The sequence below is a fragment of the Streptococcus sp. SS4 genome (genome assembly GCF_030440125.1).
Classification (GTDB): Bacteria; Bacillota; Bacilli; order Lactobacillales; family Streptococcaceae; genus Streptococcus.
Genome location: NZ_JAQFJM010000004.1, coordinates 1 through 115,343 on the forward strand (window position 1 = coordinate 1; position 115,343 = coordinate 115,343).

At 35.0% G+C, this 115,343-nt stretch carries 111 protein-coding genes and 2 pseudogenes (1 of these 113 running past the window's edge); 96 read left to right on the forward strand and 17 right to left on the reverse strand.

The window, feature by feature from the left end; genetic code table 11:
• The 7 genes from PCY16_RS04270 to PCY16_RS04300 form a co-directional block, all read left to right on the forward strand.
• On the forward strand, nucleotides 1–756 hold a 756-nt coding region (locus PCY16_RS04270), incomplete at its 5' end, for a sensor histidine kinase (RefSeq protein WP_301353958.1).
• A gap of 275 nt (nucleotides 757–1,031) precedes the next feature.
• Entirely contained in the window at nucleotides 1,032–2,873 is a 1,842-nt protein-coding gene (locus PCY16_RS04275) for an SH3 domain-containing protein (RefSeq protein WP_211181150.1), read from the forward strand.
• A 130-nt stretch (nucleotides 2,874–3,003) separates the two neighbouring features.
• Nucleotides 3,004–3,657, forward strand: a complete 654-nt coding sequence (locus tag PCY16_RS04280; protein WP_301353964.1) for a DUF6287 domain-containing protein — start codon at nucleotides 3,004–3,006, stop codon at nucleotides 3,655–3,657.
• A 363-nt stretch (nucleotides 3,658–4,020) separates the two neighbouring features.
• On the forward strand, nucleotides 4,021–4,164 hold the full coding sequence (locus PCY16_RS04285) for a hypothetical protein (RefSeq protein ID WP_002887149.1): 144 nt from the start codon (nucleotides 4,021–4,023) through the stop codon (nucleotides 4,162–4,164).
• 87 nt (nucleotides 4,165–4,251) lie between these two features.
• On the forward strand, nucleotides 4,252–5,583 hold the full coding sequence (locus tag PCY16_RS04290; RefSeq protein WP_301353970.1) for a hypothetical protein: 1,332 nt from the start codon (nucleotides 4,252–4,254) through the stop codon (nucleotides 5,581–5,583).
• A 74-nt stretch (nucleotides 5,584–5,657) separates the two neighbouring features.
• Entirely contained in the window at nucleotides 5,658–6,146 is a 489-nt protein-coding gene (locus PCY16_RS04295; RefSeq protein ID WP_301353973.1) for a hypothetical protein, read from the forward strand.
• 221 nt (nucleotides 6,147–6,367) lie between these two features.
• A complete protein-coding gene (locus PCY16_RS04300) occupies nucleotides 6,368–9,196 on the forward strand; it encodes a hypothetical protein (RefSeq protein WP_301353976.1) in 2,829 nt (942 codons plus the stop codon).
• A 277-nt stretch (nucleotides 9,197–9,473) separates the two neighbouring features.
• Here the strand turns inward: PCY16_RS04300 and PCY16_RS04305 are convergent, their stop codons facing one another.
• The 3 genes from PCY16_RS04305 to PCY16_RS04315 form a co-directional block, all read right to left on the reverse strand.
• Entirely contained in the window at nucleotides 9,474–10,676 is a 1,203-nt protein-coding gene (locus tag PCY16_RS04305; RefSeq protein ID WP_037605196.1) for an IS110 family transposase, read from the reverse strand.
• A gap of 154 nt (nucleotides 10,677–10,830) precedes the next feature.
• Nucleotides 10,831–12,224 (reverse strand): IS3-like element ISSth6 family transposase gene (locus PCY16_RS04310; protein ID WP_301353981.1). Its coding sequence is split into 2 segments (ribosomal slippage): nucleotides 10,831–11,783 and nucleotides 11,783–12,224, totalling 1,395 coding nucleotides; the frame shifts between segments, so codons are not numbered across the junction.
• 74 nt (nucleotides 12,225–12,298) lie between these two features.
• Nucleotides 12,299–12,607 (reverse strand): hypothetical protein, encoded by a 309-nt coding sequence (locus tag PCY16_RS04315; RefSeq protein ID WP_227039674.1) that lies wholly within the window; start codon nucleotides 12,605–12,607, stop codon nucleotides 12,299–12,301.
• Nucleotides 12,608–13,147: 540 nt separating this feature from the next.
• Here PCY16_RS04315 and PCY16_RS04320 point away from each other — a divergent pair.
• The 33 genes from PCY16_RS04320 (at nucleotide 13,148) to PCY16_RS04480 (ending at nucleotide 37,137) form a co-directional block, all read left to right on the forward strand.
• On the forward strand, nucleotides 13,148–14,416 hold the full coding sequence (locus PCY16_RS04320) for a hypothetical protein (protein ID WP_301353984.1): 1,269 nt from the start codon (nucleotides 13,148–13,150) through the stop codon (nucleotides 14,414–14,416).
• Nucleotides 14,417–14,778: 362 nt separating this feature from the next.
• Nucleotides 14,779–15,576 (forward strand): thioredoxin family protein, encoded by a 798-nt coding sequence (locus PCY16_RS04325; RefSeq protein ID WP_301353986.1) that lies wholly within the window; start codon nucleotides 14,779–14,781, stop codon nucleotides 15,574–15,576.
• Nucleotides 15,576–16,208 carry a hypothetical protein gene (locus PCY16_RS04330; RefSeq protein ID WP_301353989.1) on the forward strand — a complete coding sequence of 211 codons (633 nt, stop codon included), beginning with the start codon at nucleotides 15,576–15,578 and terminating at the stop codon, nucleotides 16,206–16,208. Before PCY16_RS04325 ends, PCY16_RS04330 begins: the two co-directional genes overlap by 1 nt.
• Nucleotides 16,202–16,894 carry a hypothetical protein gene (locus PCY16_RS04335; protein WP_301353992.1) on the forward strand — a complete coding sequence of 231 codons (693 nt, stop codon included), beginning with the start codon at nucleotides 16,202–16,204 and terminating at the stop codon, nucleotides 16,892–16,894. The genes PCY16_RS04330 and PCY16_RS04335 overlap by 7 nt, the downstream gene beginning before the upstream one ends.
• Nucleotides 16,895–17,177: 283 nt before the next feature.
• Nucleotides 17,178–17,345, forward strand: coding sequence for a hypothetical protein (locus tag PCY16_RS04340; RefSeq protein ID WP_236651710.1), 168 nt, complete (start codon nucleotides 17,178–17,180; stop codon nucleotides 17,343–17,345).
• Nucleotides 17,346–17,830: 485 nt separating this feature from the next.
• On the forward strand, nucleotides 17,831–18,595 hold the full coding sequence (locus PCY16_RS04345; protein WP_301353995.1) for a hypothetical protein: 765 nt from the start codon (nucleotides 17,831–17,833) through the stop codon (nucleotides 18,593–18,595).
• A 217-nt stretch (nucleotides 18,596–18,812) separates the two neighbouring features.
• Complete coding sequence (locus PCY16_RS04350) at nucleotides 18,813–19,364, forward strand: hypothetical protein (protein ID WP_301353997.1); 552 nt, start codon at nucleotides 18,813–18,815, stop codon at nucleotides 19,362–19,364.
• Nucleotides 19,365–19,528: 164 nt separating this feature from the next.
• Nucleotides 19,529–19,975 (forward strand): hypothetical protein, encoded by a 447-nt coding sequence (locus PCY16_RS04355; RefSeq protein ID WP_301354000.1) that lies wholly within the window; start codon nucleotides 19,529–19,531, stop codon nucleotides 19,973–19,975.
• Between the two features lie 18 nt (nucleotides 19,976–19,993).
• Nucleotides 19,994–20,416 (forward strand): hypothetical protein, encoded by a 423-nt coding sequence (locus tag PCY16_RS04360; protein ID WP_301354002.1) that lies wholly within the window; start codon nucleotides 19,994–19,996, stop codon nucleotides 20,414–20,416.
• 13 nt (nucleotides 20,417–20,429) lie between these two features.
• Nucleotides 20,430–20,738, forward strand: a complete 309-nt coding sequence (locus PCY16_RS04365) for a hypothetical protein (RefSeq protein ID WP_301354004.1) — start codon at nucleotides 20,430–20,432, stop codon at nucleotides 20,736–20,738.
• A 115-nt stretch (nucleotides 20,739–20,853) separates the two neighbouring features.
• Nucleotides 20,854–22,146, forward strand: coding sequence for a hypothetical protein (locus PCY16_RS04370; protein ID WP_301354006.1), 1,293 nt, complete (start codon nucleotides 20,854–20,856; stop codon nucleotides 22,144–22,146).
• Nucleotides 22,147–23,124: 978 nt separating this feature from the next.
• Entirely contained in the window at nucleotides 23,125–23,445 is a 321-nt protein-coding gene (locus PCY16_RS04375; protein WP_301354008.1) for a hypothetical protein, read from the forward strand.
• A 30-nt stretch (nucleotides 23,446–23,475) separates the two neighbouring features.
• Complete coding sequence (locus PCY16_RS04380; protein ID WP_201043160.1) at nucleotides 23,476–23,652, forward strand: hypothetical protein; 177 nt, start codon at nucleotides 23,476–23,478, stop codon at nucleotides 23,650–23,652.
• A gap of 30 nt (nucleotides 23,653–23,682) precedes the next feature.
• Nucleotides 23,683–24,111 (forward strand): single-stranded DNA-binding protein, encoded by a 429-nt coding sequence (ssb, locus tag PCY16_RS04385; protein ID WP_301354012.1) that lies wholly within the window; start codon nucleotides 23,683–23,685, stop codon nucleotides 24,109–24,111.
• 76 nt (nucleotides 24,112–24,187) lie between these two features.
• Nucleotides 24,188–25,030 carry a PD-(D/E)XK nuclease-like domain-containing protein gene (locus tag PCY16_RS04390; protein ID WP_301354014.1) on the forward strand — a complete coding sequence of 281 codons (843 nt, stop codon included), beginning with the start codon at nucleotides 24,188–24,190 and terminating at the stop codon, nucleotides 25,028–25,030.
• A 49-nt stretch (nucleotides 25,031–25,079) separates the two neighbouring features.
• Nucleotides 25,080–26,081 (forward strand): ERF family protein, encoded by a 1,002-nt coding sequence (locus PCY16_RS04395; RefSeq protein ID WP_301354016.1) that lies wholly within the window; start codon nucleotides 25,080–25,082, stop codon nucleotides 26,079–26,081.
• 305 nt (nucleotides 26,082–26,386) lie between these two features.
• Nucleotides 26,387–26,734, forward strand: a complete 348-nt coding sequence (locus PCY16_RS04400) for a hypothetical protein (RefSeq protein ID WP_301354018.1) — start codon at nucleotides 26,387–26,389, stop codon at nucleotides 26,732–26,734.
• A 60-nt stretch (nucleotides 26,735–26,794) separates the two neighbouring features.
• On the forward strand, nucleotides 26,795–27,103 hold the full coding sequence (locus PCY16_RS04405; protein ID WP_301354020.1) for a hypothetical protein: 309 nt from the start codon (nucleotides 26,795–26,797) through the stop codon (nucleotides 27,101–27,103).
• Nucleotides 27,104–27,115: 12 nt separating this feature from the next.
• Nucleotides 27,116–27,292 carry a hypothetical protein gene (locus PCY16_RS04410; protein ID WP_301354022.1) on the forward strand — a complete coding sequence of 59 codons (177 nt, stop codon included), beginning with the start codon at nucleotides 27,116–27,118 and terminating at the stop codon, nucleotides 27,290–27,292.
• Nucleotides 27,293–27,313: 21 nt separating this feature from the next.
• Entirely contained in the window at nucleotides 27,314–27,967 is a 654-nt protein-coding gene (locus PCY16_RS04415; protein WP_301354024.1) for a RadC family protein, read from the forward strand.
• A 14-nt stretch (nucleotides 27,968–27,981) separates the two neighbouring features.
• Nucleotides 27,982–28,470 (forward strand): hypothetical protein, encoded by a 489-nt coding sequence (locus tag PCY16_RS04420; protein WP_301354026.1) that lies wholly within the window; start codon nucleotides 27,982–27,984, stop codon nucleotides 28,468–28,470.
• A gap of 51 nt (nucleotides 28,471–28,521) precedes the next feature.
• Nucleotides 28,522–28,965, forward strand: a complete 444-nt coding sequence (locus PCY16_RS04425; RefSeq protein ID WP_301354028.1) for a GNAT family N-acetyltransferase — start codon at nucleotides 28,522–28,524, stop codon at nucleotides 28,963–28,965.
• A 2-nt stretch (nucleotides 28,966–28,967) separates the two neighbouring features.
• Nucleotides 28,968–29,147, forward strand: coding sequence for a hypothetical protein (locus PCY16_RS04430; protein ID WP_037601391.1), 180 nt, complete (start codon nucleotides 28,968–28,970; stop codon nucleotides 29,145–29,147).
• Nucleotides 29,148–29,265: 118 nt separating this feature from the next.
• Nucleotides 29,266–29,832: a hypothetical protein gene (locus tag PCY16_RS04435; protein WP_301354033.1), complete on the forward strand. Its 567-nt coding sequence runs from the start codon at nucleotides 29,266–29,268 to the stop codon at nucleotides 29,830–29,832.
• Nucleotides 29,833–29,875: 43 nt separating this feature from the next.
• Entirely contained in the window at nucleotides 29,876–30,232 is a 357-nt protein-coding gene (locus PCY16_RS04440) for a hypothetical protein (RefSeq protein WP_301354036.1), read from the forward strand.
• A 24-nt stretch (nucleotides 30,233–30,256) separates the two neighbouring features.
• Nucleotides 30,257–30,883, forward strand: a complete 627-nt coding sequence (locus PCY16_RS04445; protein ID WP_301354038.1) for a hypothetical protein — start codon at nucleotides 30,257–30,259, stop codon at nucleotides 30,881–30,883.
• A 12-nt stretch (nucleotides 30,884–30,895) separates the two neighbouring features.
• Complete coding sequence (locus tag PCY16_RS04450) at nucleotides 30,896–31,057, forward strand: hypothetical protein (protein WP_301354040.1); 162 nt, start codon at nucleotides 30,896–30,898, stop codon at nucleotides 31,055–31,057.
• Nucleotides 31,058–31,258: 201 nt separating this feature from the next.
• On the forward strand, nucleotides 31,259–31,849 hold the full coding sequence (locus tag PCY16_RS04455) for a type IV toxin-antitoxin system AbiEi family antitoxin domain-containing protein (protein ID WP_301354043.1): 591 nt from the start codon (nucleotides 31,259–31,261) through the stop codon (nucleotides 31,847–31,849).
• A gap of 41 nt (nucleotides 31,850–31,890) precedes the next feature.
• Nucleotides 31,891–32,118 (forward strand): hypothetical protein, encoded by a 228-nt coding sequence (locus PCY16_RS04460; protein ID WP_301354044.1) that lies wholly within the window; start codon nucleotides 31,891–31,893, stop codon nucleotides 32,116–32,118.
• 311 nt (nucleotides 32,119–32,429) lie between these two features.
• Nucleotides 32,430–33,386, forward strand: a complete 957-nt coding sequence (locus PCY16_RS04465; RefSeq protein ID WP_301354046.1) for a hypothetical protein — start codon at nucleotides 32,430–32,432, stop codon at nucleotides 33,384–33,386.
• Between the two features lie 2,056 nt (nucleotides 33,387–35,442).
• Complete coding sequence (locus tag PCY16_RS04470) at nucleotides 35,443–35,940, forward strand: NUDIX hydrolase (RefSeq protein ID WP_301354048.1); 498 nt, start codon at nucleotides 35,443–35,445, stop codon at nucleotides 35,938–35,940.
• Nucleotides 35,937–36,377: an ASCH domain-containing protein gene (locus PCY16_RS04475; protein WP_301354303.1), complete on the forward strand. Its 441-nt coding sequence runs from the start codon at nucleotides 35,937–35,939 to the stop codon at nucleotides 36,375–36,377. Before PCY16_RS04470 ends, PCY16_RS04475 begins: the two co-directional genes overlap by 4 nt.
• Before the next feature lie 574 nt (nucleotides 36,378–36,951).
• Nucleotides 36,952–37,137 (forward strand): Paratox, encoded by a 186-nt coding sequence (locus tag PCY16_RS04480; protein WP_037601381.1) that lies wholly within the window; start codon nucleotides 36,952–36,954, stop codon nucleotides 37,135–37,137.
• Between the two features lie 177 nt (nucleotides 37,138–37,314).
• Here the strand turns inward: PCY16_RS04480 and PCY16_RS04485 are convergent, their stop codons facing one another.
• Both PCY16_RS04485 and PCY16_RS04490 read right to left on the reverse strand, forming a co-directional pair.
• Nucleotides 37,315–38,679, reverse strand: a complete 1,365-nt coding sequence (locus PCY16_RS04485) for a sensor histidine kinase KdpD (protein WP_301354051.1) — start codon at nucleotides 38,677–38,679, stop codon at nucleotides 37,315–37,317.
• Between the two features lie 16 nt (nucleotides 38,680–38,695).
• On the reverse strand, nucleotides 38,696–39,394 hold the full coding sequence (locus PCY16_RS04490) for a response regulator transcription factor (RefSeq protein ID WP_301354053.1): 699 nt from the start codon (nucleotides 39,392–39,394) through the stop codon (nucleotides 38,696–38,698).
• Nucleotides 39,395–39,651: 257 nt separating this feature from the next.
• On the opposite strand from PCY16_RS04490, the gene PCY16_RS04495 reads away from it, so the two are divergent.
• The 15 genes from PCY16_RS04495 to PCY16_RS04565 all read left to right on the forward strand — a co-directional run bounded on the left by PCY16_RS04495 (nucleotide 39,652) and on the right by PCY16_RS04565 (nucleotide 58,086).
• Nucleotides 39,652–39,801: a lacticin 481 family lantibiotic gene (locus PCY16_RS04495; RefSeq protein WP_037601371.1), complete on the forward strand. Its 150-nt coding sequence runs from the start codon at nucleotides 39,652–39,654 to the stop codon at nucleotides 39,799–39,801.
• Nucleotides 39,802–39,826: 25 nt separating this feature from the next.
• Nucleotides 39,827–39,979: a lacticin 481 family lantibiotic gene (locus tag PCY16_RS04500; protein ID WP_037601366.1), complete on the forward strand. Its 153-nt coding sequence runs from the start codon at nucleotides 39,827–39,829 to the stop codon at nucleotides 39,977–39,979.
• A 245-nt stretch (nucleotides 39,980–40,224) separates the two neighbouring features.
• A complete protein-coding gene (locus PCY16_RS04505; RefSeq protein ID WP_080702563.1) occupies nucleotides 40,225–40,383 on the forward strand; it encodes a lacticin 481 family lantibiotic in 159 nt (52 codons plus the stop codon).
• A 19-nt stretch (nucleotides 40,384–40,402) separates the two neighbouring features.
• On the forward strand, nucleotides 40,403–43,183 hold the full coding sequence (locus PCY16_RS04510) for a type 2 lanthipeptide synthetase LanM family protein (RefSeq protein WP_037601363.1): 2,781 nt from the start codon (nucleotides 40,403–40,405) through the stop codon (nucleotides 43,181–43,183).
• Between the two features lie 26 nt (nucleotides 43,184–43,209).
• Nucleotides 43,210–45,282 carry a cysteine peptidase family C39 domain-containing protein gene (locus tag PCY16_RS04515; protein ID WP_301354064.1) on the forward strand — a complete coding sequence of 691 codons (2,073 nt, stop codon included), beginning with the start codon at nucleotides 43,210–43,212 and terminating at the stop codon, nucleotides 45,280–45,282.
• 106 nt (nucleotides 45,283–45,388) lie between these two features.
• Entirely contained in the window at nucleotides 45,389–46,297 is a 909-nt protein-coding gene (locus tag PCY16_RS04520) for an ABC transporter ATP-binding protein (protein ID WP_037601358.1), read from the forward strand.
• A 1-nt stretch (nucleotide 46,298) separates the two neighbouring features.
• Nucleotides 46,299–47,042: an ABC transporter permease gene (locus PCY16_RS04525; RefSeq protein ID WP_037601355.1), complete on the forward strand. Its 744-nt coding sequence runs from the start codon at nucleotides 46,299–46,301 to the stop codon at nucleotides 47,040–47,042.
• A 1-nt stretch (nucleotide 47,043) separates the two neighbouring features.
• On the forward strand, nucleotides 47,044–47,778 hold the full coding sequence (locus PCY16_RS04530) for an ABC transporter permease (RefSeq protein ID WP_037601352.1): 735 nt from the start codon (nucleotides 47,044–47,046) through the stop codon (nucleotides 47,776–47,778).
• Between the two features lie 281 nt (nucleotides 47,779–48,059).
• A complete protein-coding gene (locus PCY16_RS04535; RefSeq protein WP_037601350.1) occupies nucleotides 48,060–48,215 on the forward strand; it encodes a type A2 lanthipeptide in 156 nt (51 codons plus the stop codon).
• An 83-nt stretch (nucleotides 48,216–48,298) separates the two neighbouring features.
• Nucleotides 48,299–51,133, forward strand: a complete 2,835-nt coding sequence (locus PCY16_RS04540) for a type 2 lanthipeptide synthetase LanM family protein (RefSeq protein ID WP_301354071.1) — start codon at nucleotides 48,299–48,301, stop codon at nucleotides 51,131–51,133.
• Nucleotides 51,111–53,255 carry a peptidase domain-containing ABC transporter gene (locus PCY16_RS04545; RefSeq protein ID WP_301354073.1) on the forward strand — a complete coding sequence of 715 codons (2,145 nt, stop codon included), beginning with the start codon at nucleotides 51,111–51,113 and terminating at the stop codon, nucleotides 53,253–53,255. Before PCY16_RS04540 ends, PCY16_RS04545 begins: the two co-directional genes overlap by 23 nt.
• Nucleotides 53,252–53,989 carry an ABC transporter ATP-binding protein gene (locus tag PCY16_RS04550; RefSeq protein WP_037601342.1) on the forward strand — a complete coding sequence of 246 codons (738 nt, stop codon included), beginning with the start codon at nucleotides 53,252–53,254 and terminating at the stop codon, nucleotides 53,987–53,989. Before PCY16_RS04545 ends, PCY16_RS04550 begins: the two co-directional genes overlap by 4 nt.
• Nucleotide 53,990: 1 nt before the next feature.
• Nucleotides 53,991–55,898, forward strand: coding sequence for an FtsX-like permease family protein (locus PCY16_RS04555; RefSeq protein WP_301354076.1), 1,908 nt, complete (start codon nucleotides 53,991–53,993; stop codon nucleotides 55,896–55,898).
• Nucleotides 55,899–55,937: 39 nt separating this feature from the next.
• Nucleotides 55,938–57,500 carry a GHKL domain-containing protein gene (locus PCY16_RS04560; RefSeq protein WP_037601336.1) on the forward strand — a complete coding sequence of 521 codons (1,563 nt, stop codon included), beginning with the start codon at nucleotides 55,938–55,940 and terminating at the stop codon, nucleotides 57,498–57,500.
• Entirely contained in the window at nucleotides 57,481–58,086 is a 606-nt protein-coding gene (locus PCY16_RS04565; protein WP_037601333.1) for a response regulator transcription factor, read from the forward strand. The genes PCY16_RS04560 and PCY16_RS04565 overlap by 20 nt, the downstream gene beginning before the upstream one ends.
• A gap of 198 nt (nucleotides 58,087–58,284) precedes the next feature.
• On the opposite strand, the gene PCY16_RS04570 is transcribed toward PCY16_RS04565, so the two are convergent.
• The 3 genes and pseudogenes from PCY16_RS04570 to PCY16_RS04575 form a co-directional block, all read right to left on the reverse strand.
• Nucleotides 58,285–58,560, reverse strand: coding sequence for a helix-turn-helix domain-containing protein (locus PCY16_RS04570; protein WP_037601331.1), 276 nt, complete (start codon nucleotides 58,558–58,560; stop codon nucleotides 58,285–58,287).
• Between the two features lie 75 nt (nucleotides 58,561–58,635).
• A pseudogene (locus PCY16_RS11235) lies at nucleotides 58,636–58,722 on the reverse strand (hypothetical protein); the annotation flags it as partial.
• Nucleotides 58,723–59,175: 453 nt separating this feature from the next.
• Nucleotides 59,176–60,378, reverse strand: a complete 1,203-nt coding sequence (locus PCY16_RS04575) for an IS110 family transposase (RefSeq protein WP_270281696.1) — start codon at nucleotides 60,376–60,378, stop codon at nucleotides 59,176–59,178.
• A 302-nt stretch (nucleotides 60,379–60,680) separates the two neighbouring features.
• Here PCY16_RS04575 and PCY16_RS04580 point away from each other — a divergent pair, with 302 nt between their 5' ends.
• From PCY16_RS04580 to PCY16_RS04615, 8 genes are all read left to right on the forward strand, one after another.
• Nucleotides 60,681–60,836: a hypothetical protein gene (locus PCY16_RS04580; protein WP_301354082.1), complete on the forward strand. Its 156-nt coding sequence runs from the start codon at nucleotides 60,681–60,683 to the stop codon at nucleotides 60,834–60,836.
• 115 nt (nucleotides 60,837–60,951) lie between these two features.
• Entirely contained in the window at nucleotides 60,952–62,049 is a 1,098-nt protein-coding gene (locus tag PCY16_RS04585; protein ID WP_301354085.1) for a hypothetical protein, read from the forward strand.
• Between the two features lie 35 nt (nucleotides 62,050–62,084).
• A complete protein-coding gene (locus tag PCY16_RS04590; RefSeq protein ID WP_301354087.1) occupies nucleotides 62,085–62,483 on the forward strand; it encodes a hypothetical protein in 399 nt (132 codons plus the stop codon).
• A gap of 10 nt (nucleotides 62,484–62,493) precedes the next feature.
• On the forward strand, nucleotides 62,494–62,895 hold the full coding sequence (locus PCY16_RS04595; protein ID WP_155124483.1) for a hypothetical protein: 402 nt from the start codon (nucleotides 62,494–62,496) through the stop codon (nucleotides 62,893–62,895).
• Nucleotides 62,896–64,839, forward strand: coding sequence for an AAA family ATPase (locus PCY16_RS04600; protein ID WP_301354091.1), 1,944 nt, complete (start codon nucleotides 62,896–62,898; stop codon nucleotides 64,837–64,839). It begins immediately after the preceding gene.
• Between the two features lie 72 nt (nucleotides 64,840–64,911).
• A complete protein-coding gene (locus PCY16_RS04605; protein ID WP_037601567.1) occupies nucleotides 64,912–65,262 on the forward strand; it encodes a hypothetical protein in 351 nt (116 codons plus the stop codon).
• A 20-nt stretch (nucleotides 65,263–65,282) separates the two neighbouring features.
• Nucleotides 65,283–66,488, forward strand: a complete 1,206-nt coding sequence (locus PCY16_RS04610; RefSeq protein WP_301354094.1) for a hypothetical protein — start codon at nucleotides 65,283–65,285, stop codon at nucleotides 66,486–66,488.
• A gap of 3 nt (nucleotides 66,489–66,491) precedes the next feature.
• Nucleotides 66,492–68,780 carry a hypothetical protein gene (locus PCY16_RS04615; RefSeq protein ID WP_301354097.1) on the forward strand — a complete coding sequence of 763 codons (2,289 nt, stop codon included), beginning with the start codon at nucleotides 66,492–66,494 and terminating at the stop codon, nucleotides 68,778–68,780.
• A gap of 384 nt (nucleotides 68,781–69,164) precedes the next feature.
• Here the strand turns inward: PCY16_RS04615 and PCY16_RS04620 are convergent, their stop codons facing one another.
• The 3 genes from PCY16_RS04620 to PCY16_RS04630 form a co-directional block, all read right to left on the reverse strand.
• Nucleotides 69,165–69,776, reverse strand: coding sequence for a Fic family protein (locus PCY16_RS04620; protein ID WP_073685832.1), 612 nt, complete (start codon nucleotides 69,774–69,776; stop codon nucleotides 69,165–69,167).
• Nucleotides 69,769–69,957, reverse strand: coding sequence for a hypothetical protein (locus tag PCY16_RS04625; RefSeq protein ID WP_011227223.1), 189 nt, complete (start codon nucleotides 69,955–69,957; stop codon nucleotides 69,769–69,771). Before PCY16_RS04625 ends, PCY16_RS04620 begins: the two co-directional genes overlap by 8 nt.
• Before the next feature lie 463 nt (nucleotides 69,958–70,420).
• Nucleotides 70,421–70,783, reverse strand: a complete 363-nt coding sequence (locus PCY16_RS04630) for a hypothetical protein (RefSeq protein ID WP_301354105.1) — start codon at nucleotides 70,781–70,783, stop codon at nucleotides 70,421–70,423.
• A 207-nt stretch (nucleotides 70,784–70,990) separates the two neighbouring features.
• On the opposite strand from PCY16_RS04630, the gene PCY16_RS04635 reads away from it, so the two are divergent.
• The 30 genes from PCY16_RS04635 (at nucleotide 70,991) to PCY16_RS04780 (ending at nucleotide 106,113) form a co-directional block, all read left to right on the forward strand.
• On the forward strand, nucleotides 70,991–71,806 hold the full coding sequence (locus PCY16_RS04635; RefSeq protein WP_301354106.1) for a hypothetical protein: 816 nt from the start codon (nucleotides 70,991–70,993) through the stop codon (nucleotides 71,804–71,806).
• A gap of 11 nt (nucleotides 71,807–71,817) precedes the next feature.
• A complete protein-coding gene (locus tag PCY16_RS04640; protein WP_301354109.1) occupies nucleotides 71,818–73,779 on the forward strand; it encodes a hypothetical protein in 1,962 nt (653 codons plus the stop codon).
• Between the two features lie 23 nt (nucleotides 73,780–73,802).
• Nucleotides 73,803–74,108, forward strand: a complete 306-nt coding sequence (locus PCY16_RS04645) for a hypothetical protein (protein WP_002887284.1) — start codon at nucleotides 73,803–73,805, stop codon at nucleotides 74,106–74,108.
• Nucleotides 74,109–74,111: 3 nt separating this feature from the next.
• On the forward strand, nucleotides 74,112–74,810 hold the full coding sequence (locus tag PCY16_RS04650; protein WP_301354112.1) for a hypothetical protein: 699 nt from the start codon (nucleotides 74,112–74,114) through the stop codon (nucleotides 74,808–74,810).
• 3 nt (nucleotides 74,811–74,813) lie between these two features.
• The gene (locus tag PCY16_RS04655) at nucleotides 74,814–75,236 is read left to right on the forward strand and encodes a hypothetical protein (protein WP_037601627.1); all 423 of its coding nucleotides are present in this window, start codon (nucleotides 74,814–74,816) and stop codon (nucleotides 75,234–75,236) included.
• Between the two features lie 17 nt (nucleotides 75,237–75,253).
• On the forward strand, nucleotides 75,254–77,320 hold the full coding sequence (locus PCY16_RS04660; protein WP_301354114.1) for a phage tail tip lysozyme: 2,067 nt from the start codon (nucleotides 75,254–75,256) through the stop codon (nucleotides 77,318–77,320).
• A 25-nt stretch (nucleotides 77,321–77,345) separates the two neighbouring features.
• Nucleotides 77,346–78,158, forward strand: a complete 813-nt coding sequence (locus PCY16_RS04665) for a hypothetical protein (protein ID WP_301354116.1) — start codon at nucleotides 77,346–77,348, stop codon at nucleotides 78,156–78,158.
• Between the two features lie 636 nt (nucleotides 78,159–78,794).
• On the forward strand, nucleotides 78,795–80,354 hold the full coding sequence (locus PCY16_RS04670; protein ID WP_195916116.1) for a type I restriction-modification system subunit M: 1,560 nt from the start codon (nucleotides 78,795–78,797) through the stop codon (nucleotides 80,352–80,354).
• Nucleotides 80,344–81,339 carry a virulence RhuM family protein gene (locus PCY16_RS04675; protein ID WP_002892409.1) on the forward strand — a complete coding sequence of 332 codons (996 nt, stop codon included), beginning with the start codon at nucleotides 80,344–80,346 and terminating at the stop codon, nucleotides 81,337–81,339. Before PCY16_RS04670 ends, PCY16_RS04675 begins: the two co-directional genes overlap by 11 nt.
• Nucleotides 81,339–83,111, forward strand: a complete 1,773-nt coding sequence (locus PCY16_RS04680; RefSeq protein WP_301354122.1) for a restriction endonuclease subunit S — start codon at nucleotides 81,339–81,341, stop codon at nucleotides 83,109–83,111. The genes PCY16_RS04675 and PCY16_RS04680 overlap by 1 nt, the downstream gene beginning before the upstream one ends.
• An 18-nt stretch (nucleotides 83,112–83,129) precedes the next feature.
• A complete protein-coding gene (locus PCY16_RS04685) occupies nucleotides 83,130–84,314 on the forward strand; it encodes an AAA family ATPase (RefSeq protein WP_002892406.1) in 1,185 nt (394 codons plus the stop codon).
• Nucleotides 84,315–84,316: 2 nt separating this feature from the next.
• Entirely contained in the window at nucleotides 84,317–87,448 is a 3,132-nt protein-coding gene (locus PCY16_RS04690; RefSeq protein ID WP_110981318.1) for a type I restriction endonuclease subunit R, read from the forward strand.
• Between the two features lie 310 nt (nucleotides 87,449–87,758).
• Entirely contained in the window at nucleotides 87,759–88,532 is a 774-nt protein-coding gene (locus PCY16_RS04695) for a hypothetical protein (protein WP_301354127.1), read from the forward strand.
• Between the two features lie 85 nt (nucleotides 88,533–88,617).
• Nucleotides 88,618–89,208, forward strand: a complete 591-nt coding sequence (locus PCY16_RS04700) for a hypothetical protein (protein WP_301354129.1) — start codon at nucleotides 88,618–88,620, stop codon at nucleotides 89,206–89,208.
• A gap of 204 nt (nucleotides 89,209–89,412) precedes the next feature.
• On the forward strand, nucleotides 89,413–89,985 hold the full coding sequence (locus PCY16_RS04705; RefSeq protein ID WP_301354130.1) for a hypothetical protein: 573 nt from the start codon (nucleotides 89,413–89,415) through the stop codon (nucleotides 89,983–89,985).
• Between the two features lie 434 nt (nucleotides 89,986–90,419).
• The gene (locus PCY16_RS04710) at nucleotides 90,420–90,644 is read left to right on the forward strand and encodes a hypothetical protein (RefSeq protein ID WP_002892394.1); all 225 of its coding nucleotides are present in this window, start codon (nucleotides 90,420–90,422) and stop codon (nucleotides 90,642–90,644) included.
• Between the two features lie 112 nt (nucleotides 90,645–90,756).
• Entirely contained in the window at nucleotides 90,757–91,515 is a 759-nt protein-coding gene (locus PCY16_RS04715; RefSeq protein WP_301354135.1) for a hypothetical protein, read from the forward strand.
• A gap of 947 nt (nucleotides 91,516–92,462) precedes the next feature.
• Nucleotides 92,463–92,993 (forward strand): hypothetical protein, encoded by a 531-nt coding sequence (locus tag PCY16_RS04720; RefSeq protein WP_201036541.1) that lies wholly within the window; start codon nucleotides 92,463–92,465, stop codon nucleotides 92,991–92,993.
• 147 nt (nucleotides 92,994–93,140) lie between these two features.
• Entirely contained in the window at nucleotides 93,141–94,475 is a 1,335-nt protein-coding gene (locus tag PCY16_RS04725) for a hypothetical protein (protein WP_301354138.1), read from the forward strand.
• Between the two features lie 18 nt (nucleotides 94,476–94,493).
• Complete coding sequence (locus tag PCY16_RS04730; RefSeq protein ID WP_301354140.1) at nucleotides 94,494–97,034, forward strand: SspB-related isopeptide-forming adhesin; 2,541 nt, start codon at nucleotides 94,494–94,496, stop codon at nucleotides 97,032–97,034.
• A gap of 248 nt (nucleotides 97,035–97,282) precedes the next feature.
• The gene (locus tag PCY16_RS04735; RefSeq protein WP_301354143.1) at nucleotides 97,283–97,936 is read left to right on the forward strand and encodes a hypothetical protein; all 654 of its coding nucleotides are present in this window, start codon (nucleotides 97,283–97,285) and stop codon (nucleotides 97,934–97,936) included.
• Between the two features lie 12 nt (nucleotides 97,937–97,948).
• On the forward strand, nucleotides 97,949–98,518 hold the full coding sequence (locus tag PCY16_RS04740) for a hypothetical protein (protein ID WP_301354145.1): 570 nt from the start codon (nucleotides 97,949–97,951) through the stop codon (nucleotides 98,516–98,518).
• Nucleotides 98,519–99,139: 621 nt separating this feature from the next.
• Nucleotides 99,140–100,069 (forward strand): 4-hydroxy-2-oxovalerate aldolase, encoded by a 930-nt coding sequence (locus PCY16_RS04745; RefSeq protein ID WP_301354147.1) that lies wholly within the window; start codon nucleotides 99,140–99,142, stop codon nucleotides 100,067–100,069.
• Nucleotides 100,066–100,827, forward strand: coding sequence for an alpha/beta hydrolase (locus tag PCY16_RS04750; RefSeq protein ID WP_301354149.1), 762 nt, complete (start codon nucleotides 100,066–100,068; stop codon nucleotides 100,825–100,827). Before PCY16_RS04745 ends, PCY16_RS04750 begins: the two co-directional genes overlap by 4 nt.
• Nucleotides 100,824–101,930, forward strand: a complete 1,107-nt coding sequence (locus PCY16_RS04755) for an isocitrate/isopropylmalate dehydrogenase family protein (RefSeq protein ID WP_084828678.1) — start codon at nucleotides 100,824–100,826, stop codon at nucleotides 101,928–101,930. Before PCY16_RS04750 ends, PCY16_RS04755 begins: the two co-directional genes overlap by 4 nt.
• Nucleotides 101,917–102,591, forward strand: a complete 675-nt coding sequence (locus PCY16_RS04760) for an RraA family protein (protein ID WP_301354156.1) — start codon at nucleotides 101,917–101,919, stop codon at nucleotides 102,589–102,591. Before PCY16_RS04755 ends, PCY16_RS04760 begins: the two co-directional genes overlap by 14 nt.
• The gene (locus tag PCY16_RS04765) at nucleotides 102,578–103,408 is read left to right on the forward strand and encodes a DUF6282 family protein (RefSeq protein WP_301354158.1); all 831 of its coding nucleotides are present in this window, start codon (nucleotides 102,578–102,580) and stop codon (nucleotides 103,406–103,408) included. Before PCY16_RS04760 ends, PCY16_RS04765 begins: the two co-directional genes overlap by 14 nt.
• Nucleotide 103,409: 1 nt before the next feature.
• Nucleotides 103,410–104,174 (forward strand): DUF4931 domain-containing protein, encoded by a 765-nt coding sequence (locus PCY16_RS04770; RefSeq protein ID WP_301354161.1) that lies wholly within the window; start codon nucleotides 103,410–103,412, stop codon nucleotides 104,172–104,174.
• The gene (locus PCY16_RS04775) at nucleotides 104,164–105,087 is read left to right on the forward strand and encodes a DMT family transporter (protein ID WP_301354164.1); all 924 of its coding nucleotides are present in this window, start codon (nucleotides 104,164–104,166) and stop codon (nucleotides 105,085–105,087) included. Before PCY16_RS04770 ends, PCY16_RS04775 begins: the two co-directional genes overlap by 11 nt.
• A gap of 6 nt (nucleotides 105,088–105,093) precedes the next feature.
• Nucleotides 105,094–106,113 (forward strand): helix-turn-helix transcriptional regulator, encoded by a 1,020-nt coding sequence (locus PCY16_RS04780; protein ID WP_301354166.1) that lies wholly within the window; start codon nucleotides 105,094–105,096, stop codon nucleotides 106,111–106,113.
• A 278-nt stretch (nucleotides 106,114–106,391) separates the two neighbouring features.
• Here the strand turns inward: PCY16_RS04780 and PCY16_RS04785 are convergent.
• The 3 genes and pseudogenes from PCY16_RS04785 to PCY16_RS04795 form a co-directional block, all read right to left on the reverse strand.
• Nucleotides 106,392–107,705, reverse strand: a pseudogene (locus PCY16_RS04785) (IS3 family transposase).
• 81 nt (nucleotides 107,706–107,786) lie between these two features.
• Nucleotides 107,787–109,094 carry an FtsX-like permease family protein gene (locus PCY16_RS04790; protein WP_301354168.1) on the reverse strand — a complete coding sequence of 436 codons (1,308 nt, stop codon included), beginning with the start codon at nucleotides 109,092–109,094 and terminating at the stop codon, nucleotides 107,787–107,789.
• 3 nt (nucleotides 109,095–109,097) lie between these two features.
• Entirely contained in the window at nucleotides 109,098–109,838 is a 741-nt protein-coding gene (locus PCY16_RS04795) for an ABC transporter ATP-binding protein (RefSeq protein ID WP_014632505.1), read from the reverse strand.
• A gap of 446 nt (nucleotides 109,839–110,284) precedes the next feature.
• Here PCY16_RS04795 and PCY16_RS04800 point away from each other — a divergent pair, with 446 nt between their 5' ends.
• From PCY16_RS04800 to PCY16_RS04810, 3 genes are all read left to right on the forward strand, one after another.
• Entirely contained in the window at nucleotides 110,285–111,463 is a 1,179-nt protein-coding gene (locus tag PCY16_RS04800; protein WP_301354173.1) for a hypothetical protein, read from the forward strand.
• A 180-nt stretch (nucleotides 111,464–111,643) separates the two neighbouring features.
• Nucleotides 111,644–113,059, forward strand: coding sequence for a Y-family DNA polymerase (locus tag PCY16_RS04805; RefSeq protein WP_301354175.1), 1,416 nt, complete (start codon nucleotides 111,644–111,646; stop codon nucleotides 113,057–113,059).
• Nucleotides 113,056–113,415, forward strand: coding sequence for a hypothetical protein (locus PCY16_RS04810; protein WP_002892347.1), 360 nt, complete (start codon nucleotides 113,056–113,058; stop codon nucleotides 113,413–113,415). Before PCY16_RS04805 ends, PCY16_RS04810 begins: the two co-directional genes overlap by 4 nt.
• A 44-nt stretch (nucleotides 113,416–113,459) precedes the next feature.
• On the opposite strand, the gene PCY16_RS04815 is transcribed toward PCY16_RS04810, so the two are convergent.
• From PCY16_RS04815 to PCY16_RS04825, 3 genes are all read right to left on the reverse strand, one after another.
• Complete coding sequence (locus tag PCY16_RS04815; protein WP_002892345.1) at nucleotides 113,460–113,636, reverse strand: hypothetical protein; 177 nt, start codon at nucleotides 113,634–113,636, stop codon at nucleotides 113,460–113,462.
• Between the two features lie 84 nt (nucleotides 113,637–113,720).
• Complete coding sequence (locus tag PCY16_RS04820) at nucleotides 113,721–114,290, reverse strand: hypothetical protein (RefSeq protein ID WP_002892344.1); 570 nt, start codon at nucleotides 114,288–114,290, stop codon at nucleotides 113,721–113,723.
• A 651-nt stretch (nucleotides 114,291–114,941) separates the two neighbouring features.
• On the reverse strand, nucleotides 114,942–115,343 hold the 3' portion of the coding sequence (locus PCY16_RS04825; protein ID WP_301354178.1) for a nucleotidyl transferase AbiEii/AbiGii toxin family protein. 444 nt of this gene lie beyond the right edge of the window; only the last 402 of its 846 coding nucleotides appear in the window; the start codon falls outside the window, past its right edge; the stop codon is at nucleotides 114,942–114,944.

Sequence of the window (115,343 nt, forward strand, 5' to 3'; positions counted from 1 at the left end):
GTTTATCTCGTGGTGACCTATGCTTTACTCTTTCTTGCGACCCTTGTTTATATCAATGCGACCTTCAGTGAGAGACTAAAAGAAGAAGTCCTACTCCAAAAAGATAGGCAAATGAGTGATTTGGCTCGTTATAGTCAACAAATCGAGCAACTCTATACGGATATTCGTCGCTTCAGGCACGATTACCTAAATGTCTTGTCTAGTATCAAATATGGCATTGACTCTAAGGATATGGCTATTATTTCCGATATCTACGATAACATCCTTGAAAAAACAAAGACTCGGATTGAGGGGAAACAGTACGAAATTGCCAACTTGATTAATATTAAAGATGAAGCCGTTAAAGGTGTCCTGGCTAGTAAAATTTTGGAAGCACAGGGACAGTCTATTACCATTCACCTTGAGGTCAGCGACGTCTTTGAAGTATCAAGGATGGAATTGTTGGATTTCATAACAGTGTTGTCTATTTTTTTGGATAATGCTATTGAGGGGAGTTTGGATAGCAGTACTAAGGAAGTAAATATTGCTCTTATCAGTGGAGAGACAAAGGTAGTAATAGTAGAGAATACCATTGCTCCAGAATCTATCAATACAGTCGGTATCTTTAAACTTGGCCGCTCAAGTAAAGGAGAGGGACGTGGTATAGGTTTGTCCACTGTTCGAGAGATTTTAGGGAAGTATCCTAATTGTTCTTTGTCAACACAATCTAAAGACTATCGTTTTAAACAGACACTAAAAATAGAAGATGTGGTTTGATAGAACCACATCTTTTGTCGTCCTTTGAAAACAAGTACCTGATCCTATATTTGTTTATTAAAAAAATATATATCCAGAATACTAGCAAAATTTCCAAAACACTGACTTTCTAATCTAAGTAAAAGAAATATTTATATTTTGTGTGAATAAATATAATAAATTTGTAATAGTGATAATTTTTAGACTTTTTACGATTTATAACAATTTGACAGTCATAGTCGTGCTATACTCTTTTGCATAGGAGAGAGTTATGAAAAAGACTAGGAGATATTATTATGAAATTTAGTTTTTACCATGTTGCTCAACGTTTCTCAATTCGTAAGTATTCTTTTGGTGCTGCTTCTGTGCTTTTAGGGGTTTTCCTACTTTCTGGTGTACAGACTGCTCATGCTGATGAGCAAGTGGCTGTTTCTGAATCAACTCCAAGTATTACTAGCGATAATGGAGTTGTATCAGAGAAAGTAACTTCTTCAAATGCTGAGATTGTTCTTTCTGAAGCTACTGTTTCAGTTCCAAAGGAAAGTTTGGAACCTGCTAAAGTACCTTCAAGTTCTGTGACTCCAGAAAAGACAAGTGAAAGTTCTCAGCATGTTGAAACAGTTACTACGAATGAAACTCACAAAGTTGAAAATACTACTGAAGCTATATCAACAGTAGAAGAAAAGGTTAACGTAGCGACAAATACTGATAAGTCATCTGATAAAAAAATTACTACTCCAAATATCTCAAATGAGGTAAATAAAAAAATTGAGTTGGAGGTACGTGAAGATAAGGAGACTGAAAAAGTTACTGTAACAGAGAAAATTTCTGATCCAAAAGTTCCTGAAATTAAAACAGATAATAAACCATCAACACCAAGTACTGGTTATTCGAGATTATTTAGTGTTGGAAATATTAGACGACCTTTGTCTAATAATTCTAGAATCGGTGATGATTATCCAGTAGCATGGCGTAATAATCCAGGGGAATGGGATAGCTGGGGTTATGCAACTGCTTATTGTACTTCCTTTGTTGCTAATAGACTCTATCAAGTTAATAAATTGGATACACCTAGAGGTTTAGGTCATGCTAGACAATGGGGTGGAAATGCAAGAAGTATGGGATATAGAGTTGATAATATTCCTACTAGAGGCTCTGTAGCATATTTGGACGATGGTCTTTATGGTCACGTTGCTTGGGTGTCAGCCGTCAAAGGTGATAATGTAGAAATCGAGGAGTATAACTATGGGTCAACCTATCAGTTCCGTTATCATAGTCGTGTGGTTCCCAAAAATTCATTCACTGGTTACATCCACTTTAAAGATTTAAAAAGTAGTAATACAAGTATCCCTGATACTCCAACACCAACAGATAATACAGGAAGTAATTTAGCTTCTTCAGGATTTTATCAATTTACAGAGAGAGTAAGCATAAAAGCTGAACCAAAAATGTCTGCTCCAGAACTAGCCTATTATGAAGCAGGAAATACTGTCAATTATGATAAAACACTCCAAGCAGATGGTTATGTCTGGATTTCTTATCTATCATATGCAGGAAACCGTCGCTATATTCCAGTACAAAAGCTTTCAACTGAGGTAAAACCAGAGGTTAAAGGAACCATTAACGTTACAAATAAGAATGACCAATCAGGTACCTTTGATGTTGTTATCTCGAATATTTCAAGTAATGTTGGACTAAAAGAAGTTCAAGTTCCAATTTGGTCAGCAAAAAATGGACAAGATGACTTGAAATGGTATAAAGCTGTTAAACAATCTGATGGTACCTATAAGACTTCTGTAAAAATTAGTGATCATAAGAATGACAGAGGAGAATATCTAATCCATCTCTATTATGTTATTGATAGTGGTAAACAAATTGGTGTAGGTGGAACAACGACAACTGTAGAAAGTGCTTCAACTACATCTAATCCTTCTAAACCATCAATTCCTAATAGTGGTGTTTATACTTTTAAAGGCCATGCAAGTATCAAAGCAGAACCAAAGATTTCTGCACCCGAGTTAGCATACTATGATGCTGGAAATACAGTAAATTATGATAGCCTTATTCAGGCAGATGGTCATTATTGGATTTCTTACTTATCATATTCAGGTGCACGTCGCTATATTGCTATTAACTAAGACATAGAGGAAACCCTATTACAGAAGATGGCAGGAAATATTTCTATATTTTTTATGTAACAGTATTGAAATATAGAAATAAAAATGTTATATTTACAACGTAAAAAATTTATTAAAAGGAACATAAAATATGAAAACTACAAGTAAGCTTATTGGTTCAGTCTTGGCTCTCATTATTGTTATTCTTGCCATCTTCCTGGTGACTAAGTTTAACAGCCATGAATCTGCACGTGTTACTACAAGTAGCAGCCAAACTAAAATTGTTAAGAAATCATCTTCAAGCTTAAGTAAATCTACTAAGAACGATAAGAAAAATTCAAACCCGCATGTAAAAAATGAAGACACAAAAGATGAAACAGTTGAGGTTAGTGAGTCTTCTGTTGCCAAAGATTCTGCAACTAAAGACACTGATGAAACGGTCTTATCTTCAGGAGGAGTTTCTGAGCCTACAAAAGAAAAAACAGGAGAAGAAACACAATCATCATCATCGTTTAATGGGAAGCAACTAAGTTCAGGTGATTATAGTTCAATCGCTGGTACTTGGACAAACTCTCGAGGAGAATTTGTCACAATTTCACCAGATGGTACAGTACAAAATGGGAGTGGTTATACTTATCATCTCTATTCTGGACATTTAAATAATGGAAATTTTTCAGGAACAATTGCTTCTGATATTGATAGCGCAGCTTTTTGGGCTATTCCTGGAACTGGTAATGGCGATTCAGACCATCTTGTTATTGGTCAAAGTGAGGATGCAGAAAATTATCCATTTTATCGTAATTAACATGAAAAAAAGATTGCTATTTATTTAGTAATCTTTTTATCTCTATGGATAGCTGAAATTATAAACATGATAGCAGTCAGTATAGTCTTTTTGATGAGTATGATACGTTTACAGGTGAGAAAAATAAAAGATAGTAGTCTTAAGAAGACTTGCTATTACTGAAGGGGAACCATTCGGTGGGTCTTTAGTTCTTGGCCTATAGCAGATACTTTTAAAATGAAGTGTAAAACAACCGTTCTTTACTGACTTCGAAAAGTATTTTATAATCAGTTATCTTTACATTTATTGCTCTCTAGCCTTGCATTGATATCAAAAATCTATATAATAATAATTAATACAGAGCCAGAAGAAAGGGTGAGAATTATGTTTATGATCTTGGTTCTATTACTTACATTAGCGAGTTTCTTATATGTTACCATCGGTATCGCCAAGAAAATCTTTTCAATTTTCGCCTTAATTACACCAATTGTAGTCTTGGGTGTTGGGCTTCTTATCGCAATGAATTAACAAAAGTCAAGGGGGGTCACTATCTTACAGGTAGTGACCGTTTTTGTTATGCTTTTAATGTCAAAAAAGACATTAAAGGAGAAAAATATGAAAGCACTTAAACTTATAAGAGAGGACGGTTATGAAAACGTCCATTACGCTAGTTTAGGGGAGCAAAAATTTAAAACATTGGTTGTTGCAGATAGGAAAGATGAACAAGAACAATGGTTTGAGCAACCAGAAATTGAATGTGTTCCAGAAGAAGTTTCAGATATCATTCGAAACTATACACTCCCATATATTGATCTTGGAAATACTGAAGATGAGTATTTGTTAGAGCAAGCAACTAATAAGGTTGTATCAGTTGTAGTAGAGAATGTACTTGAAACACAGCCATTTATTCCGAGAAATAGAAATGGTCGCCCTATCGGTGAATGTGTCGCATTCTGCGATATGTTAGTAGGGCGTGTTCAGAATGGAGAACTTGCTGGAACAACAGTTTATATTAAGCAAACAGAATCTGGCTTCCGCCAACCAAAAGACTTCTTTAAAATGGTTGGGCGTATTTTCCCTTGCAAATTAACTGAAATTCATATCCAAACTATCGACAATTATAAACTAACGATTAATAACCCATCAAACTATGTTGTTGAAGGTAGTATTGAGTTAGCTGAGTGGTTAACTAATTACCAGCTTCTTCAGCAAATTGAAAAGAGTAAAGATAATTCTTCTCGTAATCGAGATAGAAAAAATATCTTAGAGCGTACCCATGAAGGTATTGTATCAGCCGTTATTAACAATGGTAGCAATGCAGGTATCATGGTAATGACCAAAAAATTACAAACGGTATTTATTCCAAAACATAGGGTAAGTTATGAGTGTGATTCTTCATTTGTTAACCTAGACGAAGTAGTATCAGTCTTTGATAGGGTGGAATTTAAAATTACTGGGGCCAATACCCAAAAACCAAGTCCAAATCAAAGAGAACGTCACATTATCCATGACTATATTCGTATCGAGGGAGATATGAAAGTTCTCGAAGAAGCACCTCAAGATGCTTTGATTGAGATGATTGATAATAAGAAAGTCATAGGACGATTGTTTAAAGTGCGATTCATCAGTTTTGATCCACAGAGTCTTCATACAGTAGAGTTGGTTGACTTTCCAGGTATCAAAATTAAAATGAAGGACTCAGGTTCTTTAAATCGAGTTCCTTTTAAGCAAGGAGATGAAATTTCAGTTGTTATTCAAGATGCTCATTATCGCTGGGTAGACGCAAATAGCAGGGGGCGTCGAGTGGCTAAAAAAACTGAAGAAGTGAGCAGTAATTCACAGAATACGGAAGAGAAAAAGTGTCTGTTTCGTATCAAATCACGTTTCAATAGTTTCTATCCAAATCGTGTGAACAGTAAAATCTTATCAACATTTTTTACTAGTTGAGTCGCATATAGTTCCCTCTGAAATGGGAACTTTTTGTTTACGTTCGGAACAGAAAAATTTAACAAGGAGGGCTCATGAATCATCACAATATCAATGCTATTGTCTATTATCTGATAGTCTTTATTCGCTATGTCTTACCTATTACCTTGGTCTTTATCGGTATCGGTAGGTGGAGTTATGCTAAATCTATCAATAACCCAGAGAAACAAATTATGGGAGTAAATTTTGCCTTAAAATCAATTTTATTCTTATATATCGTTACATTTATCCCTATTTTCGTCATCTATGGACTCGCAATGATATCAAAGGGAGGAACACATAGTGGTGACTTCTCTATGATTAGTTTCGTAGAGGTCTTTACCCTAATAGAAATTCTAGCAGTTGGAATATTACCTGCATATGGTTTCATACAGGGATACATCTATCACTATCAATGGTTGATTACAGAGGGGAAGAAAACAACAAGCTTACCTCGACGAAATCTATTCATTAGACTTGGAATAATAGGTCCGATTGCTATTGTTGTATTTATGGAATTCTTGAAAAGAATGTTTGCTTACTAGAGAGGTGCTTTATGCGGAAGATCTTAAAATTATTTTTTAATCGTTATTATACAAATGGTAAGCGAACTATAGATATCTTACTGTTTTGTTGGCGAAAATATATTGATTGGGTATATCATATATCTTTTGGATTATTTGCTTTCAATATTATTATGTTTATCTTTAGATGGCGTTTACCCAGTTGGGTATTTATATCTTTATTTATATTTTTGTTCGTTAATATGGCTTTAGTTTTATACATTGGTGTATGGCACAGTAATGTTACAAGTCGTCAAATTTTCGTGTTATTTGAAAAATATGATACCTTAAAACGAGCAGAACGAAAGAAGATTATTGGTAAGTATGCTATAAGAGCAGCACTGGCAGCAGTACTTATATCGTCTGGATTATATGTACTAACAATCAATAACTTTATCTTATCCCTTATTAATCGTATGTATGATGTAGCAGATAATTATCTCAAATATATGCCCTGGTCGATACCAAATGGAAGTCAGACAGGTATTGTATTAAGTTATCATACCCTAAAACCCTTAATAGGAGCTGACTGGTTCAACAGTTTGTTATTGTTAACTCCGATTGGAGCAATTGGTCTTATTTTTTATAATAGCTATGCAACTGGGATTGCTGAAAAAACCTATGAGAAACTTGTTGAGCAATGGCTAGGAGGACGTTACTTCCAAGACAGTGTATTAAGTAATATTGTTCATAATCAAGATGAAAAAGGTCAAGCGAATTTGGTTATGGGACTTAACTCTAAAACTGGAGAGCAAGTGATTTTACATGCTAACGAGAGGACTTATCACACTATTATCTTTGGTTTGATTGGTACTGGTAAATCGGCAACGATTTTGATTCCAGCAATGCTACAGGATATGGAAAATATGAAGTACTATCTACTATCCTATCGTAAATATTTGATGAAAGTAGATGAAGAACTGGAAGAAGAATTCTTTAGCACAGAGTTTGAACGTAAGAAAAAAAGACGTGAATTGTTGGAGCAGTGGTATAACAATGGTTATGCTGCAGAGCTTACAAATGGTATTTATATGACTGAACCATCAGGTTCGATGTATGGCACAATTGTTAAGTACGCTCATAAAATGGGATTCCCTGATGAAATGATTTGGACTCTAGATCCTACTAACCCAGGAACTGGTGCAATAAATATTTTGGATGGAGATACTACTCAGGTAAAAGGGGCTGTTCGAGATTTATTTAAACGATTTAGTGATCCAAGTGGAACTGGTTCTTCTTTCTTCCTTAACCAAGAGGGACAACTTACTGATAATATCATTACGGTCATTAAAGAGGTAGCGTTGATACCAGATGCCCCAATCAACTACATGTTAAAAGGTAAGTCTCCAACACTAACTGAATTCTCAAGTATGTTACGTTCTAGTGATTGGATTGAAGCCTATATTGCTGTTTTTGAACAACTACTCAATCGAAAGAAAAGGCTTTTTGAAGAAACGTTGAAAAAGCATGAAGAGTTTTTAGAGCAGGAAAAAGAAAAGTGGTTAGAGGAATCAGAGTACAATCGTGAACACGAACAACTCTTTGATACTATCCTTAGACCAGAGAATGTTCATGAAGCTATAAACGCCTTTAATGATGAAAGAAATAAACTTGAAAACCTCCAAAGTTCTTATGATTATTTCATCAATGCTCATCAATTAAATTCGTATACAGAGGAATATTATTATACTTTTGATGCTAACGTATCTGGTCTAAAAGCAGTTATTGATGACCTATCATCTTCACCAGAAATCCGTCGTGTATTTTTCTCTCAAAGTACCAAAGAATTAGATATTGTTTTAAAAACGGGTGGAATGATTTTGGTCAATTCTGCTAAAGGTGTTCTTGGTAAAGAAAAGTCTCGAATGGTAGCACAGATGGTAACATTAGTTATGCAAAATGCTGCTCAAAGACGTCTTCCAGATAAGTCTCCTTTCTTTGCTTTTTATGAAGATGAAAAGAATGGTTACTTGATGCCAGGTAATGATAGTAACTTCCTAGATGAGTCTCGTAAGTTCCATGTTCCAGTTATGCATGCTTATCAACATGACGAACAAATTAGGGATTCTATTGGCGAATCTGGGGCTGATGCAATCAAGATGTCTTATCGTAATGCCTTTACCTTCCAACAAACCTCAACAAAGGTTGTAGAGTTCATTAATCTACGTTCAGGAGGAAAACATTATGCTCTTAAAGAAACCAAACGTGCAGCAAACGATGATCTCTTAGCAGGAAATCAAGGGAACTCAAGTGCTACTTCAGAGGAAGTAGTAGAAGAAGATAACTTCACTGCTAGAGATGCAAATAACCTAGAAAAATTCCAAGTTGGTGGTGTTATCGTCAGTGATGATGAAGTCTCAAATATGATTTATTTGACAACATCTCCGCATTTTAAAATGGATATTTCAAAGGACTCTTTTGTCTCACATACACCTTTCAATAAGGTTTATGGGCTTGGTGAGGAAGAACCGGAAATAGCAAAAGCATACAAGTTGTGGAGAGCAGAAGTGATAGAATATTACGCTCAAAAAGAGTCTGAAAGCCACCTCTATGAAAGTGATTTTACTGAAGAAGAATGGCAAGCAATCATGGATGTTAAGGTGCCAAATGTTGATAGTAATGTAAATGATACAGTTGGTAAAAAAGATGATTCTCCATCAGTTAAAAGAACAATCTTAGTCAACGAGAGTATAACAGAACATAGAGAAAGTACTTCAATTAGTGAAGAGGTAACAGAGGATATTGAGCAAAAAGAGGAGGTCAATAACTCAGATATTCCACCAGTTGTTGAAGAAAAACAAACTGTAAATAGCAAAAATGATATTGGTGAGTTGAAAGATAAAGAAATAACTCAAAGAGTGATCCTAGCTCCATCATCTACACCCGAAACTGTCGATACTCAAAATATTCAAGCCCCTAATCAAGAGTTTGAATTACCTCAAGAACTCTCTCGTGTAGCTCGTGAGAAAGCAACTAGAACTTTAGAAAGTAATGTAGAACAAATGGATATTGATGAAGAAGAAGGGTTTTAGATAACATAAAAAGCAACGGTTTTATGTACTGACCCCAAAAAGTTAGACAAATAATTTAAGTAAAGGATTTAGTTCTGTATTGTACAGGACTGAGTCCTTTTCTACCATTTGTCAAGTATATCAAGGTATTTGATGAAAAATAGTTTGAGTTCCATAGTCAAACTAAGGAAATTATCTTTTTTTGAACTAAAGTTTAGTGTAAAAAGTGTACACTAAACCAACACCTTATATGGTGATTTTTTTGATAAGGCGTTACAATAATATGGCATAAACAATTTTACCGATTTTGGATAGAAGTATAATCGTAAAGTTTGTTATGCGTTATGAGGTAATACATTGTTCTAATGAGACGATGTATAGAGGCAATCGTGTGTGGTTTGGTTGAAGTCACTTGCGATTGTCTTTTCCGTTTCTCATAGAAGTCTGCGATATGACAAGGATTGGTGTGGCTAGCTGAAGCTATGTTATGAATGCACTTAAAGAGAATCTTTCTGGCATAGGGATTCCCACGTTTGGTGATATGTTCCTTGGCTAGAAAGTTTCCAGATTCATAGTGTCTGAGGTCAATACCGATAAAAGCATTGATTTGATTGGCAGAGTGAAATCGACGAATGTCACCAAGTTCGCCAATAATACTTGTCGCTGTGGTTTCAGCTATTCCAGGGATAGAGAGAAGAATCTCATATTCTGGCAAAGATTGAGCCAATGTTACCATCTCCTCTACAACACCTTGTCTGTGTTCAGAAAGCCTAAGTAACTCCCCTGCATAGTATTTGACCTCTTCTATCACTGGAGAGGTTTTCTTGACCGCACAATAAGACTGATTAGCTAGTTTTGTAAGCTTATCTACTAAGTAAGTCACACGTTTTTCAGAGATACGTTTTGCCGTAGACTGACGGATGATAGCTGTTAATGTGGCGTCATCCGACTCCAGTACAAAACTATTACATGGGAAAGTTATTACCAAGTTCCAATATTGTTCCCCAGTTGGTGCTGACAAGATGTTTTCTAATTCAGGAAAAGTGATCTGTAAAACCTTGTGCAGACGGTTTTTAGCGCAGACAATATCCTCAGTAAGATTCTGATAGAAACGGCTGAGGTCGCGTAATTCTTGGTAAAGCGCTTCTTGGACATAGCTTGGTTTACGATTGAGGATGAACTGAGACATAGCTAGTTTTTCAGCGTCAATCTTATCGGTTTTACGTACTCGTAAGCTATCTAGTTGTTTTTTGGATTCTAAAGGATTGAGCCGTGTATAAGTGTAACTATTATCCTCAAAGAAGGCCTGAAGACGACGAGAATAGACACCAGTCGCCTCGAAGACAATCTCTGGCTGGTGAACAGTCTTCAAGTCCCCAAGTAGTCGATTAAATCCGATGGCATCATTGGGTATGGTATAGCCATGTACTTTTTCTCCATTGACCAAGATGGCCACTTCTGAACTTGCTTTACTCACGTCAATACCAAAAACTACTCGCATGATATTACCTCTTTGTCTTGAATGATTCCTTGCTTTAGTGATGCCATTTTCAATACTCGACGTTTTTCGTCCCACATACTTTGATAACATTCTTCCTAAAACAGGTGTCTTGTCAGTTTTAGTTACGACGTCTAGCGCCAAAGGACTCATCGACTTAACAAGACACCTCTACTTTAACATAACGAAAAAGTAGTGAGTACTTTCTCCCGTCGGAGATTTCCTCACTACTAATCTTAGTATGTTTTAGTTTTACCTTAATGCGTTTGTTGTTGTAATAATTAATATAGTCTATAATTGCTTGTTCCAAATGCTCAATTGACTTAAACGTCTTCTCATAACCATAAAACATCTCAGACTTAAGAATGCCAAAGAAGGATTCCATCATGCCGTTGTCTGGACTATTGCCTTTACGTGACATGGATGGTTGGATTCCTTTCTCCTCTAAAAAATGATGATAGAAATCATGTTGATATTGCCATCCCTGGTCACTATGGAGAATTGTATTTTTGTAATGTTTCTCTGTAAAGGCTTGTTCTAACATAGCTTTCACTTGTATCAAGTTCGGTGACTTAGAAAGATTGTAGGCGATAATTTCACTATTGAAGCCATCTAAAATTGGCGACAAATAGAGTTTTTGGCTGCTTGCTGGAATGGCAAATTCTGTTACATCTGTGTAGCATTTTTCCAATGGTTTGGATGCTTCGAACTGGCGTTGGATGAGATTCTCTGCTTTCATACCAACCTCTCCTTGATATGAAGAATACTTACGTTTACGGCGAATTCTAGCGGTTAAACCAAGTACTTTCATAAGACGTTGAACTCTCTTATGATTAATCACAATTCCTCTATTTCTCAATTCAAGAGTCATTCGACGATAGCCGTAATTTCCTTTATGCTCAGTAAAAATGGCTTGAATTTCAGCTTTAATGTCATAATCCTTATCATTTTGATCCAGCTGTTTTAAGTGGTAATAATAGGTTGAACGAGCAAGCTTAATAATCTTTAGAAGCATATCTAAAGAAAACTCAGTTACCAATCCTCGGACAATTTCCGTTTTTCTTCTTGCTCTTTTTCTTCCCTCAATCGGAGTTCTCTCAACTTTTTTAGAACTGCATTCTCCGCTCTAAGGTACTCATTTTCTGCTTGAAGACGTTCTAGTTCCGTCATTTCTTCCAGTTTTTTCTTTGGATTACGTCCCATTTTAGATAACCTTCCTCTTGTTTTCTCAACAATAGTATACCCGTTTTTCTTATAGTGTGCGAGCCAGTTAGGAAGCGTCCCACGATTTGGGAGAGCATATTCAAGAGAAACTCTATCTTGAGAATAGCCTTTATATAGGACTTTATCAATCATTTCTTGTTTTAATTCAGGAGAGTAGTAACGATTCTTTTCTTTTTTAGCGATTTCTATTCCGTATCGATCAATCAATTTAATCATGTAGCTAAGATTAGAAATGTTTATCCCAAATTTATTTGAAAGCTGATCTAAGCTATATCCTTGGTTTCTAAGTTCATAGATTTGAACCTTATCTTCATAAGTCAATTTCATAATAAAAACACCCCGAAAGTTAGATTTTTTCTGTCTAACTTTTGGGGTGCAGTTCAATTTCCGTTGCTTTTGTTCTAGTTTTGAGAGTTATTATATGTTTCTTTGTTAGTCTTCTCAGCATCCTTTCTTTCTTTTTCTTCTGCTTTTCTTTGCTTAATTTCTTTCTTTACTTCTTTAACCTTATTTTGTGTTTCAACAACTAACTCATCAATAGATAAATCCGGATTTTCTAGTTTTTTCAATTCAAAATAGATTTGCCCTAGTTTATCAGTTTGTGATTTTTGATAAGCCTTAAGCTGTTCCATAGCATCTTTTTTTTGTTGTTCGTATGCCTTAATTTCCTTAATAAAATCTGATTCAGTTTTTTTGTTTTTTCCTGCCATAATATGCTCCTTAATTATTAATTATATCTAATAGTATAGAGCAAGAATATTAAAAGTCAACCCATGTCACTCCCTTGAAAATAATCTATTCTAGGGTATACTGAACACTATAGCGACCTATTATAAATGAATCCTAATAGTAGTTATTAAGTGCTTAAAACCCCATAAAACCGGTTGTAACGAGTGTTATGTAATAACCAGATTTTATGAATGAAAGTACTGAGAGAACAAAAGTCTAAGAGTTTACTGTATTTATAGGGCTGACGACTAATATTAGAAACTCGTAAATCATAAATGAGTAAATGGTGGCTACTATATAGCTAGAATAAACCATTTTTTTTAGGGATTATCGTTATAAAAATAAACTACGACGTTATGAATGAGAGGAGATGAAAGTATCAATCAGCATTTTACGGGTACAAGAGAATGCTTGTGTAGTGCAATAGCAAAGGCATAACACGATTTTAAAAGTAATCGTTGCACTCTTCGAAAAAAGACCAGACTATATACCCTATTGATTGACTATTTTAGGACTACAAAATGCAAGATATAAAAAATAGAGATTTTACCTCACTTATTTCAAATAAAAAAAATAAAATTCATTACACCCAGAGGAATAAAATAGCTACTTATTTTGTTTCAAAAAATCAAAATATCTCTCTGTCGTTTTCAGAAGAGGAGCTTATCATCTTTTATCATCTACTAAGGTTTGGTTATTTTGATAAGGAAATCATAGACCTCATTTATACTGCAGTAACTCGAAAATCTAAAACCCCTAATTCATGGTTTTATCGTCTTGTTGGGAAGGTGAATCATCCTATTTCAGCATGTTTGGATACTAGAAGCGGTAAGAGAAAGATATATTATCTGAACAAAGGTTTTAGTACCTGGTTGCTTACTATGATTATGGGGATTGATAAAATACGGTTGCTAACAAAAACGACAGAATATGATAGGTCAGTATATAGCATTGTCAGTAATAATCTTCTAGGAGGAAAACCTCAAACCGTAAATATTCATGATCTAGAGACCAGACGATTAGTTGCTAAAATCTTAAACAAGCTATTTTTTAATAACCAAGATAAGTCTGTCTATGACCTAAACATACAAGTCGTATTTCCTATTAGTCGAGTTAATCTTTTAATGGTTCCTGATGCTGTTATATTTGTGAACGATAACCCTTTTTTTATTGAGTATGACCGAGCAACAGAACGTCAAACAATTCTACTTTCTAAAATATTTGGTTACGCAGAAGAACCAGCATTCGAAAATTCTAGTCTATTTTTCGTTTTCGAGAATAGTCGTAAAGATAATACGCAAGTATCTCAACGTTTAATGAACTTTTTGGAATATGTAAATGAGGTTGAGGTTGAAGGTGTGACTGGACATGACATGTTAAAGCGTAAAAATATTTCTTTATTCAGTCAAACAACAACAAATGCTTCTGACGTTATTGTCGAAATCATTCAAGAAAAGATGTTTTCAAATCATAAAGATTGGTGTGATTGCGAGGCTTATGATTTTTCTGAACTGCAGAAAATAGATTATCTTGTAAAGGAGATATCAGAACCTTTAGATGATGATAAATTCCAGTTATCAGCTGTTGTTGAAACAGACTCTTGGGAATTGAAAGAGTACCCTATCGTACCTATGGCATATATCAAAAATGACTTGATTCCACACTTAACTAGTCTCTATGAAGAATTCTCAATAGAGTATGAACATATGATCATTGTATTCCCTAAAGAAGTTTTACCAGAAAAAATCAAACTCCCTTTTGATGATTATTTCTTGATTGTTTATAGATAGAGTTAAGGTGTTTGTAAATGGATTATTTGGAATACCTAGGAAGAAGACTTACATGGTTAGTTGTTTCGCTTGTAGTTGTAACCGTAGTAAAAAGACCAAGAATTTTGAAAAGGCTAGCCATAGTTAGTGATGTAACTATTGGAAAAATCAACTACTTTATTTGTACCACATAACGAGGTTGTCAAGCGAGTTGATGAATTCTTATCAGTGAAAAAAGAATAAGTCACGCACAGCAACTGCAACATATAATCATTCTCTCAACGATTTAAAAGTATGTAAGAAAGTCACATGATAGTTTGAATTTGTTGTAAGTATCAGGTGTTGTTTTAAAGATAAAAAAGATTGAAAGGTAACGGTAATTAATGACAATAAAAATTGAATCTGCTTGGAAAACCCTTTGTGATGCATTCCCCAAGCTAAAGGATAATCCTCTTTACAAGGGGTGGTATATTAGCTATGCGATCCTTGTGACGTTATCTATTTTGACGGTAGTTGTAGTGAACCATAGGGTTGTCTATGCATTTCCGTTTGATTGGTTTGGTTTGCTTTTTGGAATTATCTTACCTTGGGTTCTTACGACCTTTTATATCGTATATCAAGGTGTGGACCATGCCCACCAGTTTACATCGACTAAAGTTGTTCTTGGGTTATTTATGTTACCTGTAATTCTGATTGGTTTTACCTCTAGTTATAAGAATGAATACAGTTATAGTAATCGTATGGTTACGACGGTTTTTGACCAGGAACTCACCCAACAAAGTTTCCACGCAACAAAGATTACATCAAATCAGCTTGATTATTTTAAAGAAGATAATGTCATTTATCCTTATAAGAAGAATACAGATTCAGAGATATATGTGTTCTTTAGACCTGATTGCCCTTACTGTCAAAAATCAATTCCAGTACTCAATAAGAGCTTAACTGAAAAAGAACGAAACAAGATTATCTATGTTAATGTTCTTGACGAAAGTGGCAAGAATTTAGCTAAAGCTATGGGAGTAGAGAAAGTAGCAACAGCAGTTATCTATCATAAGGATAAGAACTCTGGTGGATGGTCCAAACGTATTGAACGAATGGCCGGAGGAAAACATGCTGCACCTCGTCTTGATGAGGATGCTATCCATGATATTGTGTCAGTTGCAAAGGAGGAAACAAAATAATGTATTTGTCAAAAAAAGATATTTCAGAATGGATTGCTAGTCTAAAAGTAGGTGACGAGGTTACGATCCAAATAACACGGATGGATGGTGTCATAGTTTCTAGTGAGCGTGGCATTGTCGACAAGTGGTTAGGTAAGAGACTTATAGTTGTTAACGGGAAGCATTTTGTTCCTAGCACTGGTTTGAGACAAAGTAACGCTTTTGTCCCTGGTCAAAAGACAATCGTGGAACAACTTTTTCCCTTGGATGCTTTGCTTTTAGATGAGGAAGAACTTGCCAAAAGAGACACCATTATTCAAAGGTTGAAAGAGTCTGCAGAACTTCTAGAGCACGCGCAGACTTATTCTTCATTAGTCATTTCTAGAGTGCTTCGTAAGCTATCAGTCCTAGACGTTGGTGATGTTTATGATCTAAGTGAACTACGTTCCTCTAGTGACACAGAAGACTTAGAAGATAGTGCTTTATTGGATAGACGGAAACTCTCAGAGAAGAAACGTTGTTTAAAGACTCTTGACCGTATGCTTGCCAATTTAAGTCAAGATAATACCTTGGGTGCTTTTAAGTTAATCTCTCTTTTGGGAGAAGTAGCTTCTGAATTTACTGATGCTGAAAATGAGGTAAGTGAATGTTAGCCTATGTCATTATGTTTGTAGTTATGTTTGCCATCAAGTGTGTTACTCTTACTTTTGTGAAGAATAAAGAGTCTACAGTTGTCAGTACTTTTCTGAGTGGCACGAATCAGATTTTTTTTAATACGATTGTCTGGTTTTTACGACTAACAGCCATGTTCCAGTTTTATCTTTTGGTGGTGGACAATAATCTAACTGTTATCCCTATAATTGTTGGTTTCATTCTACCTAATGTCTTGTTCTTGTTTAAGAGAATCAAAGCCTCTTTATCGGATTTGCTTGTACGTTGGTTAAAATCATTTATTGGTCATAAGTATAGAACATGCCCATTTTGTCATGAATCACATTTATTCTTTCGATACACAGAAGACCGCACAGCTGCTTATTACTATCTCTTGACAGAAGAAGATAGTCTCGTGGCCATTGGAGATTTTGATAATAGTGATCATCCTGCACGTTTCTTTTTAAGTAACGATGAATCACATTTTGATGAGCTGGTTGATACCATGCTACCTTATATGTTGCCTGGAATGGAAGAGGTGGTCTATGTAGGTGGCCGACCACAGCGATTGGCTAGAGAATTGTATTGTGTCGATTGCCAGGAACGAGTCAGTGAGGATAGCGGGGTACAATTTGGTGAAGTACTTTTAAGTGAGCATAGGCATGAAGATCATAAAGCCCTTGTTTAATTTATTACCAATACTGTACTCGAGCTATGCTGTGTTCGAAATTACTACAAAAGAACTTAAATGCGTAGCTCCTACAAGGTACACTAATTATCTTGCATTTCATACAATTTTTTTAGTTAGTGACTAAAAGTGAGAATGTATATAATCGACAAATTTTTGGGGAAATGAACGTATATTTTATTGACAAAAACTTTGACAAAATGTATATTAAAATTATATATTCAATTTAATATTTCTTATTAAAATAAGAAAGTCCCTAATTGTATTGAGGAGAGGAGAAAAAATGAATCTTTGGTTAATATTAGTTTTACTTGGTGTGGTTGCTGTTATTGGGGGTGGTGTGGCCGCTGCTATTAGCTTTGGAAGACATCAAAAACGTGCTAATGAAAGAGCTATTAGAGAGGCCCTAGAATTAGCAACAAAAGATAGAACTCAAAGAGAACAAGAATAAGAACGAATACATGTAAACACTAGCTATGCTGGTGTTTTTTTATACCCGTTTAAGTATCAAGAAATTTCAAGGAGTAAAGATTTTTACGAAATTTTTGCATCTTTTTCAGAGAAATAGATTAGCACGCGCGTGAGAAGTGTCTTTGTAACTTTTGAACACAACAAAAAACTAGGGCCATCGCCCTAGTTTTAAAGGAGGTTTGTTCGCATCTGGGTTTGTAGGAGATTATGATGCGAACTGGATTGGATTAGGAGTCTCTATTTCTATTAGGAGGATTAGAGACTGAAAGGATTAATTTTCGAGTGTAGTTTCATCGAACTACAAGAAAATTATAGCAGTTTATGAGAAAGGACACAATGCAGTTAGGGGGTGTCACACCCCCCATTATTAGAGAATAACTGACTTAAGGTGTAGTGGTATGTTTTATTGTGTGCTATCCTATTATTAGGCTAATAAATAACATGACTAACAAGGAGAAAATGATTATGGTTGAAAGTAATGAACATGCTTTAGAGAGAGACAGTGAATTAATGCTTATTTCCAAAATTTTCAACTTGTCAAGTGAAGACGGTCATGAGTATAAATTTTTACTGGTAGTAGACACTAGTAATAAATTTGCTAACGCAATCAAGAAAAGTGAAAGAACCTCAGAAAAATCACTAGAACTGCTAAAAAATACTTATATGATTGATATTAATGAGTATCCAAATGCGATTGATGAAGTAATTAGGAGGTCACTTACTTTAAAAGACGTTACTCAATTGTTTCCAAAGTTAGTTACAGTTTATGAATTTGTAAATAGTAGAGCTCTACCTTATGGCTGGAGGTTTGGTTTTCAGAATCAAAAATTTGCAACCTCAGAGATAAATTTGGAATTAGCGGGACGTATAAATAAAGAACTAACTTTACGAAAATCATACCTTAAACGTTTCATGTCAAATAGAGAAATTGAGGAGCTAGTGTTTCTTCAAGAACTTGAAGAAGGCATACTTAGTGGAGCAATTTCCGGAAGAGTTGAACATTTAGGTTTTTATCCATTAGAACCTATTACTTTTGAAGAAGAAATTCCATTTTATTGGCCAAGATTTATATTATTTGGTCAAAGAGTTCGAAGACTTAAGGCTTATGGTTATCCTCTGATTGAGAATGAGATTACAAACACTTACTTAGGTTTTGTTAATGAAGTACTATCATTTTATGATGACGCTGTCGGATCTCAGTCCTCCATTGGTAAACTAAATAAGATGTAGGTAAAGAGGTGATAATAGATGGGTAGGCTATTGGAATCAAAATATTCCAAAGCGGATATAACAGGAACAATTTGTTTCATAATAATTTTTGGTTTAGTTGTAGGTATGATGACGTGGTCTATATTTACTCCTATAGGACATCTCAAAGGCACTCAAGGGGACCTTAGTGCCATATATGAACCATATGTTCATCAACTAGAAAAAGGAGTAGAGAAAAATGAAAAGAGTCGTTAAAAATAGTATAGAATGGACGATAATAACGATAGCTTTGTGTATCTTAGTAGTGGTTCTAGCAGCAGCAACTAAAGGGATTGTTACTAATAGCAATCATCATTCATTCTTTCAAATGATAAGCGATAGTCTACCTAAAGATAACTCATTGATTAAAAAAGAGACACCATCTCAGTCTATTGTCAGTAGTGCATTGGGTATTCTAACGATCTTGCTAATTTATGTAGGAATGTTCTCGAATCATATCTTATTAAAAAAATATGATTGGTCTTTAGAAAGTTTAAACTGGTTTGTCATCCTTGCTGGAATCACTCTAGGCTTACTGTTAATGAATGTATTGGGCTATATGACATTCAGCAATAACATTTTGATAAGATTATCGTTTAGTGTTTTAGCAGGGGGTAACTTTTACTTGCTGCTTAGACTGATTTTAGCTTTTCCATATTCATTTTTAAGGTTTCTTTCGGAGAAAAGGAATCACTTTCCTGAAGGGATAGATACGAGCAACAATAAGGCAGGGAATAATAGGGAGCAGTAGTTACTTTGCAAATCAATTTGGTGAAAACAGAATAGAGGGGAACGAGAAGGCATCATAAGTGGTGTCTTCTCGTTTATTTATAAAGGAGTTAGCTTCTAATGTTGACATAAGGCAACATAATTGGTATAATTGACTTGTGAAATAAAGAGAGAGGTTATTATAATATGGGATATATTGGTAATAGAAGAAGCGAACGCTCACAATTTGCTATTGAAAGTGGACTTGTTACTAAAAGTCAATTAAAAGCATGGCAAAAAAGAGCAGTGGAAAGCGGAGCAGTTAGACCTTGTGAATGGCATCACACAGGTAAATATTTTAACAAGACTAATTACTTTGATTTAACTGATTTTGAAGAACTAAACCCAAAAGATTTTCCACCTAACTCTAAGAAAAAAGAAGAAAAAGAAACATGGTATGTTTTGGTATCGGCTGAGTGGGGCGGTACTAAAAAACACCGTAAAATTTTAGGGGCTGACGTGAAAGTAACTAATAAAATAACAGAGAGACAAAGAACTGCAAATAAGTATTTTTTGTATGGTGGCTATATCAAAGAATTTGATACTGAAGCAGAAGCAAACCAATTTGCTAAAATTGCCGAATTAGAAGATTGATTATTGAGAGGTGATAAAATGAAGATCAATACGACAAGAGTAGAAATGGTGTTAATGAACAGAGCTATACCAGCTAATTATTTAGAAAAGGAACTGGGAATAAACCGTTCTACAATTACAAGATTACGGAACGGTGAGAGAAAGCTTGAGAATCTAACGTTAGAGACGATTATGATAGTTCAGAAATGGATAGATGAGGGAAACTATCGCTTTAGTTATGATTATAGTGAGCTTATCGAAGAATTAGAAGAAGATATCGCTGAAGGTTTAACCGGTAATTACCTATTTATTGTCCGAGGAGAGTATAATGAAGCTTTAGAAAAGTGTCCTATTATCGATTACTATTATAGTAAAGAAGAGATTGAAGGTGGAGACTTGGCTGAAAAGGTATTGACAGAAGCGGTTCTGGATGAAATGAAACAGGACAATGCCATACTATGATATGTGAGGGACTATGGATAACATGGCAAAAAAGAACTGTTTAATCATTATTTTATCTACTCTTCTGATTATCTTAGGCTGTTACTCATACTACCGTATATCTGAAGATGCTTACGTGGTTCGCACTTTTAGTAATGGACGCAAGCTTTATTATGATAAAAGAGGTGGCTATAATCCTTATTACCTGGAGGGAGAACCAGAAACAACATGGAGTAGTTCTGTAGTATTTGTAGATAATGATGAAGCACTCAAAGAACACCAACTCCTTAGTCAGTTAAATGGTGAAGTCTTTGTAGATGTCAGAGATGGTTGGAGCAAATAGGGTTGTTATTGTTTTTAGTGATAGATAACTAGTAGCAATTCTTTTGAGTATAAGTCAGATAAAGGTCTATATGGCAAATTAGTAAGGATAAATTCTTAGAGAAAGGAATAGTAGAGTGTATACTTTAGAAATCCCTTTGAATACCAAAGGTTATGATGATTTTCTAGCCAAACGTTTTAAATATGGCTACAAGTTAAAACGAGCCGTAACAAATTGGATCAATTGCCAAGAACATCGTCGTGTTAGCTCAGAGGAATATAGGTCTTTGTCTCTACGTGCTAAAGAGCTGGCAGAGTTAAAGGAAGCTATCTCTAAAGAGAAAGACAAGACAAAGAAACACTCTATGAAGGAAACACATAAGGAGCTTTCGGAGACACTTAAAGCAGATTGGATAGCCTTAAATGATAGATTTGGTCTTAATAGTGGCAAATTCATCCGATATAAAGAATTAGGACAAGCAACTGCTATGTATGAAAGGTATGCAGAAGAAGGGATAATCCACTGGTCTACTATGGAAATTCTTAGTCAGACAGTTAAAGGGGCCTATCTTCAGCGTCGTAAGCAAGGAGAAAGTAGCAATCATGTCTCAGTTGGTCGCTTAGTGGATTTTACGACTTTATGGTACCGTAAATGCAATAACTACGTGACTGATGAAGGGGTATTCTTTGCGACTGGTAAAGGCAGAAACGACAAGTTATTTATTCCTTTTGCTTTTCGTCGAGGCCAAGAGATTAAGGTTGCCTATGCACTGGAATTTCAAAAATTAGCGTTATATGCTCTTAAACGGACTCTTGTTAAGGGAAATGTTTGGAAATACAGTATCTTATTAGTCTTTGATGGTGTTCCTTATGGATTAGACCATGAACTACCAAATAAAGGAAACGTGGAAATCAAGTTATCTGTAGAGCAGATGGCGATCACTGCTGCGCGTGATAATGAGACTATTGTTTATGACCTTTCCAATGATTTTGGGTATAGTAAACGGTTGGAGGACTTAGATAGAGCTATAGAAAGTAAGCGTAGAGCCTTAAACCCAGATAACTACGATGAAAATGGTGTTCCTAAAAAAGGTAAGAGAGTATGGGTGCGGGACTCAGCCTATAAGAAACTTCTAGACCAAAAACATTATATCTGGCATAAGGTTAAAAAAGTACGAAAGAACCGTTTTGGACGGATTGCTAATCAGATCTTGATGTTGGGTGATACCTTTACTCTTTATCAAGAGGATTTTAAATCCTTGCAATCTCGTAAGGACTACAACCCAGAAGAAATGTCTTGGTTTGACCAGCGTAAACAAAAAGGCTTTGAAATTATGTTTAATGCTCCATATGAATTTGTGGCTATTTTAGAGAATAAACTCTCATTTAAAGATATTAAACTGAACAAGATTAAACATAAGAATAAGTGATATAGGGTTATTTGCTTGATTCCTTGCCTCAAACGATAAATATGTTATAATAACTAAAAGGGTTTATTTAGGAACCTTCAAGGTAATTATGAATAACCTTGTAAATACCAGATAGCCTAACCGGAAGCTAAGGCAAGAAGGTCGGGAGCTGGTCCATGTCGAGGTTTTGTTACTGTTCTATTTGACATGGTACTAAAACTTGAGTGAATATATTGAAACGTTTGGTATAGTTTTGTTACTGTTCTATTTGACATGGTACTAAAACTTAGAGGAAGGTTAACCTTTAAAGTACAAGGTTTTGTTACTGTTCTATTTGACATGGAACTAAAACATAAACTGTATATCATGCACCTTTTAGGTGTTTTTTTTATTTTACGGTAAGTCACTTTTATTCTTAGGTTGCTATTTTTTCATGTGTTTGCTATACTAAAGACATAAATTTTTAATTTATATCTTTTTTTCACCACCTCAAACGGTGAACCTTTGGTCACGTGACTAAAGAAAAGAGAAGCATGGAGGAGGAGATGTCATTACTGGTTCTGTCCCAGCAATCGGCATACCATGTTTTATAATGGGTTAAAAGGGAGCGTACTCGCTTTTAGCTATCAGTTAAGTCATCAGACAGAAGAAGAGGCTTAACGCTTATAACAGGTACGAGATAAATTGCCTAATTGATTGAAAGGCTACAACAAACGTTATTAGCAACTAAGCATAACGAGAAGTTTATCCTATGGTTTGCCATAGGCACGCGCAACCTTGTTTTTCGAGACAAGGCTTGCCGGCTTCTTTGTTATGCTTTTTTTGTTTTGAGTTTGGGTAGTTGGACAAAAAGAAAGGCGACATCTCGATGATTAGAGGTGAGGAACAGGTGTTCCCAACTCTAACTTGTCGGCATACGGAGGAGGGCTACGAACAAGTGTTCGGGGCTTTCCAAGGTCACTTAACAACAACAATATTATATTTTTAAAGGAGAAAAAAATGACAAAAACTTTCAAAACAAGCTCTACTTATAGAGCGGCACGAAAACAACAGAAAACCGCATATCGTAAAACATTTTACGATGAAATGAATTATATCATCAGTCCTAGTGAGTGGGCTGATGGTGTCATTAGCGGTTTCATAGATCCGAAGACCTCTTGGTCTAATGATCATGTTAAAGGAAAACTTGAGAGAGTTACCCCACGTAGTCATTGGACTAAGAGGGGGTATAAGGAATACCTTGGTAAATCAAGGTATGTTTCTCAGCAAGAGCCTGAAGCGGAAATTGTCGAGATGATGGATCTCGAGTTAGTGTTTTAGAAATTAGTGTTTTAGAAAAAGGAGAAAAATATGGCAAAATTTGTTGAAATTTCAACTGAAGGTATTTTTTCAAGAACCTTCAGAAACGAAAAAGGAAATACCGACTTATGTAATCCCACTGGAAGGGAATTACGTGAGTCTCAAGACCCAGCAGATTGGTGGGTAGAGTATGAGGACAGTTTAGGTGGTCTTCATTACGGTCGTTAAACAACATTCAATATCAAAGGAGAAAAACATATGCTTAATAAGGTAATTATTACTGGTCGTTTGGTCGCAGAACCGGAACTTCACTACACGCCTTCGAACAAGGCGGTAGCAACGGCTCGTATCGCTTGCCCTCGTGATTTCAAAAATCAAAATGGGGAGCGAGAAAGCGACTTTTTCCCTCTAGTTATTTGGGGTAAATATGCGGAGAGTTTCTCAAACTGGATCAAGAAAGGATATCTTGTGACAGTTGAGGGACGTTTGCAAACTCGTAGCTACGAGAATCAGCAAGGCCAACGTGTCTATGTGACCGAGGTTAATGTGTCAAATTTTGACAACTTACAGCCTCGTGATCATAGTAACACTTCTTCGCAAAGTCCAGATTTTGGACCTGCAGAAGGGGGCTTTCCTGGTGGCGGAGAAGCTATGGACCCGACTATGTTTGAAAATATCCCTTTCTAATAATGGTCTAAGGCCTTAGGAAGAAAGTAGAGAGTTCAGTGATACTGAGCTCTTTTTGTTTTTAAAGGAGAAAAAAATGACAGTAGAGTTACTTCCTCCATTGACAGAGGATAATTACTACCAAGATAGGCATTACATGTCTACTTCTCGTTTTAAGGAGTACATTAAATGTCCCTTAAGACAGCAAGTTGTTGACTTGGGCTTTTGGCCTGAGAAGACGGAGACAGAAAGCCTACTTGTTGGTAATTATGTCCATTCTTACTTTGAGACTAGAGAAGCTCATGAAGCATTCTTGGAAATGAACCAAGATAAGATCATAAGTCAACGAGGAAAAACCGCTGGCCAGGTAAAAGCCTCTTTCAAACAAGCAGATAAGATGATTGCTGCTTTAGAAAAAGAGGAGCTTTTTCATCGTTTGTATCATGGTACGGATGATGAGATGGTGGAGAAAGAACGGATTATCACTGGTACGCTGGAAGGGATTCCCTTCAAGTGCAAAATTGATAGTCTGAATCTTTCAGGCGGTTATTTCGTTGACTTGAAGACGATGGAGAGTCTTCAGTCGGAAAAATATTCGACGACACTTCATCGTTATACGAAGTCTCTTCTCTATAACATTGTAGAATATCAGTATACGCTACAAATGTACGTATATCAGGAGTTGCTGAAGCAAACCTACGGTTATGAGTTTACACCTTATATTATGGCAGTTTCAAAAGAACCTGTTCCCGATAAGGAGCTAATTCTAATCGATGATACTATTATCGAAATGGGGAGAGATATCTTCTATGGACATGTTGAAGCACTTAAAGATGCTTTAGCACATAAGTCTGTCGAAGGATGCGGGCACTGTGATTACTGTTTAACGAATAAGTCGTTAACAACAGCAAAAACAGTGGCAGAATTTTTACAACAATAAATAGAAAAATGGTCCTAGGGCCATTTTTTATTAATTAAGGAGAAAAACAATGACTGAAACAATTGCAAACACAAATGAAAAAAACCTGCTTACTGAACTTATTGAAGCTAAAGTAGCTTTAGCTAAGGCAGAAATGCAGTTAGAGGCTGAGCAAGCTAAAAAAGACGAGCCGGAAGTTATGGCTCCATTGTTTGAGGCTTTGGCCAAGGCTCAAGCTGAGTTCGAGTCGGTAACTGCGACAAGTAGAGTTACGTTTAAGAACGTTGACTTTAAGTTCGCACCGTTATCCGATATCCTAGCGGCTGTACGTCCAGCACTCAATAAGTATGGTCTAACTTTGACTCAGCAAACCAAACATATCCCGTTTGGTAATGCTAACGGAGTCAAAGTCGTGACAACATTACTTCATGAAAGTGGTGTCTCTTACGACATTGAGTCTGTTCCTGTATTCTATAATGTCAATGACATTAAGAACCTAGGAGCTCAAGTAACTTATCTGCGACGCTACGAGGTGAAAACACTTCTTGGCATTGAGGCTGATAGCGAAGAACTGGATATGGACAATGTGCCAAATGTGCCAAATCATTCACAATCAGTTCAACAAACTGGTAATTATGATAGTAACCATAATTATCAGTCAAAAGCCCAAGCGAAAACACCTCGTAAGCCAACAGGTGCTCGCTATGGAAAGACTGCTCAGTCAGCGTCGCTTGCTACTTCTTTGAGTAGTAGTGAACAGACATCTCTAAGTGAGGTGACTTCATCTAACAAAGTTGCAAGTGATAGTGTATCACAAGCAACTAGTGAAGCTGAATCATCTTCACAAACGAGTGAAACAGCTACACAGCCAAAAGTGACAAAAACTGCTTGTAACGATGAACAACTGATTCAAATGGTTGCTCGTGGTGAAGAAGCAGCACTGTCTCTTGGAGCCACAGAAAGCCAGTTGCTTGAGTGGTCTGAGCTAGGCGAAAGCCAAGGGTTGACTGTTCAACTCAAAGCCTTATCAGATTTTGTTTCTAAACAACGTCAGCAGGCACAACAACAATAGTAATAAAGTGGTCAAAAGACCACTTTTTATATTAAGGAGAAAAACAATGGAACATATGTTTGAACTTTTCAATACGAACATGACTTATGCTCAACAGCAAGAAGTATGGTATGAATTCTTTAATCAAACACTCCCAGAGTGGTTGTTTATCGGATTTATAGCTATTCTAGCTTATATTGCGTTATGCCATATATTACGCAATAAGCTAATTTTCAAGCTACTTGTAGTAATCGTATTTCTGATCCCAATTCTCTTTGTAGAAGGGATTCAGCATCTATTTCGTAGTTGAGAAAGGAGGAGGAAAAATGATAAAGATCATTTGTTATAAAGAGGGAGCAAGAAAACCCAAGGCACATACAAAGCCTATGGGTGTTATCAATAGTCTTCTTGTTAAGCTTGGGTATCGCACAAGTATTAGCTATGCGACTCTTGAAGACCTTGAAAAGCTTGAACTCATGGGGATTAACACCATGAGTGAAAAGCAAGAGGGGGAAAGAGTATGGCTCATCGTGTATGACGATACTCACCCATGTAAGTCCTATACTAATGAGGACGTAAACTATTACAAAGACTTTGGGGACTATTTTGCTCCCCGTGAAAAACGTCGTGCGATTTGTCGAGCCTTAATTATGAAGGCGAATGCTATTGCATGACATGATATTAACAACAAAAGAAAAATGGTCCTAGGGCCATTTTTTTAGAGGAGAAAAACAATGACGTTTTATGAAAAAGCCAAGTGGTTGCAAGAGCACTACAAGAAGTACTCTCTTAAATGGTACTTAGAAAACGAGAGCAGACTGAATGCGATTTTTAGAAAAGTCTATAATCGCTACATGGCTGACCTCAATGCACGCGCTTCGAAAGCACAATTGTCTCATATTGAGGACCTGGGCAAACGTATGCGAGAGGTATACGAAGAAGTCTACGGTACTAAGTTTGATAGCGATTGTCGCTTAGACCGTGCAGAAACAAATAGAAAAGTGCAAGCTATCCGCTCTATGTGGGTAGTAGCACCAGCCTAGGAGGAGGTAGTTATGGATAGAATAAGTATCCTACTAGAGACACTTCCTCGAGAAAGTACCATTTCGATTTTGTATAAGGGAGGTACTGCTGTTGTAGTTGCAAGGGATAACCAGGAGCGTTTGCTTTTTAAAGTAACTACAACCGCAGCAGTCGCTATGCAGCTGCAGGCTGAATGGCTTGTTGTTTAACAACGTAAAGGAGAAAAAAATATGACAAAAATTACTAGGAGAAAAGTAAGGCATCCTAGGGACTTTGGTGATAGAGAGCTATTCAAAAGGGCTTTGAATCACTGGATCCCTTCAGAAAGGGTCGATGCCTTGTATTCTGAATTGCAAGGAGACTCTAAGAAGGTATTTAAGAAGGTCTGTGAGTTAAGTATCGAGGAATTGAAAAATTATGGATTAACTCAGAGAGATGCCATTGCCTTTCTTTCAATGCTTGAACTTTTCAAACGTTCAGAAGGTGAGGAAGAAAAGCCAACTTGTGTCACTGGGACTGGATATTTTGCTCAAAGTATCCAAAAAGCCTATGGACATAAGAAACAAGAGCACCTTGTAGTGTGGTACTTGGATGTACATTGTAACGTTATCGAGGAGCGAGTAGTTTTCATCGGTAGCGTTCATCGTAGTATGGCGTGTCCAAGAGAGATTTTTCACTATGCAGTGAAGAATTTAGCTCGCTACGTGCTGGTAGCTCATAACCATCCTTCTGGAAACGTGTATCCTTCCAGTAATGATATTAATGTGACTGAGGCCCTTGAAGATGCTGCAAAGCTCTTTGAGATGGAGGTCTTAGACCATGTTATCGTAACGAAGGATAAATACTATTCTTTCAGAGATAGTGGAAGAATGCGTTGTTTCTAGGAGAGGAGAAAAAAATGGGAAATATTTCTAATGCCTTTGGCAAGGTAACTATTACCGCACCAAAATACTCAGATATTGAAGTGCTTGTGGCTACTCATAGGGTAATCAATGCAAAAGCTTGGAACCCTACGACTATAGAAGGTTCTCCAAGTGAAGCGGATTGTATCACAACTGAAGAAGGATTTGTCTCAGTGACACTTCCTTTTACAGCTTATGGGAACTGGAATATTCGAGAGAATATCGATAGCTTTTTGACTAACATCTTAAAGCAAGATAGCACTCTTAGTGATATCCCAATGGCTGCTACATTTGATTATGTAGATGCAGAGTCTGGCGTGAACTTTATTTATAAAGCAACCGTTATGACTCGCAATGTCCCAGGTAAAGGGGTAACCACTGAACTCTTAACAGATGAAGACCTTGGAGATTATTCCGAGTCTTATCTAAAAGAGCTAGAGGAAGTCTATGATCAAGAGCTTGCTTTAGGCCGACTGTCTATCTAAAAATGGTGTTATAATAGGTATAAAGAAAAAGATGTAGCTAGGAGACAAAGCATGAAAGAGACCTTCTTTTGGACCTTTAGTTCAGATGAGATTTCGACCTTATCTGATTTGACGTCAGAAGGTTTTGAAGTCGATTGGACGGTAAGGAGTTCATCTGATGCTATGACCAGTGGTTTTGTGATTCAAGGGGAGATTTCTGGAATGATTGAGTTCACTCCAGAACCTAGAGATGCTTACACCTTTGTTCATAAGCTAGAGGTTCGTATGGACAAGAAAAACCAGGGGGTAGCAGGGCGTTTGTTAGCACATGTTGCCCAAGATGCTTTCAATCGTGGTTTTGAGGGCTTCATGATGTGTCTTTCAAAGACTGCTCTTTTAGATTACTACGTACGTCGCTACGGTTGCAGTCGTATTGCAAATACAAACCGTGTGATGTTTCATGCACCAGCATGCCAGTTGCTCATTGACCGGTTTTTGAAGGGAGGCGAAAGCTAACCATGAGGATAGTTGAACAATTTAAGGCAGACTGGAAGTCTTCAGGTTTACCGAATAAACCTTACAAGACACCAGAGGAGATTGAAATGATTAAGAATGGCAATCTTGTCTGGGCTGCGCGTGTTGAAGAAAAATTGGGGCGTAAGTTAAGCCCACGAGAACTTGATGAGATGCAGTGGTGAGTTACCGCTATAAATAGTGTATCGTGCAAGATACATCGCATATTTGATATATAAGAGAAAGAGGAAGGTATTAGCCCTAGGCTACACCTTCCTCTTTTTCTATGGAGGAGAAAAAACAATGACAACATTATCAACAAATTTACTAGGAAGAAAACTGTTTGAACGTATTTCCTCTGATAAAGAGGTTAATGGTTCATTTTCAGGAATGACCTTGCATCAGTTTTTGGATAAGACTGGGAATAGCCATCTTTTTATCAAGAAGGATGGAATGGTTGCTATCAATACCTTGTTAGAACAAAGTGGGTTAAAGCCTATTTCTTATGATGAGGCGTTGGTAGCAATGGAAGACTTAAAGATGACTAGTTTAAGGTCACAATTTGGGTTTTTCATTAAACCAACCCAATATAAACGTCAAAATCCAGAAGTTTTGGTACGTTTGGGAAGCAATCGTAAGGTTGTATTCCATCGCTATTACTTTGATAATGGCTACATGGCTAACCTGGTTTATCAGGTAGAAGATGACCAGATTGAGTTCTGCCAGCCTTCTGTTTTTAAGAGCTGGGACAATGGTGAGTATCATCTTACTTACGATACGCCAGTAACAGAAGATGTTGAAGACATCAACACGCGCAAGGAGTTGCTTTCTTTCTTACGTCGTGTCGAGGAGCTTCCTTCTGTTAAGTAGAGAGTTATGACAAACTAGTTTGTAAAATAAAGGAGAAAAAACAATGACAAAAAAACATATCTATATTTATAAAAACAAAAAAACTCAAGAGGTTTTTGCGGATCTTTTTGCCAAAGACCTTCTTGAAGGCGTTACAACTTTCCCTCGGATTGATAACGCTCAATCCTATTCATTCTTGGAACTCTCTTGTCTTTATCTCAAGAGAATTCTGGAAATGAAGGAGCGTAAGGTTCAAACCCTATTCGTTGAGGGAAAACTCGAACCAGCACTCGCTTCAGCATTGTTACAAGCACGTGCTATGGGACTGAATGTTGTTATCAAATTGAAGACAACTGAAAGCAATAGCGAGACACAAGAGGAGCTCAAAGAGCTCGGTCTTGACGATGTTGTAATGGCATGATTTGAATCGAGAAGGAGAAAAACAATGACAGGAATCACTCAAGGACTTTACTACATTGAAAGGGTTCAACAATATAACAGTAATATTGCTGGCTTTCCGTCAGACTTAATCAATGACCGAATTTCATCAATTGTCGACACCAAAAAAGTGGATATGCAACAAAGTTTGCGACTTCTACCTGTTAAGAACGTGGTTTTGAATCGAGAGAGAGTATCTAACCTTCCTCCGATTGAAATCCCGTTTGAATCTTCACTTTATTATGAAGTTGAGGAAATCAATCCTGGTCTATCAAAGTTGATTATTACCACAGAGCATGCAGAAGCTTTTCAAGAAGCTGATATACACATGTTGGAAACTCGCTTGACTATGTTACAGCGTGCAAAAGAATATGGAAATTTTACGACAAGTAATTTTCCGAGTCATTTTCCAAAGGAAGCAAGAGATGATTTAAGTCAATTAGATCTTCTAGCTTGGGGAACAAAAGATATGCCAACATATCTTTTCTGTCTGATGGAATCTGCATTAGACAGTTACCGAGGATTTTATTCCTTGAGAGACCTAATGGAGGATGCTAACGGTACTCTTCAGCAAGGATATGAGAAAGCTGTTTACTGGTTCTATAGTGGAGTTAAAGGTCAATATGAATATTGAAGGAGAAAGATAATGACTAAACATAGTTATACAGCAACATTTAAACGTAAAGACGCAACCGTCTTTGCGAAAACGTTTCTAGCTTCAGATTTGTTTGAGGCTGATGAACACGCCTTGGAGTATGCGACTAAGCGAGATATTCTCTATCTCGACTTAGGGCCTGCAGTTCAGTAGAAAGGTAAGCTACGTATTTTATACGTGGCTTTTTTAAAAGGGTTAAACGGTCTACTGATTTTTATCGCTTGCCAAAAACTCGTGCTCTGGTGGCATCCTTAGTGAAGGAGTTAAACCCGAAATAGTTGATAAAAAGAAACAAAATGCTAATATTTAATAAAAGTGTTAGCATTTTATTTCCTACGAAAGGATACTGCTATTATGAATAATATTGAAATGATTATGGCTTCTTTTCAACGACATCAAGGATTTTTGACCTTTCAACAAGTACTTGAAGAGAAACTACCTTACAAAATGTTGCTGAGAATGATTGATGAGGGACAAGTAGAGGTTGAAGGAAAGGGGTTATATCGCCTCCCTGATACTTATCTTGACGAATGGTTTGTGACGCAGCAACGTTTTTCAAAAGGAATTTTTTCTTTAGAAACAGCTCTTTGGTTACATGGATTATCACTAACAGTTCCCTTTGAGATGACCATGAGCTTCCCTTATGGAACCAATACAAAAAATGTTAAATCAGAAGGTATACGTCCGATAGTTCTTCGTTCTTATTATGATGAGGGAATTATTGAGCTTGAGCGACAAGTGGGGCAGAAGATTAAGGTATACGAGCCGGAGAGGGTTTTAGCAGAGTGTTTAAGACCAGTTTATCAAGTTGATGTTCAAGTTATAGCTCCTGCATTTAAGATGTATTTTCAAAATCACAAAGTTAACTCTTCAAAACTGTTTCACTATGCACAGTTATTCAAGGTGACTAATAAGTTGCAATCTTACATAGAGGTATTAGCCTAATGTTTTCCAATGCAAATAGCTTGAAGTCAAAGATTATGAATATGGCTATAGATTTTGATGTATTGCGTAAAGCTCTGGGCAATACTGTAGAAAAACGAGGTAGTAAAGAGGCTATTGATATTTGGGAGAGTCAGCTAAATAGTATTGAGACTGATGAGTATCAAAAGCAACTTTGGACACGTTATCAAAGACAATTCAAATATGCACAAGATATTTCTTTTGAGAAATCAGTTCAGATTGTTAGAGAACTTATGATAACTATTATGTAATATAAAACGGTTCATTACCATATTTTAGGTAGTGAACCGTTTTTTGTCTCTAATCCTTTTGGTAAAAGGAACATTCATATCCATCCGCACGAAGGTTGATATCAGGCATCCAGTTAGGTGCCATAACTATTAGACTTGCTGTATCTTCAAGGCTTTGGTCTTTATCACACTCAATGATGACTTCATCATTAAGGAGTTGCTATGTATTGGTGGTAGTGTAAAATAAGTTGTGTAAACACAAAATTATTGATAGTATCCGATGATTTTCAGATATAGAGTAGTTAGAAATGAATTAAGGATGGTGGTTTAAAGTGGAAAAAGAAACGATTATATTTCAGCGTAATGAGTTTGATAATTATTATAGAAGTGTATTGAATGGTGGTAAATATGTTGATCCTGATTGTAGAGAGGACATTGATACACCCTACTATAATTTTTTAACGGAATTTCTAAGAAAAAGAGAGGGTGAAAGTAATTATAAAAATAAATATTCTTTTATTCCCCCTAAACTTGCTAAACTAACTAGTGACAGTGAGAAAAAGATAAAAGATAATGACAAATATAAAATTGTTGTGAAGCAAAATGACGAATTGCTGTTCAGACTTACTTCAGATCAATTTGGTTTTTCGGGAGCTGAATATGTATATCAGCAATCCTATGGTCATCTCAAGTATCCTTTAGCTAGAATTAATTATTTATCTAAAAATGAATCTATTGATGAGAGAAATAGGATTTTAAATAAACTAATTAATTATGTGAAAAATACAAGAACTCTAGGTGGATCTTTTATCTGGCCTACGCCTAAGAAAAGTGAAGGTTTTCGAAATAGCAAATATAATATGAGTCGTGGTGTAGGTTCTTATATAGAAGATCGAGTAGATTTAACTCTTTTAGAGATTAAACATGCACTAGATGGGGAATATCATAAATCTCAACATAAAGATGATATTCTATATACTCTTTATATTAATAACACAGATGGTATACGAACATGGTTGGACCATTTTGAGACATTTGAGAAATTTGTTGATTATTTTATGTTTAATAATTTTATTGAAAATGGAATGCCACTTAACATCTTGACAGGTAAGGCTATTTGTGAAGAAGAAGTAAAAAAATATAAAAATAAAACATGTCAGATCAAGAATCTCAAATTAAGTGAACTGTTAGAGATGATTGAGAGATTAGAAAACATGATAATTAATAGAACACGTCTGATGGAAGAACATATAAAGGATTATATAGTAAAGAGATATAATATGGATTGAGCTCCCCCCATAAAAGTTTTCTGACTTTTGGGGGTTATGCTTTCCGTTAGTCGCTATTTTCATGTTTTAAAAAATACATGAGGACTAAAATCAGAATTAAAGACAGAATATAAAGATATTTATGTTTTTTTATTGTTAAAGAATTAGTCTTTTAGTATAATAACAGTATCAATATAATATGTTCCATGATATCACCTCATTGAGGATTAATGGAAACGCTGTGAAATTTCAACATAGCGTGAAGCGTAGGAAATTCTCCTACGCTTTTTTTGTATGTGAAAGTGAGTTATTTGGTCTGCGTGTCTGAATTGATAACAGTAAAATGCTAAGAACGACCTGATATCCTTTAAGGCACCCAAAAAGTTAGAAAGTCTAAGAGTTTATCAAAACTAAAGATAAAGATATTTATGTTTTTTATTGATAAAGAATTAGTCTTTTAGTATAATGACACTAGATAATTTGTTCCATGTTCTCACCTCATTGAGGGTTAATGGAAACGCTATGGAATTCTAACATAGCGTGAAGCGTAGGAAATTCTCCTACGCTTTTTTTGTATGTGAAAGAGAAGTGAGCCATGTTTTCGTATTTACTTTAGTAATAATATCCTGTTAAGACCGTCTGGTTGTCCCTGGTGTTTATTACATCCCTCAATAATATAAATGATACCTTAGAAATTATCTTTATAAGAATGAGAATCCAATGCTACAAACAGTTTGGATCGCTATTCATTCAAATGGTTATAGTTATAACCTTCTAAAGTGAAGCAGTTTGGTACACGCATACACTCTTTTGAAAAAAATATCTAAGATATAAAATAAAAAGCCCTTAACCTTGGTTAAGAGCAAATAAAAAGGAGAGGACCAATGTCAGTAAGGGTTATTTACAGCTCAAAGCTGAAGGTAGCACCGCACCCGAAGTCACCAAAGCAACTTCCTTTGAACGCTCTGTTACCAGACGTCCTACGATATCCTCTCATTATGCAAATCATAGCATAAAAGTTAGCTTTAAGTCAAGAACAACGTACAAATAATGGCCAGTTAGTGAAGGTGATTTGAAGAAAATTAATGAGTATGGTAAAGCGATTCAAGCTTCTCAACCCCTATATGATTTTGCTAAAAAAGCAGTTTTGAACTTAATGTGTAAAATAAAAAAACCTTAACTTTGGTTAAGAGCAAATAAAAAGGAGAGGACTTCTTGGTACATGGGGTCTTTACAGTCTAAAACTGAAGGCAGTCCCGCACCCGAAGTCACCAAAGCAACTTCCTTTGAACGCTCTGTTACCAGACGTCCTACCGTATCCTCTCGTTATGCAAATCATAGCATAAAAGTTAGCTTTAAGTCAATAGCAACGTATAAATAACGGTCTGCTAGTGAAAGTGATTTGAAGAAAATTAATAAGTATGGTAAAGCGATTCAAGCTGCTCAATCCCTGTATGATTTTGCCAAAAAAGCAGTTTTGATCTTAATGTGTAAAATAAAAAGCCCTTAATCTTGGTTAAGAGCAAATAAAAAAGGAGAGGACTTCTTGGTACATGGGGTCTTTACGGCCTGAAGCTGAAGGCAGTCCCACACCCGAAGTCACCAAAGCAACTTCCTTTGAACGCTCTGTTACCAGACGTCCTACGGTATCCTCTCATTACGCAAATAATAGCATAAAAGTTAGCTTTAAGTCAAGAGTAACGTACAAATAACGGTCAGTTAGTGAAAATGATTTGAGCAAAATTAATAAGTAAGGACAAGAATGATACAAAATAAAGTAATGGAAAGCGTGAGAAGGTAGTGTAAAATAAGTTGTGTAAACACAAAATAATTGACAGTATATTTTTGGTTGAAAAGTCTTTACAAATATGGTAAAATAGCTTTAGAATTAATTATGTGCTCATGGGGTTTTCTCACCATGACGTTTAACGCAAGGGGAAACTCTTGCGTTTTTTGTTTTGAAAGTCTGTTAAAGTTAAATAGACAAAATGTCTTTAATAAAGAGTCCCCCCCAACCCAAGATAAATGTATGATGATAGGTATGGTAAAAAATAAATGAAGCTAGGAAGTTAAGAATATGGAAATCAAAGATCACTTTGGTGTATACGGAGTCTGTCTTAAAGATGGGAAACTTCTCTGCATTGAGAAAACGAGAGGACCTTATCAACAGCGTTTTGATTTACCGGGTGGTAGTCAAGAACTCGGTGAGGGGTTGACAGAAACTCTTAAGAGAGAAGTTTTGGAAGAGACAGGATATGCGATAAGCTCTTATTCAAACCCTAGAATCTATGATGTGTTGGTTCAAGAAGAAGGGCAAGACTTCGCCGTATACCATATCATGGCCTTTTATGATATCGTACTCGATTTCGAACGCTCTCAACAATCCCTTCCTCAGGAGCTTCTTGATGGAAGCAATGATTCAGCAAATGCAATTTGGTTGAATTTGGAAGAAATTACTGCAGACAATGCTTCACCTTTAGTATTGAAGGTGAAGGCAGAGTTGCGAGGATTTCCAGAATTAGAACTGACAAGCTATAATAATTGGAAAGTAAAAGAAATAAAGGAGAAGAAATGACACCTCAAGAAATGTGGAATGCCTACAAGCAAATTAACCCCTCAATCGGAGATGAAATCGATGCTTGGGCTTTTGGAGTAGAAGCCGATCTCTTGGCAGATTTGGTGTTAAAAGGTGAAAAGACGGCAACTGCATCCGCCTATGATCTTTATGCAGTTGATAACGACCCCCTGCCACAAGAAGGGACCTTTGATGTTATTTTAGACAGTCAAGATCAGGCTGTCTGCATTGTCGAAGTCACAAAGGTTTCTGTTCAGCCTTTCCATCAAGTGTCAGCCGACCATGCCTACAAGGAAGGTGAGGGTGATAAATCTCTGGCCTATTGGCGTCAGGTTCATGAGGAGGTTTTCACCGAGTGGGTGAGCGAGGCCGGACTGACTTTTACACCTGACAGCAAGGTTGTTTTAGAAGAATTTCGTAAGGTTTATCCATTATAGAACACACTCTCCTTCTTGGAGAGTTTTTTGATCTGGATCTTATTTTCAAAAGGGTTAAAAAATGATGTAATGTAAGCGATATTATACAGAAGCACAGGAACGGTACGACCGCAGGGCTAAACAAAAAGGTCGGAAGTCATGTTTGAAGTTGATGTACACGCCTGAGAGTATGATACTAAGCGAGATATTCTCTATCTCGTCTTAGGGCCTGAAGTTCAGTAGAAAGTTAAGATACGTATTTAATACGTGGCTTTTTTAAAAGGAGATACACCAGATGCGTTTTAATTCTAAAAGTGACAGAGATTTGGCTTTTGAACAGGCTCTTTTGAGGTACCATATCATAAAAAAGAGCTACTTAAGTTTTCGAAATAACAGCTGTCATCGGCACAAGAGACAACTCCAGAAGAGTTGGATGATATAGCATTACATTGGGAATCTCTCCAAACCTAAGCGGATGTTTACTGATAGTAGAAAACAAATAGGCATAAAATTTTTTTAACTTTGAATGATTTTTTTGTTACTTTTTGATATCTTTTACGAATAGATATATTGTAGAAAATAGGAGGTATATAAAATGATGACATATGATGAAGTAATGGAAGCGATAGAAAGAGGGTTTATCAAGGGAGATAAAATCAGTATTATTCGACGAAATGGCAAGATACATGATTATGTTTTACCAGGAGAGAAAGTAGAGCCTGGAGAAATAGTGGAAAAAGAGGACTTAGATGTTGTCCTTGAAGAGTTGAAGGAGTTCTAAAATGATGCAGCTTTTTAGTAAGATGATTGCTTAGTTAATAGCACTCCTTCTACGAGCTTATAAAATTCATTTTATGATCTCGTGGAAGGGCGCTAGCTTTTAATTTTCCTCCCAAAATGTGTCCAAAATATTGACAGAATCCCAAACCTCAATTATTTAAAATGGAATGACTGGGTACTATAAGGTAGGTGACTCAATAGGAAGGATAATTTCTGTTTGAAAATATTCTCCTTGTTCACTTGTGATAATCATACTACCTCCATGTAAATCAACAATTTGGTTAGAAATTTTTAGTCCCATACCACTTCTGCGAACCCCAGAAATATCAAAATTAAATTCCTCAATTTTATTAATATTTTTAAGTCTATCTGGAGAAGTTCCAATTCCATTATCACGTATAATAACTGAAAATTTATTACGGGAAATATAGTTAAGGACAATCTGAATATTACAACCAGAAGGGTTATGCAATACAGAATTATAAATGAGATTGTGAATAACTCTAGACATCAAAGATTTTTCAATGTACATTTTTTTACCCAACAATTTATTATCAGGAATAAACTCAAAATTAAAATCATTCCAAATCTCTTGATTAATAATTTGTATGATTATTTCCTTAAAGAAGGGTATAATGTCTGTTATTTCTTGATTTAATTTTAAATTACTGTTTGTTAGTCTAGCGAATATGTTGAGATCGTTTAGCAAATTTTGAATATAGTGACTCTCAACCAGCGTAGGTTTCAAATTTTTTAATAGGTCATCATTGTCTGTTTTTTCAATAGCTAATGATGTATTAGCCACGATAACTGAGAGAGGGGTTTTGATGTCATGAGCTATTCCAGAAATCCAATTCTCTTTGAATTCTTCATTTTTACGTAGTTTTTTGTTAGCAGAGTTAACCGCTAAAGTTAATCTATTTAATTCTTGAACAGAGTTTACCTGTTTGTTTAAACCGACAGGTAATTTACCTATTGCGTTAATAATTGGCTGGATGTTGCGATTTAAGAAAGTAACACTATAAAGGTATAGGAATAGGCAAAATAGGCAGTTAACAAATATGATAACTAAAATTAAAATCGGAAAAATTTGAACTCTTTTTAGATCAAAGAAATTATTTCCGTATCTAATGATACTTTCTTTTGGAAATGCAATTATATAAATATCTTTTTGTTCTTTTTTTATTTGAGTGAATATTGGATAGTCATCTAAATAATAACGTGAAAACTTTATGACATCGGCATAATCAAATTGTGTTTTTATATTTTTAGGTTTTTTGATATTAAACTTTTCATTTCCACTTTCTTGATCAAGAATCATGACCCATAAGTTGTGCTTTTTAATCAGTTTTTCTGCAGTTTGATTAACTTTATATGTTCCATTTGATGGGGTGATGTTCGAAGATACACCTTGTATGATATCTATAGGAGATTGTTGGCTACGGATAAAGTTGGTTGTAGCTACTAATAGAACAAAATCGATAAATATTATGGTAAGAAAGGCGAGAATAAATTTTAATATACCTTTTTTGAAAACATTCATAGAGGACTCCGTAAATTCAGATAACTAACTTATAACCCAGCCCTTTGACTGTAATGAGATGATGTGGTTTTGATGGGGATAATTCTATCTTCTCTCTTATATTACGAATATGTACCATTAAGGATTTTTCATATCCGAAACTATCTATTCCCCAAATAGTATCGCAGATTGCTTCTGTTGACACAATATAGTTTTTATTGGTATATAGTTTTCTTAGAATCTGTATTTCAGTTGGAGTTAGTGATAAATGCTGTTCCTCTTTTTTTACACTAGCATTATTTAAATCAATGATACAAGAAGTTAAAGTTATTAATTCTGATTCTCCTTTATATGCTCTCCTCAGTAAAGCAATTATACGATAGATTAAAGTTTTAGGAAGAAATGGTTTTGTGACAAAGTCATCACCACCTGAATCTAATCCTTTAATTTCATCATCTGGATTATTTTTGGCTGTTAAAAACAAAATTGGTATATCAGAAGTTTTTCTGATGTACTGAGCAAGTAGATAACCTTCTCCATCCGGCAACATTACGTCTAGGATAATGAGATCTATTTTAGAAATAGAAAAAATATCTATTCCTTCGCTAATACTGTAAGCATTACTAATATTTTTAAATCCCCTGCTCACCAAAACTTCTTTAATAGATTTACTAAGTGAAACATCATCGTCTACTATTAATATCCGTTTGTTTAATAGCTGCGCTTCGAAATTCATATACGCGCCTCCCATAAAATTTATTTTAATTATACCATAAACCATCTTACTTTAATAAACTGTAGGCAGATAGGAAATTTAAATTCTTAAAAATAATTTTAAGATTTCTTTACTCTGTCTTAACCTAGTCTTCGTAAAATTTACTTGTAACAAAGATACTTAGTCTCAAAATAATAACGGATTATCAATAGCTTTGAATAGTCATGTGCTAGAGGTAACTTAGTAGATTATTCTTAAATCTTAGAAAGAGGAAAAATATGAAAAAAGATGTAGTTATCGAATCAATTAAAGAAGTAAGTCTTGAAGAGCTTGATCAAATTATTGGAGCTGGGAACGGTGTGTTTAAAACTATCTCACATGAGTGTCATCTTAATACTTGGGCATTTCTTGCTACATGTTGCTCATAATAATTATTAATTTAGAGAGAGGAAAATTATGAAAAAAGATGCAATTATCGAATCAATTAAAGAAGTAAGTCTTGAAGAACTTGACCAAATTATTGGAGCTGGGAACGGTGTGTTTAAAACCATTTCACATGAGTGTCACTTGAATACTTGGGCATTTCTTGCTACATGTTGCTCATAATTTTTGATGACTAAGTATCTACATTGTTATATAAAGAAGAGGGAAACCTCTTTTTTTATATGATGAATTTTGTTTATTTATTCATTCATGTAGTTCATATAATTTATGACTATATATTAAATTAGAAATTTATCTTGACTTTACTTTGCCTTAAACTTGTCTTTATGTTGCAATTTTAGAATCAATTTATAAAGAAAAATAATTTCGAGCCAGACTCGACATGAAATTTAATGAGGTTATAGACTATGAAAAATAATAAAATTCATCTAGAAGCTTTGGAAGCGTTACAAGAACTAAAAATGGAAGAAATAGATAATCTTTTGGGCGGAGCTGGTCATGGAGTAAATACTATTTCTGCTGAATGTCGTTGGAATAGCTTACAAGCTATCTTTACCTGTTGTTAATTTTTAGAAAGGTAAGACAATGAATCATCAAGAACAATTATATAGTCAGTTTAATAAATTTCCTAAAGTTTTTATTGAAAAGAAAATACCTGAAGTTCTTAATGAGGATGTTAAGGTACTAAAACAGGTTGAGAAAAATATATCAGACTATTATCGATCTACATTAATTTATTTGATTAACGAAAAACGTATTGAAGGGAAGTTAATTGGCGACACAGCTGAGCTACGATATGATTATTTTAATAATGTATTATGTAAAAATGGTGATATTTTAGAAGAAATAGAGGAAAGATTTCCGACTATTAGTCAACGTGTCATCATCAGTATAGAGCAGTACCTTGATTTGCTTAAATGCGTAAAAAAACATTTTTCAATAGACTTTTCAATATTGAAAAAAATAAAATTTATTTGCTCAGATGATGAAAATCCTAATTTAAACAATCTTGATATTAAAGTAACAGGTGATATTCATAATGGAAGTGGTGTTTGTATTTTATCTTATGATGGACAAAAATTAGTTTATAAGAAAAAATCGTCAAAACCAAATCATCTTTTAAAAAAATTGGATAATCAAGTTAGCAAGTATTTAAAAAAAGAGATTCAGTTTGTACCTGACTTTTTAGATAGGGAAGGTTACTTTTGGGAAACTTTTATAGACAGTAAGCCAGTTTGTTCGATTGATGAAGCGAAAGAGTTTTATAAAAGAATGGGTTATCTTGTAGCATATGCTTACATTTTAAATATTTCTGACTTGCATTTCGAAAATCTTATTTCACATAATGTTCAGCCTATCCTAGTCGATGCTGAGACAGTATTTTCTGTAAGTCCGTATGAAACAGTAGCGGATAATAATGCTACTTTAGAGATAATTCGGGATAGCAGAAATTCAGTACTATCTACAGGATTGTTACCTGTGTCTGAAGCCGATAAAATTTTTGGAGGAGATACTAGTGGAGTTTTAGGGGGTACTCTTATTGGTGAAGCAAGAGTGCTGATAAACCAGAATAGAGATGATATACATGTTGAAAAACAAAAATATAAAACAGAAAATCAAGCTCACTTACCTTATCGAGTAGGACAAACGGGATTAAGGAATTATTTAAATGCTGAAGATTACATTGATTCCATTAAAATGGGCTACCTAGAGTTAAGTCATTTTATTATTGATAATAAAGAATTTCTAAAACAACTTTATTTAAGTTTTAGTGATTTAAAAACAAGAGTTTTATTTAGAAATACTAGAGATTACAGTTTAGTCCGTCAATTGTTGACTTCACCAATTTATTGTAATCAGTCAAATGTTTTATTTGAAAAGATGTCTGATAAATTATCAAATTTTGAAAGTTTGAATTTATGTGAATCTGAAGAAAAACAATTACTTAATATGAATATTCCATATTTTTATTCTCGTATTAGTGATGTCGACATTAAAGATAATGAGACTATAGTATGGAAATTAAAAGATTCTGCTTTAACCGAGGCATTAAAAAAATTGGAAAGATTTGACTTGAGCATAATGAGGGAACAAGTCGATTTAATTGAATTTTCTATTAAAACACCAAATGCTTTGTATAGTACCGAGCTTCAAGAATCGTACAAAAAATTTAATAATTTAAATTCAGATAAAGAGGTTTTGTTTGCTGGTATCAATACGCTAGTTGATACCATTTTGAATAATGAGAAATGCTCTAAATTAGATGGAAGTACAAATTGGTTAACGCTTAAAGTTACAGATTATGATGCATTTGAACTTGAACCTATGGATCTATCTATTTATGAGGGAATTTCTGGATTATCAATTGCATTATGTGAAGTCTACGATTTAGTGAATAGTGAAAGACAGGAGAAAATTTATAATTGTATACATAGAATTTTTCTAACTCTCTCAAACTCTTACGATAGTGTGCAAAATCAATCGTACTACGTTGGAAAATTAGGTATTCTTTCTGCATTGAAAAGAATACAGTTGATTACGGGACAAAAAATCTCAAAGTCTATTTTAGATAGAAATAAGGATTACAGTTTAGATTTGAATGTTTCGAGTGCAGATTTTCTTTCAAGTTTTCCTAATGAGATTGTTGCTCTGTATAGAAGTGATTTGTCAATTAAAAATCTTCGACAAGCCTTAGATAAATTAATTGATTTAAAGATTAATTATGAGAATTATATTGCTTGGGATAATTTGGAATCAAATAATGTTAGTTTAGCACATGGAAATCTAGGAATAGAATTGGCATTACACTATATTGCTGGAATTTTGGATAATTCTAAAGCCCTAGAGATGTTATTTCAAGCGAATAACTTTGATAATCGCCAAAAAATATCTCAAGGTTGGATAGATAAAAGAAATAATTCAACCAGTGCTAATTGGTGTCATGGTTCAACAGGAGTTCTTGTTGCAAGATTAGCTCAACTAGAATTGGATAAAAAATTTCAGCTAATTCCTAGTGCTAGAAGAAAAGAGTTAGAAGCTGATATTAGACATGCAGTATCTCAAATAATTGAAGTTGGATTCAATATGACAAATTTTTCTATTTGTCATGGAACTAGTGGAAATTTGTTAGCACTTAACTATTATCGTTCATATCTTAAAGGACACGAAGCACAAGAGTTGGAAAAAATTTTGGAAATTGAGTATAGGAAGTTGCATTCATTTGGTTTAGAAAATGGGTGGATGTGCAGTTTTAATACTAAATATAATGTTTATGGGATTATGAATGGTTTGTCAGGGATATTATATTCTACAGCCAAGTATATAAAAAGAGATAATTCTCTAGACCTTCTAATCCCTACTCTATAATCAGCGATAGGAAGGAAACTTTATACATGAAGATTGTTTTGCAAAATAACGAGGAGGATTGCTTATTAGCATGTTATACAATGCTATTAAATGATCTGGGGCACAAAGTCCCTTTATATGAGGTATATAATAAAGATACCTTACCAGCGGATGGTCTGAATGTATCGTACTTACTATCTCTTAACGAGAGGTTTGGAGTAACCTTGAATGCATACCATGCTACATATGAGGATATATGTAAAATCTATAAGGAACAGAAACGAAGGATGATTCTCCACTGGAATAATGATCATTTTGTTGTTTTAGAAAAGATTACTGCAACCCAAGTTATGATAGTAGATCCAGCAATTGGTCGAGTAAAATATAGTTATGAAGAATTTATAAAACACTACTCTAAAACAATAGTGTTGATAAGTAAAAGTAAGAATTTTCAAAAACAAAAATATAACCAAATTTTTTGGAAATATTTTATACAAACTTTGAAAACAAAAACAATTATTTTATTTTTAGTTTCATTAGTGTTAATCCAGATCAGCGTTTTAATATTTTCGGTAGTATTAAGATACATGTTAGCGGAAAAATTTAAATTCTGGGCCAGTATCGTTCTTCTAGCGGGGGTAGTTTTATTCCAACTATTTGGATATTTTATTAAAAATAATGCACTGGATGAATATAATTTAGATTTTGATAATAATTATAGCAGAATACTTTTTGAAAAATTATTGAAAAAGCCACTTTTATATTTTAGAAATCATTTAAGCGGTGGAATTTCAGAAAAGATTAATTTCAAATCTACCTTAAGGGATAATGTTACTTTAAAAATTATTCCGTCATGTGTTAGTTTTATTTCAGCAATTGTTATTTTTATATATCTGATGACTATTTCAGTCAAATTAACAGTGATTCTAGTTACGATGATTTCAGCGTATAGTATTATTTCAATATTTCTTTATCGCAAACAAAACGAATATAATCAAACCTATTTGCAGTATCTAATTGATTTTAATTCGGAATTGCAAATGGATTTAGACGATATTGACTATATCAAAATTATGAGGCGGGAAGGTTTGACCTTTAGTTCATGGATGGATATTAATAAAAAAGTTACTGAAAAGTATTCACAGATTTTGAAATTTGAAAATCTTACACAGCTGATTGGTACGATTTTTAATTATATTAGTCTCTCGGTAATCATCATAGTAGCAGTTTACTATGAAAATTATATACATGTTTCCATTTCAGACCTATTAGTTTATCAGACTAGTATTTCGTTATTAGTATCAGCTATTGAGCAAGTTAAGGGGGCTGCTTTTGAAGCTATAAGGTTAGGTGTCTATGCAGAAAAACAAAGTGATTTATTAAAAGACAGTAAACCAATTTTAGTACAAAGCTCGAGTTCAGACGAGTATTTGATAAAAGCCGAAAAGTTGAATTTTTCTTATGGCATGAAGCCGATTTATAATGACATTGATTTAACAATTGGTAAAGGAGAAAAAGTTGCTATCGTAGGGAAATCAGGTAGTGGGAAATCAACGTTATTACTGTTATTAGCAGGTATGTTACGTTATAATGGCTCATTAAAATATGGTATCGAAAATTTTGAAGAATGTTTGAGTGTTGTTCTTCAGAATATGACCTTAAGAAAGGGAAGTGTATTAGAAAATTTGGAGTGGGATTCAGATGATTTAACACCCCTATTTCAAGTATTAAAAGATACCTCGGCAGATGAAGTTATTAACCAATTGCCAAATAAAGTTCATTCAAAATTATTAAAACAAGGGAAAAATTTATCGGGGGGACAAATTCAGAAACTATTAATAGCTAAATCGTTACTTAAAAATGAAGGTATCATTTTTTGGGATGAAGCATTCAGTAACCTCGATGAACAAAGTAAAAATAAAATTTACACCAATATTCTAAAAAATAGTAATTATTCAAAAAAGACTATGCTGATGGTTAGTCATCATCTAGATATTGTTGAATATGTTGATTACATTATCTATATAGACGATGAGACAGGTAAAGTCTATAAAGATACTCATAGTAATCTAATAAAAACCAATGAAAGTTACTTCAACTTTATTAATTCAAAAGTATAGTAAATATCCTGTTCTATCTTAATGTTATCTTTAAGATGATAAAGTAGAATTACATTGTAAAGAAAGGAGTAATCCTGGCTAAAAGGATTACAAGGTAATTAATGAGATGAATAATATTATTGAATTGAAAAATCTTAAAAAGGTCTATAAAGATACTACTACAGTGGATCTTAAGAAACTGACAGTCAGAGAAGGGGAAATCTATGGTTTCTTAGGACCCAACGGTGCAGGGAAAACAACTACGATGAAAATGATCTTATCTTTAGTGGAGCCTACTTTAGGAGAGATTTTAGTCAATGGTCAAAATATCAAAGAGGATAATGATTACTTAAATCAAATTGGATCAATGATTGAGGAACCATCTTATTATCCAAATTTAACGGGATATGAAAACTTATTAGTATTTCAAAAAATGGTAGGTTTTGATGAGGATAATATTTGGCCAACTTTGAAATTAGTTGGATTGGCGGAGGACAAAAATCGTAAGAAATTAGTGAAAGCCTATTCCCTAGGGATGAAGCAACGTTTAGCCTTAGCTTTTGCTTTAGTTAAAAAGCCCCAAATCTTATTATTAGATGAACCGACTAATGGTCTTGATCCAGCAGGGATTCATGAAATTCGTGAGTTGATTGTTAAATTAGCAAAAGAAGAAGGCTTAACAGTCTTTATCTCCAGTCACATTTTATCAGAGATAGAACAAATTGCTGATCGGGTTGGTATTATAAATCATGGTTGTTTAGTTTATGAAGGAGAGATTCGAGAGATCAAATCAAATACTTGGATTGGGATTGGTGGCGATTTTTCGCAAAATAATATTGTTCAACACTTAGTTGATTTCTGTTCAGTCAAAGTACGGGAAGCATCGGCGAGTGAGGTTAAATTAGACGATATGAGTAACGATCGTCTTGCGGATATTATCACCTATATAACAGACCTTGGGTTTAGAATTTTTCGTGTCACTAGAGAAAGTGAGACATTAGAAGATATTTTTCTGGAACTAACAAAGGAGGTATAAGATGAAAGGTGTGTACATTGAATGGTTAAAAAGTAGACGAACAAAATCTTTTTCAATTGTTACTCTTTTGATGATTGTAGCGACATTGTGGAGTATTGCAATGTTTATGTCTGCTTTTTCGCATCCAGAGTTAAAAAATGTCGGAACTTTATTTAGTAATCAGAATGTCAACCTTCTCATGCTTCCTATTGCTGTTTCTGTATTTGTGAGTCGAATTGTGAGTAATGAACGTGAAGGACAGACCTTTAAATTACAAGCTACAAATGGCTTAGGTTTGATGACTATTTTTAGACATAAATTTTTATTTACAATGGTCTTCTTCTTTGTCATGTCTTTTGCAGAAATTGTGGCTATCTGTTGCTTTGGAAAACAATCTGGTATCTCAATTCCTATGGACATTGTAGGAGTTCAATTTTTAGGACAATTACTATCTATTTTCGCTCTAGTTTCTATCTATTTAACGTTAGCAATGGTTCTAGAAAAACAAGGCGTATTACTGGCTTTAGGATTGTTAGGAGGTTTTTTAGGAATCGTCTTAAATCCAAGAAGTTATGGTTTTGCTAGTTTGCTTAATCCGTTGACCGGAGCAGGCAGTTTAGCACCTTATAAGTATCACTTTCTTGGGGATGGGGCATATACCTACCTCTTGGATCAACAGTTACCTTGGAAACTAGTATTCTTTATGATTTATTGTTTGATGTTATACGGTTTAGCTAATGTTATTTTGAGAAAGAGAGGAAGTTGAAATGAGACCTTATGTTTTTGCTGAGTGGAAAAAGACTCGCAAATTACAATTGTTCATGATTGGAATGGCATTTTTGGTTTTTTCTAGCTTTATCGGTTTAGGAGCTTATTTTGCTAATAGGGCTGTCTTAATTGATAAGACACAATCCCTTGTTTTATGGGGACAATTAACATTTTATAACAGTACACTTCTCTATCCTCCTATGTTAGCCATTATTGTGGGACAGTTACTGATGCCAGAATTTGAGAGAAAAAACATTGAGATGTTAAAAGCTAATCAAGTTTCAATGGATAAATTGTACTTTGGAAAACTATTAAGTGGCTTCTTTCTGATTCTTTCCGTCCAACTTTTTTTAATACTTATTTTTGTTGTAGCTGCCAAAGTTGACGGGATTTCGTTTGACCTCAGTTTAGCAGTTCATATTAAATGGCTTCTGTTATCAGTGGTGGCCTCTTTTCCGATAATGACGCTTCAATCCTTCGTAACCGCAAAGACTCGTAATTTTAGTAAAGCTGTTGGAGTTGCTACAATTGGTAGCATGTTAAACTTTGTGCTGATTTTTATTAACGAGAATCTTACAAAGTTTTTCCCTTATTCTCAACCAATGATTGCCCTACGCAGTCGTTCTTTAACAGATATGTCCTTAATAGATTTGACGATTTTTCTAGTTGTTAATAGTCTATATAGTTTACTTTTCTATAAATTAACAGTGGCAGCTTTGAAGAAAAACGAATAATGTTTTAAAAATATATCCATTGTTTATGTCAGAATAAGGAAATTTCAATCAAAATTATTGACAGTAACTATTGGATTGCAAAATAGCTACAAAGAATGAAATTTATTTATCATATGAGAGTTTACTTTTTATAAAGCGATATTTTATTTTACATTTTAAAAATATTAATAAAAAAGAAATATAAAAAAACAATTTTTGCACTTTTTACTCATTAAAAATAAAAATGTATTGTTTACAATAAAAGTGTAGAAATTATTTACTACATACTAACAGAAAGGAGAATGATTGCCATGAAAAACTCAAAAGATGTTTTGAACAATGCTATCGAAGAGGTTTCTGAAAAAGAACTTATGGAAGTAGCTGGTGGTAAAAAAGGTCCAGGTTGGATTGCAACTATTACTGATGACTGTCCAAACTCAATATTCGTTTGTTGTTAATTAAAACAATCTTGATAAGTAGACTAAAAATTTCCTGTTTAGACTTAGTTTAGGCAGGATTTTTGAGTAATGGTAGGATAAATATGATAAAAAGAGATGAATTAAAGTTAGAATATCAACAACATCAATTTTACGAATACTTTAACTCAATTTTTAATTACGACATACTAGATACTTCTATTAGTGAAAATATTTATTTGTTAAGGGAAACGACACATAAGTTATTTTATAGTGAGTTTGAAAATCAGTTATTTGAAACCATAATGTTCCTTTCAATGAAAACGCTAGTTTTAGATATAAATAATTTTTCCAAAGAAATTGAAAATAAGTCAGAGGCATATGAACAATATATACAGCAGATAGGGGAAAAAGACGGAATAAGTAATTTTTTTGACAGATATCCGTATTTGCTAAAACAAATCAATAGAGAGGTCGGATTGATAGAAGAATCATATTCTTTACTATTTGATAGATTTTTAAAAGATTTGTCTGAAATAAGGTTGTGCTTTAATATTACTGAGCCATTAAGTAATGTTGAGTTTTCACTTGGAGATAGTCATTCCAAAAAACAAACAGTTGTTAAAATTGAATTTAAAGAGAAATCTGTTTACTATAAGCCTAAAAGTTATGATTCATACAATATCTTGTTAGAACTTATTGGTTTATTGAAATCTAATAATATACCCTCGTTCAGTCTTCCCGAAAGTTTAGTTAAAGTAGGTTATTGTTGGCAACTTGGTGTAGATTATACACGTTCTAACAATGATGAGGTGAAGAAAATTTATTTTAAGTACGGTGTTTTGGCAGCATTTTCTGAAATTTTTTCCATTACGGACTTACATATGGAAAATGTGATTGTTTCAGGCGGAAATTTATATTTAATTGATGTTGAAACATTTTTTCAAAGAAAGTTGAATGTACAAAATAATAATTTTGAAGGGATTACTGTTGATACCTATCAGAGAATTTATGAGACATCACTCTCAAATGGTTTGTTTCCTGTACAATTTGAGAAAAACAGCGCTCCTAACATTTCTGGAATAAGTGGAAAAGGCGGAAAAAGAAAAAAAGGAAAGTATGAACTGATAAATAAAAATCGTGGGGATATGAAGTTAGTGAGAACTGACTACTTTCAGGAAGATGGCTACAATATTCCAATATTAAATGGGAAAGTGGTGGAACCTCTCGACTATGCTAATGAGATAATTACAGGTTTTAGAGAGTGCTATATATTTCTTCTATCGCAACGTGCAAAGACTAAAGAAATTTTAGAAGATTTCCCGAAATTGAAAACTAGAGCCATATTCAGAAATACTTCCGACTATGGAAAATTCTTACAAGCCTCTACGAATCCAAAATATCTTTTCTCAGAAAAAAAGAGGGAGAATTTATTCTCGATACTATATGAGTCAAAACATATTGAACAATTTATTGTTGCTAATGAAATTAAAGATTTGATGAATGGTGATATTCCTTACTTTTCAATGGATACCAGTGGAAATGTATATAATTCTTTAGGGACATTAATTGGAAATCTAGGAGACACAACCTCGTTATTTGATAATATAGCTACCCTGAACGATGAAAGAATGGAGTTCACTTGTGAATTGATTGAAATTGTCTTGAAAAAACCGATTAAGCATTGGGAGAGAAAAGAGGGAAAATCTTATCATTTCCCATCAATATCCTCAGAACAAAGTTTTAGTGAGGAAATCTTAGATAGCGTTAGACAGATATTTATTGAGGCAAATAAGAATAGTTTTTCTTCAGAGGAGGAGATGACATGGCTAAATATTGATATTACAGAGGCTGAACAATGGGTAATATCTCCTCAGAACATTACCTTGTATAATGGATTGATTGGGAATGCTCTAAGTTATTTATATGCTTATCAAATTCTTGGTGATGAGCAATATCTAGTATCATTAAATAAGATATTGAAAACACTGGAAAGCACGAGGAATCTTATAGAAACTAGTGATATGTCAGTATTTTTGGGAAAAGGAGGTTTGATTTATCTATATTTTAGTTTGTGGAAAAGATTTAAATTGCCTCAATACCAAAAATTATATTTAGGCATAATCAAAGAATTTTCCAACCAATCACTAGAGGAGCAAAATATAGATTATATTTCTGGAGTGTCTGGTTTATTAGTTGTTCTGTGTAACATATATAATGTGGAGCAAAATAAAACAGTATATCATTTAATTAATAGAATATCTGAATTTATTATTGATAATGTGAAAAAAGCAGATAATAGATTTTATTGGGTATCTGATTTTTCAGATTCAGAAATTCTAAATGGATTGTCTCACGGACAATCTGGGATTGCATATGCATTACTTTTATCATGGAAAATCAATAAAAATTATAATTATTTGAAAATAGCGAAGTCAGCTATTGATTTTGAAAATACTCGTCTTTCCGATGGGAATTGGATTGATTTTAGAAATAAAGCAAAACGCTCAGAGTTAGGAATACCAGAACCTATTTACTGGTGTCATGGTGCAACAGGTATCGGATTAACGAGATATAGAGAATCAAAATGGTTAAACGATAAAGAGTTGAAAAATAATTATGAAATGGCTAAACAAACGGTATTAAATAATGGTTATTTGAATTCGGATTGCCTTTGTCACGGGAAAATGGGTAATGTAGAGTTATTTATGAATTTAGGTAGATCCTCGAAAAATGATATAAATATAGAAGGTATCATGCTTAATATTGTTCGCAATTCTCAAAAATTTGGTTGGGAATCTGGCTTGCCACAGCATACAAGAGTATTTAATATGATGGTTGGAGAATTAGGGATAGCATATCAGCTACTAAGATATATATCTAATTATGAAGTCCCATCATTATTGTTATTAGATGTTCCAAAAGGAAGTATTGGAAATGAAGAAGATTACACCGATTGAACAAACAACTCCTACTGAATGTGGATTATGTTGTTTGTATATGATGCTAGATTATTTTGATATTCCAGAATCATATTTTAAATTGAAACAGCAGGTCGATTTAGGAAGAAATGGACTGAGTCTAAAGAATATCTCAGACATTGCTTCTATCTACGGAGTTACTTGTAAAACTTATCGTTTTGCCCAGTGTCCAGAAACATTGCCTGTCATGGTATTTGTTTCAGATTCGCATTTTGTAATTTTAGAGGATATTCGTGATGATGTCTTTACTATTGTTGACCCTGCTGTTGGGAAATATGTCTTAGCAAAGAATGAATTTTTTGAATTATCTCCTAAATTTTATACCGAATTTTTTTATGATAAGGTGGCTAATTCTTCAAAAAAAATAGTTACACGAGGATTAGTTGGCAGAAACGTAAAGGAAATGATATTTGTAAATAGGAAGGATACTTTTTTAACCATTCTATATACTCTGATTTTTCAGATTATCACGGTGTCAATTCCATTTTTTATAAGGGAGATTATTGATGGAAATTGGGTTTTCCTTAAAAAGTTTGGCTATTTAGAAAGTGCAATCCTACTTTCTATAATATTTTTTTTTCAGGGAGGATTCTATTTTCTAAAGAATATCTCTTTAGTGAAATTGCAAAATAAATTTCACAGCGCTATTTCAGAAAAGTTTGTGACTAAGTTATTGAAACTTCCTATAGAATATATTGGAAAAATTGATAAAACAGACATCATTCATAGATATAATGGTTTGATGATTGTGAGGGAGTTACTGTCAGAAAGAATTATTTCTATCTGGTTGGACATTATCTTAATGTTTGCGAGTATTAGTTATATCACATATGTTTCTATACCTCTGGGAATTATATTGGGCATAGTTTTTATTGTAGAAATGATGATCTTTTTCCTTTCACTAAGCATTAAACAAGAAAAGTTAGGGAAAGAAGTTTTAAGACAAAAGAGCTCTTTACAAACATTCTTTTCACTGATGGATGGGCTATTTCTTTTTAAAGCTAAGAATTCTGAAAAAGAACTTTTGTCAAAATGGGATAAAAGTTTTAAGGACTATATCAATTCGGCATATGATAGAAATAGATATTTCAATCTTTTAGGAGCAGTAAATTATGTGATAACTTTTTTTGTACCTATTTTGTTAATTCTGTTGTTTCTATATTATTCACCAAATAGTAGCAGTGGTGAGCTTATTCTTCTTTATATGATGGTTTTAAATTATATTAACCCCATTAACAATATTTTGAATTCGATTGATGAGATTCTATATGGTGTTAAGCATTACGAAAGAGTATTAGAGATATCAACTCTTGATGATGAGCTAAATAGCACCTATAAATTATCAGAAGATACAGATATAGAGATAAATCTAAAAAATATAAACTATCAATATGAATTAAATGGAGCAGATGTGTTAAATGGAATAAACCTAAAAGTTCATTCAGGGGAATTTATTGCAATTATAGGGAAAAGTGGAAGTGGGAAGACTACTCTAGCTAAGATGTTGCTAGGCTATGTAAGTCCTAGTAGTGGAGACATCACATACAACAATATACCCTACTCTAAAATTGATAAAAAAGATTTTAGGGATATATCGGCTTTTGTATCTCAAGATTCTCCTATATTCGATGGGGATGTGATGTATAATATTTCGCTAGGGAGAGAATCTGTTTCAGGAGAACAGGTTATTGAAACTTGTAAAAGGGTATCAATATATGATGATATCATAAGTATGCCAATGAAGTTTCATACTCCACTTTTTCGAGATAATCCATCAATATCTGGAGGGCAAAAACAACGGATTTCTCTAGCAAGAGAACTTGTAACTCCCCCTAGAATCTTAGTTCTTGACGAACCTACATCAGCTTTAGATGTAAAAACTGAAAGAATAATACAAAAAAATGTTGAGGCTTTACATTGTACGAGGATTTTGGTTACCCACAGACTTAATACAGTTGAAAAAGCCGATAAGATTTTAATAATGGATAATGGCAAAATTATTGACTATGGAAATCATCATTATTTGTACAAAAATAATGAGCATTATTGTGACTTATATGACTCATACATGAATAAATATCAGGAGGAAGAGATAAAATGAATCAATTAATATTGAAAGATGTTTGCAAAAAATATCCCAATCAACCGAATTATGCTCTAGATCATATCAATTTGACTGTTGGAAAAGGAGAATTTGTGGCTGTCATGGGGCGTAGCGGTAGTGGGAAAACGACACTCTTAAATGTTACTTCGATTATTGATAAAATTGATAGTGGGAGTATTTATTGTGCAGATAGAGAAATTAGTGCATTTTCTGATAACGAGGCAACTAATTTTAGAAAAAATGATATTGGTTTTGTTTTTCAAGATTATATGCTGTTAGACAGTCTAACCATTAGGGAGAATATTTCTGTTGCTTTGTCTCTAAAAAATGTTGATTCTTCAAAGATTGATGATTTGATAAATAGTTATGCAAAAAGATTTAATTTATATGAACAGTTAAAGAAATATCCGTATCAACTTTCTGGAGGTCAAAGACAGAGGGTCAGTATTATCAGAGCAATCATTAAAGAACCAGAGATTATTTTTGCTGACGAACCAACTGGAGCACTTGACTTGAAATCTTCTGAAGGAACAATGAGGATTTTGAGTGAAATCAATAAAACGGAAAAGGTAACTATTTTAATGGTTACTCATGACGTTTTATCAGCTTCTTATGCCGATAGAGTTGTACTCCTCAAAGATGGTAAACTTCACATGGAGATTGATAAAGAAGATTGTGGAGAGTCGTTTTACGATGTAATTACTCAAGCTTTATCCGATAGAGGAGAGTAATATGATTTGGTCAATTACAAAATCTAACATTAAAAAAAATTTTTCGTTATATCGTATCTATCTTCTAGCTACGATTGGTTTATTAAGTATTTTTATAGCTTTTCTAAATTTTATCTCAGATAAAATCATTGCAGAAAAAATTAGGAATAGTGGTCAAGCTCTAGTTATCGCTAATGGGTCATTGATTTTTCTGACTGTATTTTTGGTGATATTCTTAATTTACTTCAATAATTTCTTTGTTAAAAAACGTAGTCAAGAACTTGGAGTCTTAGCAATACTAGGGTTTTCAAAAAGAGAATTAACAAAATTACTGACTTTAGAAAATCTTGTTATTCTAGTTTTGAGTTACTTGGTAAGTTTATTGCTGGGACCGACTTTATATTTTTTAGCTGTACTGGTAATTACTCATCTATTGGAATTAACAATGGAAGTTCAGTGGTTTATTACAGTTAATGAGATTATAGAGTCTTTAGGAATATTAGTTGTAGTTTTTCTGATTAATTTCATCACAAATGGACTTATCATTAGTAAACAGTCTTTGATTGAATTTGTTAATTTCTCAAGAAAGGCTGAGAAAAACATCAGGATAAGAAAAGTCAAAGCTATTATTGCTATTACTGCATTGCTATTGTCATATGTTTTATGTTTGGCGACAGTGTTTTCATCCACACGAAATATACTATTAAGCATAGGGATGGTACCGATTTCTCTATTGATAATTATCTTAATTGTTTTTGGAACAATTTTTACAATCAGATATGGATTGACTTTTGTAATTTCTTTGTTAAAAGAAAATAAAAAAAGGTTATACCGTCCTCTCTCTAATATCATCTATCCCAAATTTAACTATCGTATTGCGACAAAAAATAAACTATTAACAGTCTTGGGAGGTCTTTTAACATTAACTGTTTCAGTTACTGGAATTATGGTAATGCTCTATGCTTATTCTCTTAATGGAATAGAGAGATTGACTCCATCTGCTATAGAATATAATGTTAAATCAGAAAATGGTCAAGTTAATGTTACAAATATTTTAGAGAACAACCAAGTGAGCTTAGTTGATGTTGACCTATTGAGATTGAACACTACTCCAAAAGTGACTATCACAGAATCTGGGCAAACAATCCCTTATTTTGATATAATTAATTACAGTGATTATAAAGAGTTAATGAAAGCTCAAGGGAGAACAAATTCTATTGAAGGTAGTGAGTCATTACCATTGTTAATAAATTATTATCCAACAGAAATTAGCCTCGGGAAAACCTTTAAGTTGGAAAATGCATATGATGTTACTGTAAAACAAGTATCAACGAATAATGTTTTTAGTTTTTCTACAAGTGTCACGACTCTGGTTGTTTCTGATAAATTATATACTGAACTTAGTTCTCGTTTTCCAGAGAAAGAAATGACAATTAGGACTTTTAATGGAAATTCTATTAGGTCAAGCGAAACATTTTACAATCAGTTTAGTACGGTTCCTGATGTTATCAGTAGTTATAGTAGGGAATACACAGTAAAGACTGCTAATATTGCGACTTATATCTTTATAACTTTCCTATCCATACTATTTATCATTTGTACAGGTAGTATTCTATACTTTACAAGCCTCATAGAAATCATGGAAAATAAAGAAGAATACAGCTATCTAAGTAAGCTAGGTTATAGTAAAAAATTGATTAACCGGATTCTCAGCTATGAAACAGGTATACTTTTCCTTATTCCTGTATTAATTGGGATTGTGAATGGTAGTATGTTGCTTATTTTCTATAAATATTTATTTATGGATACATTGGTAGCAGGCAATATCATAATGCTATCTTTATTGCTTTGTCTGTTTTTCTTCTTGATAATATATGGCACATTTTATTTATTGACATTGCGGTCAGTGAAATCAATAATCAACAATTAATTCTAAAAACCTTTTAGCTTTAATGATTAAGTAAATAATATGATAAGAATAGAAAAAATAACAAAGAGTAAATTTTTTGAGATTGCAATAATCTTGTTACAACAATTAATAACCTTGTTGATTTTGTTCTATAACCAAGAGAACTTGTCTCTTCTTTTCTCTGAAAAAGTGGCTCTTGTAATGATTCTTATTGATACGGCTTTTATTTGGCTGGCAGCAATATTACGCCAAAAACAAGATGATCTTTTTAAAAGAATTATTTCTATCATCTCCTTAACAATTTGGCAATACTTGGTATCTGTGCTATCAAAGGAAACTCCTCTCTTTTTTAGTAGTGGTCTGCAAATTATATTGCTCTATTGTTATACTGTTGAGATTACTAATTTAATATTATATGGGCAGAAACAATTTAAGGATAAGCTAGATAAGTGCTTGTTAATAATTATTTTTGTTTCTATAATTAGCCTTTTAGTTAATAGAATTTTATTTAATTTTTTATTCCTGATTATTTTTACTATTTTACACCTTTATCCGTTATTGGTTATAGTGCTATATTATAGGTATTTTAGGCAACAAATATCAGTAGTAAAACGTTCATTGATACTGTTTTCTTTGCTTTTGCTGGTAATACTTAGTAGTGAATTTTATGGAGAAATGCTAGATGTTAATCAAGCCTTTAATAATTTGGGGTGGTATCTGTTTCCCCTTATAATGAGTACAATATACTATTTTAAGGTCATACGTGATAAATTTAGTTTAGTTACTCAAAGATGGTTAGGTAACTACAAAATTCGTATAGAACTATTATTTGTACTTCTCATTGTTTGTTGGGTTGTACTTATAAAGGTACTAGTTAAATATTTTTTACTATTTTTTATAGTTGTTGACGCAAGCACGTTGTTTTGTCTAGTGGTAATTTCTTGTATCTTTTATTATTTAGAAAACTCTAAACAAAATTTTGACTATAAAAATAGAAGGCTGAACTATTTCATGAAATCAGAGGAAAACATGAGAGTGGAGTTCTCAAATTATTTGCATGATGATGTCTTGCAAAATATCATAGCGATAAAAAACTTACTCTCACTAGAAAATAGTGATATAACACGTGGTTTCATTGTTAATGAGTTGAATGATTTAGTTTCTGGTATCAGGGATGAAATTGATACTTACCACCCAATAGCTCCTGCTAATCTAACAATGAAAGAAAATATACAGTCTCTTTTTAACGATGTCGTCAAAAGAAGGAAAAGTAATAAATTATTGTATTTCAACTGTTCGAATAGTACAATAATCCCACCTCCATATGGAGATATTGTTTACAGGTTTATAAAAGAGTTAATTAATAATGCTATAAAATATGGAGTTAGTAAAGATATTCATTTATCTTTAAAGGTTCAATCTGATATTATTATCATTGAGGAGAGTAATCATATAGTGGAAAAAGTTCAATCTATAAATTATGGTAGAGGTTTGAAATCAGTTCAAGAAACACTAGCAGCTTTTGATGGGGATATGGAGCTACAAATAGATAATAAACAATTTAATATCAGAATATTACTTCCCATAGATTGGAAATTGTGCTATGAAGATTTTATTAATTGATGACCATAAACTATTTGCGAAGAGTATCCAACTGTTATGCCAACAGTATGATGAAGTAGATGTCATAGATACGATCACTTCTAATTTTAACGATGTGACGATTGATTTGTCTAAGTACGATATTATATTACTTGATATTAATTTAACAAATATTTCCAAAGAGAATGGATTGGAGATAGCAGAGGAACTCATACAGTCTACTCCTAATTTGAAAGTTGTCATGCTGACAGGATATGTTAAGTCAATCTATGAAGAGAGAGCAAAAACCATAGGCGCATATGGTTTTGTAGATAAAAATATAGACCCTAAACAACTCATTTCTATCTTAAAAAAAGTGGATTCTGGGAAAAAATATTTTGAACAAATTGAGTCTCAGGATTATGTTGAATCTTTAACTGAACGAGAAATAGCTATCTTAAATTTGAGTAAGAAAGGTCTCTCTATAAAAGAAATAGAGGAAACATTACAAATTAGTAGGAGAACAGTATTTAATCATTTGAATCACATCTATTCAAAGCTCTTAGTAAATAATAAGCAAGAGGCTATCTACAAAGCTGAGCAATTAGGATATTTTATGGATTTCTGAGTTATAGGTAATCAAACTACTTAAGTTCTATCTCCGTATTTGTTGGGAATTTTCTGTGAAATAAAAAGAAGGTAGCTGTGATAAATGCCGATATTAAGTTATTTTTAACCTAGATTTTTCTACAATAATTATTCTTTAAATATATAACTAAAAGCCCTTGATATAGGGCTTTTTAGCTGGATTTAAACTATAATAATACTAATCAATGTGAATCGTAAGAGGTTTATTAAGAGCAACGGCGATTTTGCTCATTGTTTCAATGCTTGTGTTATGTCCACGTTCAATGCGAGCAATGGTAGACTGTGGGACATGAGATAGGGAAGCTAGCTCCCTTTGGGTGAGTCCTGCTGTTTGTCGTGCGTCAGAAACTGCAATAGCACTTTCCAAAATAGCTTTTTCAGTTAAAAAGCCTTCTTTAAAATTATTGTCTGCTAGTTCGTTTTCTAAAAAATCATCAAATTTAATTGTGGTCATGGTTGTTGTCCTCAAATTCTTCTTTAAATCCTTAGCGTGTTTTATCTCACTCTGGGGTGTTTTTTGTGTTTTTTTGGTAAAGCCATGGGTGATGATGTAGCGTTCATTGATAACATGAAAATAAAGTGTCCTCTGAGCTTCGAATACAAGACCTGTTATGATATACTTATATCAAGGTTAAGGAATGAGGCTTCTCCCCTCTCCTTAACCCCACCATTGTTGTTGTAAGGTTAGACGAGATTTCTCCTCTCGGAACTAACATAATCTTTTCATTTCTACTAGTTATGAACAGGGACCTCCCATAAACATAACTGTACTTTCTGTTTTTAGTGTTGTTAGGTTTCTCCCCTAACTGATAAACTAAAAATAGTCATTGTTTTTCTTCTTTGTAGAAATAATACTAGGAAAAAGAGGTAGTCCATTGAGACTGGCCTCTTTTTCTACCATTTGTCAAGTATAATACGGTTTCTGACTCAACATTATTTCTGATAGAGTATAAAAGGAATTTTTGAGAAATAGTTCAAGCCATTTTTTCTGACATTTGAGCATATAAAAACGACACCTTATCTGGCATTCTTTGAAATAAGGTGTTAGAATTACAGGGCATAGACGACTTTAATGACTTTGGGCTAAAGTATAGTCGTAAAGTTTATTATGCATTATAAGATAATACATTGTCCTAATAAGGCGATGTATAGAGGCAATCGTATGAGGCTTAGTTGAAGTTGTCTGCGATTGTCTTTTTCGTTTCTCATAGAAATCTGCGATATGGCAAGGATTGGTATGACTAGCTGAAGCGATGTTGTGAATGCACTTGAACAAGATTTTTCTGGCATAGGGATTACCTCGTTTAGTGATGTGTTCCTTGGCGAGAAAGTTCCCAGATTCATAGTGTCTCAGGTCAATGCCAATAAAAGCGTTGATTTGATTGGTAGACTGAAAGCGACGAATATCTCCCAATTCGCCAATGATAGATGTCGCTGTGGTCTCTGCGATGCCAGGAATAGAGAGAAGAATCTCATATTCAGGTAGAGGTTTAGCTAACTCTATCAACTGTTCTAAAACTTGTTCCCGACGGTTTGTCAACCTTATAAGTTCCTGTGCATTATACTTAACCTCTTCTATCATAGGAGAGGTTTTTGAAATGGCAGAATAAGATTGCTTTGCCAGTCCAACTAACTTCTCAGCCAAGTTACCTGCTCTGTTCTCTGAAATGCGTTTAGAGGTTGACTGGCGAATAGTCTCTTTCAACTCAACTTCCGATAATTCCAGCACCCAATGCTTTGTTGGGAAGATGGACACGAGATTCCAATATTGTTCACCTGCAGGAGTAGATAGTAGAATCTCGATTTCTGGGAAGGCGACTTGAAGAACCTTGTGCAGCCTATTCTTCGTCCTTACGATATCCTCTGTCAGATTTTGGTAGAACCGGCTAAGATCATGCAAGTTTTGATAGACTTTTTCTTGAACATAAGTTGGCATACGGTTTAAAACGAATTGTGACGAAGCTAGTTTCTCTGCATCAATCTTATCGGTTTTTCGAACTCGTAATCCATCAAGTTGCTTCTTAGCTTCCAAAGGATTAAGACGTGTATAGTCATAGCTGTTTTCTTCTAGAAAAGCTTGGAGTCGGCGAGAGTAGACACCAGTAGCTTCGAAAATAATTTCAGGGTTGCTCACGGTCTTTAGATCCTTCAGTAGATGAGAAAATCCGATAATGTCATTAGGCATAGTATATCCATGAACCCTTTCACCATTCACAAGAATAGCGACTTCTGAGCTTGCTTTACTCACATCAATTCCAAAAACTGTCCGCATTATGTTTACCTCTTTGTCTTGAATGATTCCTTATTTTAGTGATTTCATTTTCAATACTCGACGTCTAGCGTCCAACATACTTTGATAAAATTCCATCTAAAACAGGTGTCTTGCCAGTTTTTTGTACGACGTCTAGCGCCAAAAGAAGCCACGACTTAACAAGACACCTCTACTTTAACACAAAGAAAAAGTAGTGAGTACTCTCTCCCGTCGGAGATTTCTTCACTACTAATCTTAGTATGTTTTTTGTTGTCTTGTAAAGGTTACTTTGAAAAAAACCATTGGAACAACAGGAAGTTCCAATGGCCACAACAACAATATTTTTCATAAAAACAATAACGTTTTTAGAAAAAAAGTTATGGAGGAGAAGGAGAAAGACAACCCCTCCATATAGTTCCCCCGAAGGGAAAAACAATGACTTGTATCTAGGAAAAATCCTAAATACATTTCTAGTATAGCTTATTGATAGTGTTATTTCAAGAGTAGGAAATCAGAATAAGAGTGTTATTATCTCAAAAGTCAACCTATGTCACTAGGTTGCGACACCTATATAAAATAGCCTATCATGGCTTCATGGTAGAATTTAAAGATTATGAAAATACACAAGGGCTCGAAGAGCTAGAAGGTTGGCGGTATTTTCCGATTAGAGCAGCAAATAGGATAAAGTCCTTTTGGGAGAGCAACAGGGTTCTCTCTTACTTGAGGCGACATCGGTTAAAACGAACGATGATTATTAGCTATTTATTACTGGGGACTATGGTTTGGACAGCTACAACTGCATATTTCTCTCCAACCCGAGTTACTTATTTAGAGTCACAACTTCAGGCAACACAATCATTTGGTAATGGCCTTGGAAGCATCACAGCAACCTCTATGACTTACTCCCCATCAAATGGATTAGTCGTTATGGAATTGACAACATCAGATGCTACTAGTGCTATCAAAAAAGGGATTAATACTGAAAATCTTGATTGGCAGGTTTTCTTGCCAAGTAGTGTTAAGAATCCTGAAGCAGTGACCTTAGAAGTTATTCCGTTAACCGGAGATAAGGTGTATCTGGTCTTGCGTAATGTTCCTTCAGATTATACGCTAATGGTTATTCGTGCGACAAATAAGACACCGAACTCAAACAGTCTCAAGATTGACGTACAAGAATACAATGATTACTTATCATCAAGTTCGAATGACGCTTCGGTTTCTAAGCAGAATCAACAAAAAGATAAGGAAGGGAATAAGAACTACGTTGATTTCTTTGTAACTCCTCAAAATGAACTCTTCAAAAACAAATATGTCAAGAATTTGTCTCGTGAGAAGTTTGCCCTCAATATTTTTGAAGAGGAGTTGAAATATCAGAAAGGTCAACGAAAAGAACTCTTGGCTTCTGCAAAAACACTGGATGACAGTATTAAGGAAGATACTAAGACATTGGAGCAGTTGAAACGTGAGTCAGAATACTTGGTCGGTAACGAGTTAACCGATAAACAGAGTGATATGGAAGCTATCGAGAAAAGTATGGACTCTAAAGAGAAGGACGGAGCGAAAGCGCGTGAAAATGCTGCTTATGTTCAGACAATCATTGAACAGATTGAAAAGAATATCAAAGCAGTTAAGAATGGTACCTATAAGTTTAATTCACCAGTACGCTCAGTAAAACAAGATATTGGGGAATAAATATAAAAAGGAAAGAAAGGACTTTATTAACGATTATGACAATTGACGAACAACGCTATTTACTTAACCAGGACTGCCTATTGATGAAATATCAGCGAGGTAACGCTATGAATGAACCCCTTCAAATTTTTAGAGGGAAATGGGCAGACGGTTTAGAACGCCTACATCAAATCATTGATAAAGAAGTTGGTTGGAAGAACTATCGTAGTTTTATCTCAAGTAACGTACATCATGACTCTGAAACATCCATTGAGATAGTCAAGAAACACTTGAACCAATGCCGTATTGAATGTACGGACCTTTTGGATATTGATTTTGGAGAGAAAGGTTCTATTTGTATTCAGAGGAATCAAGTGGAGCTTTTGACTGAGAAATTCCGCTATTTCCTTTATTTTGAAAGTAATATTCAACCAATGATGAATATTGATTTCTAGGAGGTACTGGATGAATCAAGAAGAAAATCAACATCAAGAGGGGAACTGGGGACTGCCTCGTGGTCTTTACACGCAGGTAAAGTACTACGGTGTTCCGCTAATGAAAGCCTTTATTATAGTAGGGAGTTTTGTTTTTCCGCTACAATTCAGGGATATATTTTTCCCTAGAGGGCAGGAGTTGAAGTTCCTAATTAATTTAATCTGTACAATGACTTTAACGATTTATTGGATGATCCCGTCTTCGTCTGGTGGAAATAAGTTCTGGGAATTTATTCATGCACACCGTCGGACAAAGAAACGTTATTATCCGATTGATAAGAACTGTTATCCAGAGTTGAGAGATGATGGCTCAAAAAACCGTCGCTACTTAATGGATAAGGCTGCAGAACGTTTAGGAAGGAAGTATAAATAGATGAAGGAGAGGACTAACCATAATCTTAGTAAGACTCCTTATATTGACAAATACACAACAGACCTTACTGAGAAAATCAGACCTAAACGTCAAGATTTTGTGGCTTGGGGTAGACAAGATGAAATCAGACAAGTCTTTATCTCACTGAATCGATTAGAGAAAAACTCTCCTGTACTAATTGGTGAAGCTGGTGTAGGTAAAACAGCTATTGTAGAAGGAATTTGTGCGGATATTCTAAACAATAAAGCCCACGTCCCAACACGTTTCCAAGGTAAGCAGGTTAAGCAACTAGAATTATCTGCTATCCAAGGGAAAGAATTTGACCATACTGGTAAAGAGGTGAACATCATTGCCAAAATGGACGGATTGATTAAAGAGTTTATGGCTCATAAAGATGAGTTTATTCTTTTTATTGATGAAGTGCATACCATTATGGGAACTGGGGTTGAGGGAAGTGCTCTTGACGTCGCAAATAGCTTGAAACCAGCCTTATCTCGTGGGGAAATCTATCTTATTTCAGCCACCACAGCTGATGAGTTTATGATTATTGAACGAGATCCAGCGATGGAACGACGTCTGCAACCAGTTTACGTTGATGAACTGGACAAAGAGGCATCTATTTTGGTCTTGAAAAAACGTCGTCCCAAGTATAAACGAGAACTTGACATTGAAATTCCTAATGATACCATTAAGGCAGCAGTAGAATTATCTATTCGTTATGTCACGGATAAAATGCTTCCAGATAAAGCTATTGATATTATTGATGAAGCTTCAGCGACTGCAAATATCGATGGGAAATCAGAGATTACCTTAAGAGATATTGCGAATGTCATTCACCGTAAAAAAGGTATTCCTATGGAGAGTCTACTACGCACGTCTTCAACTCCAGTGGATTTTGCGGAAGGGATGCGTGCTGTTGTTAAGGGGCAAGACCATGTGATTCGAACTATAGCACGCCTTATGTATAAGGGAATCCAGGGAGGACAGAACAAGCGAAGGCCTCTTGGTACTCTTCTTCTACTTGGAACAACAGGTACAGGTAAAACTGAATTGGCGAAACAAGCAGCCAAACAACTGTTTGGCAGTGAAGAAGCGATGATTCGGCTGGATATGTCAGAATACATGACTGATAATGCGGTTGTTCGTCTTATAGGAAATGACGAGCGAAAAGGTGACTTAACGGAGAAAATTAAGAAGAATCCCTACTCGTTAGTACTATTGGACGAGTTAGAAAAGGCTCATCCAGATGTCTGGGCTTTATATTTGCAAATGCTTGATGACGGGCATTTGACTGATGGACGTGGACGAAAAATCAATTTTAAGAATACGTTTATCATTGCAACATCAAACGTGGGGCATAAGCGAATCAGAGATAAATATATCACCTCTGGTCAAACTTTTACAGAAATGAACAAGACTGACTATAAAGAGTTCATGAAGGACATGAGAGACGAGTTAATCAAGATCTTTAAACGTCCTGAATTTATCAACCGTTGGAAAATTGAAGTAACTAATATCTTGACGAAACAAACCATTGATAAGATTGTCTATTCAAAAATGGCAGTGCATGAGAGTAGTTGGTTTAAAGAGCATCATATCCTTATTAATTATGAGGATGTTAAGGATGGTAACCAAACTATCGATGGCAAAAAATACTTCTATGAATATCTCAGTAGTGTCGGTGTTAGCCCAGAAGATGGAGCTAGGCCTTTAGAGAGAACTATTGATGAAGTGTTAACAGATGAAATCTTTGAGCAACTGTATTTCCTTGGGCGAAAGCCAAAAGATTACTTTATAGTTGACGTGTCTCTATCTGGATATGCACCAGGAACATTTGCGTATGGAAACTCAGGTAGAAAGACCGTTCAAGATCGGCGTCAGACACATATTAGTGTCAAACGTATACCTCCGGAGGAGTATGGTAACTATTTGCTTACTTCTTAAGGGGTGTCACTAGGTTGTGACTCGTAGTTGGAATATTGTAGACTACAGATATTAAAATTTAAGGAGGCTGTTTTGAAAGAAAACACATTTTTGAATAACGTGAAGACTAAGGCATCAACACTTGGAATGACTGCTTTGTTGACGTTGAACTCTGTATCACTTGCTTTTGCGGAGCAAACTGGAGGAAAGGGGGCTGTTAACCCAGCTAATGAAGCTAATAATTCAATTAATAACTTTTCAGATATGCTACGTCTCTTATTCCCGGGGATAGCAATACTAAGTGGTTTAGGAGCATGTATCTTGATGATGATGGGTGATAAGAAACGAACGGTGGCCCTTGACCGACTCATGTGGATTGCAATCGCACTTTGTGCTGGCTCAGCACTTGTTTCATTTGTTGATTATCTTTGGCAACCAAAATAAATCTTTAAGAGGTATACTTTATGGAAAAAGAATTACTTACCATAAAGGGGAATCGCAAGGTATTGTTTCCCGATGCCTTGTTTCTTTATATTGAGTGGAAAGGAAAAGCAAATCCTAAAAAGGATGAAGAGTTAGCGGATATCATTGATGACTTAGATACTGAATATTTCCCTAGTAATAAAAAGGAAAGTATCGCTCAAAGTCTACCATTTCTAACTTTTAAACAAGCAGAATTACTTTTTCGAGAAATCAAAAAGCGTTATTCTGAATTTACCTTAAAAGGAATTGCCCTTGCTAGTCAACCGATGGAACAAAATGGTCGTGTGACACGACCAACTACGGGAGTCCCTAGTATTGAAGGACAACCTCAGATTACCCCTTTTGTTATTACGAAAGATTATAAGGAACTCGTTACCCCACTCATCGAAGAAGCACACCGTGATAAACGGTTTGAGAAAACAACATATGAAGGTATCTCCAACTTTTTTAGCGGTCCAATGGGGTTACTTCCATGTTATGCTGAAAGTCTAGGCTTGTCTCTTGTTGATATGCCACCTTATCCAAAACCAGGAACGATTGAAGGAGAACTTCCGAATCGTCTTATGTCAAACAAGGATAAGCATAAACAGTCAGTCGCTGGAGCTAAGAAACGGAAGGAGAAAACAGGCAGAGTGTATGAAGATGAAGAAGTAGGACCACCAAGTAAGTTGCCATTGATTTTGGCTATTGGCTCTTGTACGTTGTCGGTGTTCTTATTGTTGATGCTAATGGTCTATAATAGCAATTTCACGCGCGTGAAGAAAGAACTTGTAGCGACAACAGATAAGGTTGAGCGTCTTACAATGATACAAGATCATGAACATGAGATTGATGTCATGGCTCGTTATTTCTTGTCATACTATTATTCAGGAGACAAGGATAAGCTTAAGGCTTACTTGGATAATAACGACGCTAAATTTACTAACCCGGAGGTAGCGACTGTTTCTAGCACAATGTTAGAGAAAGTTGAACTTGTTAAGAATGAGAAAGATACCTATGAGGTTACATACGTTGTTGGTACAACGGATGAGGCTCAAAAAACGACTGTTCGTCGAGTTACTTTCAATGTTAAGAAAAAACCATCAGCTACTCAAGGTTGGGTGGTTACATCTGAACCAACAACAACAGCATTTGCAACTCCAACATCTCCTTCTACTGAAACTTCAGCTGAAAACAAGGAGGGATAACCTATGGGTGCAGAAGCAACAATTGAGATTGAACAAGGGAAGGTCTGGCCATCCCTATCAGATATGATCTCTCAATCGAAAGATTGGCCTAATGAAGTTGGTCCTAAAGGTTGGGGAGGTGACAAAGATAAAGAGCTATTATTGGCATCCTTTTATGCACAGTGGGACCAATACCTCCACCCAACAACTGGGGTCTTTATAGCTTTTGGCTTTATTCCCGAGATGCTTTCAAAAGGTATCTATAGTTTTAGTTATGCGATTGAGAAAGCTTACCTTAACATGTTTAAGTTATTCGGGATGTTTGACTATATTAGTCAATCCGATAGCTTTGTTGGTCAAGTTTATAAGTGGCTTCAAATCGTTGGGATTTCATTGTTTGTACTGGTAACTCTCATTCGTCTTATAATGGCAATGGCAGGAGCACCTTTCAGGTATCGAGAGTTCTTCAATCACATTATTCTGGTAACGTTTTCTGTAACTGCACTTCCGGTGTTTGCATCAAAATTTGGTAGTGCTATAGCAAAGGATACCGTAGGATTAGCCTATTATGACATAACTGGCAGTGGTCAGAGTGTTTCGCTTTCTGTAACCCCATTTAGGGGCAATACGGTTGACCTCGAAATGCTGTATGCAATGGATTTTGATACAGATAAGTTAGGGTATAATGAAGATACTCATTTTATAGCGGGGGATAAAAACTGGAATACCATTTCAGATGGTAATATTTGGTTCACCAATTTTACTGAAACTTATGGCCCAACCAATAAAGCCATGTTGCAGTATTATTCTGGACGTGAAGGACGAGTATCGTCGCTACCTAAGATGTTAGGAATACGAGAAGACGGTTCGGTTGATTGGTGGCAACAGGTTAAAAATAGTGCTGCGATGTCTAACCCAGTAACAGCCCTTCTTCAAACCAGTAAACTGTTCTTTACTGGTTGGAAAGAACAAAAAGACTTGAAGGAGGACCAGGCAAATTCACCCTACAATGGATTCTCTGATGTAATGAGATCTACGCTCAACACCATTCGTTATGCAGATGGTAAGATTGCTTATGCACGAGTTACCACTTCAAAATCAGGTTATTTCCTTGGTTTTGATAATACTGCTTTCTTACCAACTTATGCTCGCTATAAAGTTGATTGGATAGCACTGATAACTCAGCAAATCATCCTTTTACTTCTACTTATTGGATTGCTAGTGACTACGGTACGAGTGATTTTCAAAACTCTTATAACAGTAATTATCTCACCACTTGTTTCTTATGCAGCAGTTGGAAATAGTATGAGAATCTTGGAAGTTTGGCAAGAAGTTATGACAGGAATTGCGGCCATCTGGTTTCAACTACTATTCGTCAAAGTAGCTCAATGGTTCTTAATTACTTATAGCGAAGTGAAGCTCAATCTAGGTTCTGGAGCATCTGATGCTGCTAAGAAAACTCTGGGTGGAAGTTTCTATGACGGCTTAGATCCATTCCAACATGCCATTGCGACAATTGCGGTTTACCTTGGTGTTTATCTTGCGGTTTCTCAAGGCTCAAAAGTTTTGGAACGCTGGCTAGGTATTGATACTAACCTTTCAAGTGGAACTAAGGCTGGAGTCGCTACAATGGCTGTTGGTGCCATGGCTGCTAGGAAAATGGGTGGCGGTGCTAGAAACTTCGCTGTTGGTAGGTATAATCCAACTACTGGCAGACGAAATCAAAGTGGGTTTAACCGTCTCAGAAATAGTGTTAGTAGTGGAACCAAAGTTGGTGTAAAGGGACTTAAGAGTGCAGGTAGCGTGGTAGGGTCGACCACAAATAATATCAGACGAGGTACTATGTCGGCTGCAGGTGCTACTGCTGGTGCTGTAGCTGGAACTTGGAATGCATTTTCTGATACGACAGATCAGGACCTTACTGCCTTTCAAGTAGCAAGAAGAGCGGTAGGGGTAACTGGAAGGAAACTATCAACAAGCACTAAAAAAACGTTTAATAGTGCCATGAATGGAACAAAAGAGGTCATAACATCTGGTAAAGAGGGTATTGAGACTGAATTTAGGAATGTGGGTCAAGCAATTAAGAAGGACTTCTCAAGTAGTTTTGGAGAACGTTATACCAGCACTAGAGATAATGTCAATGATAGTATCTTAAATTACGATAGAGTTAGAAGTAATGGCGTAGGAAGAATAACTCCTAAGGGGAATACGTCAAATATTATTTCCCCTACTCAAAGCTTATCAAAGAAGAATAGGTTAGACAGCGACAGTCGATTCCAGAAATTTGATGCTGGAGAAGATGGAGAATTGTGATAACTAGTTTACAAAGTTTCGCTACGGTCTTGTAAGTTAAGATTCTTAGTCTATGTTTAGTATTGTAGTTGCTATCTTTCTTCGGAGTATCAGACGTCTACACTGTAAAGAAATGATAGAACGCCTATTCAGAACATCCAAAAAATATCATAACTTACCTTATACCAGAGAAGAAAGAGAGTTCTGTTATTTTAAATGTATTAAGATTGTTGAGGTATTAATTCAAAATATAAAAAGACAAACATCAAAAGAATGTTTGTCTTTACTTTATCCCTGCATGAGAAAGGGTAGCCCTGACTTATAAACACAAGCAGGGATATATTACGTATGTTCGTATAGAATTAGTTTAAGAGGTAAGACTGTACTGAAAGGTAGTACAGTAACTCACAATTTAATCAGTATTCTGATCAATAATTCTTTTAACTTTCCTAAGTCTTCATGGACTGTCCCGTCCATATAGAGGTTATAAACTTCATCGTCTTGTTCCACTCGTATCTGTGCAGAGTAGCCTTTTGATAGAGCTAAAGAACGAATAACTTCTCGTTGAGTTCGTCCATTACCCTCTCGAAAGGGATGAAAATAATTAAGATTATCAAGAATTTCTGATAAATGCATAATGATTTCATCTTTGGAGTTGGCAGTTTGATGATAGGAATGAATCAGATTATTCATATGAGTTTCAGCTGTATTAAATGACTGTATTGGCATAAAAGGATTACCGCTTTTAGAGATATTTACTTTGCGATATTGTCCAGCCCAAGCGTAAACATCTTGAAATAAATAGTTGTGAATGGCTAGAATATCGCTCATGGAATAAACATGAATGGGCTCTAAACGCAAGTCTGCAAGCCTTCTAGTAACGAATAAGTGTTCATTTCGGTAAGCTTCTTCGATATTTGTAATATTTTGTTTATTGACTAAGACTGTAGAATCTGGATAGGTATATTGGTTATTAGGGTCAATGTACTTATATCCTTCATATTGATTCCTAACCAATGTTCAATTCCTTTCGTCTGTTAGTGACATAAGTTTTTAAATCAATTACATCTTGAACAGTAGGCTCATAATTTTCAATCATTGAAGATCCGATAGCATACCAAACGGTATCAAAATCTGAATAATTATCAAAAGAAATTCCTAAAATTGTTAATTCTTCTTCATTTACATCAAGAGTCATGGCATACCTCCTTGTATATCAATATTATTGTACCATAAACCCTTTATATTTACAGGAAAGATGGAGATAGTTATGATTGATTGAACTGTTGATAGGATATTTTCATCATAAAAAACGAAATGATAGAGGGGATAGTATGGAATCAGATATTATCCATAATAGGATTGTTTGATTTGTGATTAATTTTCAAAGATTTACTTGAATGATAAAAAATGATCTAATCTCAATAGACTTTGAGTATTGATAGTTACTACGCAGAGGTAGTGTAGCTTACTTAGACATTTAATATAAAGTTTTATTTGACTAGCTACTTTCTTCCTAGCTGTTTGGAGGCTGGCCAATATAAAAAAGAGAGACAGCCTTGGACTACCTCTCTTGAATTATAGACAAACTACTTTTTCATAGGTGGTTTGTTTTTTTATTTTCTTAACATAATAGCATCGGCTGAATAGGTTACCTCTCATTATTTCTTTGCTATGAAGAATAAGAACAATGGATTGAAAAGGCTGATGATGAATAGAATAATACCACAGATAATTAACAAACCAAATACTGGGAAAAAGAAACTAGAAACAGCACCTACTAGGATTCCTATTGAATGGATGATGCCATGGAGTGTCATAAATAAACAAAATAAGGCAAATATCGCGGTTAAACTCATCGAGAATTTCAACCAAATCAGTTGTGCAGTTTTTCCTTTGAATTCGAACAAAAAAGTGGCAAGGCAACAGCCGATAGCAATAAGAACCGAAAATAGTAGCCATTTAAAAGATGTCCATGTGCTGATATAGAGTGAAAAATAAAATTCTTGTAACAAGTCTAGCATCCTAAAATCCTCCTAAAAAGATTATTGCGATTGTATTGATTTGATTGTAACAAGATTTAAGTAGCTAGACAAGGTTAGAGAGCCCTAAATAGCAGTAAATAGTCAAAAACATGGAGAAGTATGAGTAGCTAATGGGTGTCACTGGGTTACGAACGTCCCATACTGTTTTATAGAATAGGGAAGAATAATGTATATGGAGGAAATGATATGCCAGGTTTAATTGAAGAACCAGTATTGACAAATAAAGAGATTAGGAAACGAAAAAAAGAAGAGGCACGGAAAAGAAAACAAGAGAAGAAGAAGGAAAAGCAAACACAATTTGAAAGTATAGATCTTGGCGAACGTGCTGGAGAAGAGTTTGTGTATATTCCGCTTAATAAGAAAAAACGTAGAGATTTCTTAGACACTGTTGCGATTTCTGACGTGAAGTCTATTCTATATGGCTATCCTAATCAACCGATACGATTAGCTAATGGCTATTCAGGTTATGTGCAGATTTTTGAGGTGTTTGGGCAAGATATTCAAGCGATGTCTAATGAAGAACAAGCAGCCATTAAGGTAGGCTTCACTCTTTTTCTGTCTGGAACTACCTTTGACATGATGCTTCAGACAACAAAATTGCCAACAGATGTCTCGAGTCAATCAAACGAATTGCTACGTCTGCTAGATGAAGTCAAACAAGAACAGAACGCTCCAGAATTGATCATCAATGATGGTGATGACATTGATACCATTTCACGTAAAGAGAGACTTGTTTATCAACTTAGACAAAGAGAAGATATTTTGAAAACAAAATATCTCGTCCAACAAGTCATTGCGATCAACCAGCAAAATATCGAGTTCTTTATCTGGGTGTTTGGTGACACTTTAGCTGAAATAGATTCCAATACCCGTACCACATTAACGATTGCTTCGAGCCACGGATTTGCCCCTAAAGTTGTATCTGTCGAAAAGAAGGAAGAGTTGTTGACTCAATATTACAACTTTAATGATTCTCTTAATGTTTCACTTAATCAGTACTAGAAGGAGTTCACATGGATTTAAGTTCACGAAAAATCAAGAAATATATTCGAGAGGGTTATGACCTCAATCTGATTAGTAGGATTCAAAGTGATATTCCAGATTTTAAATATGATGATAGATATTGGAGACAAGCAAACGGTTATTATAAGATTGCTCATGTTCCATATGATAGATATCCAGAACACGGTTTACCTGACTTCTGGATGAGCGATTTAATGCTAGTTGATAATGTTATCAGTTTTATGTCCTTGGAACATGCTGCAAATAGTGAAATGTCCGACCTAGCTTCAAAAGCTATTTCGAATATGTTAGCCACTCAAAATACAAAGGCTGCACAAGATGCCGATGACAAGATGCGTATCAGTTCTTTATTAGACTATCGTGAAAAACTAGGTAACAATGTTCCTTCTAAAAAAATTCACACTCGCTTTTTGTTAGCTGCAAACACATTGGATGAACTGGTAGAACGAGAAGCTGACCTCAAGCAACAGTTGAATCAGTATTCTATCTCTTCTTCAGATGGCATGCAAGATGTCGAATACCATACAGCCTTTATCCCAGCTTCTCGTTTAGAAGACACCCCACTACGTCGAAAAGGGCAAGCCGCATCTGTTTGGGATTTAGGTGCTGGCTATCCTTTTAACCATACGAACTTAATGGATACCTATGGCGTTTACTTGGGAGAAACTCGTACAGGTGGTGTTGTTAACTTTGACCTTTTGCATGAAGATAGGGAACGTAAAATTCCTTCAATGCTGATTGCTGGAGCAGGAAACGGAAAGATGAAACTGTTAGGTAACTTGATTGACACCTATTTTGCTAAAGGACACACCATTTTTAACATTGACCTTACTGGAAAATTAAAAGAACTTACGGAAATGCAAGGTGGTCGATATGTCAAGATGTCTGGGACAAATAATAGAAATCATATTAACCTCATGCAAGTTATTGCGACGACTTCCTCTGCAGATGGAGAAACAACGGACCAAGTCCAATCTTTCTATGCCCACCGTAATAAACTACGTGCTTTGGCTCAAATTCTTGATCCAGGGTTAAAGAATTCTGACCTTAATAATTTGTCGTCTGCTTTAAACGACTTCTATGAAGACCGTAGTCTGTGGAACCGTAATGCAGAAGTGATGGACCAAGAAGACTTAACGATTACAAATGTCATTCCTGAAGATTATCCAACTCTATCTCATTGGGTAGAACGCTTAAACAAGCTTAAAGAGGACAAAATCGCAGAGGGGAATGAAATTGATGCTGCAAGTTATGACCGTCTCTATAATGCTTTCTCTGGTCTCTTGGGGGATTATCGCTTCTTAAATGCGACCTCACAGTTTGAAGATTTCTCAAATGAACAAGTTGTGACCTTTGACCTCTCTGGAATTCAAGATACTGAACTTCTTAATATTCAACTTTACCAAGTATTATCTATCATTTCATCATACGCTGTAGCAAATGGAAGAAGGGTATCTGAGTATTTCCGTAGAGGGATTATCGGGGGAGATAAGAGCCAGCGACCTCATAGCATTATTACCATTAACGGAGCACATAAGCTCTTCAATTATCGTTATTCAGAGTCTCTTAACTTCCTAAAGGATTTGATTGAGAATGTAAGTAGTAACTATTCTGCATTTATTATGGAAATGAGTTCATTAGATAACATTCTCTTGAATGCAAATTCTACGGATGCAGTGGACTACGTTTTAGCCACACGCGCGATTTTCTCTATGATGACGTATCGTGTATTTTCTCAATTAGGTGATTTGACTATCCCTCGTCTAGCGGATGCTTTACAAGGGGAAATGACTGAGAGTGAACTTTCATCACTTAAATATTTAAGAGATGGTGATTTCTTCCTAAATATTGCTTCTGTCAAGAACTTAGTCTTCAATCATCAACTAGCAGATAATAGGTCTTATGGGAAGTATCCATATGATGAACATGTTCGCTATGCATTCTTACCATAGGCATGGTGAAAGGGGGAAATACAATGAACCTACAGCAACCATATTCTGGTGAGGCATTTCAACTGCAAACTAAAATTCTGACAGAGGATAATCCACATGATTTGGAAAGAATTGTAAATGATTACTTAGAGATATTGGCTTACAAAAAGACCTGTCGTGTTGTTGATATTACTTATCAGATGCGAAAAACACATCTTTTAAGTAGTTTATGTGGCTTATTTGGAAGTCAGCAAGTGGATGAGTACTCAGCCATGATTATCTACCAAGAACCAGCTCGATTTGAGTCGAGAATATTTGAAACAGAAGAAGCACCAGAGGAGGAAAATTAATCAATGACCACACTAATGCAACTGTCACTATGGGTTAACAATATTGCTTATGACATTAAGACACTACGTTTTTTTAGGATAGTCTCCTTTATTATTAGTTTAGTTCTTGGTTTGGTTGGTTTCTATAGCTATCTCATGCTCTATCAGACACTTTTATTTGCCTACGGTGTTCATTTTATGGCTATTGCCTATACACCATATGTTTTCTGTGCCTTGATTGTAGCCATTTATCAGCTACTTACTGGTAAGAGACGTGAACGTATCAAAAAAGCAAAGCGTATCCTTATGTTTAGTCTTCTTCCTATTTGTTTGATGAACACCTGGGGCTTTATCACGCTAGTGACTTGGGGGCTTGCATGGGTTATGGCCAAACTAGAATATAACCATAGAAAACGAGCTGTTAAGATCGTATCATTCTTCTCAAAGGAATATTCACCTCTTTTTGAAAAGAGATTGGCTAATCGAAGCAACTATTATGCTTATCAATCTGCTTATCGTCTTCTAGACTTGATTCAGGTGTCAGCTTATGAAGAACTCTTTAAGGAAGAAGTGACAGAAAAAGATTATAAAGCTGGTCTCGTTGTTAAAGAGTTACACCGTACTTTCAGAATTAAAGGTGTACCTTTTTCTAAGGTAACAGTAACAGATAAACTCTATATTGCTCCCCCCAAAATGCCAATTATTGGCTTAAGGAGGTTTTAATATATGGTATCTTATCGTTTTAAACGAGATGGTCAGTATATTCAACGTGAACTAGAACTAGATTCTCTTAATGGTTATCAAGACCAAGTCTATCCGGAAAGCCTCGAAGAGCAAGTAGATTATTCAGCGTTTTACGATACCTACTATGACGGTTTTGGTGAGGACAGTATCTCACGTGAACAAGAGAAAAAACAAGGTCTCATTGCGCGTGGGAAAGAAAGGTTATCCAGTGTCAAGGAGGATGTGACAGACTATTATAACTTGCAAGTGGAACGTCACAAAGACTATTACTCAGATGAAGATTCATTTTGGATGCGAAAGCAACAACAAAAACGAAATCGAAAATTCATTAAACAAAGTATCTTTCTTGCCCTAGGACTATTACTTGTATTTGGTTGGTATTGGCTAACCGCACTACTTCATTAAGGGGGTGACTAAGATATTTGAAACGAATAGGTGATAAAGCTGCTCGTGTTCTTCTAACGATTTTTGGATTTAAGACAACAGTTATTATAGGAACGGTCTTAACTCTTGCTATTATTTTAGTTACGATTATTGCTGGTATCATGGGAACAGTCAGTTCTTCAGGTGATAAAGCTAAAAAGATTAGTTCTCAATGTGTAACCTACCAGAAAGACGGCGATGAAGAGGACGATGATGAAGAAGACGATGATGGCTCTAAGCCTCAATCGACTTCTACTAAAACAGATTCAGCATCTGCAGGCGACTCTGATCCCTTTACGAAGGGAACAAAAGCCTATGAAAATGCCCACAAAGTCTTTGTGGCCTTTGTGAATGCTGGATTGTCTGGGGAATCTGCTGCAGGTGCTGTTGGTTGGGCAAACTCTGAAGGGAGCTATGACATCATTGGACGTGCCCAAGGGCATTATGGTGGTGGTATCAATGACTCCATTTCTAAGGGGGCTGTGCCAACGACAGGTGGTACATCTAACACACTTGGTGGTGGTGGAATCTTCCAGTTTGACCCCTACACGAAATACGCACCTCTAAATAGTCCGGACTGGGAAGATGCGGATAAGATGGTTGCCTTTGTTATTGATGCCATCTCAAAAGGTGACTGGAACCCAGCCTATGACGAATCTGGCCATAACTGGTCATTCCAGGAGTTTGCGAAACAAACCAATATCGATGAAACTGCTATGTCATGGAATGCCTACGAACGAGGTAATATGGCTTATGTCAAACCAGACCAGAAGAAGGCGGATGCAAGGAAGTTTGCGGAAGTCTTCGAAGCAAATAAATATAAGTACGATGATGCCAAGTTCCAAAAGGCGTTTGGTGGTGATGGAGCTTCTTCCTATAACTCCTCGTCAAGTAGTCAAGGTTCAGATGATGATGACGGTGAGGACGATGAAGAAGATAGCGACAACGAAGATGATGATAGCGATAACAATAGCAGTTCAAGTAGTTCATCAAGTGACTCTAGCAACAAGGATAGCAAAAAAGACAGTGATAAAGACAAAAAGTCTATTGATACTGATAAGGCTATCAAGTGGTATAAGGATAAGCTAGGGAAGGTCAAGTATTCTCGTGATGCTCGTACTGGGCCAGATAGCTATGACCATTCATCTGCTCTATACTATGCCCTTGTTGATGGTGGTGCTAAAGAATCTGGATCTCCAGTAGATACCGATTTAGAACACGACTGGTTGAAAGACAATGGTTATGAGTTAGTGTATGAGGGTGCCTGGTCGTCTAAAGATGATGTTCAAAACCGTGAAAAAGGAGATGTCATTATCTGGGGTACGAAAGGTAGTAGCTCTGGAGATAAAGGACAGACCATGCTCGTTGAGGATAAGGAGAATATTATCCAATGTTCCCCATCGACAGATGGGATTGCTGAAAACAATTATGGTCAATATCGAGACCGTATTACTATGGACTACGGAAAAGTCTATGTTTATCGTCCAAAAGAGTCAAAAGACAAGAAGGATAAGGATGATGACAAGGAAGAAGTAGATGCAGATACGTGTGGAGATAGCGATAGTAGTAATCTTAGCACAGATACAGGTCAGCCACTTGATGTCCCTTATACCATTACCCAACTTTTCGGTGCATCAGCTAATGCTGGTGGTCCAAATGCGGGTTCAGGACACACAGGAATGGACCTTGCAGCACCAGAAGGCTCTCCAATTTATGCCGTAACAGACGGTGAAGTAGTAGAGGTCAATGAAGAGGCGATGAATATCGACGGTAACCACGTGATGCACACTCTTCCAGATGGCACTATTATTTATTATGGACATATGCGTGATGTTCCTCTTGTTAAGAAAGGGGATAAGGTTAAAAAAGGCCAACTTATCGGATATGTTGGACAAACGGGTGCAGCTACTGGACCACATATTCACTTTGAACGTCGGAAAACGAAAGTCTTCCAGTATGGTGATTTCTTGAGTCCAGCATCAATTATTTTAGGAGATACCCAACCACAAGTTGGTATGGTGATTGATCCTAAGACACAAAAAGGTGGAGCACCATCTAAAGAATAAATCAAAAAGGAGAAAAAGAGTATAAATGAGTAAACAATCAAAAATTAATCCGAAAAGCATGTCATTATTGGCTGTACAAGGCCTAGACTGGTGTTTGCGAAAAGCTTTCTTATGGTTCTTTTTAATCATGGTAACACTTTTCTTGAATGTCCTTTTTAAGACAATGCCAGGTCAACAAGCATTATTATTTATTAGTGTTATCGAAGGCATTTATCTAGCAGCATTCACGTTTAGAGTCATTCAAAAATATAGAAATGGTAGTGAATTTTTGGTTTATACCGTCTTAACTAGTTTCATTGAGATGATAACCTTGTGTGTTCTTTTGTTGAGGCCAACACAGATTACAGAGGCTAAAGTAACTTATATTTTAGTACTATCAGTTACTAGTCTCATTCTTTATGTTGTAGGTTCAAAATTAAGCTTGATCTTATTTAAACGTTATCTATTCAAGAATGTTATCGATGTGGAGTATCTAGGTTTGAAGAAATCTACTGAAACTAACTCAGATAACGAACATTCATTTATTAATGATATTGAGTTAACAGGCTATGGCACTAATGCTCAAATGACAATGATTAATAAGAATGCTATCAAGCCGGAGTATAGGTCGATTGTTGAGGTTACTAATATGGAATATGAGAAAGTTATTTCTCCTCGTTATTATAGAGAGGGAACTGCTCTAGGTAAGCCTCGAGGGAATATCAAACATACGTTTGAGATGGAAGATACGCTATATCATCTTCATTTCAACTTCCATCTATTTGGAATCAATAGTAGGTTTTCTCCAAGTTATCTACCCCTAATTGACCTAACTGTTAGTGAAAATAATGCAAAATAATACATAAATATAATTATGTAAATACAAAAAGGGAGTCAAAAGATGGCTCCTTTTTATTGGTTATATTGCTTAAGTAGAATAGGAGAGGACAGATTTAATAATTTAAAAAGACCAGCTCCTTTCACTATTAGGATAGCTGAACTGCACCTCTACCTGAAGCGGATGAACCGCAACCTTTGAATGAGTCGTCACCGGCTCAAACTCAGTCTCAACCTTTATTTAATTTTACTAAACCCGAAGTGTTAAAGTCAATTTATAAGGTACAAATGAATTTTAATGGTATTTCTCAAAAAGTTTTATCAGCTATAGCTGATAAACAAAATAGAAATCCTAGGTAATTTTTAAACTATCAAATACCTTATCAAGTTTTTCTGAGTTACGTAAAATGTCTAGCTTAACTTGACAATCGAGTAAAATAAATAATCATCAATATTCATAAGCAAATCAATTTAAAATCGGTTAATCTTTTTATTTTCAACGAAGCCATTACTCATAAATTCAACAAATAATAGGAATTGATTAATTATTATAAGCGGCTAAAAGTGCCAGTGGTCCATAGAAAGCCCTTTTCCAAGTATATTCTAAAGCAATTTAAAATGATATAATGAAGGAAATAAATCTTTGTGAGGAAAATAAATGTCAGAACATGTACAAAGGCAAGAGTTGCATAGAAAGATATGGGCAATTGCAGACGAAGTTCGTGGTGCAGTAGATGGTTGGGATTTTAAACAATATATTTTGGGAATTCTATTTTATCGTTTTATCAGTGAAAATTTCAAAACATATATTGAAGGTGGAGATGAATCAATAAAGTACGAAGAGGTTTCTGAAGAACTAATTACACCTGAGGTTCGAGATGATGCTATTAAAACCAAGGGTTATTTTATTATGCCTTCTCAATTGTTTTCTAATGTTGTCAAAACTGCACGACAAAATGAACACTTGAATACAGATTTAAAGGAAATCTTTGATGATATTGAATCAAGTGCAATTGGTTATGCTAGCGAACATGACATTAAAGGACTTTTTGATGATGTAGATACCAGAAGTAATAAGCTTGGTAGTACAGTCCCAGAGAGGAATCAGCGTTTAACGCTTATTCTGGAAGGAATTGCGAGCCTTGATTTTGGAAACTTTGAAGATAATCACATTGATCTCTTTGGTGATGCTTATGAGTACCTAATATCTAATTATGCTTCTAATGCTGGAAAATCAGGTGGAGAATTCTTTACACCACAAAGTGTATCGAAACTCTTGTCACAGATTGTTATGCTTGGTAAGGATGAAAAGAATAAAGTCAACAAGATTTACGATCCCGCCTGTGGTTCGGGTTCACTACTCTTGCAAGCTAGAAAACAGTTTAATGAGCATGTAATAGAAGATGGTTTTTTTGGTCAAGAAATTAATATGACTACGTATAATCTAGCTCGCATGAATATGTTTTTACATAACATCAATTATGACAAGTTTAGCATTGAGAGAGGTAATACTTTACTTGACCCTAAGCATGGGGACGAGAAGCCATTTGATGCGATTGTGTCGAACCCACCATACTCAATCAAATGGATAGGAAAAGATGATCCAACGCTCATCAATGATGATCGCTTTGCACCTGCTGGAGTCTTGGCCCCAAAATCAAAGGCTGACTTTGCTTTCATTATGCATAGCTTGTCATATTTGTCGAACAAAGGACGGGCGGCTATCGTAACTTTCCCCGGTATTTTCTATCGCAGTGGTGCAGAGAAAAAAATACGTCAATATTTAGTAGACAATAACTTTGTAGAAGCGGTTATTCAGTTACCTGACAATTTATTCTACGGAACTTCTATTGCGACCTGTATTCTGATTTTGGCAAAGAATAAGTCGACGAATGATGTTCTTTTTGTTGATGCTAGTAAGGAATGCAAAAAAGAGCCTAATAATAATGTCTTAGACCCTATCAACATCAAGAATATCCTTAAATTATTCGCTGATTATCAAAGTGTGGATTATAAAGCAGCCCTCGTTGGTAATGATGTGATTGGTTCAGAGCAGGATTATAACCTTTCTGTATCAACCTATGTCGATAAAGAAGATACACGTGAGAAGATTAAAATTGATGTGCTCAATAAAGAAATAGCAGAGACCGTTTCAAAAATTGACCACCTACGTTCAGAAATTGACAAAATCGTAGAGGAACTGAGCTATGGTAAATGATGTGATTCTCTATAAAACAGATGATGGCAAGTCCGCTATTGAACTTCATTTGGATAATGGAACGGTCTGGCTGAGCCAACAAGAATTAGCTGAGCTCTTTCAAACTTCCAAACAAAACATTAGTAAACATATAAAGGCTATATTTGAAGATGGTGAATTATCGGAGGAGGCAACTGTCAACTATAAGTTGACAGTTCAAAATGAGGGAAGTAGAAGTGTTCAGAGAAATGTTGCTTACTATAATCTCGATATGATTTTAGCGATTGGCTATCGTGTACGATCCCCGCGAGGAATTCAGTTTAGACACTATGCTTCGACAGTCTTGAAAGAGTATCTGATCAAGGGCTTCGCTATGGATGATGAGCGCTTGAAAAACTTGGGTGGGGGCTCTTACTTTAAAGAACTTCTTGAAAGAATCCGAGACATTCGCTCAAGTGAAAAAGTCTTTTACCGTCAGGTTTTGGATCTCTTTGCTACATCAAGTGACTACAATGCAAATTCACCAGAGGCAAAGAAATTCTTTGCGACGGTGCAGAACAAGATGCATTATGCCATTCACCACAATACTGCCAGCGAACTTATCTACAATCGTGTTGATAGTGAAAAGGAGTTTATGGGCTTGACTATTTTTAAGGGAGACCTCCCTACTCTATCTGAAGCGAAAGTTGCTAAGAACTATCTGACAGAGAAGGAACTCCGTGGGCTTAATCAGCTTGTATCGGGATATCTAGACTTTGCTGAAAGACAGGCAGAGCGAGAAGAAGTCATGACTATGGCTGATTGGGTGACACATGTGGATCGAATCCTTCTCGCTACTGGAGAAGTCTTGCTGGATAACAGTGGCTCTATCTCTCGTGAACAGATGAAACATAAGGTAGACAAGGAATATAAGAGCTATCAATCCAAGACTCTTAGTCAAGTCGAAAAAGACTACCTCAAGGAAATCAAAGGTATTGAGAATATTGCAAAGGAAGGAGGTAACTGATGAATATCCTAGAAGAAATCCATAACTGTCCCGTTGAGTGGAAAGAGTTGGGGGAAGTAGTAGATTATGAGCAACCAACCAAATATATTGTATCAAGTAAATCTTATGCTGACAGTTATGAAATTCCTGTTTTAACTGCAGGACAATCATTTATCTTAGGTTATACAAATGAAAAAGACGGTATTTATCATGCTAGCAAAAACAATCCTGTTATCATTTTTGATGATTTTACTACATCAAAACAATGGGTAGATTTTAAATTTAAAGTAAAATCATCAGCAATGAAAATGTTAACGATAAAGGATGAATTTAAAAATGAAGTTTTATTACGCTATGTATGGCATTATTTGGGTACAATAACTTATAAACCAGATCAACATGGTAGACAATGGATTGGAACTTATTCAAAGTTTCTTGTTCCAATTCCTCCTCTAAAACTTCAAGAAAAAATCGTGCAAATACTTGACAAATTTACTGATTATGTTACAGAATTGACCTCAGAATTGACCTCAGAATTGACCTCACGTAAAAAGCAATATTCTTTTTATAGAGATAAACTCTTATCATTTGAGGATGAGATTTATCAGGTTGAGTGGAAGTCTCTTTCGGAAGTAGCAAAAGATTTTGGTCGAGGGAAATCAAAACATAGGCCTAGAAATGATGCAAGATTATATGGTGGTGATATACCGTTCATACAGACGGGAGATATAAGAGAGGCTGGTAAATGGATTGAAAACTATTCTCAAACTTATAGTGCTTTTGGATTACAACAAAGTAAGCAGTGGGAAAAGGGAACATTGTGTATCACAATTGCTGCTAATATAGCGGAAACTGGATTATTAGGATTTGATGCGTGTTTCCCTGATAGTATTATAGGGTTTGTTGCAAATCCAAAATTTGCCATTACAGAATATGTTTACTATTATTTAAATTCAATAAAAGATTATCTTGCAAATAAGAGTTATGGTAGTGCACAGGATAATCTTAATTTATCTACATTTTCATCATTGAAAATTCCAGTCCCTTCTCTCGAAATCCAATCTCGTATTGTTCAAGTTCTGGACAATTTTGATACGGTTTGTAATGACCTAAAAATCGGACTTCCCAAGGAGATAGAACTGCGTCAAAAACAGTATGAATATTTCCGAGATAAACTCTTGACATTCGTCGCCGAAGGCGAGTACACTGACAGTACAGTACAGTACAGACAAGACCTGATTAGGCTCTTGACTTGGGTATTTGGCCCAATTCGAGTGAAGTTGGGACAAGTTGTCAATTTACAACGTGGGAAACGCCTTGTTAAAAAACAATTAACTGCTGCAGGAAGTTTCCCAGTTTATCAAAACAGCTTGACACCTTTAGGATACTTTGAACAATCAAACAGGGTAAAAGAAACCAGCTTTGTGATTTGTGCTGGAGCGGCCGGTGAAATTGGATATAGTGATACAGACTTTTGGGCGGCGGATGATGTTTATACATTAGAGACATCAGAAGATATTTCTGATAAATTTATGTATTATGTCTTGTTAAGTAAGCAAGATAGACTCAAATCACAAGTTCGAAAGGCTAGTATTCCTAGATTATCTAAGGATGCTATTGATAAAGTTACTTTTTATTTACCATCCTTTACTGAACAAGAAAGAATTGTCTCCATTCTTGACAATTTCAACACCTTAACCACTTCTATTTCAGAAGGTCTTCCTAAAGAGATAGAACAGAGACAGAAGCAGTATGCATACTGGCGAGAACAATTGTTTAATTTTGATTTATAGAAAAAATAGGAAAGGCATATGGCAAAAGCGCTAAGTGATATTGCACAAGAGTTAAAAGCTTCGAACCAGAAAGTTCAGCTAATCTACGCATTTAATGGGACGGGTAAGACCAGGCTCTCTAAAGAATTTGCTAAGTTGTTTCAAGCTGAAGAAGGCGGTCTTACGAGAGATAAGATTCTTTATTATAATGCTTTTACTGAGGACTTGTTCTATTGGGATAATGGTCTTGACAGCAATCAAGATTTTAAACTGAAGATTCAACCAAATTCTTTTATATCTTGGATTATTCAAGAGCAGGGACAGGATCAGAATATTATTTCGCATTTTCAGCATTATACAAATGATAAAATGACACCTTCATTTCTTTTGTCAGATGGTCATATTCTTTTCACTATTCAAAGTGGTGATGGTGAGGATAGACTAAAGGAACAAATTAAGTTATCCAAAGGTGAAGAGAGCAATTTTATTTGGTCTATTTTTTATACATTGCTAGAGCTAGTTATTAGTGAGCTTGATATACTAGAACCTGATGAACGTAGTACTAGAGAGTTTGATGATTTAGAGTATGTATTTATTGATGACCCGGTTTCATCATTAGATGAAAACCACTTGATAGAAGTTGCATCAAATTTAGGTAAGTTAATTAGAACAAGTAAGTCTAATCTTAAATTTATAATAACAACTCACAATCCGTTGTTCTATAATGTCTTATATAATGAGTTAAAAAATATTAAACGGAATGAGAGATATAGTAAGAGAGCTATTGACGAAGAAACTGGAGAGAATAGAACCTATATTGACACCCGAAAGGTTCCTGATAGTAGTAGATTTAGATTTGAAAAATTAGGAGATGGGTCATATGAGCTGATAAAACAACCAGATGACTCTCCTTTTGCTTATCATAATTTTTTAAGAAAATCATTACATAAAGCTATAGAAGACAATTTGGTTTATAAATATCATTTTAATTTTTTAAGAAATCTTTACGAGAAAACAGCAACTTTCCTAGGGTATCAAAATTGGCAGGATTTATTGCCACGTGATAATGAAGGAAGTTTTAGTAACTATGAGTCAAGGATATTAAATATTTCTAGTCATTCTAAAGTATCAACCGAGGAAGATGAACTAGTAACCCCCCCAGAAACTGCGCTTTTGAAAAACCTGTTACAGCATTTAGAGAGCACTTGCAATTATAAGGAGTAATTATGTCTGAAAGCACATTGACTACAGCTATTGTGGAGTCAGATAATTTTATCATTTTAGAAAAGTATACCAAGATAGAACAGCCTAGTCAGTATCAGACAGAGGCGGACTTGGAGAAGGAGCTGATTGCTGACTTGTGCCAGCAAGGATACGAGTATCTTACTTATTTGACGACCCCAGAGGCGCTTTTGGCTAATCTCAAGACCCAGATGGAAGTTCTGAACAATGTGGTTTTTACAGATGCTGAGTGGTTGCGCTTCTTGGATGAGTACCTCAATAAACCCAGTGACAGTTTGATTGATCGTACCAGAAAACTTCATGACAACTATATTTATGATTTTATCTTTGATGATGGGCATATCCAGAATATCTATCTATGGGATAAGAAAAATATTAGTCGAAACAAACTGCAAGTCATTAATCAAATGAAGCAAGTTGGTACTAGTAGCAATCGTTATGATGTAACCTTGTTGGTAAATGGATTGCCTCTGGTACAAATTGAGCTTAAAAAACGTGGAGTTGCGATTCGAGAGGCCTTTAATCAGGTGCACAGATATAGTAAAGAGAGTTTCAATGAGGAGAATTCTCTCTTTAAGTACCTTCAGATTTTTATCATCTCAAACGGAACGGATACTCGGTATTTTGCTAATACGACCAAGCGAGATAAGAATTCTTTTGAGTTCACCATGAATTGGGCTTTGAAAAATAATAATCCTATTAAGGACTTGAAGGACTTTACAGCAACTTTCTTGAGTCAACAGACCTTGTTAAATGTCTTGATAAATTATTCTGTATTTGATACTAATGATACTCTTCTTATCATGCGTCCTTATCAGATTGCGGCAACTGAGAGAATCATCTGGAAGATACGTTCAGCTATTGCTTCAAAAATCAAAAGCGGTCCTGATACAGGTGGTTATATTTGGCATACTACTGGTTCAGGGAAGACCCTGACAAGTTTTAAAGCTGCTAGACTTGCTACTGAGATGGAAGAAGTAGATAAGGTTTTCTTTGTGGTGGACCGCAAGGACTTGGATTATCAAACAATGAAGGAGTACCAGCGATTTTCACCTGACTCTGTTAATGGTTCCAATAGCACAGCGGGTCTTAAACGCAATATCGAAAAAGACGATAATAAAATAGTCGTGACAACTATTCAGAAGCTCAACAACTTTATGAACAGTGAGAGTCAACATGAGATATATCAAAAGCAAGTAGTTTTCATCTTTGACGAATGTCATCGTTCCCAGTTTGGTAAAGTACAGATGCGACTCAGACTGAAGTTTAAGAAGTATTGCCAGTTTGGATTTACAGGGACACCTATTTTACCTGATAAATATGATGCCTCTGGTAAACTAATTCAGAAGGGAAATGCATTGGGGACAGATACAACCGTATCTGTTTTCGGGCGTGAATTACATGCTTATGTATTAACTGATGCGATTAGAGATCAAAAAGTCTTGAAGTTCATGGTTGATTATAACGATGTTCGACCACAGTTCAAGGCAATCGAAAGCGAGCAGGACTTGACCAAGTTGTCTGCGGCTGAAAATAAAAAAGCTCTGCTTCATCCAACTAGAATTGCTGAAATCTCTAGTTATATCTTAGAACATTTTGCTCAAAAGACGCATCGATTTTCTGATAAAGGCTTCAATGCTATGTTCGCTGTTTCAAGTATCGATGCAGCGAAAGCCTATTATCAAGAGTTACAAAAACAGCAAAAATATTCTGATAAACCATTGAAGATTGCAACTATTTTTTCTTATGCTGCTAATGAGTCGCAGGCGGCTATTGGAGAAATTGATGATGAGAGCTTTTCACCGACAGATATAGCGGATATTAGTAGTAAGGAATTTTTAGCTAGTTGTGTATCCGATTATAACCGGCTGTTTGGAACTAATTTTACGATTAATAGTAAGGATTTTCAGAATTATTATCGTGATTTGGCTAAGCGTGTCAAAAATCGTGATGTGGATCTCTTAATTGTAGTTGGGATGTTCTTAACAGGTTTCGATGCACCTACCTTAAATACTCTTTTTGTAGATAAAAACTTAAGGTATCACGGTTTGATTCAAGCTTTCTCTCGAACCAATCGGATTTATGATGCAACTAAGTCTTTTGGTAACATTGTAACATTTCGGGATTTAGAGCAGGCCACAACTGATGCCATTAAATTATTTGGGAAGACAGAGACAGCAGAAATTCTGTTAGAACGGCCTTATCAAGACTATATGACTGGTTTTACAGAGGCGGGGGAAGATCAAAAAGGCTATATGGCTGTTGTTCAAGAGTTACAAGAAAAATTCCCAGACCCACAGACTATTATTAAAGAGAGTGATAAGAAAGAATTTATTTCTTTATTTGGTCAATTTCTTCGTCTCGACAATATCTTGCAAAATTATGATGATTTCATGAGCCTGAAAGCATTACAAGAACTTGATATTTTAGATAAAAAGGCGGTAGAATCCTTCAAGAAACGTTACCATATGGATGATGCGACTTTAGCAGAATTAGCTCAGTTAAGTATTCCAAGTATTAGGGAAATTCAAGATTACCGTTCGACTTATAATGATATTAAGTCTTGGTATGATAATGAAGGTCGTAATAAGGAAGATGGCCATTCTAAAGTAGACTGGGATTCGGTTGTCTTTGAAGTTGAATTGCTAAAATCACAAGAAATCAATCTTGATTATATCTTGGAACTCATTTTTGAAACAAATAAAAAAGTTTCAAATAAAGATGTACTTGTTGAAGAAATTACCCGAACTATTCGAGCAAGCCTTGGTAATCGTTCTAAGGAAGATTTGATTGTCGATTTCATTCATAAAAGTGATTTAGATAATTTTTCGGATAAATCGGATATTATTGAGCAATTCTTTGTATTTGCACAACACGAACAAAAAAGAGAGGCAGAAGATTTAATTCGGGTTGAGGGATTAAATGAGCAATGTGCTAAGCGTTATATTCAAACCTCACTGAAGCATGGGTATGCTAGTGAAAATGGTAATGATTTGAATGAAGCTCTTCCAAAAATGAGCCCTCTAAATCCACAATATCGTACAAAAAAACAAATCGTCTTCCAAAAAATCAGTAGTTTTGTTGAAAAATTTAAAGGTATTGGTGGGGAACTTTAATTCTTGTTTCAACTAATCACTAGATAAAAGATTTTTTGAGTTGTTGTTCGTGCATAAAATATTGATTAAGCCTCTAACTTATATTACTTAGGGTTTGTTTCTAAGCACGAAAAACCTCGATAATCTCTACTATTTTTTACCCACTACAGAAATTATAGAGCCATAAAAGTCAGGATTTTTCCTGGCTCTTTGATTTATAAGAGGTATCATAGGTGATAAATACAAAGATTATTATATACTAGGTTTCTTTCGGGTTGAAATTGTTTAAATGTTATAATAGTGGTGGGAATGGAATTAGGAGGGTATGGTTATGCCTAAAAAAATACTTTTTGCGGTTCTGATGGTTGTCTCATTGTTCTTGTGCAGTTCTGCAGTTAATAAGGCAATTACCTATGATAATGATTTCATTATTTCGTTGGCTAGGGGGTTAGATAAACGGTGGGAGGATGCCGCATCAAATTACGAGGATACTACGTCGTACTATGAAAAGGCAACACAACTTGAGTTATCGGAAGTTGGAAGATATAAGGAAAAAACTTTTAAGGACAACAAGCTTAAGAAATTAGCTATTGAATATATAAATGTTCTTGAGGATTCAAAAAAATTAACATCGAAGGAAAATGATCATTACTCTTCTGATCGTTGGGTTGAGTATAGAAAAAAGAGATATGAATTGATACTTGATATTCATTCAAGGAAGAAGATACCAGTCCAGGATACCAGGAACTTACGTGATATACTAGACATAGGAATAAAAGTAAAACAAACAAAAGAAATAATCCAAGAATTTAAAAAAATTTTTAAGGGGAACAACTTTACAATCAGTAAAAGTAGCGAAAATAGTGATGAATTGAATTGTTCTGGTACATTTGAGAATACTACCAATTATTATCTAAGTTATGTGCCTATGACTATTGTAGCTTGCAATAAGAATGGTACGGTATTTTTTAGCACGCATTATGCAGTCATCACTGAGTGGAGAGAAGGAACAACTAAAGAATTAAATTTAACAGTTTATGATCCAAATCATGAATTCAATGAAATCAAAGTATCGTTGGATGAAAAATATCTCCAATTTAGATAAATCATTTTAGGTATTACTGTGAAACAAAAAAAGGGGGGGGTGTCACTCCCTTTTTCTTTTATATAAATGATGTTATACTGAGCTCATGAAAAAAGATTATAAATACATTATTATTTTAGTGGTCATTTTCCTCGCTCTTGGAGTCATGTTTTTGGTCTCTGCGTTAATGAAGAAGAATGAACCTAAGAAAAAAGCAACACCCCTTAGCACCGAACAGGTGATTGAAGATTCCTCCTCGGAAAATATTCCAAAGGAAGATAAGTATGAGAGATGGCGTAAAGAGGCACTTGCGACCTTAGAAACACAAACACCTGCAGGTGATGCTGATACGCAAACTGTAAAGAATGCACTGAAAGAAATGTGTTCTTATGTTGAGACAGTTCAGAACGTAACCGATGTTAAGCCAGATTATCAAAATCACTTAACGATCACTAGCACTAAGATGCAGTATGAGCTTGTAGCGAAATTCATGCTAGGTTATAAGTACTCTGATGCTAAAACGCAAGTATTTAATGCCAAAGCAGATAATGTTCGTCAGTTTGTCCTTGAGGTTGCTAACCCAGATGGTGCGAAACTCTATTTCTGTGGGAATTACGTTATGGGAACAACTCAAATAGAAGTAACATCAGTTCATGGAGTAGCTGAAGCTGATCATGCTGAACATGGACATGACTAAACGTAGTCAATCCGTCTTACATATCTTGTTTAGCTTCATCAATAGATGGAGCTTTTCTTTATATATTTAACTCTAATAGGGATTTTTGTCCTTGTGTAAGTGCATATCTTCTTAATCCTTGATATAATAGTGCCATAGCACAGGGATTAAAGAATTGGTGATAATAAGAGAATAGGATTAAAGAACGATTGGAGATGAGGAGTCATGGAAAAAGAAACAAAGCGTCTTTTAAGGAAGTTGGTCAGAGTATTTGACGGACAGACTAAGGAATATCTTTTAAAATATACTGATGAGGTTTCTGAGCTAAATATTGAAGAACAAAATAAATTAGCTCAAGAGTTGCCTGCTAGACACTTAAGTGCTGAAATTTTAAGTGATATTCAACGAATTAAAAATGGTGAAGAGCCACGTTTCTTTACTAAGGATGGACAATATAAGGGACTATGTGTTGAAGAATACAAGCAGCGTGATTTTATGACTCGTCAGCAACGATACGTTCTAAGTTGGGCGTTCGGAATGCTACTCTTTTTAGCAGTCTTTACAATTGTATCTTGGAACTTTGTTCCCAACGTTATCCAAAAAATGGAAACTAGTACATCACTATTGAACTATACTGAGAACTATGGTACTCGTCCTGAACAGGGCTTTGCAATGGTTGTATGTGGCGTCTTATTGATATTACTTTCGGTAGTTGTTTCACTAGTATGTTTGAAGAGGTATCGTAAAAATACTGAAGAATCTATCAATGTTGTATTAACCGATGATTTGAGATTATAAAAGCTGAGGCTTAAGCTTTGGCTTTTTTGGTGTTTTTAAACTTGATCGCTACATGTTACTGGGAAAATGTAGAGTGTCATAATGAGACTTCACGGTACTTGGTATTTCCTAATTAAATAAATATATAGCCAGATTACTTTCAATGTTACATAATAAAAAGATAAAAGTACATGTAACTCGCACTTCATTATTAATTTGTTTGTACATGGTCGAATACAGGAACAGGTGCATTGTTATTGCGCTTGTTTTATATATCTATATTGATAAAATATAATCATGAGATAAATAAAAAACTAAGGGAACAGAATTCAGTATCATTTTGATTTAATAGTCTTTCTGTTTTATCTAGCAAAAGAGATATTTGGTTTAGCTAGATAAAGTAATCAAGGACTTTTAGTATAATGTGACGAATTCGGAAATGAAAGGGAAAAGTAATGTTTGATAAGTTAGATTATAGTATGAAGATGATGGCTCGAGAAATTGAAGGCCTAGAATTTGTTGAAGGAAAATACCTTCTGGATCCTAATGACCCTAAAGCTTTTAATTCGATGGAGGAAATTGAGCTTTATAAGGAATTGGCGAAGAAGTCAGCTATTGAGTTTCTTAAGGAAGAACCAGAATATTCTTCAAATCCATTTGAAGAGCTTATGAAAGATTGAGGAGAAGTAGCATAGCCTATGGCTCCGTTACTAGAACTTCAATACAATTTATTGATAACAAATGGCAATTCACCATAGTTAATTATAGTTGTTAGTACTTGGGAGGTAAAAAATGACTTCAGTAACAAACCGAATAAAGGTAGTGAAACAGCCTAGAGGTGGTTACATACCATTGAAGCAGTTTTCAGAGATTACCTTAGATGACGGAAAAACCTTGAATTCAGATGAGTCTGTATCGCCAGGACTTGTTGGTCTGGCTGTAGACTATCTAACACGTTTGATGAATGGTGCTCAGCCCAAAGAAGCGTTTAAGATTTCTTTAAATGGAGCGTATCTGGTGGGTGAATTTGATAAGGCTATTTCACTATTAGACCAAATTGTTGGACTAGATAATCAATCAATTGCTGCTGCATGTATTTTGGTGGGCTACGATGTTGCTTTTAGAGCAGGCCCTACTCGTTTTATCACAGTTGATACTATTCATGCTGATGAAACCACGATTGAAAATATTCGTATCATGGTACAGCGAAGTCTACACTTCTTTGAAATCTATGGGCCGATCACTTTAGATGGATTTACATTCGACTCTGCATATACGGACACAATCACATCAGGTGATGGAGATTACTTAACCAAGGATACTCTTTGGGATTTCAAGGTCATAAAATCAAAACCGAATAAGGACTATACGCTGCAGGTTCTTATATACTATTTAATGGGGATTCGTTCCGATCAACCAGAGTTCTTGAGTATATCAAAGCTAGGTTTCTTTAATCCACGACAAAATATAGTTTATCAGACGGCTATTGCTGATATTCCTAAGGAAGTTATTGAGACCGTTGAAAAAAATGTTATTGGCTATCCAGATTAGATAGTCTGGATTTTGGAGGTTTAACATGGAAATAGATCGTTACTGTAATAGTTGTCTTGGATACTATTCGTATGATATTGATGAAACAGATATTTACGAAAAGTGTCGTTGGTGTGGATCAGAAGATACTGAAGAAGCCTGAAGTTAAAGGTCTCCCAATACTATTTCCTCTCTTTACGTTCATATCAATAATGTTTGATAGAGAAGTACGGTACCAGATGTTCATTTGGAAGGTAGAGTTATCAACACTAAATTTATCGCTTCATAGTAGGCTCTATAATTTCTGTAGTAGGTAAAACTACTGTAGAGATTATGGAGCTATTTTCTATTTTTGGGGATTAAATTTCCATAAAGCAGTTAACAGAAGAACAATAACTATGTTTGTTTCTGAATACCATTATGAACAGACTACATTATTACTCAAGTAGGATATGGAATGTTTTAAATGACAGGACGAGACCTTACCCCGTAATTGGCAATTTATATTAAAGGATAGTGCGAGCGTACTTGATGGAGTGTTAGAAGAGAATGAGGCGAGGAAGCTTATTAATTTGCAAACCAAAAGCACTGTCACTTCGCACTTAGTGCCAGCAGAATAATATATAAATAAACACCTCGCCCCAAGAATAGTGCTAACTTCAAGTAAAGAGAACTGCTGGATGGGCCATAAACGAGGAAGAGTTTATCATGATAACAAATCAAAGAGGAAGAACAGGTGCAACCCCTCCCTGTAACTTCAACTTTTGGATCACTATTGGCTGTATTAAAGACTAGGGAATTTATCAAGTAAACCTTGAGGTTGATAAAGCAACGTCTAAAAAAATAGTTCATTTTAAATGACTTTTGAAAATTTAGGGCTCTCTGCGCTTGCTCTTGTAATTTCCTCTGTGCTACACTAATCTTAGTTTAAGAAAAGACGATTCAAAAATCTATGAAAGGAGAAAATTATGAATACACCTCGTATTAACCGATTTTTAGGTGAGTGGTTGGACAGACAGACTAGCCCAGACTTTTTTAAAAAAGGTTTGATTCTTCTGAATGCATATGACTTTCTCGACAGTAAGGCGGATGCCATTCCTGGTCTCATCGCTCATAAAAAAAGCCCTCTACGTCAGCAATTAGATGAAGCTCTCGCTAGTCGTGGGTACTGTTATCTTAAGCCTATTGAAGTCAATGCTCAAAACTCCATTGAAGTAGAGAAGTACTATCGATTTGAAGCTACACCTAAAGGTTCCAATGAACCTATTCCTTACTATGGTCTAGGTGCGTACTTTATTTGCCGTGCTATATTCAATAATGAATTCGATATTGATTCTGGCTTTCAATATGATGACGAAGAACTCTTTTATGAAGACATTGGATTTGATGCTCTATTCCATAATAAACCTGTTTTTCTATTAGGAAATACGCCCTCTGATGATATGGAGGTATCTTGGCAAGATGTTGGAATCTCAATCCGTAGACGGGCCTTTAATTAGTTAGACATCGAATACAATCCACGAATAGATTACATAAGAGCAGTATGCTCTTTTTTTGTGTTTTCATAGGGTGTCACTGGGTTTGAGTCAGGGATGACTTTTGCTATTATCTGATTGTAATTTTTTTAGAAAGGAAATTGCTTATTTATGGATAAAAACAAACGTTCAATGATCCTAAAATCTGGAGCTTTTTTAACAGCCCTTGTAGCAACAGGTTTGGTTAATAATGGGGTATCAGCAGACGAAACTGCCGCACTAACTGGACCAACAGATAATGCTACTGTTGCGACTGGACACTCCGATACACTTCTTCCTCCCGCTTCATCAACATCAGCGACACCCGGTACCAATACCACAGATGTCCCAACTGCTGAAGCACCTAAAGTAACTGACGGTTCTACTGGTACAGGTGTAGCTACACCTACAACACCAAGTGTTACTACGCCAAATCAAGACGAAGGGAAGACATCAGAAACTTCTGTGGCTACACCTACGACTTCTGAAAATGCAAGTACAACTGCTGAAACGTCTACAGCTACCTCTGAAGGAAGTGAAGGAAACTCTACTTCTGATACAACTTCAACTGCATCAGAAACACCTACCCCTTCAGAGCACACAGTAACTGAAACTCCTACTAAGCCTAACGCTACGGATACTGCTAATACTAACCATAATAGTGAAAATAACACTAGCAGTAGCAGTGAAAGTTCAACAAATACTGTTAATGATAAAGGGTCAACGGTTGCCACACCAACTCCAGCACCAACTGAAGGGAATAACGCTTCAAGTTCTGAAGCACCTAGTGGCTCATCAACTTCAGCTGAATCTTCTTCAACAAGTTCAGAAACACCAAAAGTATCTGATGGAACATCTGGAACAGGTGTAAGTTTGCCAAGTAGCGAAGGAACAACATCTTCTGAGAAATCATCAACCTCTCCAGAACTGTCTGAAACTGCTACAAACACTCCTCATATTCTTGACGGAACCAATGGAACTGGTGTCTCTACACCATCTGAACATAAATCAGACAATCGTACAGAAGTAGCTTCAACTTCAGCAGCATCTTCAAACAAGGTAGTTGAGTCTCCTAAAACTGAAGAAACTCCTAAAGTTAGCGACACGAATGTTCAAGAAGCACCTAAACCAGGGGACGTTTCTCCTTCAACAAAACAGGTTGTACTTAATGTGACTCCTAGTCAACCAGTCGTCACAAATACTGGTTATAAAGTTGTCTCAACAAACAATAGTGATCTTGTCGTACAAAACTTCGATGGTTCTGTAGCCTCAGTTCCAGCTTCACAGGCAGGAGGAGCAGTGAATGAGGATGGAACTGTCTCTGTTAAGACCGAGGCAGGAGAAATGGTAACACTTCCTGAAACAGGGGAAGCTGGAACAAAACTTGTTACCTTTGGATTCTTGATTTTGGCAGCACTTGGTCTTCAACGTACAGCTGTAAAACAAGATAAATGGTACTCAAACTAAGAAAGGTGATTATTGAAAATGTTTAAAGACTCAAATAACACGAAAGGACATGGCTCTATTCGAAAAAATAAAGTCTATGGAGCAGTAGGTGTACTTGCACTCGGTGCTGCAGCAATCGTTGGAGGAACTTCTCAAGCATCCGCAGATGAAGTAACTGAAGCTCCTGTAAATTCAGAACCAGTGGCTACCTCACAAGCAAACGCAGACAGCCTTATGTCACAAGCTACAGCTGTTGCAACTTCAGATATCTCTACTCCAACAACCACAGCGACTGCAACAAACACTACTGATGCACAACCTACTGAAACAGTAGCAGAAGTAGCTACTACACAACCAGTAAGTACTAATGATAATAACGCTTACGCTGAAAAGGCTAATACATCTACTGAAGCTGAAAAGGTAACTATCGACAACACAGCTGTCACAGATGCAGTTGCTACTGCCAAAGACAGTGGTGTAAAAGTAACACAAGATGCTACGCAAGACAAAGGGACACCAACCACAAGTGAAGACCTCGCAACAAAGCAAGCTGAAATCAAGGCCGACCAAAATGAACAAGTAGCTACAATCAAACAAGCTACCCAGGACGCATCTGGACGCCAATCAGCCTATGATGCAGCTGACAAAGCACACGATACACTTGAAACTCAAGTAGACAAAGCGGTTAAAGATAGTAATGGACTTATTAAAGCTGAAGCTACTGAAATCTCAAGTGGGGATGGTAATAATGTAGGTGATTACAACACCTATACTGAACAGGTTAACAAGCAGATTGCTTCGAACAAAGAAACCATCGACAAATTTAACAAAGATTATGCTGCTATGAAGGATAATGCTAACGTTAATGTTGATGGACGTGTGACAACACAAAATGTTGATCAATTGACTTACGGGAACTCTGTTCAAAATGGTAGTGTTAATCCAGACGGAACCTTCTCATTCACGCACGATATGAATGACTCAGCTAATGATAGCTTAGGTGTTTTGGGTACAGGTACCCTTAATGGTAAGGTTAATTTCACGTCTGCAGCTAACGGAGACGGTTCGACAACCGTAACACTTAATAGTCTCGATTTGTGGAACTATTCCTATACAAGTAACCGTCCAAATACTGGTGTTAACCAAAATCTTAACTACCACGTTTACACAGACGGAGAAGAAATCTACTCAGTAAACCATGATGGTAACTCAAGCTTTGCGGAAGATATCAACCGTAGTATTGCACTTAACAAGTCCTATGTCTTGAAACCAGGCGAGACTACTGGTATTATCCCAATTCTTAACATTGATGATAACTGGATTATCAATACGCATGGTCAGTTGAGTCTTGATTTCACTAATGCAAACGTGGTTCCATCAGCTACAGTTAAAAAGGTTAGTGAGCCTGTTAAACCAGAAATTCCATCTGTAAGCTATCATGATTACAAGATGGACTACCAACCAACTGTTACTAAAACAGTTCTCAATAGCGACGGTGAAAATGTTAATGGTAAAATGATTCCTAAGAATGATGAACATACCTATGTTTTGAATAATGGAAACATCTTTGCTAATGCTAAAGTTGGAGACACTGTGACAACTCGTGATCCACTTGAATTTGGAGAAGTTCCTAACATCGAAGCCAACAAAGCTGAAAATGAGGCTAAAGGTTGGAACGTTGACTATGATGATGCTTCTAAGACCTACACATTTACTGCCAAATACGATGGTAAAGCTCTTGAAGCACCTACAATCAAGTTCGTAGCAACTGACGATAACGGTTTCTACGATAATACTTATAAATCTGGTCGCAACGGTTATGAGACCTTCTCTAATACTGTAACTAACAAGACACCAACGGCTCCAAAACCACATAAGTCTGTTACAGATTCAAAAGGAAATGACATCGACGGTAAGACTACTGAAGATGATAAAGTAACCTTCCATTTGACGACTGACTATAGCCCATACAAAGATATGGCTGCATCTAAACAAGCACTTAAATTTGCACTCCTTGATGATGTGCAAGATGGGGCCTTCACTGTAGATGAAGATGCTATTACTATAGTCGATAGCAATAACAATGATGTCAAAAACCTTTTTGATATGTATCACGTACTTTCAGATGAAGGACGTACTGATGCCATCAACAAGATCCTAGATGAATCTGGTCTTAACCCAATTGGTGAGTTCTATCTCTGGGTAGCTAAAAATCCAGTTGATTATTACCAAGACTACATTCTAAAAAACAATAATGTAACAGTTAATCTCCCTGCTACATTGCAAGTCCCTGCAGGTACTACTGTAGAAAATGATTTCTATCAGATTGATTTTGGTAATGCCTATAAATCAAATCTTGTTTCATTCGATACACCACCAGCAGCACCAGTAGGAGAGTCTGGCGGACCTACTTCTACCCCAGTAACACCAGTAGAAGAAGTGCCTGTCCAACAACAAGCTATCAAAGTTCTTCCTAACACTGGTGAAAAATCAACTTCAGCTATTGCTACAGTAGGTACAGTTGTTCTAACTACTGCACTAGGTATGCTTGGTTTCTCAAAACGTAGTAAAGAATGCTAAGATACCACCCACTTCTTAAAAAATCCTTTTCCCTATTCTAAATTCATAATTCCCTAAAAGCACAGCTCACAAGAGTTGTGTTTTTTTAAGAGGTGTCACTGGGTTACAAATAGATATTTGTTTTCCTATAATAAAGAAGTACTTTAAAACAAACTAGGAAGGAAGTTATTGCTTATATGAGAACTGATAATTTATATAATTATGAACTTATGAAATCAAGACCATATAGGTAGAAAGAAGGTATCTATTTGAAAAATAATAAATTAATGTTCATGTTGCTGATGAAATGGTTTGCTGAAAGTATTTATTTTCTTGAAATCATATTTATAACAGCCACTTCAGTTCTGTTATTAGCAAACAATATTTTCAATGTTTCAACAAAGACGATTCATATTGTCGCCCTGGTATTACTAGTGGTTTATGTATGTATTGGTCTGTTATTAGCTAATCGAAAAAATAAATTTACGATGTCAGTTAATTACTTTAAATTGATAGGAGCATTGGCTTATATCGTACTTATCACCACTCTAAAAGGTATAGTGTTTGATATTCTAACACACCCACTAGTTACACTAGGGATTGCACTTCCTTATGTTGTAGCTATTGCCTTAAGAAACTTCAGCAAAGGTCAAATCAATAAAATCATTTTTGACGATAGACACAATGCAAATATCAGAGGACGATTTGACACCGTAGACAATATCAAAGAGTCGATGCGTTCATCTATTGCTAGTAGTATTTCTCATGAATTTAAAGGTCTTACGGAAATCAGAGATGAAAAGTTTAGACAAGATACAGAAGGAAATGTAGCTGGTATGTTCAAAGTGTTACTGAAATCTGGCTTTTGGGGGCTTAAACACATCCCATTGACTAAAGTAACACTGACATTTAACTTAGAATAAGAGGTAATCACGATGAAGAAAAATATTTTAACAACGGAACAAGCAAGTTTTTTGAAACAGTACAATTTCTCACTATACCAAGAACGATTTGAGGTATTATGTGAAGCTCAAAAAGCTGAAAAAGAAGGTCAACTAACATTTGTCTCAGACGATGAATATAAAACATTCATTGATGCTGTAATGACTGGAGAATGGTCTGAAGAACTCTTTATGATCAATCTCTCAAATCCTATCGGATGCGAACACTTCCTTGCAGCACGAGAAGATGGCAATGGCGGACTTATTTGGGATGTCGTTGATTATAGTGAGGGAGACCGCTTCACTAAAGAACAAATCCAGACGATTGTTCCAGAGGCATATCGATATAGTGCCTTTATGGTCTCTGAGATTGCTGCAGAAAAAGACTGGGGCCCAGAAGCCCAGCACCAACGACTTGAACAAGCCAAAAAACAAGCCCAAGAACATAAAAAGCCTATCGAGAACTTTCCAAAACCTCGTGTAATCACAGATGAAGAAAGTCAAAATGAACTTACTCAAAGTACTATTCGGACAGTAGCAGCAACTTTGAGACCTGCACAATAACTAAGTATTTCTAAGTTATTATTTCAACTGTTAAATGTGATAGAGCTTCAAAAGAGATAGTTTCCCAAAACTGGAGCTGTCTTTTTTTGTTTATTTTTATAATTAGGCCTCATGCATCTCATCATATAAGTACAATAATAATTACAAGAAGTTACTATCGGTTACCGCTACACATATTCTTTTACAAAAAACACAACCTAATTCGTCATTTTTGTCTCCAAAAGCATGGATGTTAACGATGATGTAAATAAAGATATTTTTAGTATCATTATTACGGATAATATTCGTCTAATTATATTAACCTCTCTTAATGATATTTCTAGAGGCCCAACCTTTTGAAATTTGATTGTTCTTCTCAAAAAGTGATTTCACTTTGAAATGTACTCCAGTTTGTCGCCAAATTATCTATTTCTGTTTTATATTACTATTTATATCTGAATTATTTACCTTTTCGATTTCATAAACTTCAAATCTTAAATTGCTTGTTAGCTTTGTATTTTATAATTGAAATTGAACAAAAATCTCTTTCCATCTTTATATATTGAGTTATAATTTCATAAATTTTAAATAGATTGAAATCACTAATCTAGTTATTTATAATCTAGATTAGAAGGAGGTATTATGTTTAAATTAATGGATGTCACTCTCAGAGAAGGTAGCTATGTAGTAAATAATGCATTAACTAAATCTGAATCAAAAAAATTAGTTCATGAACTTAACAAAGCAAAAATTGACTTAATTGAAATCGGTTATCTAGGTAATATTTCTAAGGATTCTGGTGTAGAAAAATGTGACTCTGAGTACCTAGACTTTCTGACTGATGGAGAAATTCTGAATTGGGAAGGAAAATTTTCGGTTATGATTAATCCTGAAAAATTTTCTCAATCAACTGCTGAGATTCTAGCTGATAGACGTATTGGAATGGTCCGATTGACTGTTACAAAAAATAACTTAGAGCGAGTAAAAGAAATTGTCAATTCTTTATCGAAATATAATATTGCTATTAGTACCAATTTAATACGTGTCAGTCGTCTAGGTCATAAAGAATTAAATGAATTGGTAAATGAGTTGGTTGATACAAATACAGACATCATTTATTTAGCTGACTCAAATGGAGCGATGCTCCCAGAAGATATTAAGAAGATGTTTTTTTCATTAAAACATTTAATTATGAAAAAAAGAGGCAAACAAAAGTTAGGTTTTCATGCTCATAATAATTTGGGAATGGCAATTCCAAATGCTCTGGCAGCTATTGAAGTAGGGTGTGATTTTATTGATGCAAGTATTTTGGGATATGGGAAATCTTCTGGAAATTTATCACTAGAATTACTATTAAGTCTAATGAGAAGACAAAATTTCATTTACAAATGGAATATTACTAAAATTTTGTCACTAGCAAATCAATTAACAACTGTTGTAAGAAAGTCTGGCTTTTATCTCTCGCAACCTGAAGGTGCGATAATTGGTATGAAAAATATGAATTTAGATGAAGTACAAGAAATTTATAAGTTAAAAGGTATTTCTTCTTTATTAGACGAGGAAAACAAATGATGAATAGAAAGTGGTATTACAAAATCGGTAACGGTAACAACATAGTACTCATATTACCTAGAAAAGATGGAAATGAGATGTCTGTTGGTGAGTGGGAAAAGTTATATTTAACTTTGGGGGCTAACTTTACTTTGGTCATTATAGATATTCCAGAATATTTATGTAGAAGAAACAATTCTACATTTCCAAAAACAACAGATTATATGGCTGATGTCTTAAATAATATTTTGGTTAATAAAAAAATAGATAATATTAAAGTGTTAATCGGAGTATCTTTAGGAGGTATGATTGCACAAAAGTTTATTTACAAATATTCCGAGATTCCTACTATCTTCATTTCAACGATAATTAAATCTAATTTAAAAGTACAAACTGTATTTAATAGCTGGAAAAACAATTTACATTTTATAGGAGAGAAAGGATTTAATGTAAATTTGGCTTCTTGGGTAAAAGGGGGAATACTAGAAGAAAACTCATTAAATCAATCCAAAGATTTTTGTGTAATCAAAGAGGAACTATCTTTAGAAGCAATTTCGAGCCACAACTTTAAAGAAGAAAATACTATAAGTAAAAAAGAAACTCTTGTAATCTTCGGTAAAAATAGTCCATTGATAGGAATGGATGAAACGATACCATTCACAGACTTCTTTAAAAATATTACAATTTGTCCAATAGCAGACTCCGGAATGAGGGTTCTGGAAGAAAATCCAAAAAGTAGTTATAAAAAGATTAAACAATTTATTGAGGAGAATTCATGAAATCAATTGCAGTACTACCAGGGGATGGAATCGGTATTGAAGTTATGGAAGCTTGTGTTCCAATTTTCAAAGAGTTAAATCTTGACATTAAACTGAAATATGGAGAGATTGGGTGGAAATGTTGGATAAATTCTGCAAATCCAGTACCAAATGAAACATGGAATCTTATTAAGAATTGTGACGCAGTTTTAGTTGGTGCAATAACAAGCAAACCTAAGCATGAAGCAGAACAAGAATTAAAAGTAAAAAGCAATAACACCACTGATTATGTATCACCTGTAATACAATTACGACAAAAGCTACAATTATTTGCTAATGTCCGACCAATAGTTTCATTAATAAACAACAAAAGTTTTGAAGTATATATTATAAGAGAAAATACTGAAGGATTGTATAGTGGTTTAGATTTTAATCCAATACCTGAACCATTAGAAAATTTTATTAATGAAAGCACCTCTAAATATAATAATAAACTAAAAAATGGAGCTGCTACTATTAGAATTATCACAGAAGAAGGATTTAATAGATTATTAAAGTTTAGTTCTGAGTGGGCCTTAAAACACGGAAAAAGCAATATTGTAATTGCAGATAAGCCAAATGTTTTTAGAAACTCAAGCGATATTATATTTAGACTAATAAAAAAATATTCACTAGACTACCCAATGCTAAACTATACTGTAGAAAATATTGATGCAGTAGCAATGTGGTTAGTAAAGAAACCACAAAAATATGAAATCGTAATTTGTGAAAATCAGTTTGGTGACATCCTGTCTGACGTAGGAGCTGCTGTAATGGGAGGACTAGGGCTAGCTTATAGTGGAAATTATGGACTCAAAGAGACAGCCTATTTTGAACCCGTTCATGGATCGGCACCAAAATATTCAGGTCAAAACAAAGTAAATCCCATGGCTATGTTCTTGAGTATCGCAATGCTATTAGACTTTCTAGGATATAAAGAAGCAAGTCAATCAATCCAGAAAGCTGTTGAATATACAGCGAAAGACAAGAGGTTTTGTACCTTTGATTTATCTGGAGATGCCACACTAAGTGAGTCCGCTAAACACATCATTGAGGAGGCCGTAAAAATCTATGGAAATTCATGATAAATTAAAAAATTTAAAAACACTTGATACTGCAGCCATTTCTGATGCTCTAGATAGTCTCAATATTAATGGAGGTTTGACTGGGATAACCCCCCAGACAGAAAAATGCAATTTGGTAGGACAGGCATATACTATTCAGTACATTGAACCTACTGAATCAGAAAAGAAACAAAAGAATGCAGCAAATTTTATCGATGACATACCTGAAGGATACATACCGGTATTGGCCAACAATGGAAGAATGGATTGTACTGTTTGGGGAGATATACTTACAGATGTTGCTATTAAAAAGGGGATCCCAGGAACCGTAATTGATGGACTTTGTAGAGATATAAGACACATCAGAGATTGTAGTTATAAAATGTTTTCAAGGGGAGTATTCATGCAGTCTGGAAAAGGAAGAACTGTAATGTCGGCAAGTAAAGTAGCTGTGAAGATAGGAGAAGTACATATAAAGTTTGGTGACTATATTCGAGGCGATGAAAATGGTATCGTAGTGATTCCTCAAGAACATGTCGATCAAGTCATTCAACTGGCAAAAATAGTAGTAGCTAAAGAGAAGAAAATACGTAATGTGATTAAAAAAGGAGAAAGATTGGATATTGCCCGAAAAACATTTAATTACAGCCATGCTTGGGAGGATAAGGATGAAATTTTTTGATTTGCATACCCATGCATCACCTGATTTATATCAAAGAAGATACACCGTTGATTCTCTAGAAAAAGAACTAATTGAATCTGATAGCTTTGCTGTTTTTAAAAGTCATACTAATTCAACAGTTCCACTAACACTTAATTCCAAACGAATATTCGGTTCCATTGTTTTGAATGAGTTTCAAGGAGGATTGAAATTACCACCTGTTGTTTCCCAATTTATCATGAGCCAGAAACCATTCATTATTTGGATGCCAACTTTAACTGGTTATGTTTCTCCTTCTATAAAGCAAAAAAAATTTCATTCTGCTTTAGATTTTGATTATCCTAGAAATCAAATTTCAATAAATGAAAAACTAAAGTCAAATGTAATCGACATTTTAAAATTCGCTGGTGAAAATGATATCCCTGTTGCTAGTGGCCACTCTAGCAAAAAAGAAGTTGAATTACTACTTTGTGAAGCTATGAAATTTAATGTAAGATTGATTGTTACTCATCCTTTTTATAAATTAACTAACTTTTCTGTTGAAGAATTATATAGGATGTCAAAAAGATATTCAAATATTTATTTTGAATGTAATATTTTGATGAACTTGATCAACAAGGGAACAATAAAAAGAGATATTGAATTAATTGATGCAGTCGGTCAAGACAGAGTATTTATAGCTTCAGACTTAGGTCAGACTAATAGAATGACCGTTAGCGATGGGTATGATTACTACTTCAATAAATTAACTTCATATTCAAATTTATCACAAAATATTTACAATGATATTTTCTATTTCACGCCACAAAAAATCCTTTTCGGAGAAAGAAAAATCTAATATGGAACCTTTAGTTTTTAACACCTCGATTGCCAAGAAAAAACCATCAAATTCAGATGAATGTCCTTTTTGTCATTTAGACCAATTAACAAATATTATTGATAAGAATGATGGATTGCTTTGGTTAGACAATAAATACAATACAATCGAAAACACCTATCAGACAATAATAATTGAATCTGAAGATCATTACGGAGATATTTCAAATTATAGCTACGCTTATAATAGAAGAGTGATTAACTATATTATTAAATCATTTCTAAAATTTAGTAACCAATCTCGTTTTAAAAGCGTAGCAATGTTTAAAAACTATGGACCATTATCTGGTGGAAGTTTAAGGCACCCACATACTCAGATTGTGGGATTTGAAAATAAAGACATCTATTCAGAAATCAGTGAAGAGTCTTTTTCAGGTTATAAAATTTATGGCGACAAATACGTCTCCGTAAATATCTCAACTAAACCTACAATGGGGTATTGCGAGTTCAATATTAAAGCTAGTATTTCCTATATTGACAAAACATCTGATGTCATTAAAGATGTAGTAGGATTTATTCTTAAAAAATACTTCAATAAATCTTGTGATTCGTATAATCTATTTTTCTTTCTTCAAAATAACAATCTGATTTGTAAAGTAGTCCCTCGTTTTATAGTTTCACCCTATTATGTTGGCTATAGGGTTTCACAAGTCAACAATACTGAAAGAATTAAGGATATAAAGTATGAATATTTAAATTATGTTAAGGAGTGTCATTTTGAAAAATAGATTTTTTAAAGGAATACTTAGTTGTTTAATTGCAGGGAGTGTTTTTGGTGCTCAATGGCCCATTGCAGGAAGTGCACTACAAATCGTGGACCCCTATTGGTTTACATTAATAAGATATCTTATAGTAGCCTCTATATTAGCAATTATATTATTTTATAAAGAAGGTAAGGATGGATTTAAACTTAATAGAAAGGAATTTCCCAAAATACTGTTTTTGGGAACAATGGCCTTCTGTGCTTATAATTTTTTGGTTTTTGCAGGTCAGAAAATAGCTGGAATTCAGGGTACAATTTTAGCATCCTTATTGATGGCACTAATTCCAATGGTTTCAATCTTAGTATTATGGATTACAAAGAAAGAATTTCCTGGTTGGAGAACTCTTTTTCTTGTTTCCATTTCTTTAGTAGGAGTAATTCTAGTAGTTACTAAAGGTAATCTATCCATCTTTAAAAATCAAAGTACATTATTACAACCAGTCTTTTTAATATCCCTTAGCGTAATCGCGTGGGTACTATATACAATAGGTGGTGCTGAGTTTAAAAATTGGTCTTCATTAAAATACACAACGCTTAGTTGTTTACTAGGAAATATTAGTTCTATTTGTGCTATACTGTTACTACAACATTTGAATATTTCACACATCCCTTCCCTTTCAAATTTATTAACCATTAAGTGGCAATTGTTATATATGAGTGTTTTCTCAGGAGTAATTGGAGTACTTTTGTGGAATATTGGGAATAAACTGTTGACTCCTCAAAATGGCTCTCTATTCATGAATCTTGTACCAATCATAACCTTCTTGATTGAAATAATGTTTGGATACAAGCTCACCAACGTAGAACTCATTGGAGTTACTATGACAATACTAGCCATCGTGTTAAATAATCTTTTCCAAAGAAAGCGAATTACGTGATCCAAAATGACAGTAACTATTTACTTTACGGAATCTCTTCTAGATAATCTATCAGAAATTAATAAGAATTGTTTTAGCATATACTCTCCGCTAAATGAAGTTTTGGGGAGCCTACATGTATTGCTAAATCCAGATGGCCATGGACTAATGACTACATGGGCAAGCGAGACAAAACAAATAATGGATGAGCAAATATTACAAGAATTGAACTACTTTTCTCCTTTTTATAAAAGTAAAATTCCCAATTTCTTTATCGAAGAAATTATTTATGAGGAATCTAGTATAGAGAAACAAATATCTTTACTTGGAACCAATCTTTTAGGGAAAGATAAGGGTTTGTTAATCAATGAACTAAAAGATTTTAAGGATTCAAAGCTAATGGAAGATCTAATAGAAAATGCGGATCTGGTATTCCTAAACTTTTTTTCATTTCTAAAAATGTACTACAAATATTATTTCAAAGACTTCGTTCAAAAAACGGATGTATTCAATGTGCTTAATCACTATGCGATGAAACAAAGAAAATGTATATCCAAACAAGGCTTTTTGAGGTTCATACAATCTATTGATTCTAACCAGATATATTGGGTAAAAAATGCCATTAAGATACAGACTAAAATGAACAAAAAATATTATCTAGGTAAAGGTGAAAAAATAATTTTTTTGCCTAGTTCTGTGACTTGGCCACATGTTAGAGTTAATAAAATGAATGAAAAAATAATTTTAACTTACAATGTTAACTCTCGTAATATTGGTAATTTGGCCAGACAAGAAATGTCTGAAATATTTAAGGCATTGTCAGATCCTACAAGAATTGATATTTTATATTATCTACATGAAGGAAAAAAAACAACTAAAAGTTTAGCACAAATTTTGGTTACAAGTGAATCAACGGTGTCACATCATTTAAATATCTTAAAAAAGGCCGGGATTGTAAACAATATCAGAAATGGTAAAAGAGTATTCTACTATAATACAGATAAAGTCAAGGAATTGATACCCAATTTCTTTCTTGATATTACCTAAAGAGAAATTCTCTACACTTTTATCTTGTAGTAATACTCAAAAGTGAAAATTATAATTTATCCAAAGGACTTAGTTCTGTATTGGACAGGACTAAGTCCTTTTCTACCATTTGTCAAGTATGTCAAGGCATTTGGTAAAAAATAGATTGAATTCCATAGTCAAACTAAGGAATTTGTCTATTTTTGAACTAAAGTTCAGTGTAAAAAGTGTACGCAAAAGCAACGCCTTACCTAGTGATTTTTTTGATAAGGTGTTACAATCATATGGCATAAACAATTTTACTGATTTTGGGTAGAAGTATAATCGTAAAGTTTGTTATGCGTTATGAGGTAATACATTGTTCTGATGAGACGATGTATAGAGGCAATCGTGTGTGGTTTGGTTGAAGTCACTTGCGATTGTCTTTTCCGTTTTAGTTTTACATTAATGCGTTTGTTGTTGTAATAATTAATATAGTCTACAATAGCTTGTTCCAATTGCTCAATTGACTTAAACGTCTTCTCATAACCATAAAACATCTCAGACTTAAGAATGCCAAAGAAGGATTCCATCATACCATTGTCTGGACTATTTCCCTTACGTGACATGGACGGTTGGATCCCTTTATCCTCTAAAAATCGATGATAATACTGATGTTGATATTGCCATCCCTGGTCACTATGTAAATTAGTGTTCTCATAGTACTTCTCTTTGAAGGCTTGTTCCAACATCATTTTTACTTGTGCTAAGTTGGGCGAAGTAGAAAGATTGTAGGCGATAATTTCGCTGTTGAAACCATCTAAAACTGGCGTTGAATAAGATTATCTGCTTTCTTATCAACCTCTCCTTGATATGAATAATACTTGCGTTTACGACGAATTCGAGCGGTTAAACCAAGGACTCTCATCAGACGTTGTACTTTCTTATGGTTTACTATATAACCACGATTGCTCAATTCAAGAGTCATTCGACAATAGCCATAATTTCTTTTGTGCTCATAATAAATTGTCTGAATTTCAGCTTTGATAGTTTGATTCTTATCCGTTTGATCCAGCTGTACGAGCAAGCTTAATAATCTTTAGAAGAATGTCTAAAGCAAACTCTGTTACTAATCCTCAAACAATTTCCGTTTTTCTTCTTGCTCTTTCTCGTCCCTCAATCGGAGTTCTCTCAACTTTTTTAGAACAGCGTTCTCCGCTCTCAAGTACTCATTTTCTGCTTGAAGTGCTCTAGCTCTGTCATCTCTTCAAGTTTCTTCTTTTGGCTTACGTCCCATTTTAGGTGGTCTCCCTCTTGTTTGCTCAACAATAGTATACCCATTTTTATTGTATTGTGCTATCCAATTGTTAAGTATTCCTTGATTTGAGAGGCCATAGTCCAGGCAAACACTTTGTTGAGAACAACCTTCAAGCAGAACCTTATCAATCATTTCTCGTTTTAATTTAGGAGAATAGTAACGCTTCTTTCCCTTTTTGACGATGTTTATTCCATAACGGTCAATTAATTTCACCATGTACTTTAGGCCAGAAACGTTCACCTCAAATTGACTTGAAAGTCGTTTAAAGCTTTCTCAGTTCATATATTTGAACTTTATCTTCATAAGTCAATTTCATAATAAAAACACCCCAAGTTAGATTTTTTCTGTCTAACTTTTGGGGTGCAGTTCAGAAACATGCGTTTCATAGGCTTCTTTCTTAAAATGTTTGTTTCTTAATATGGCTTACTTTAGTGATGAAAGTCAAAAGAAAGAGTAGTGTAGACAGGATGATAGCTGGAAGGAAAAGACCTGTCCAATTAGTCATTCCCATTTTCAACAATCTGAGTGAATGGTTCATCAGACCAATCATTGCAAGGTTAATCACTAGGGAAATAAAGAACGCTAGTCCCGTTATAATAAGACTTTCCCAAAGTTTTGTATGCAACAGTTGAGCAGGGGAAACTCCTAATGTGGCTAACTGTTCCTGCTCTTTGGCCTCCTGGCGGACAGACAATAATGTCATGGAGACTACGTTTGCTAATATTAATAGTACAGGAGCTAGGAAAAAGGCAATAAAGGAAACTAATAATTCTAATTCACCGTCTTTTTGAAAGAAAGAAAAGATATTTTGCGAGAGTAGCTGAAAACTCCCAACCAATGTAATTCCTGTAACAACCGAAGCGTTAATGGCTTTAAGATAAGATTTTTGACTTAGAATTTGCCATTTTGCAAGGATTGGGGCGTACCTGTGGCTAAGTAGTACGGGTGATAAAAGTTTGATAATACCAATTTGAAGATAGGGAGATAGAGCATAGATAGCAAAAACATTGACTAGCATGAGGTAAAGCAAGGAACCAGTACCCAATATTGGTTCTGAATGATAAAACATAAATAAAAGGGAAGCATATAGGACAACTAAAATAGCCCATGGGACTGCTTTCTTAACAATTATCCAAAATTTAAAAGCTTTTCGTTCGACTTTCTGTTTAAGGAGTTTACTGGTATAGAAGTACCCACTAACAAAAGCGAGACTTGAAATTAAAGCTACGGTAGCAAGCAGTGCCAACGGTTGAGAACCAAAGTTTAAATCTGGCATCATACCTTTGCCAAAATACTTCTGTAAATAATAATAGTAGTAACGGCTTATCGGTGTTGCAATGAGAGCACCAGGTATACTGGAAATAAATGCCATTAAACTAATTTGTCCAGCAACTAAAATTGACAACTGCCAGCGGTTAGCACCTAAAATTTCCCAAAGTTGATAATCCGATTTGAAATAATCTAAAAGACTAGCAATGAGACTGGAAATAATAAGAAAAAGAGTTAGCCCGCCAAAGAAAATGGGCATAAGGAATACTGGACTTGGGTCTGTTTGAACACTGAGTAGTACGTCCTTGTTTGCTATAATATTAAAGTCGCCTGAAAGGGATATCCCTGAAATGAGACTTGCCATAAAAAAGACAGGTACAGTTGCGGTCCATTCTTTCCAACTATATCTCCATTGGTAATAAATGAGTTTTAACATGATTTATCTCTCCCTTACATCAGTCTCTATACCTAAAGCCTTAGTTAATTCTTCAGACTTAGGTTTTATAATTTCTTGGGAAATCAAACCATCCTTAAGGATGAGTGCTCGGTCAGTTTTTGAAGCTAGCTCAATATCGTGAGTAACCATGAGGATACATTTCCCCTGATTAGCTAGTGTTCTTAAAATATCAAAAACAATTTGACGAGAGGTACTATCAAGCGCACCAGTAGGCTCATCTGCAAAAATAATCTGACTATCTGCTAAAATAGCTCGTGCAATAGCTATTTTTTGTTGTTCACCACCAGATAAGGTTGAAGGGAAGGCTTTGCTATCTGCCTTAAATTGCAATTTTTCCAGTAAATCAAGTATCTCTTGGTTGTTGACCTTTTTGCCTGATAATCTTAAAGGTAAGGCGATATTTTCAATAATAGGTAGTGCAGGTACCAAATTATAGGATTGGAAGATAAATGCTAAGGACTCACGTCTTAGTTTAGCAAGTTTATTAGGACTAGTTTGATAGGGATCTAAGCCTTGAATCTCAACCTTTCCTTGACTTGGTTGCAATAGACCTGACATACATTTTAATAGTGTTGATTTTCCAGAACCACTGACACCTAATATAGATATAAATTCACCATAGTTAGCTGATAAACTGAGACCGTTTAAAATCTGAATAGTCTTACCCTTGCTTAATTCAAACGACTTAGCAAGGTTTGTTACTTCGATTGCCTGTGTTTTCATAGTCATTCTCCTATAAGTTGACTTTTTTCTATTGTATCATTTTTAATATGCTGTTGTAAGGGAATAAATAGTTTGGTAAATAAAAGTTAGAAATAATTCAATCAGACAAAAGTCAGACAAAACCGCAATTTAAGCACGAAAAAAGCCTAGAAACATGAGTTTCATAGGCTTTTCTTATCTTAATTATTTTACTTCAGTAAAAATGAATTATTTCTTAACACATTGAATTACCTTATATTCTTAACCTCAAAGAAAGAGAAAATATTTATTCAATATCGTTGATAAATAGTATCCCAAACTTCTAAACTCCTGTAATTTTCTAGAATAATAATCAAAAGACTACTTTAAAATGTGAGAATATTTAAGTATAATAAAAACAGAATACTTAATAGGAAGTCCCCGTTAGCTATTTGAGGTAACGAACACTTGATTTTTGGAGATTAAAAATGAAATCTGATTTTATGAAAAAAATTGATTCAAAGAAAAAAGCCATAATTTCTTTTATCGTACTATTATGTTTTTGTATGGGGTACTATGTACTTGCAATTTTACCGCATCAAAGAGCGGTAAAGTCATTTAATGAAGTGACAGCTAAAATTCAAAAAGAAAACAGTAGCTTAGAGGAAACAATCAAAGTATCTAAGGAACTACTTAGTAGTAAAGATAAACCCTTAGATGAAAATCTGACGGTTGAACTAAAAAACGAAGTCTCAACTGCTGAAAAGAAGAAACAAGTAATTCCTAAAATCAAAAAGAAAACAAGCGACATCAATAGACAAGTTAAATCACTAAAAAAACCAATTAACTACTCGACAGAAATAAAACATCTTAAAGATAAAAACCAGAAGTATTCAACAAGTGTTAAGCAGTTAAAACAAATTACCAATCCTTCCAATACATTTGTGGAAAGTCGTCTTAAGGAAATTGATACGATTACTGATGTTCAGTCAGCCACAGAAAATAATGATCCAAATCAAGGCTTAAATAAGCAAGGAAGTTATACGGCAGCAATTTATTTCGCTGACAATGAAGTGACTAATCCAGTTGCTGGTGCTGATTTAGTTGCAAAAGGTACAGATGCAGGTGGATGTGTTGAGGTCTATAAAACGGCTAATGATGCCAAAAAACGAAATGACTATTTAAGTGCATTCGATGGTCTGCCAACTGTCATCAACCCTGGTTCACACTATGTATACGGAACAGTTGTTATTCGTGTCGCAGCATCATTAACGGCCTCACAACAAAATGCTTTGACGCAAAAAATATATGAGAAGTTAATCGAGATTAAAGATGATAACACAAACAAAAACACCTCAAAAACGGAAACCTCATCCTCTACGAAACCATCGTCGTCTAGTTCAAGCTCTACTCAAGCAACTGTTAGTGAATCAGCTCAGAGTGACACCAAAACTGTAGCTGGAAGTACCCCAAAAACACCTGCACAACAACAAGATTCTGGGGTTCCCGAATCATCAAATGATATAATGTTAAATCCTGAATACCATAGCTATGTTGATGAAAATGGTTATAATTCGCTCTTGGGTGCCAATGTCCTAGATAATAATAACGGAGGTAATAACTCTAATGCCTCTACCGAGTCATCATCAATGGGAAGTTCTGAATAAGTTCCTCATAACTCGATACCCCATTTAAAAATATTTAGAAGACTACTGAAAACGCCAATTACACAGCTATTGGTGTTTTTTTTATTCTCAAAGACTATTGGCAACACTGTAACTCTTGAAAACCTCACCAAAATAGTCTATACTTTTGTTAGTTTATATACTAACAAAAAGAGGTGACACATGGGATATTTCGATTACACTAGGGAGCCTCGCAGTGATATTGCCTTTATTGATATGAAGTCTTTTTATGCTAGCGTAGAATGTGTTGAAAGAGGGCTACATCCTCTAAAGACTTCTTTATGTGTTATGAGTAGAGCTGATAACTCTGCAGGTCTTATCCTAGCTTCTTCACCGATATTTAAGAAAGTGTTTGGGAAATCAAACGTAGGAAGAGCATACGATCTCCCTTTTGATGTTCAAACAAGAAAGTTCTCGTACTACAATGCCAAGAAACAAGGACTGAGAACAGATCCAGATTACGTGCGATTCATTGAAGACTGGGCAAAAGTGACTTTCATCGTTCCTCCCAGAATGGACGAGTATATCGCAGTTAATATGGAAATCCAAGGCATTTTTCAAAACTATGGTAGCCCTAACGATATTTACCCCTATTCTATAGACGAGGGTTTTATCGACCTGTCTAGTTCTCTTAATTACTTCGTTCCAGATAAGCAGTTGTCTCGAAAGCTAAAACTCGACCTTATTTCAGCAAGGATTCAAAGGGACATCTGGAGACAAACTGGCATCTATTCAACTGTTGGTATGTCCAATGCTAACCCATTACTTGCTAAATTAGCCCTTGATAATGAAGCAAAGAAAACTCCAACCATGAGAGCTAACTGGTCCTATGAGGATGTGGAGAATAAGGTATGGTCTATTCCTAAGATGACAGATTTCTGGGGCATCGGTAAAAGAATGGAGAAACGCTTCAACACGTTAGGTATCCACTCAATCAAAGACTTGGCAAATGCCAACCCAGATATCTTGAAGAAAGAACTAGGAGTAGCTGGCCTTCGTTTATGGTTTCATGCTAATGGTATTGATGAAAGTAACGTTCATAAGCCCTATAAACCAAAATCAAAAGGTCTAGGTAACTCCCAGGTTCTCCCTAGAGACTATTTTAGACAACGTGATATTGAAATTGTCCTTAGAGAGATGGCCGAGCAAGTTGCTATCCGACTGAGAAAGATAGGCAAGAAAGCGACTGTTGTTTCAATACACCTTGGCTACTCTAAGCATGAGAACAAGCGTTCTATCAATACCCAAATGAAAATTGAACCAACGAATAACACCGACATGCTGACAAACTATGTGTTGAAGTTATTCCATAATAAATACACTTCAGGAGCAATCCGAAGTGTAGCGGTTAATTATTCTGGGTTTGTAGATGAATCTTTTGGATTAATCTCACTATTCGATGATGTCGAACAAATTGAAAAAGAAGAAAGGCTTCAGACAGCAATAGATTCTATCAGAGACCAATTTGGCTTTACCTCTCTACTAAAAGCTAATGCACTGGATAGTGCATCGAGGAGTATTGCCAGAAGTAGGCTCATCGGAGGACATTCTGCTGGAGGATTGGATGGTTTAAAATGATTGATCGTTCTTATTTACCATTTCAAGCAGCAAGAGAATATCAGGACCCTGGGATGCAGAAGTGGATGGGGTTCTTTCTGTCCGAGCATACCTCATCATTACATGCTGCTAAAAATCGTGTTGACTTCTCAACAGACTTAAGTAAGCCTCAGAAACTCTTATTACTTTCTCAACTCTATGCCAACCAACTTAAAGGGCAGTTCACTATCAAACATCGTGATAAAAAAGTTACTTTATTTGGCGAAGTGAGAGAACTGTCTCGTAATGAAATATCAATAAAGACTAGTGAAGGGTATAGATTAGTCCAACTCGACAATATCCTTCAAATTCAGCTTTTGGAAAATCATATTCACTAAAAAAGCAACAACCTATATTATGTGGTTGTTGCTTTTTAACTAGATTAACTAAAATCAACTGTAATGATTGAACCATCTTCATCAATGATAACATCGACAATTTCATCATCTTCATCTGCTTCATTCAATAGATTTTCAGCTATATATAGTACTATGTATCGTGTTGGGGAAATTAATTTAAACAGTGTCTTATAAGCAGATGTATTATTTCTCTTTAACATTGATAGTGTTATTTACTCCCTGAGGAAGGTATATAGCATCTAAAATGCTAACAAGGTTAAAGTTGACAGTTGAGTAATAAAAGATTAGTCCCTCGAAAAACGTTCTTGATATTTTTTATTGAAAAACCATTGTAAATCAACACGAGGCTTATCCTCTAATTTATTCACTATGGGAGTAATTATTTCATCAATATAGTGTTGAGCTTCCCTCTGTCTTTCTTCACTATCATCGTAAATATCTTTTCCCTCGTCAGGTCTTTGATAATAGTAAGTATAAAATTTACCATTATCACTAAAATAATAAGTTCGATAATTTTCTTGAGGGGTTCCTTTAGGAATAAGTGCATACTGAATAGAATTGCTATCAGGAGCCTGAGTTAGAATGGTCCCTTCTCCATTTATAATTGAATTATTACCATCTGTATCATATCTTAATCCTTTAATGTTTGGGTCATCTATTGAATCTAGATTATCCAAAATCATCACCATTTCAGGATTAGTATTTTTGGCGTGTGGTAAATGCTTTACATAATAAATAAAATAGGTTGATAAGTTATTATTGATGTAAATCATCCCTCCTAAAAAAAGGATGATGATTATTCCCAAACTGGCAATGAATAGAATGAATAGCTTGATGATAGATTTGTGATGCATAGACTATCTCCTACGTTTCTTTAATGTATCTCCAAAATTTGATATTAAATCTGACACCAGAACTTTCAAATATAGCTTATTATTTAAAACTCTTCTCATACGTCTCCCTATAATTCATGTCCTAAATCTCAAATTACTTTCTAACACTCTTAAGCCGATACATATATATTGTACTATGTATCGTGTATAGCTAAAAGAGAATTGACAATAAACTACAAGTCACTCAGTGCTTCCTTAGTCGTCTCTGCAGCTACATGTGCATAAACCTCTACCATTGCAGTCCCCTTGTGTCCCAATTGTTGGGAGACCAGGAGACTGTCTTTTGTTTGCTCATATAGACGTGTCGCAGTTTGTGAGGAGTAGTGGGTTTACCATAGGCGGTAGATAACTTCTTCACCAATAGCTCGACAGAACGTGTTCCAAGCCTTGCAGGCACTTTATTCTGAGTCGTTAAGAAGAATGCTTTATCTGAATCACTTGCCAAGTAGACAGATATTTACAATGTCTCCCCTTCCACCTTTTTGAATGGGAGATAACGAAAAATAAGAAGACCTCGAAAGAGCTAAGAACTAGTTTATCAACTTTAAGGTCTGCTCAATAAAGTTATATGTCCTAACACTTCTTTTTCCAAAAAAAACTGTTAGTCAAGGGCTAACCATTGTTCGAGGAAGCTATGACACTTACCAAATTAACAATCTCATCAAGTATTTCAGAAAAAGAAATCCCTTTTGTGTAACTATATTTATTTGAATAGTTTTGCCATTGTTGTTGTTGAATAGGGTCAGTTTTGAAAGATTCCATAAGTTGAACGATTTCATTATAGTCAAGTTCTGTTTCACGATAAGAGAAGGTTCTTTGACAAGCAACATTTAATTGTCTAAAGTCAATGTCGTTTTTCTTCAACTTAGAAAGGATATAGACATCGTAGAAATCTTTGCTGCGGCTATTCAAAAAGTTTCTTGAGTAAATAGTTTGTAACTTTTCAGCCAAGATGGTTTCAATTGTGTAAGCTATGATTGAAAAGCTTTCATCGTTAAAAATAGCTTTATAAGC

What these genes read in the sequence shown, in the direction of transcription:
- PCY16_RS04275 (WP_211181150.1), top strand. Translation starts at nt 1,032, where the DNA reads ATGAAATTTAGTTTTTACCATGTTGCTCAACGTTTCTCAATTCGTAAG.
- PCY16_RS04280 (WP_301353964.1), top strand. Translation starts at nt 3,004, where the DNA reads ATGAAAACTACAAGTAAGCTTATTGGTTCAGTCTTGGCTCTCATTATT.
- PCY16_RS04285 (WP_002887149.1), top strand. Translation starts at nt 4,021, where the DNA reads ATGTTTATGATCTTGGTTCTATTACTTACATTAGCGAGTTTCTTATAT.
- PCY16_RS04290 (WP_301353970.1), top strand. Translation starts at nt 4,252, where the DNA reads ATGAAAGCACTTAAACTTATAAGAGAGGACGGTTATGAAAACGTCCAT.
- PCY16_RS04295 (WP_301353973.1), top strand. Translation starts at nt 5,658, where the DNA reads ATGAATCATCACAATATCAATGCTATTGTCTATTATCTGATAGTCTTT.
- PCY16_RS04300 (WP_301353976.1), top strand. Translation starts at nt 6,368, where the DNA reads ATGGCTTTAGTTTTATACATTGGTGTATGGCACAGTAATGTTACAAGT.
- PCY16_RS04305 (WP_037605196.1), bottom strand. Translation starts at nt 10,676, where the DNA reads ATGCGAGTAGTTTTTGGTATTGACGTGAGTAAAGCAAGTTCAGAAGTG.
- PCY16_RS04315 (WP_227039674.1), bottom strand. Translation starts at nt 12,607, where the DNA reads ATGGCAGGAAAAAACAAAAAAACTGAATCAGATTTTATTAAGGAAATT.
- PCY16_RS04320 (WP_301353984.1), top strand. Translation starts at nt 13,148, where the DNA reads ATGCAAGATATAAAAAATAGAGATTTTACCTCACTTATTTCAAATAAA.
- PCY16_RS04325 (WP_301353986.1), top strand. Translation starts at nt 14,779, where the DNA reads ATGACAATAAAAATTGAATCTGCTTGGAAAACCCTTTGTGATGCATTC.
- PCY16_RS04330 (WP_301353989.1), top strand. Translation starts at nt 15,576, where the DNA reads ATGTATTTGTCAAAAAAAGATATTTCAGAATGGATTGCTAGTCTAAAA.
- PCY16_RS04335 (WP_301353992.1), top strand. Translation starts at nt 16,202, where the DNA reads ATGTTAGCCTATGTCATTATGTTTGTAGTTATGTTTGCCATCAAGTGT.
- PCY16_RS04340 (WP_236651710.1), top strand. Translation starts at nt 17,178, where the DNA reads ATGAATCTTTGGTTAATATTAGTTTTACTTGGTGTGGTTGCTGTTATT.
- PCY16_RS04345 (WP_301353995.1), top strand. Translation starts at nt 17,831, where the DNA reads ATGGTTGAAAGTAATGAACATGCTTTAGAGAGAGACAGTGAATTAATG.
- PCY16_RS04350 (WP_301353997.1), top strand. Translation starts at nt 18,813, where the DNA reads ATGAAAAGAGTCGTTAAAAATAGTATAGAATGGACGATAATAACGATA.
- PCY16_RS04355 (WP_301354000.1), top strand. Translation starts at nt 19,529, where the DNA reads ATGGGATATATTGGTAATAGAAGAAGCGAACGCTCACAATTTGCTATT.
- PCY16_RS04360 (WP_301354002.1), top strand. Translation starts at nt 19,994, where the DNA reads ATGAAGATCAATACGACAAGAGTAGAAATGGTGTTAATGAACAGAGCT.
- PCY16_RS04365 (WP_301354004.1), top strand. Translation starts at nt 20,430, where the DNA reads ATGGATAACATGGCAAAAAAGAACTGTTTAATCATTATTTTATCTACT.
- PCY16_RS04375 (WP_301354008.1), top strand. Translation starts at nt 23,125, where the DNA reads ATGACAAAAACTTTCAAAACAAGCTCTACTTATAGAGCGGCACGAAAA.
- PCY16_RS04380 (WP_201043160.1), top strand. Translation starts at nt 23,476, where the DNA reads ATGGCAAAATTTGTTGAAATTTCAACTGAAGGTATTTTTTCAAGAACC.
- ssb (WP_301354012.1), top strand. Translation starts at nt 23,683, where the DNA reads ATGCTTAATAAGGTAATTATTACTGGTCGTTTGGTCGCAGAACCGGAA.
- PCY16_RS04390 (WP_301354014.1), top strand. Translation starts at nt 24,188, where the DNA reads ATGACAGTAGAGTTACTTCCTCCATTGACAGAGGATAATTACTACCAA.
- PCY16_RS04395 (WP_301354016.1), top strand. Translation starts at nt 25,080, where the DNA reads ATGACTGAAACAATTGCAAACACAAATGAAAAAAACCTGCTTACTGAA.
- PCY16_RS04400 (WP_301354018.1), top strand. Translation starts at nt 26,387, where the DNA reads ATGATAAAGATCATTTGTTATAAAGAGGGAGCAAGAAAACCCAAGGCA.
- PCY16_RS04405 (WP_301354020.1), top strand. Translation starts at nt 26,795, where the DNA reads ATGACGTTTTATGAAAAAGCCAAGTGGTTGCAAGAGCACTACAAGAAG.
- PCY16_RS04410 (WP_301354022.1), top strand. Translation starts at nt 27,116, where the DNA reads ATGGATAGAATAAGTATCCTACTAGAGACACTTCCTCGAGAAAGTACC.
- PCY16_RS04415 (WP_301354024.1), top strand. Translation starts at nt 27,314, where the DNA reads ATGACAAAAATTACTAGGAGAAAAGTAAGGCATCCTAGGGACTTTGGT.
- PCY16_RS04420 (WP_301354026.1), top strand. Translation starts at nt 27,982, where the DNA reads ATGGGAAATATTTCTAATGCCTTTGGCAAGGTAACTATTACCGCACCA.
- PCY16_RS04425 (WP_301354028.1), top strand. Translation starts at nt 28,522, where the DNA reads ATGAAAGAGACCTTCTTTTGGACCTTTAGTTCAGATGAGATTTCGACC.
- PCY16_RS04430 (WP_037601391.1), top strand. Translation starts at nt 28,968, where the DNA reads ATGAGGATAGTTGAACAATTTAAGGCAGACTGGAAGTCTTCAGGTTTA.
- PCY16_RS04435 (WP_301354033.1), top strand. Translation starts at nt 29,266, where the DNA reads ATGACAACATTATCAACAAATTTACTAGGAAGAAAACTGTTTGAACGT.
- PCY16_RS04440 (WP_301354036.1), top strand. Translation starts at nt 29,876, where the DNA reads ATGACAAAAAAACATATCTATATTTATAAAAACAAAAAAACTCAAGAG.
- PCY16_RS04445 (WP_301354038.1), top strand. Translation starts at nt 30,257, where the DNA reads ATGACAGGAATCACTCAAGGACTTTACTACATTGAAAGGGTTCAACAA.
- PCY16_RS04450 (WP_301354040.1), top strand. Translation starts at nt 30,896, where the DNA reads ATGACTAAACATAGTTATACAGCAACATTTAAACGTAAAGACGCAACC.
- PCY16_RS04455 (WP_301354043.1), top strand. Translation starts at nt 31,259, where the DNA reads ATGAATAATATTGAAATGATTATGGCTTCTTTTCAACGACATCAAGGA.
- PCY16_RS04460 (WP_301354044.1), top strand. Translation starts at nt 31,891, where the DNA reads ATGGCTATAGATTTTGATGTATTGCGTAAAGCTCTGGGCAATACTGTA.
- PCY16_RS04470 (WP_301354048.1), top strand. Translation starts at nt 35,443, where the DNA reads ATGGAAATCAAAGATCACTTTGGTGTATACGGAGTCTGTCTTAAAGAT.
- PCY16_RS04475 (WP_301354303.1), top strand. Translation starts at nt 35,937, where the DNA reads ATGACACCTCAAGAAATGTGGAATGCCTACAAGCAAATTAACCCCTCA.
- PCY16_RS04480 (WP_037601381.1), top strand. Translation starts at nt 36,952, where the DNA reads ATGATGACATATGATGAAGTAATGGAAGCGATAGAAAGAGGGTTTATC.
- PCY16_RS04485 (WP_301354051.1), bottom strand. Translation starts at nt 38,679, where the DNA reads ATGAATGTTTTCAAAAAAGGTATATTAAAATTTATTCTCGCCTTTCTT.
- PCY16_RS04490 (WP_301354053.1), bottom strand. Translation starts at nt 39,394, where the DNA reads ATGAATTTCGAAGCGCAGCTATTAAACAAACGGATATTAATAGTAGAC.
- PCY16_RS04495 (WP_037601371.1), top strand. Translation starts at nt 39,652, where the DNA reads ATGAAAAAAGATGTAGTTATCGAATCAATTAAAGAAGTAAGTCTTGAA.
- PCY16_RS04505 (WP_080702563.1), top strand. Translation starts at nt 40,225, where the DNA reads ATGAAAAATAATAAAATTCATCTAGAAGCTTTGGAAGCGTTACAAGAA.
- PCY16_RS04510 (WP_037601363.1), top strand. Translation starts at nt 40,403, where the DNA reads ATGAATCATCAAGAACAATTATATAGTCAGTTTAATAAATTTCCTAAA.
- PCY16_RS04515 (WP_301354064.1), top strand. Translation starts at nt 43,210, where the DNA reads ATGAAGATTGTTTTGCAAAATAACGAGGAGGATTGCTTATTAGCATGT.
- PCY16_RS04520 (WP_037601358.1), top strand. Translation starts at nt 45,389, where the DNA reads ATGAATAATATTATTGAATTGAAAAATCTTAAAAAGGTCTATAAAGAT.
- PCY16_RS04525 (WP_037601355.1), top strand. Translation starts at nt 46,299, where the DNA reads ATGAAAGGTGTGTACATTGAATGGTTAAAAAGTAGACGAACAAAATCT.
- PCY16_RS04530 (WP_037601352.1), top strand. Translation starts at nt 47,044, where the DNA reads ATGAGACCTTATGTTTTTGCTGAGTGGAAAAAGACTCGCAAATTACAA.
- PCY16_RS04535 (WP_037601350.1), top strand. Translation starts at nt 48,060, where the DNA reads ATGATTGCCATGAAAAACTCAAAAGATGTTTTGAACAATGCTATCGAA.
- PCY16_RS04540 (WP_301354071.1), top strand. Translation starts at nt 48,299, where the DNA reads ATGATAAAAAGAGATGAATTAAAGTTAGAATATCAACAACATCAATTT.
- PCY16_RS04545 (WP_301354073.1), top strand. Translation starts at nt 51,111, where the DNA reads ATGAAGAAGATTACACCGATTGAACAAACAACTCCTACTGAATGTGGA.
- PCY16_RS04550 (WP_037601342.1), top strand. Translation starts at nt 53,252, where the DNA reads ATGAATCAATTAATATTGAAAGATGTTTGCAAAAAATATCCCAATCAA.
- PCY16_RS04555 (WP_301354076.1), top strand. Translation starts at nt 53,991, where the DNA reads ATGATTTGGTCAATTACAAAATCTAACATTAAAAAAAATTTTTCGTTA.
- PCY16_RS04560 (WP_037601336.1), top strand. Translation starts at nt 55,938, where the DNA reads ATGATAAGAATAGAAAAAATAACAAAGAGTAAATTTTTTGAGATTGCA.
- PCY16_RS04565 (WP_037601333.1), top strand. Translation starts at nt 57,481, where the DNA reads ATGAAGATTTTATTAATTGATGACCATAAACTATTTGCGAAGAGTATC.
- PCY16_RS04570 (WP_037601331.1), bottom strand. Translation starts at nt 58,560, where the DNA reads ATGACCACAATTAAATTTGATGATTTTTTAGAAAACGAACTAGCAGAC.
- PCY16_RS04575 (WP_270281696.1), bottom strand. Translation starts at nt 60,378, where the DNA reads ATGCGGACAGTTTTTGGAATTGATGTGAGTAAAGCAAGCTCAGAAGTC.
- PCY16_RS04580 (WP_301354082.1), top strand. Translation starts at nt 60,681, where the DNA reads ATGGCCACAACAACAATATTTTTCATAAAAACAATAACGTTTTTAGAA.
- PCY16_RS04585 (WP_301354085.1), top strand. Translation starts at nt 60,952, where the DNA reads ATGGTAGAATTTAAAGATTATGAAAATACACAAGGGCTCGAAGAGCTA.
- PCY16_RS04590 (WP_301354087.1), top strand. Translation starts at nt 62,085, where the DNA reads ATGACAATTGACGAACAACGCTATTTACTTAACCAGGACTGCCTATTG.
- PCY16_RS04595 (WP_155124483.1), top strand. Translation starts at nt 62,494, where the DNA reads ATGAATCAAGAAGAAAATCAACATCAAGAGGGGAACTGGGGACTGCCT.
- PCY16_RS04600 (WP_301354091.1), top strand. Translation starts at nt 62,896, where the DNA reads ATGAAGGAGAGGACTAACCATAATCTTAGTAAGACTCCTTATATTGAC.
- PCY16_RS04610 (WP_301354094.1), top strand. Translation starts at nt 65,283, where the DNA reads ATGGAAAAAGAATTACTTACCATAAAGGGGAATCGCAAGGTATTGTTT.
- PCY16_RS04615 (WP_301354097.1), top strand. Translation starts at nt 66,492, where the DNA reads ATGGGTGCAGAAGCAACAATTGAGATTGAACAAGGGAAGGTCTGGCCA.
- PCY16_RS04625 (WP_011227223.1), bottom strand. Translation starts at nt 69,957, where the DNA reads ATGACTCTTGATGTAAATGAAGAAGAATTAACAATTTTAGGAATTTCT.
- PCY16_RS04630 (WP_301354105.1), bottom strand. Translation starts at nt 70,783, where the DNA reads ATGCTAGACTTGTTACAAGAATTTTATTTTTCACTCTATATCAGCACA.
- PCY16_RS04635 (WP_301354106.1), top strand. Translation starts at nt 70,991, where the DNA reads ATGCCAGGTTTAATTGAAGAACCAGTATTGACAAATAAAGAGATTAGG.
- PCY16_RS04640 (WP_301354109.1), top strand. Translation starts at nt 71,818, where the DNA reads ATGGATTTAAGTTCACGAAAAATCAAGAAATATATTCGAGAGGGTTAT.
- PCY16_RS04645 (WP_002887284.1), top strand. Translation starts at nt 73,803, where the DNA reads ATGAACCTACAGCAACCATATTCTGGTGAGGCATTTCAACTGCAAACT.
- PCY16_RS04650 (WP_301354112.1), top strand. Translation starts at nt 74,112, where the DNA reads ATGACCACACTAATGCAACTGTCACTATGGGTTAACAATATTGCTTAT.
- PCY16_RS04655 (WP_037601627.1), top strand. Translation starts at nt 74,814, where the DNA reads ATGGTATCTTATCGTTTTAAACGAGATGGTCAGTATATTCAACGTGAA.
- PCY16_RS04665 (WP_301354116.1), top strand. Translation starts at nt 77,346, where the DNA reads ATGAGTAAACAATCAAAAATTAATCCGAAAAGCATGTCATTATTGGCT.
- PCY16_RS04670 (WP_195916116.1), top strand. Translation starts at nt 78,795, where the DNA reads ATGTCAGAACATGTACAAAGGCAAGAGTTGCATAGAAAGATATGGGCA.
- PCY16_RS04675 (WP_002892409.1), top strand. Translation starts at nt 80,344, where the DNA reads ATGGTAAATGATGTGATTCTCTATAAAACAGATGATGGCAAGTCCGCT.
- PCY16_RS04680 (WP_301354122.1), top strand. Translation starts at nt 81,339, where the DNA reads ATGAATATCCTAGAAGAAATCCATAACTGTCCCGTTGAGTGGAAAGAG.
- PCY16_RS04685 (WP_002892406.1), top strand. Translation starts at nt 83,130, where the DNA reads ATGGCAAAAGCGCTAAGTGATATTGCACAAGAGTTAAAAGCTTCGAAC.
- PCY16_RS04690 (WP_110981318.1), top strand. Translation starts at nt 84,317, where the DNA reads ATGTCTGAAAGCACATTGACTACAGCTATTGTGGAGTCAGATAATTTT.
- PCY16_RS04695 (WP_301354127.1), top strand. Translation starts at nt 87,759, where the DNA reads ATGCCTAAAAAAATACTTTTTGCGGTTCTGATGGTTGTCTCATTGTTC.
- PCY16_RS04700 (WP_301354129.1), top strand. Translation starts at nt 88,618, where the DNA reads ATGAAAAAAGATTATAAATACATTATTATTTTAGTGGTCATTTTCCTC.
- PCY16_RS04705 (WP_301354130.1), top strand. Translation starts at nt 89,413, where the DNA reads ATGGAAAAAGAAACAAAGCGTCTTTTAAGGAAGTTGGTCAGAGTATTT.
- PCY16_RS04710 (WP_002892394.1), top strand. Translation starts at nt 90,420, where the DNA reads ATGTTTGATAAGTTAGATTATAGTATGAAGATGATGGCTCGAGAAATT.
- PCY16_RS04715 (WP_301354135.1), top strand. Translation starts at nt 90,757, where the DNA reads ATGACTTCAGTAACAAACCGAATAAAGGTAGTGAAACAGCCTAGAGGT.
- PCY16_RS04720 (WP_201036541.1), top strand. Translation starts at nt 92,463, where the DNA reads ATGAATACACCTCGTATTAACCGATTTTTAGGTGAGTGGTTGGACAGA.
- PCY16_RS04725 (WP_301354138.1), top strand. Translation starts at nt 93,141, where the DNA reads ATGGATAAAAACAAACGTTCAATGATCCTAAAATCTGGAGCTTTTTTA.
- PCY16_RS04730 (WP_301354140.1), top strand. Translation starts at nt 94,494, where the DNA reads ATGTTTAAAGACTCAAATAACACGAAAGGACATGGCTCTATTCGAAAA.
- PCY16_RS04740 (WP_301354145.1), top strand. Translation starts at nt 97,949, where the DNA reads ATGAAGAAAAATATTTTAACAACGGAACAAGCAAGTTTTTTGAAACAG.
- PCY16_RS04745 (WP_301354147.1), top strand. Translation starts at nt 99,140, where the DNA reads ATGTTTAAATTAATGGATGTCACTCTCAGAGAAGGTAGCTATGTAGTA.
- PCY16_RS04750 (WP_301354149.1), top strand. Translation starts at nt 100,066, where the DNA reads ATGATGAATAGAAAGTGGTATTACAAAATCGGTAACGGTAACAACATA.
- PCY16_RS04755 (WP_084828678.1), top strand. Translation starts at nt 100,824, where the DNA reads ATGAAATCAATTGCAGTACTACCAGGGGATGGAATCGGTATTGAAGTT.
- PCY16_RS04760 (WP_301354156.1), top strand. Translation starts at nt 101,917, where the DNA reads ATGGAAATTCATGATAAATTAAAAAATTTAAAAACACTTGATACTGCA.
- PCY16_RS04765 (WP_301354158.1), top strand. Translation starts at nt 102,578, where the DNA reads ATGAAATTTTTTGATTTGCATACCCATGCATCACCTGATTTATATCAA.
- PCY16_RS04770 (WP_301354161.1), top strand. Translation starts at nt 103,410, where the DNA reads ATGGAACCTTTAGTTTTTAACACCTCGATTGCCAAGAAAAAACCATCA.
- PCY16_RS04780 (WP_301354166.1), top strand. Translation starts at nt 105,094, where the DNA reads ATGACAGTAACTATTTACTTTACGGAATCTCTTCTAGATAATCTATCA.
- PCY16_RS04790 (WP_301354168.1), bottom strand. Translation starts at nt 109,094, where the DNA reads ATGTTAAAACTCATTTATTACCAATGGAGATATAGTTGGAAAGAATGG.
- PCY16_RS04795 (WP_014632505.1), bottom strand. Translation starts at nt 109,838, where the DNA reads ATGAAAACACAGGCAATCGAAGTAACAAACCTTGCTAAGTCGTTTGAA.
- PCY16_RS04800 (WP_301354173.1), top strand. Translation starts at nt 110,285, where the DNA reads ATGAAATCTGATTTTATGAAAAAAATTGATTCAAAGAAAAAAGCCATA.
- PCY16_RS04805 (WP_301354175.1), top strand. Translation starts at nt 111,644, where the DNA reads ATGGGATATTTCGATTACACTAGGGAGCCTCGCAGTGATATTGCCTTT.
- PCY16_RS04810 (WP_002892347.1), top strand. Translation starts at nt 113,056, where the DNA reads ATGATTGATCGTTCTTATTTACCATTTCAAGCAGCAAGAGAATATCAG.
- PCY16_RS04815 (WP_002892345.1), bottom strand. Translation starts at nt 113,636, where the DNA reads ATGTTAAAGAGAAATAATACATCTGCTTATAAGACACTGTTTAAATTA.
- PCY16_RS04820 (WP_002892344.1), bottom strand. Translation starts at nt 114,290, where the DNA reads ATGCATCACAAATCTATCATCAAGCTATTCATTCTATTCATTGCCAGT.